The sequence below is a fragment of the Methylocella sp. CPCC 101449 genome (assembly GCF_031921685.1).
Lineage (GTDB): Bacteria > Pseudomonadota > Alphaproteobacteria > Rhizobiales > Beijerinckiaceae > Terripilifer.
In genome coordinates, this window is the sequence record NZ_JAPDHU010000001.1 from 1826507 (window position 1) to 1939271 (window position 112765).

104 protein-coding genes and 2 tRNA genes (1 of these 106 only partly in view) are annotated in these 112765 nt (G+C 61.9%); 55 read left to right on the forward strand and 51 right to left on the reverse strand.

The window, feature by feature from the left end; translation table 11 throughout:
• Positions 1-51: 51 nt before the first annotated feature.
• The 3 genes from OIM99_RS08450 (at position 52) to OIM99_RS08460 (ending at position 2516) form a co-directional block, all read left to right on the forward strand.
• Positions 52-1341, forward strand: a complete 1290-nt coding sequence (locus tag OIM99_RS08450; protein ID WP_311849892.1) for an NCS2 family permease — start codon at positions 52-54, stop codon at positions 1339-1341.
• A gap of 299 nt (positions 1342-1640) precedes the next feature.
• Positions 1641-1838 carry a hypothetical protein gene (locus tag OIM99_RS08455; protein ID WP_311849893.1) on the forward strand — a complete coding sequence of 66 codons (198 nt, stop codon included), beginning with the start codon at positions 1641-1643 and terminating at the stop codon, positions 1836-1838.
• An 81-nt stretch (positions 1839-1919) separates the two neighbouring features.
• Positions 1920-2516 carry a hypothetical protein gene (locus tag OIM99_RS08460; protein WP_311849894.1) on the forward strand — a complete coding sequence of 199 codons (597 nt, stop codon included), beginning with the start codon at positions 1920-1922 and terminating at the stop codon, positions 2514-2516.
• Positions 2517-2522: 6 nt separating this feature from the next.
• Here OIM99_RS08460 and OIM99_RS08465 read toward each other — a convergent pair whose 3' ends face one another.
• The 3 genes from OIM99_RS08465 to OIM99_RS08475 all read right to left on the reverse strand — a co-directional run bounded on the left by OIM99_RS08465 (position 2523) and on the right by OIM99_RS08475 (position 5084).
• On the reverse strand, positions 2523-3485 hold the full coding sequence (locus OIM99_RS08465; protein WP_311849895.1) for a tripartite tricarboxylate transporter substrate binding protein: 963 nt from the start codon (positions 3483-3485) through the stop codon (positions 2523-2525).
• Between the two features lie 151 nt (positions 3486-3636).
• The gene (locus OIM99_RS08470) at positions 3637-3867 is read right to left on the reverse strand and encodes a hypothetical protein (RefSeq protein WP_311849896.1); all 231 of its coding nucleotides are present in this window, start codon (positions 3865-3867) and stop codon (positions 3637-3639) included.
• Positions 3868-4169: 302 nt separating this feature from the next.
• Positions 4170-5084, reverse strand: coding sequence for a LysR family transcriptional regulator (locus OIM99_RS08475; protein WP_311849897.1), 915 nt, complete (start codon positions 5082-5084; stop codon positions 4170-4172).
• A gap of 134 nt (positions 5085-5218) precedes the next feature.
• Between OIM99_RS08475 and ilvD the strand changes: the two genes are divergently transcribed.
• Positions 5219-7072 (forward strand): dihydroxy-acid dehydratase, encoded by a 1854-nt coding sequence (gene ilvD, locus OIM99_RS08480; RefSeq protein WP_311849898.1) that lies wholly within the window; start codon positions 5219-5221, stop codon positions 7070-7072.
• 118 nt (positions 7073-7190) lie between these two features.
• On the opposite strand, the gene OIM99_RS08485 is transcribed toward ilvD, so the two are convergent.
• Positions 7191-7275: transfer RNA gene (locus OIM99_RS08485), tRNA-Leu, on the reverse strand.
• A 227-nt stretch (positions 7276-7502) separates the two neighbouring features.
• Between OIM99_RS08485 and OIM99_RS08490 the strand changes: the two genes are divergently transcribed.
• The 4 genes from OIM99_RS08490 (at position 7503) to OIM99_RS08505 (ending at position 9809) form a co-directional block, all read left to right on the forward strand.
• Positions 7503-7592 (forward strand) — tRNA-Ser (locus tag OIM99_RS08490).
• 92 nt (positions 7593-7684) lie between these two features.
• Positions 7685-7927 carry a GIY-YIG nuclease family protein gene (locus OIM99_RS08495; RefSeq protein WP_311849899.1) on the forward strand — a complete coding sequence of 81 codons (243 nt, stop codon included), beginning with the start codon at positions 7685-7687 and terminating at the stop codon, positions 7925-7927.
• Between the two features lie 80 nt (positions 7928-8007).
• Entirely contained in the window at positions 8008-9300 is a 1293-nt protein-coding gene (locus OIM99_RS08500) for an MFS transporter (RefSeq protein ID WP_311849900.1), read from the forward strand.
• An 11-nt stretch (positions 9301-9311) separates the two neighbouring features.
• A complete protein-coding gene (locus tag OIM99_RS08505) occupies positions 9312-9809 on the forward strand; it encodes a GNAT family N-acetyltransferase (RefSeq protein WP_311850375.1) in 498 nt (165 codons plus the stop codon).
• A gap of 206 nt (positions 9810-10015) precedes the next feature.
• Here OIM99_RS08505 and OIM99_RS08510 read toward each other — a convergent pair whose 3' ends face one another.
• Together OIM99_RS08510 and OIM99_RS08515 are read right to left on the reverse strand one after the other, a co-directional pair.
• A complete protein-coding gene (locus tag OIM99_RS08510; protein ID WP_311849901.1) occupies positions 10016-11545 on the reverse strand; it encodes an FAD-dependent monooxygenase in 1530 nt (509 codons plus the stop codon).
• The gene (locus tag OIM99_RS08515; protein WP_311850376.1) at positions 11535-12698 is read right to left on the reverse strand and encodes an NAD(P)/FAD-dependent oxidoreductase; all 1164 of its coding nucleotides are present in this window, start codon (positions 12696-12698) and stop codon (positions 11535-11537) included. The genes OIM99_RS08510 and OIM99_RS08515 overlap by 11 nt, the downstream gene beginning before the upstream one ends.
• An 83-nt stretch (positions 12699-12781) precedes the next feature.
• Here OIM99_RS08515 and OIM99_RS08520 point away from each other — a divergent pair, with 83 nt between their 5' ends.
• From OIM99_RS08520 to OIM99_RS08535, 4 genes are all read left to right on the forward strand, one after another.
• On the forward strand, positions 12782-13459 hold the full coding sequence (locus OIM99_RS08520; RefSeq protein WP_311849902.1) for a TetR family transcriptional regulator: 678 nt from the start codon (positions 12782-12784) through the stop codon (positions 13457-13459).
• A 72-nt stretch (positions 13460-13531) separates the two neighbouring features.
• Positions 13532-15115, forward strand: a complete 1584-nt coding sequence (locus OIM99_RS08525) for a Na+/H+ antiporter (protein WP_311849903.1) — start codon at positions 13532-13534, stop codon at positions 15113-15115.
• A 54-nt stretch (positions 15116-15169) separates the two neighbouring features.
• A complete protein-coding gene (locus tag OIM99_RS08530; RefSeq protein WP_311849904.1) occupies positions 15170-16111 on the forward strand; it encodes an alpha/beta hydrolase in 942 nt (313 codons plus the stop codon).
• A 25-nt stretch (positions 16112-16136) separates the two neighbouring features.
• The gene (locus OIM99_RS08535; RefSeq protein WP_311849905.1) at positions 16137-16772 is read left to right on the forward strand and encodes a class I SAM-dependent methyltransferase; all 636 of its coding nucleotides are present in this window, start codon (positions 16137-16139) and stop codon (positions 16770-16772) included.
• Positions 16773-16876: 104 nt separating this feature from the next.
• On the opposite strand, the gene OIM99_RS08540 is transcribed toward OIM99_RS08535, so the two are convergent.
• Positions 16877-17770 carry a LysR family transcriptional regulator gene (locus OIM99_RS08540; protein ID WP_311849906.1) on the reverse strand — a complete coding sequence of 298 codons (894 nt, stop codon included), beginning with the start codon at positions 17768-17770 and terminating at the stop codon, positions 16877-16879.
• Positions 17771-17881: 111 nt separating this feature from the next.
• Here OIM99_RS08540 and OIM99_RS08545 point away from each other — a divergent pair, with 111 nt between their 5' ends.
• Both OIM99_RS08545 and OIM99_RS08550 read left to right on the forward strand, forming a co-directional pair.
• The gene (locus OIM99_RS08545) at positions 17882-18607 is read left to right on the forward strand and encodes an SDR family oxidoreductase (RefSeq protein WP_311849907.1); all 726 of its coding nucleotides are present in this window, start codon (positions 17882-17884) and stop codon (positions 18605-18607) included.
• Between the two features lie 49 nt (positions 18608-18656).
• A complete protein-coding gene (locus OIM99_RS08550; protein WP_311850377.1) occupies positions 18657-19094 on the forward strand; it encodes a carboxymuconolactone decarboxylase family protein in 438 nt (145 codons plus the stop codon).
• Between the two features lie 3 nt (positions 19095-19097).
• Here the strand turns inward: OIM99_RS08550 and OIM99_RS08555 are convergent, their stop codons facing one another.
• The 3 genes from OIM99_RS08555 to OIM99_RS08565 all read right to left on the reverse strand — a co-directional run bounded on the left by OIM99_RS08555 (position 19098) and on the right by OIM99_RS08565 (position 22986).
• Entirely contained in the window at positions 19098-20360 is a 1263-nt protein-coding gene (locus tag OIM99_RS08555) for an MgtC/SapB family protein (protein WP_311849908.1), read from the reverse strand.
• Between the two features lie 271 nt (positions 20361-20631).
• Positions 20632-21867 (reverse strand): hypothetical protein, encoded by a 1236-nt coding sequence (locus OIM99_RS08560; protein WP_311849909.1) that lies wholly within the window; start codon positions 21865-21867, stop codon positions 20632-20634.
• 213 nt (positions 21868-22080) lie between these two features.
• Positions 22081-22986, reverse strand: a complete 906-nt coding sequence (locus tag OIM99_RS08565) for a LysR substrate-binding domain-containing protein (protein ID WP_311849910.1) — start codon at positions 22984-22986, stop codon at positions 22081-22083.
• Between the two features lie 108 nt (positions 22987-23094).
• On the opposite strand from OIM99_RS08565, the gene OIM99_RS08570 reads away from it, so the two are divergent.
• From OIM99_RS08570 to OIM99_RS08585, 4 genes are all read left to right on the forward strand, one after another.
• Entirely contained in the window at positions 23095-23727 is a 633-nt protein-coding gene (locus OIM99_RS08570; protein WP_311849911.1) for a DsbA family protein, read from the forward strand.
• Between the two features lie 72 nt (positions 23728-23799).
• Complete coding sequence (locus tag OIM99_RS08575) at positions 23800-24711, forward strand: MBL fold metallo-hydrolase (RefSeq protein ID WP_311849912.1); 912 nt, start codon at positions 23800-23802, stop codon at positions 24709-24711.
• A gap of 134 nt (positions 24712-24845) precedes the next feature.
• Positions 24846-25595: a glutathione S-transferase family protein gene (locus tag OIM99_RS08580; RefSeq protein WP_311849913.1), complete on the forward strand. Its 750-nt coding sequence runs from the start codon at positions 24846-24848 to the stop codon at positions 25593-25595.
• A gap of 23 nt (positions 25596-25618) precedes the next feature.
• Positions 25619-26863: an FAD-dependent monooxygenase gene (locus OIM99_RS08585; protein WP_311849914.1), complete on the forward strand. Its 1245-nt coding sequence runs from the start codon at positions 25619-25621 to the stop codon at positions 26861-26863.
• 3 nt (positions 26864-26866) lie between these two features.
• Here OIM99_RS08585 and OIM99_RS08590 read toward each other — a convergent pair whose 3' ends face one another.
• The 4 genes from OIM99_RS08590 to OIM99_RS08605 all read right to left on the reverse strand — a co-directional run bounded on the left by OIM99_RS08590 (position 26867) and on the right by OIM99_RS08605 (position 29903).
• On the reverse strand, positions 26867-27697 hold the full coding sequence (locus tag OIM99_RS08590) for an IclR family transcriptional regulator C-terminal domain-containing protein (protein ID WP_311849915.1): 831 nt from the start codon (positions 27695-27697) through the stop codon (positions 26867-26869).
• Positions 27698-27965: 268 nt separating this feature from the next.
• On the reverse strand, positions 27966-28496 hold the full coding sequence (locus tag OIM99_RS08595; protein WP_311849916.1) for a hypothetical protein: 531 nt from the start codon (positions 28494-28496) through the stop codon (positions 27966-27968).
• Between the two features lie 153 nt (positions 28497-28649).
• A complete protein-coding gene (locus OIM99_RS08600) occupies positions 28650-28997 on the reverse strand; it encodes a hypothetical protein (protein ID WP_311849917.1) in 348 nt (115 codons plus the stop codon).
• Between the two features lie 63 nt (positions 28998-29060).
• Complete coding sequence (locus OIM99_RS08605; protein ID WP_311849918.1) at positions 29061-29903, reverse strand: helix-turn-helix transcriptional regulator; 843 nt, start codon at positions 29901-29903, stop codon at positions 29061-29063.
• A 290-nt stretch (positions 29904-30193) separates the two neighbouring features.
• Between OIM99_RS08605 and OIM99_RS08610 the strand changes: the two genes are divergently transcribed.
• A complete protein-coding gene (locus OIM99_RS08610) occupies positions 30194-33514 on the forward strand; it encodes an autotransporter domain-containing protein (protein ID WP_311849919.1) in 3321 nt (1106 codons plus the stop codon).
• A 134-nt stretch (positions 33515-33648) separates the two neighbouring features.
• On the forward strand, positions 33649-34200 hold the full coding sequence (locus OIM99_RS08615) for a DUF4142 domain-containing protein (protein ID WP_311849920.1): 552 nt from the start codon (positions 33649-33651) through the stop codon (positions 34198-34200).
• Here the strand turns inward: OIM99_RS08615 and OIM99_RS08620 are convergent.
• Positions 34197-35231 (reverse strand): tripartite tricarboxylate transporter substrate-binding protein, encoded by a 1035-nt coding sequence (locus OIM99_RS08620; protein WP_311849921.1) that lies wholly within the window; start codon positions 35229-35231, stop codon positions 34197-34199. The genes OIM99_RS08615 and OIM99_RS08620 overlap by 4 nt on opposite strands.
• A gap of 158 nt (positions 35232-35389) precedes the next feature.
• The gene (locus OIM99_RS08625) at positions 35390-36241 is read right to left on the reverse strand and encodes a polysaccharide deacetylase family protein (protein ID WP_311849922.1); all 852 of its coding nucleotides are present in this window, start codon (positions 36239-36241) and stop codon (positions 35390-35392) included.
• 156 nt (positions 36242-36397) lie between these two features.
• Here OIM99_RS08625 and OIM99_RS08630 point away from each other — a divergent pair, with 156 nt between their 5' ends.
• From OIM99_RS08630 to OIM99_RS08645, 4 genes are all read left to right on the forward strand, one after another.
• Complete coding sequence (locus tag OIM99_RS08630; protein ID WP_311849923.1) at positions 36398-37318, forward strand: LysR family transcriptional regulator; 921 nt, start codon at positions 36398-36400, stop codon at positions 37316-37318.
• 298 nt (positions 37319-37616) lie between these two features.
• Positions 37617-38201, forward strand: coding sequence for a biliverdin-producing heme oxygenase (locus OIM99_RS08635; protein ID WP_311849924.1), 585 nt, complete (start codon positions 37617-37619; stop codon positions 38199-38201).
• Positions 38198-40759 carry an HWE histidine kinase domain-containing protein gene (locus OIM99_RS08640; protein WP_311849925.1) on the forward strand — a complete coding sequence of 854 codons (2562 nt, stop codon included), beginning with the start codon at positions 38198-38200 and terminating at the stop codon, positions 40757-40759. Before OIM99_RS08635 ends, OIM99_RS08640 begins: the two co-directional genes overlap by 4 nt.
• 110 nt (positions 40760-40869) lie before the next feature.
• Positions 40870-42627 (forward strand): chloride channel protein, encoded by a 1758-nt coding sequence (locus tag OIM99_RS08645; RefSeq protein WP_409371507.1) that lies wholly within the window; start codon positions 40870-40872, stop codon positions 42625-42627.
• 20 nt (positions 42628-42647) lie between these two features.
• Here the strand turns inward: OIM99_RS08645 and OIM99_RS08650 are convergent, their stop codons facing one another.
• The 3 genes from OIM99_RS08650 to guaD all read right to left on the reverse strand — a co-directional run bounded on the left by OIM99_RS08650 (position 42648) and on the right by guaD (position 47360).
• Positions 42648-44240 (reverse strand): alkaline phosphatase D family protein, encoded by a 1593-nt coding sequence (locus tag OIM99_RS08650; RefSeq protein ID WP_311849927.1) that lies wholly within the window; start codon positions 44238-44240, stop codon positions 42648-42650.
• Positions 44241-44361: 121 nt separating this feature from the next.
• Positions 44362-45957: an alkaline phosphatase D family protein gene (locus tag OIM99_RS08655; RefSeq protein ID WP_311849928.1), complete on the reverse strand. Its 1596-nt coding sequence runs from the start codon at positions 45955-45957 to the stop codon at positions 44362-44364.
• A gap of 104 nt (positions 45958-46061) precedes the next feature.
• A complete protein-coding gene (gene guaD / locus OIM99_RS08660) occupies positions 46062-47360 on the reverse strand; it encodes a guanine deaminase (RefSeq protein ID WP_311849929.1) in 1299 nt (432 codons plus the stop codon).
• Between the two features lie 154 nt (positions 47361-47514).
• Here guaD and OIM99_RS08665 point away from each other — a divergent pair, with 154 nt between their 5' ends.
• Positions 47515-48048 (forward strand): AAA family ATPase, encoded by a 534-nt coding sequence (locus tag OIM99_RS08665; RefSeq protein WP_311849930.1) that lies wholly within the window; start codon positions 47515-47517, stop codon positions 48046-48048.
• Here OIM99_RS08665 and OIM99_RS08670 read toward each other — a convergent pair.
• The gene (locus OIM99_RS08670; RefSeq protein ID WP_311849931.1) at positions 48045-48509 is read right to left on the reverse strand and encodes an Lrp/AsnC family transcriptional regulator; all 465 of its coding nucleotides are present in this window, start codon (positions 48507-48509) and stop codon (positions 48045-48047) included. The genes OIM99_RS08665 and OIM99_RS08670 overlap by 4 nt on opposite strands.
• Positions 48510-48637: 128 nt before the next feature.
• Here OIM99_RS08670 and alr point away from each other — a divergent pair, with 128 nt between their 5' ends.
• The 6 genes from alr to OIM99_RS08700 all read left to right on the forward strand — a co-directional run bounded on the left by alr (position 48638) and on the right by OIM99_RS08700 (position 54959).
• The gene (gene alr, locus OIM99_RS08675; protein WP_311849932.1) at positions 48638-49759 is read left to right on the forward strand and encodes an alanine racemase; all 1122 of its coding nucleotides are present in this window, start codon (positions 48638-48640) and stop codon (positions 49757-49759) included.
• 12 nt (positions 49760-49771) lie between these two features.
• Positions 49772-51025 carry a D-amino acid dehydrogenase gene (locus OIM99_RS08680; RefSeq protein WP_311849933.1) on the forward strand — a complete coding sequence of 418 codons (1254 nt, stop codon included), beginning with the start codon at positions 49772-49774 and terminating at the stop codon, positions 51023-51025.
• 109 nt (positions 51026-51134) lie between these two features.
• Entirely contained in the window at positions 51135-52367 is a 1233-nt protein-coding gene (locus tag OIM99_RS08685; RefSeq protein WP_311849934.1) for an MFS transporter, read from the forward strand.
• Positions 52368-52453: 86 nt separating this feature from the next.
• Positions 52454-53008: an SRPBCC domain-containing protein gene (locus OIM99_RS08690; protein WP_311849935.1), complete on the forward strand. Its 555-nt coding sequence runs from the start codon at positions 52454-52456 to the stop codon at positions 53006-53008.
• Positions 53008-54039, forward strand: coding sequence for a zinc-binding dehydrogenase (locus OIM99_RS08695; protein WP_311849936.1), 1032 nt, complete (start codon positions 53008-53010; stop codon positions 54037-54039). Before OIM99_RS08690 ends, OIM99_RS08695 begins: the two co-directional genes overlap by 1 nt.
• Positions 54036-54959 (forward strand): PDR/VanB family oxidoreductase, encoded by a 924-nt coding sequence (locus tag OIM99_RS08700; RefSeq protein WP_311849937.1) that lies wholly within the window; start codon positions 54036-54038, stop codon positions 54957-54959. The genes OIM99_RS08695 and OIM99_RS08700 overlap by 4 nt, the downstream gene beginning before the upstream one ends.
• A 159-nt stretch (positions 54960-55118) precedes the next feature.
• Here OIM99_RS08700 and OIM99_RS08705 read toward each other — a convergent pair whose 3' ends face one another.
• A complete protein-coding gene (locus tag OIM99_RS08705) occupies positions 55119-56033 on the reverse strand; it encodes a LysR family transcriptional regulator (protein ID WP_311849938.1) in 915 nt (304 codons plus the stop codon).
• Positions 56034-56134: 101 nt separating this feature from the next.
• On the opposite strand from OIM99_RS08705, the gene OIM99_RS08710 reads away from it, so the two are divergent.
• Positions 56135-57646 (forward strand): aromatic ring-hydroxylating dioxygenase subunit alpha, encoded by a 1512-nt coding sequence (locus OIM99_RS08710; RefSeq protein WP_311849939.1) that lies wholly within the window; start codon positions 56135-56137, stop codon positions 57644-57646.
• Between the two features lie 2 nt (positions 57647-57648).
• Here the strand turns inward: OIM99_RS08710 and OIM99_RS08715 are convergent, their stop codons facing one another.
• From OIM99_RS08715 to OIM99_RS08725, 3 genes are read right to left on the reverse strand one after another with little or no spacing between them, the layout of a single operon-like run.
• Complete coding sequence (locus OIM99_RS08715) at positions 57649-59094, reverse strand: amidohydrolase family protein (RefSeq protein WP_311849940.1); 1446 nt, start codon at positions 59092-59094, stop codon at positions 57649-57651.
• A gap of 27 nt (positions 59095-59121) precedes the next feature.
• A complete protein-coding gene (locus OIM99_RS08720) occupies positions 59122-59919 on the reverse strand; it encodes an ABC transporter permease (protein ID WP_311849941.1) in 798 nt (265 codons plus the stop codon).
• A complete protein-coding gene (locus OIM99_RS08725; protein WP_311849942.1) occupies positions 59916-60722 on the reverse strand; it encodes an ABC transporter ATP-binding protein in 807 nt (268 codons plus the stop codon). The genes OIM99_RS08720 and OIM99_RS08725 overlap by 4 nt, the downstream gene beginning before the upstream one ends.
• Before the next feature lie 171 nt (positions 60723-60893).
• Here OIM99_RS08725 and OIM99_RS08730 point away from each other — a divergent pair, with 171 nt between their 5' ends.
• Positions 60894-61442, forward strand: a complete 549-nt coding sequence (locus OIM99_RS08730; RefSeq protein ID WP_311849943.1) for a MarR family transcriptional regulator — start codon at positions 60894-60896, stop codon at positions 61440-61442.
• Positions 61443-61455: 13 nt separating this feature from the next.
• Here the strand turns inward: OIM99_RS08730 and OIM99_RS08735 are convergent, their stop codons facing one another.
• Together OIM99_RS08735 and OIM99_RS08740 are read right to left on the reverse strand one after the other, a co-directional pair.
• Complete coding sequence (locus OIM99_RS08735; RefSeq protein ID WP_311849944.1) at positions 61456-62112, reverse strand: helix-turn-helix domain-containing protein; 657 nt, start codon at positions 62110-62112, stop codon at positions 61456-61458.
• 153 nt (positions 62113-62265) lie between these two features.
• Positions 62266-63060 (reverse strand): universal stress protein, encoded by a 795-nt coding sequence (locus OIM99_RS08740; protein WP_311849945.1) that lies wholly within the window; start codon positions 63058-63060, stop codon positions 62266-62268.
• A 181-nt stretch (positions 63061-63241) separates the two neighbouring features.
• On the opposite strand from OIM99_RS08740, the gene OIM99_RS08745 reads away from it, so the two are divergent.
• From OIM99_RS08745 to OIM99_RS08770, 6 genes are all read left to right on the forward strand, one after another.
• Positions 63242-63664, forward strand: coding sequence for a hypothetical protein (locus OIM99_RS08745; RefSeq protein WP_311849946.1), 423 nt, complete (start codon positions 63242-63244; stop codon positions 63662-63664).
• A 393-nt stretch (positions 63665-64057) separates the two neighbouring features.
• Positions 64058-64684 (forward strand): fused MFS/spermidine synthase, encoded by a 627-nt coding sequence (locus tag OIM99_RS08750; protein WP_311849947.1) that lies wholly within the window; start codon positions 64058-64060, stop codon positions 64682-64684.
• Positions 64681-66270, forward strand: a complete 1590-nt coding sequence (locus tag OIM99_RS08755) for a fused MFS/spermidine synthase (RefSeq protein ID WP_311849948.1) — start codon at positions 64681-64683, stop codon at positions 66268-66270. The genes OIM99_RS08750 and OIM99_RS08755 overlap by 4 nt, the downstream gene beginning before the upstream one ends.
• A 200-nt stretch (positions 66271-66470) precedes the next feature.
• Positions 66471-66980, forward strand: a complete 510-nt coding sequence (locus tag OIM99_RS08760; protein ID WP_311849949.1) for a VOC family protein — start codon at positions 66471-66473, stop codon at positions 66978-66980.
• 67 nt (positions 66981-67047) lie between these two features.
• Entirely contained in the window at positions 67048-68250 is a 1203-nt protein-coding gene (locus OIM99_RS08765; RefSeq protein WP_311849950.1) for an alpha/beta hydrolase, read from the forward strand.
• Between the two features lie 31 nt (positions 68251-68281).
• Positions 68282-69478 (forward strand): FAD-dependent monooxygenase, encoded by a 1197-nt coding sequence (locus tag OIM99_RS08770; protein WP_311849951.1) that lies wholly within the window; start codon positions 68282-68284, stop codon positions 69476-69478.
• Positions 69479-69488: 10 nt separating this feature from the next.
• On the opposite strand, the gene OIM99_RS08775 is transcribed toward OIM99_RS08770, so the two are convergent.
• From OIM99_RS08775 to OIM99_RS08805, 7 genes are all read right to left on the reverse strand, one after another.
• A complete protein-coding gene (locus OIM99_RS08775; RefSeq protein ID WP_311850378.1) occupies positions 69489-71360 on the reverse strand; it encodes a cation:proton antiporter in 1872 nt (623 codons plus the stop codon).
• Positions 71361-71534: 174 nt separating this feature from the next.
• Complete coding sequence (locus tag OIM99_RS08780; protein WP_311849952.1) at positions 71535-72017, reverse strand: hypothetical protein; 483 nt, start codon at positions 72015-72017, stop codon at positions 71535-71537.
• An 80-nt stretch (positions 72018-72097) separates the two neighbouring features.
• Positions 72098-73936: an ABC transporter ATP-binding protein gene (locus tag OIM99_RS08785; RefSeq protein WP_311849953.1), complete on the reverse strand. Its 1839-nt coding sequence runs from the start codon at positions 73934-73936 to the stop codon at positions 72098-72100.
• Between the two features lie 55 nt (positions 73937-73991).
• Positions 73992-76055, reverse strand: coding sequence for an FAD-dependent oxidoreductase (locus OIM99_RS08790; protein WP_311849954.1), 2064 nt, complete (start codon positions 76053-76055; stop codon positions 73992-73994).
• A 295-nt stretch (positions 76056-76350) separates the two neighbouring features.
• Positions 76351-77424, reverse strand: a complete 1074-nt coding sequence (locus tag OIM99_RS08795) for an extracellular solute-binding protein (protein ID WP_311849955.1) — start codon at positions 77422-77424, stop codon at positions 76351-76353.
• Between the two features lie 82 nt (positions 77425-77506).
• Positions 77507-78694 carry a hypothetical protein gene (locus tag OIM99_RS08800; protein ID WP_311849956.1) on the reverse strand — a complete coding sequence of 396 codons (1188 nt, stop codon included), beginning with the start codon at positions 78692-78694 and terminating at the stop codon, positions 77507-77509.
• Positions 78695-78742: 48 nt separating this feature from the next.
• Positions 78743-80485: an iron ABC transporter permease gene (locus OIM99_RS08805; protein ID WP_311849957.1), complete on the reverse strand. Its 1743-nt coding sequence runs from the start codon at positions 80483-80485 to the stop codon at positions 78743-78745.
• A 182-nt stretch (positions 80486-80667) separates the two neighbouring features.
• Between OIM99_RS08805 and OIM99_RS08810 the strand changes: the two genes are divergently transcribed.
• From OIM99_RS08810 to OIM99_RS08825, 4 genes are all read left to right on the forward strand, one after another.
• Positions 80668-81702, forward strand: coding sequence for an aromatic ring-hydroxylating dioxygenase subunit alpha (locus tag OIM99_RS08810; protein ID WP_311849958.1), 1035 nt, complete (start codon positions 80668-80670; stop codon positions 81700-81702).
• Positions 81703-81856: 154 nt separating this feature from the next.
• A complete protein-coding gene (locus OIM99_RS08815) occupies positions 81857-82237 on the forward strand; it encodes a PilZ domain-containing protein (protein WP_311849959.1) in 381 nt (126 codons plus the stop codon).
• Between the two features lie 87 nt (positions 82238-82324).
• Positions 82325-83107, forward strand: coding sequence for a TIM barrel protein (locus tag OIM99_RS08820; protein ID WP_311849960.1), 783 nt, complete (start codon positions 82325-82327; stop codon positions 83105-83107).
• On the forward strand, positions 83104-83763 hold the full coding sequence (locus OIM99_RS08825; protein ID WP_311849961.1) for a methyltransferase: 660 nt from the start codon (positions 83104-83106) through the stop codon (positions 83761-83763). The genes OIM99_RS08820 and OIM99_RS08825 overlap by 4 nt, the downstream gene beginning before the upstream one ends.
• On the opposite strand, the gene OIM99_RS08830 is transcribed toward OIM99_RS08825, so the two are convergent.
• From OIM99_RS08830 to OIM99_RS08845, 4 genes are all read right to left on the reverse strand, one after another.
• Positions 83750-83881 carry a hypothetical protein gene (locus OIM99_RS08830; RefSeq protein WP_311849962.1) on the reverse strand — a complete coding sequence of 44 codons (132 nt, stop codon included), beginning with the start codon at positions 83879-83881 and terminating at the stop codon, positions 83750-83752. The two genes, OIM99_RS08825 and OIM99_RS08830, sit on opposite strands and share 14 nt — an antisense overlap.
• An 83-nt stretch (positions 83882-83964) precedes the next feature.
• Positions 83965-84192 (reverse strand): hypothetical protein, encoded by a 228-nt coding sequence (locus OIM99_RS08835; RefSeq protein ID WP_311849963.1) that lies wholly within the window; start codon positions 84190-84192, stop codon positions 83965-83967.
• Positions 84193-84279: 87 nt separating this feature from the next.
• On the reverse strand, positions 84280-85323 hold the full coding sequence (locus OIM99_RS08840; protein WP_311849964.1) for a patatin-like phospholipase family protein: 1044 nt from the start codon (positions 85321-85323) through the stop codon (positions 84280-84282).
• A 9-nt stretch (positions 85324-85332) separates the two neighbouring features.
• The gene (locus OIM99_RS08845) at positions 85333-86118 is read right to left on the reverse strand and encodes a 3-hydroxybutyrate dehydrogenase (RefSeq protein WP_311849965.1); all 786 of its coding nucleotides are present in this window, start codon (positions 86116-86118) and stop codon (positions 85333-85335) included.
• A gap of 108 nt (positions 86119-86226) precedes the next feature.
• On the opposite strand from OIM99_RS08845, the gene OIM99_RS08850 reads away from it, so the two are divergent.
• Positions 86227-86697: a transcriptional repressor gene (locus OIM99_RS08850; RefSeq protein WP_311849966.1), complete on the forward strand. Its 471-nt coding sequence runs from the start codon at positions 86227-86229 to the stop codon at positions 86695-86697.
• Positions 86698-86783: 86 nt separating this feature from the next.
• A complete protein-coding gene (ispG, locus tag OIM99_RS08855; protein WP_311849967.1) occupies positions 86784-88076 on the forward strand; it encodes a flavodoxin-dependent (E)-4-hydroxy-3-methylbut-2-enyl-diphosphate synthase in 1293 nt (430 codons plus the stop codon).
• Positions 88077-88085: 9 nt separating this feature from the next.
• On the opposite strand, the gene OIM99_RS08860 is transcribed toward ispG, so the two are convergent.
• From OIM99_RS08860 to OIM99_RS08870, 3 genes are read right to left on the reverse strand one after another with little or no spacing between them, the layout of a single operon-like run.
• Positions 88086-89267 (reverse strand): D-alanyl-D-alanine carboxypeptidase, encoded by a 1182-nt coding sequence (locus OIM99_RS08860; protein WP_311849968.1) that lies wholly within the window; start codon positions 89265-89267, stop codon positions 88086-88088.
• A gap of 35 nt (positions 89268-89302) precedes the next feature.
• Positions 89303-89575: a hypothetical protein gene (locus tag OIM99_RS08865; RefSeq protein WP_311849969.1), complete on the reverse strand. Its 273-nt coding sequence runs from the start codon at positions 89573-89575 to the stop codon at positions 89303-89305.
• A gap of 11 nt (positions 89576-89586) precedes the next feature.
• A complete protein-coding gene (locus OIM99_RS08870; protein ID WP_311849970.1) occupies positions 89587-90324 on the reverse strand; it encodes a sulfite exporter TauE/SafE family protein in 738 nt (245 codons plus the stop codon).
• Positions 90325-90414: 90 nt separating this feature from the next.
• On the opposite strand from OIM99_RS08870, the gene OIM99_RS08875 reads away from it, so the two are divergent.
• Entirely contained in the window at positions 90415-91293 is an 879-nt protein-coding gene (locus OIM99_RS08875) for a LysR substrate-binding domain-containing protein (RefSeq protein ID WP_311849971.1), read from the forward strand.
• Here OIM99_RS08875 and OIM99_RS08880 read toward each other — a convergent pair.
• Both OIM99_RS08880 and OIM99_RS08885 read right to left on the reverse strand, forming a co-directional pair.
• Positions 91290-92015: a DUF1345 domain-containing protein gene (locus tag OIM99_RS08880; protein ID WP_311849972.1), complete on the reverse strand. Its 726-nt coding sequence runs from the start codon at positions 92013-92015 to the stop codon at positions 91290-91292. The genes OIM99_RS08875 and OIM99_RS08880 overlap by 4 nt on opposite strands.
• 17 nt (positions 92016-92032) lie before the next feature.
• Positions 92033-92944 (reverse strand): farnesyl diphosphate synthase, encoded by a 912-nt coding sequence (locus tag OIM99_RS08885; protein WP_311849973.1) that lies wholly within the window; start codon positions 92942-92944, stop codon positions 92033-92035.
• 287 nt (positions 92945-93231) lie between these two features.
• Here OIM99_RS08885 and rpmF point away from each other — a divergent pair, with 287 nt between their 5' ends.
• Together rpmF and OIM99_RS08895 are read left to right on the forward strand one after the other, a co-directional pair.
• The gene (gene rpmF / locus OIM99_RS08890; protein WP_311849974.1) at positions 93232-93417 is read left to right on the forward strand and encodes a 50S ribosomal protein L32; all 186 of its coding nucleotides are present in this window, start codon (positions 93232-93234) and stop codon (positions 93415-93417) included.
• A gap of 157 nt (positions 93418-93574) precedes the next feature.
• Entirely contained in the window at positions 93575-94828 is a 1254-nt protein-coding gene (locus OIM99_RS08895) for an alpha/beta hydrolase (protein WP_311849975.1), read from the forward strand.
• Here OIM99_RS08895 and OIM99_RS08900 read toward each other — a convergent pair whose 3' ends face one another.
• On the reverse strand, positions 94829-95326 hold the full coding sequence (locus OIM99_RS08900) for a hypothetical protein (RefSeq protein WP_311849976.1): 498 nt from the start codon (positions 95324-95326) through the stop codon (positions 94829-94831).
• Between the two features lie 56 nt (positions 95327-95382).
• Positions 95383-96291, reverse strand: a complete 909-nt coding sequence (locus OIM99_RS08905; protein WP_311849977.1) for a LysR substrate-binding domain-containing protein — start codon at positions 96289-96291, stop codon at positions 95383-95385.
• Positions 96292-96411: 120 nt separating this feature from the next.
• On the opposite strand from OIM99_RS08905, the gene OIM99_RS08910 reads away from it, so the two are divergent.
• Entirely contained in the window at positions 96412-97770 is a 1359-nt protein-coding gene (locus OIM99_RS08910) for an FAD-dependent oxidoreductase (RefSeq protein WP_311849978.1), read from the forward strand.
• Positions 97771-97825: 55 nt separating this feature from the next.
• Entirely contained in the window at positions 97826-98788 is a 963-nt protein-coding gene (locus tag OIM99_RS08915; protein ID WP_311849979.1) for a tripartite tricarboxylate transporter substrate binding protein, read from the forward strand.
• A 54-nt stretch (positions 98789-98842) separates the two neighbouring features.
• Here OIM99_RS08915 and OIM99_RS08920 read toward each other — a convergent pair whose 3' ends face one another.
• Genes OIM99_RS08920 through OIM99_RS08930 form a run of 3 tightly spaced genes read right to left on the reverse strand, consistent with a single transcriptional unit; the run spans position 98843 to position 103494 of the window.
• Positions 98843-100012 carry an efflux RND transporter periplasmic adaptor subunit gene (locus tag OIM99_RS08920; RefSeq protein WP_311849980.1) on the reverse strand — a complete coding sequence of 390 codons (1170 nt, stop codon included), beginning with the start codon at positions 100010-100012 and terminating at the stop codon, positions 98843-98845.
• Positions 100013-100026: 14 nt separating this feature from the next.
• On the reverse strand, positions 100027-103182 hold the full coding sequence (locus OIM99_RS08925) for a multidrug efflux RND transporter permease subunit (RefSeq protein ID WP_311849981.1): 3156 nt from the start codon (positions 103180-103182) through the stop codon (positions 100027-100029).
• Between the two features lie 3 nt (positions 103183-103185).
• Positions 103186-103494: a hypothetical protein gene (locus OIM99_RS08930; RefSeq protein ID WP_311849982.1), complete on the reverse strand. Its 309-nt coding sequence runs from the start codon at positions 103492-103494 to the stop codon at positions 103186-103188.
• Positions 103495-103638: 144 nt separating this feature from the next.
• Here OIM99_RS08930 and OIM99_RS08935 point away from each other — a divergent pair, with 144 nt between their 5' ends.
• The 3 genes from OIM99_RS08935 to OIM99_RS08945 all read left to right on the forward strand — a co-directional run bounded on the left by OIM99_RS08935 (position 103639) and on the right by OIM99_RS08945 (position 105390).
• Positions 103639-104283 (forward strand): TetR/AcrR family transcriptional regulator, encoded by a 645-nt coding sequence (locus OIM99_RS08935; protein ID WP_311849983.1) that lies wholly within the window; start codon positions 103639-103641, stop codon positions 104281-104283.
• A gap of 82 nt (positions 104284-104365) precedes the next feature.
• A complete protein-coding gene (locus OIM99_RS08940; protein WP_311849984.1) occupies positions 104366-104680 on the forward strand; it encodes a DUF962 domain-containing protein in 315 nt (104 codons plus the stop codon).
• Positions 104681-104802: 122 nt separating this feature from the next.
• The gene (locus OIM99_RS08945) at positions 104803-105390 is read left to right on the forward strand and encodes a hypothetical protein (protein ID WP_311849985.1); all 588 of its coding nucleotides are present in this window, start codon (positions 104803-104805) and stop codon (positions 105388-105390) included.
• A 30-nt stretch (positions 105391-105420) separates the two neighbouring features.
• On the opposite strand, the gene OIM99_RS08950 is transcribed toward OIM99_RS08945, so the two are convergent.
• Both OIM99_RS08950 and OIM99_RS08955 read right to left on the reverse strand, forming a co-directional pair.
• Positions 105421-106068 carry a flavin reductase family protein gene (locus OIM99_RS08950; protein ID WP_311849986.1) on the reverse strand — a complete coding sequence of 216 codons (648 nt, stop codon included), beginning with the start codon at positions 106066-106068 and terminating at the stop codon, positions 105421-105423.
• A gap of 50 nt (positions 106069-106118) precedes the next feature.
• Positions 106119-107114, reverse strand: coding sequence for a tripartite tricarboxylate transporter substrate binding protein (locus OIM99_RS08955; protein ID WP_311849987.1), 996 nt, complete (start codon positions 107112-107114; stop codon positions 106119-106121).
• A gap of 109 nt (positions 107115-107223) precedes the next feature.
• Between OIM99_RS08955 and OIM99_RS08960 the strand changes: the two genes are divergently transcribed.
• On the forward strand, positions 107224-108621 hold the full coding sequence (locus OIM99_RS08960; RefSeq protein ID WP_311849989.1) for an MmgE/PrpD family protein: 1398 nt from the start codon (positions 107224-107226) through the stop codon (positions 108619-108621).
• Between the two features lie 9 nt (positions 108622-108630).
• On the opposite strand, the gene OIM99_RS08965 is transcribed toward OIM99_RS08960, so the two are convergent.
• Positions 108631-110379 carry a thiamine pyrophosphate-requiring protein gene (locus OIM99_RS08965; protein WP_311849990.1) on the reverse strand — a complete coding sequence of 583 codons (1749 nt, stop codon included), beginning with the start codon at positions 110377-110379 and terminating at the stop codon, positions 108631-108633.
• Between the two features lie 76 nt (positions 110380-110455).
• Positions 110456-111391 (reverse strand): tripartite tricarboxylate transporter substrate binding protein, encoded by a 936-nt coding sequence (locus OIM99_RS08970; protein WP_311849991.1) that lies wholly within the window; start codon positions 111389-111391, stop codon positions 110456-110458.
• 501 nt (positions 111392-111892) lie between these two features.
• Between OIM99_RS08970 and OIM99_RS08975 the strand changes: the two genes are divergently transcribed.
• Positions 111893-112765, forward strand: partial view of a thiamine pyrophosphate-dependent enzyme gene (locus tag OIM99_RS08975; protein ID WP_311849992.1) — the start only. 1317 nt of this gene lie beyond the right edge of the window; only the first 873 of its 2190 coding nucleotides appear in the window; it begins with the start codon at positions 111893-111895; its stop codon lies off the right edge, out of view.

A 112765-nucleotide genomic window follows, 5' to 3' on the forward strand; every position in this document is an offset into this window, starting at 1 on the left:
CGGAGAGCCTGTTGGACAGTACCTTTGGCAGACAAGAACGCGGGGGCGTCAATGCTGAACGACTATTTCAAGCTCGAGGCGAACGGCACGAACGTGCGCACCGAGGTCATCGCCGGGATCACGACCTTCCTGACGATGGCCTATATCATCTTCGTCAATCCTTCGATCCTCAGCCAGACCGGCATGGATTTCGGCGCCGTCTTCGTGGCGACCTGTCTCGCGGCCGCCTTCGGCAGCGCCTTCATGGGCCTGTTCGCCAACTATCCGATCGCACTGGCGCCGGGCATGGGACTCAACGCCTATTTCACCTTCGTCGTCGTCAAGACATTGGGCTATTCCTGGGAAACGGCGCTGGGCGCGGTTTTCATCTCGGGCCTGATCTTCTTCCTGATCTCGGCGGTGAAACTGCGCGAGTGGATCGTCAACGCCATCCCGCTGTCTTTGAAGCTCGGCATCGCCGCCGGCATTGGCCTGTTCCTCGGCATCATCGCGCTTGAGAACGCCAAAATCATCGTTGCGAGCCCGGCGACCCTGGTCACGCTCGGTCATGTCAAGTCGATGCCGGTTTTGCTGGCGACGCTCGGTTTCGTTTTGATCGCCGCTTTGTCAGCGCGCAAGATCACCGGTGCGATCATCATTTCGATCCTCGTGGTGACGGTGATCGCCATCGCGCTTGGCTTGAGCGAGTTCAAGGGCATCGCATCGATGCCGCCGTCAATCGCCCCGGTGTTCCTGAAGATGGACATCAAGGGCGCGTTCGAGGTGGGCCTGTGGACCATCGTCTTCGTGTTCCTGTTCGTCGACATGTTCGACAACACCGGCACGTTGATCGGCGTGGCGCATCGCGGCGGCTTTCTCGACAAGGACGGCAAGCTGCCGCGTATCGGCAAGGCTTTGATGGTCGATTCGACGTCGGCCGCCGTCGGCGCGGCGCTCGGCACATCGACGACGACGAGCTATATCGAGAGCGCCGCTGGCGTCGACGCGGGCGGGCGCACCGGCCTCACCGCTGTGGTTGTGGCCATCTGCTTCCTGCTGGCCGTGTTCTTCGCGCCGCTGGCGGGCTCGGTGCCGGCCTTCGCCACGGCGCCCGCGCTGCTCTATGTCGCTTGTCTGATGGCGCGCAGCCTGAAGGATCTGGACTGGGAGGATTCCACGGAATTCGTTCCGGCCATGGTGACGGCAATTACCATGCCGCTCACCTTCTCGATCGCAGACGGCCTGGGCATCGGCTTCATCGTCTATACGGCGATCAAGATCCTGGCTGGCCGCTGGTCGGATCTGAATCTCGCCGTGCCGCTGATCGCCATCGCCTTCCTGGTGAAGCTGATCGTTGGCTGATCGATCGGGCGCAGGCCGTTGAATCGCGGCCTGCGCTATTCTTCGCGCCGTTCCTGATTGCGGCGACATTGCAAGGTCATTTTGGCAAGATCATCCCGGCAAGATCGCGGCGAGTTTCACCGGTGCGATTCATATCTTGCAAAGCCTGTGTGACAATGCTGACCTCGTTCAGGCGCAAAGCGAGGCGATCGCTGCAATTGCGCTGATCCTGGCAAGCATCCATCAAGACTAACGCGGCAATTTCGACGCATCAGTTCCGCGTGGGGACACGGAACATTCGAGAGCGAAGAGAATGTCCCGTGAGCCAGATCAAGCTTGATCCTGCCTATAAGCGTCAGTTGCCGGCGCCGCGCGTCGGCGGTTTGAAGCCGCCTGAAAAGCCGCAACCGCCGCGTCGCCCCTCGCTCAAGCTGGCGCTGTCGGCTCTGGCCTGTCTCGTCGTCGGCGCCGGTCTTGTCTCGTACTGGCCGCTCGTTTCCTCCTGGCTCAGCCGTTAGACGCCTTCACATGAAGTTGCATTGCATCGCCGCTGGCGCTGCTCGACCATGGCACCAACAAAATGCCAGAGGGAGGCGCGCATGCGGTCGAGGGTTTCGTTTCACATCATGATCGGTCTGGTGACGCTGGGGGCGGCTGCCGGGCCGGCGCTGGCGCAACAGGCCAGCAATATCCGTGGCACGGTCTCCGGATTCGACGGCAAGGTCATCGCGATCAAAACCAATGCCGGCAGCGAGGTCAGCGTCGATCTGCCAGAGGCCGTGAACGTGGCGGTCACGCGTCCTTTCACCATGGCCGATGTCAAACCCGGCATGACACTGGGTGTGACGACTGTGGTGCGTGACGACAAGATCGTCGCCATTGACGTCAGGCCAATTCCGCCGGCCGCGCCGCCGGGCCTGACGCCTTACGATCTGGCGCCGCAATCGACCATGACCAATGCGGTGCTGGAAGCCTCCGTCGCGGCGACCGGCGGCAATGAACTGACACTCAATTACAAGACCGGCACGGTGAAAGTGCTGGTGCCGCCGGGCACGCCGATGTCACAAGCCGCGCCTGGATCACGTGCTGATATCAAGCCGGGCGAAGTGATCTATGTCTTTGCACGCAACGAGGGTGGCAAGACCACCGCCGTGCGCGTGCAGGTGTCGAAGGATGGCGTCAAGCCGACGCAATAATTAGCGCTACTCGACGGTGGCGCCCGATTGCTTGACGATCGGCGCCCAGCGTTCCACGTCACGGCGCACGAACGCGGCGAAGTCGGCGAGGCTGGTGCCGGCCGGCGCCGCGCCTTCGGTCGCCATCTGGGCGCGCATCTTCGGGCCATTGAGGGCAGCGACGACGACGCCATTCAGCTTGCTCGCGATCGGCGCGGGCAGGTTGGCGGGCGCGAACAGGCCAAACCAGGCGGCGGATTCGAAGCCGGGAATCACTTCGCTGATGGCGGGTACGTCGGGCAGGAAAGGCTGACGGCCGACGGTCGAAACCGCATAGGCGCGCAGGTTGCCGGCGCGGATCTGCGACAGGCCGACGACGGGACTGATGAACATGAGATCGACATGGCCGGCCACCACGTCGGCGATGGCGGGCGCCGTGCCTTTGTAAGGCACGTTCAAGAGATCGATCGATGCCATCGTCTTGAATTGTTCGCCCGCCATATGCAGCGACGAACCGGTGCCACCGATCGCGACGGTGAGTTTGCCCGGCTTTTGCTTGGCGAGCGCGATGAGTTCGGGCAGCGTCTTGGCCGGCACTTGCGGATTGCCGACGAGAATGTTGGGCACCGTGGCGATCATGCTGATCGGCGTGAAATCATTGACCGGATCGAAGGGGAGTTTCGCATAGAGCGTGGCGTTGATCGTATGGCTGGTGAAACTCATCAGCAAAGTGTTGCCATCGGGCGGCGCCTTGGCGACCGCATCGGCGGCGATATTGCCACCCGCGCCGGGGCGATTTTCAACGATCACCGTTTGACCAAGCGCCGGCGCCATCTCAGCGGCGATGGCACGCGCCATGGTGTCGGTGGTGCCGCCGGGAGGTGCGCCGACAAGGATTTTGATGGGCTGCGTCGTTTCCGGATTCGTTTGCGCTGTGGCTGGGCCTGCGCCAACGAAGAGACAAGCGCTCAAGAAAATCCAAAGGCGCATCGTTTCCTCCATGGCCCATCTGATTGTTCGACGTGAGGCCAGCTTAAGGAGGGGCGTTGCGCGCGGCAAGAAGCCTCGACAGGTTGCGAAGATTCGACACAATGAAAAGAGCCGGTTCAGACGAACCGGCTCTCTCGTTCAGGCACGGCGGTTAGCGGCAGACGCGAACCCAGCCGGCGTAGCCGGGAACCCAACGGCAGCGCGGCATATAGGCGAAGCCGTAACCACCGCCATAACCCCAGCCACCATGGAAGTGGTGGTGATGGCCATGGCCCCAGCCACCGTGGAAATGCTTATGGAAGCCCTTGGCCGAAGCGCTGGTGGCGGCAAGGCCGAGGGTGGCGAAGGTGGCGAGCGAAGCAGCGAGAATGAGTTTCTTCATGACATATCTCCTAACAGGGGGCGTTGAACATTCAGCTCTGACAGTCCGTGTGGAGATGAAGGCGGGCATCGACCACGCTCAGAAGGTCTCACGAACGCGGCATGATCGATGTGCAACGGCGCACAGGTCGTTCGCGTGGCGATGAAAGGTCGTCGATGTTGTGGTGCTCACCGTCATTGCGAGCGCAGCGAAGCAATCTAGGGCTAAGCGCAGATACATTTATCTGCGCCACAGGCATTTCTTAAGGCCCTGCCACTCGCCCCTAGATTGCTTCGTCGCGTTGCTCCTCGCAATGACGGAGATCAATTGCTCGATCGATCCTCGTCGCTCACTGTCGCCAGGAAGCGGCGCAAAGTCGGCGTCATGTCATCGCGACGCCAGGCGATGCCGGTTTCGAGCGTCGGCGGTTCGACTTGCAGGTCGATATAGCGCACACCCGTGCGCGCCAGATGCCGCAGCGAGGCAGGCACAAGTGCGATGCCCATGCCGGCGGAGACGAGGCTGATGATCGTCTGCATCTGAATGGCCTTTTGCACGATGGTCGCGGGCCGTCCATGGGCGGTGAAATAGCCGGTGACGAGATCGTAGAACGAGGGCGCCGATTGGCGTGGAAAGATGACGAGCGGCGCGTTCACCACTGCGTCCGGCGCCAAGCGATTGTGGGTGAGCTTGATGCGCTTCTCTGCAATCCAGATCTCGGGCACTGCCGCTACGAGAGGTTCAAGGACGAGGCGGTGATAACCGAGCTGGTGCGGTAGCGCACCTTCCGCCGGCGGTATGATGAGCCCGGCGTGGCCGCGTCCTTCCAGCAGAGCAGCTATCTGCACGTCGCTGGTGGCTTCTGTCAGCGCGATCTCGACATCGGGATAGAGCTGGGCATAGCGGCGCACGAGATCGGGCAGGATGCTGTAGTCGGCGGTCGAGACGAAGGAGAGTTCGAGCCGGCCGGTTTCACCGTCGCGCAGCCGTTTGGCGATGTCGGGCAGAGCCGCGACCCGATCGAGCGCGCCGCGCACATGGACCAGCCATTGCTCGCCGAACGGGGTGAGGGCGACGCTGCGCTTGGTGCGCGAGAACAGGGCGGTGCCCAGTTCCCGTTCCAGCGCCTGGATCGACTGGCTGAGCGGCGGCTGGGTCATGCCGAGCCGCGCGGCGGCGCGGCCGAAATGCAGGGTCTCGGCCAGGGTGGCGAATTGGCGGAGCTGGCGAATGTCCATGGCGGATAATAATATCTCTAGCGACCTTATAGCCATGAAATAATATATTTCACCTTGGAGCGGAAGCAGCGTAGAGAAGTTCCAAACTAAACCCGCCGCCCATCCAGGGGCGCGACACCGAGGGCTTGGATCCAATGCCGGCATATCGTTCCAGAACCACCACCCACGGCCGCAACATGGCGGGCGCCCGCGGCCTGTGGCGTGCCACGGGCATGAAGGACGAGGATTTCGGTAAGCCGATCATCGCCATCGCCAATTCTTTCACCCAGTTCGTGCCCGGCCACGTCCATCTGAAGGACCTCGGCCAGCTCGTGGCGCGTGAGGTGGAAGCGGCCGGCGGCGTCGCCAAGGAGTTCAATACGATCGCCGTCGATGACGGCATCGCCATGGGCCACGACGGCATGCTCTATTCGCTGCCGAGCCGCGAGCTGATCGCCGACAGCGTCGAATATATGGTCAATGCCCATTGCGCCGATGCGATGGTCTGCATTTCCAATTGCGACAAGATCACGCCTGGCATGTTGATGGCCGCCATGCGCCTCAACATCCCGGTGGTCTTCGTTTCCGGCGGTCCGATGGAAGCCGGCAAGGTGGTGGTGAAGGGGCAGACGCGCGCGCTCGATCTGATCGACGCCATGGTCGTCGCGGCCGACGATTCCTACACCGACGAGGAAGTGAAGACGATCGAGCGTTCGGCCTGTCCGACCTGCGGTTCGTGCTCGGGCATGTTCACCGCCAATTCGATGAACTGCCTCACCGAGGCACTTGGTCTGTCGCTGCCGGGCAATGGCTCGACGCTCGCTACCCATGCCGATCGCGAGCGGCTGTTCCGCGAGGCCGGGCATGTCATCGTCGATCTGGCGCGCCGCTGGTACGAGCAGGACGATGCCACCGCGCTGCCGCGCAATATCGCTTCTTTCGCCGCCTTCGAAAACGCCATGAGCCTCGACATCGCCATGGGCGGTTCGACCAATACGGTGCTGCATTTGCTGGCGGCCGCGCAGGAAGGTGGCGTCGATTTCACCATGGCCGATATCGATCGGCTGTCGCGGCGCGTGCCGTGCCTGTGCAAGGTCGCGCCGGCGAAGAGCGACGTACATATGGAAGACGTGCATCGCGCCGGCGGCATCATGTCGATCCTCGGCGAACTCGAGAAGGCCGGCCTGATCGATGCGAGCCTGCCGACCGTGCATGCGTCGACCGTCGGCGATGCCTTGGCACGCTGGGACATCGGCCGCACCAAGAGCGAAGACGTGCGCAATTTCTATAAGGCGGGTCCGGGCGGCGTGCCGACGCAGACCGCCTTCAGCCAATCGGCGCGCTGGAAAGAGCTCGACACCGACCGCGAGAAGGGCGTCATCCGCTCGGCCGAGCATCCGTTCTCCAAGGACGGCGGCCTTGCTGTGCTGTTCGGCAATCTGGCGCCGGAAGGCTCGATCGTGAAGACGGCCGGCGTCGATGAATCGATCCTCACCTTCCGTGGTCCCGCCGTCGTCTTCGAGAGCCAGGAAGCGTCGGTGAGCGCCATTCTCACCGGCAAGGTGAAGGCCGGTGACGTGGTGGTCATCCGCTACGAAGGGCCAAAGGGCGGGCCGGGCATGCAGGAAATGCTCTATCCGACCAGCTATCTGAAATCGAAGGGCCTCGGCAAAGCCTGCGCTCTGATCACCGATGGACGCTTCTCCGGCGGCACCTCGGGCCTGTCCATCGGCCATGTCTCGCCGGAAGCGGCCGAGGGCGGCCTGATCGGTTTGGTCGAGCAGGGCGATTCGATCCTCATCGACATCCCCAACCGCGTCATGAAGCTCGAAGTCGACGACGCGACGCTGGCGGCGCGCCGCAAGGCCATGGCCGCCAAGGGCGCCGACGCCTGGAAGCCCGTGGGGCGCAAGCGCAACGTCTCGCCGGCGCTGCGCGCCTATGCGGCGCTGACCACCAACGCGGCGCGCGGCGCGGTGCGCGATGTCAGCCAGGTGGAGCGGAAGTAGGCCTATTTGGCTTGAGTCTCAGAGCCCCGCGCCTGCGCGGGGCTTTTTTGTTGGCGGGTGCGCAACAAAGGCAGCCACCCTCACGGGGCGGCCGGAAACGGCTTGGGAAAGAAGAAAATGGTGCCCCTGGCCGGGATCGAACCAGCACTCCTTGCGGAACTCGATTTTGAGTCGAGCGCGTCTACCAGTTCCGCCACAGGGGCCGCGCTTAGGTGTAACCCCTTGCGGCGGCGCGGATCATAGCCAGGGACGACTCCGGGTCAACCGGCAAAATCGCGGTTTGCCGGGTTATTTTCAGGGGCTTCCAGCCGGCGCAGCCCCGCCCTGGGGGCAGGGGCGGGGAAACGGCGCAATTTCGTCCCGTGGTGCTTGTCGGCGGCGTCCGGTTCATGTTAGGTCGCCGCCACCACCGGACACCTTGTCCGCACCCGGAGAGGTGGCAGAGTGGTCGAATGCACCGCACTCGAAATGCGGCATACCGGCAACGGTATCGGGGGTTCGAATCCCTCCCTCTCCGCCACCCTGCTTCGCTCTTCGAGCTTCGCAGGATTGGCAGACCCATTTTAGCGAAGCAGGATGCCCTCCAGAGCTTTAGCGACGGAGGGCAGGTGCTTGTTTTATGTCTATCTTATTGAAAGCCTGTCCGCCGATCAGCAGCGTTATGTGGGATTGACCACGGATCTGAAGCGGCGCTTTCAAGAGCACAATGCCGGGAAATCAGCGCATACATCGAAATATCGGCCCTGGCGGCTTGTGACCTATCTCACTTTTTCCGATCGCACTCAGGCTGAGTCATTTGAGCGCTACCTTAAATCGGGCTCTGGTCATGCATTTGCCGCTAAACGCCTTTGGTAAATTACCGCAAGTTTTCATCCTGCCGGGAGGGCAAGGTTCTCTGTTCCAAATCGAAGTATCCTAGACCCATAGTGAAGCCCATGACCCAAACCACCTCGTCGCCGCTCGCTGCCCCCGCCAAGCCGTTGAACTCCCCCGCCCGGGTGCTGACGGCGAGCCTGATCGGCACGACCATCGAATTCTACGATTTCTATATTTATGCGACCGCCGCAGTCGTGGTCTTCCCGACCTTGTTCTTCCCCGGCACCGATGACACGACGGCTTTGCTCGCCTCGTTCGTGACCTTCTCGATTGCTTTCTTCGCCCGTCCGTTCGGCGCTCTGGTGTTCGGCCATTTCGGCGATCGCGTCGGCCGTAAGACGACCTTGGTGGCCGCGCTGCTGACCATGGGCATTTCGACGGTGCTGATCGGCCTGCTGCCGACCCACGCCTCGGTCGGCGTGCTGGCGCCCTTGCTGCTGGCGCTCTGCCGTTTCGGCCAGGGTTTTGGCCTGGGCGGCGAATGGGGTGGCGCGGTGCTGCTCGCCACCGAGAACGCGCCGGAAGGCAAGCGCAGCTGGTATGGCATGTTCCCGCAGTTCGGCGCGCCACTGGGCCTGTTCCTGGCGTCGGGCACGTTCTGGATCCTCCTACATTTCATGTCGCGGGAGGATTTGCTGGCCTGGGGCTGGCGCATTCCCTTCATCATCTCGGTGGTGTTGATCGTCGTTGGCCTGTGGGTGCGCCTGTCGATCAGCGAGACGCCGGAATTTCAGGCGGCGATCGATCGTGCCGAGCGGGTGGCCGTGCCGATCTGGGAGCTGCTGCGCAGTCACAAGCGCAGCCTGTTCCTCGGCTCCTTCCTGGCGCTGGTCACCTTCGTGCTGTTCTATCTCGCGACCGCTTATCTGTTGGCCTACAACACCAAGGTTCTCAACATGACCTTGGTCGATGCCATTGGCGTGCAGGCCTATGCCTCGGTGATCTTCGGCATTTCGACGGTCCTCGCCGGCAAGCTCGGCGATCTCATCGGCCGGCGTCTGCTGTTGCTTCTCGGCATGCTGGCGATTGCGGCTTTTTCGTTTGCCTTCGGCCCGATGCTGTCGGGCGATGTCGAGGCCATCTATATCTTCGTCACCGTGGCGATGTTTCTGTTCGGCCTTAACTACGGCATCATCGGCGCGGTACTTGCCGCGCCGTTCCCGGCGCAGGTGCGCTACACCGGCTCGTCGATGACCTTCAACATCGCCGGCATTTTGGGCGCGTCGCTCGCGCCCTATGCGGCGGTCTGGCTGCAAAGCCATTATGGCATCGCCGCCGTCGGCTATTATCTGCTGGTCTGCACGATCATTTCGCTGCTGTGCCTCTTGGCGTCGCGCCGCGGCGAGGTGTGAGCCGTACCGCCATGATCCCGACGCTGACGACAAGCCGGCTGATCCTGCGCCCGCTGCGCGCGCAGGATTGGCCTGCCTATCGCGATTTCCTGGCGTCGGAGCGGGCGCGCTATATGGGCGGGCCATTCGCGCTCAAAATGGCTTGGGGCATGTTCTGCTCCGATCATGCGCTGTGGGATTTCCACGGCTGCGGCGCGCTGATGATTGAAGAGCGCGAGAGCGGCTTATGTGTCGGGCAAGTCGGCATCAATGCTGGGCCGCTGTTTCCGGAATGGGAACTTGGCTGGCTGCTGTATTCGGGGGCTGAGGGAAAAGGCTATGCCTTCGAGGCCGCCAGCGCCTTGCGCGATTGGGCGCGAGAGGACAGACGGCTGAGCACTTTGGTCAGTTACGTCGATCCGCAGAATGAACGCTCGCGCCGCTTGGCGGAGCGACTTGGCGCGACGTTGGATGACGAAGCGCCGAGACTCGATCCGGTCGATCTCGTTTATCGATACTTCAGGCTTTGAGCGCCGCTGCTTGGGAAGGCGGTAGAACATCTTGGTGTCATCCCCGACAGCCGCATAGCGGCTGATCGGGGATCCAGGGGCGAGTGGTAGAGCCTCTTGTCGCGGTGATTGTGCTATCTGAAACGTCCCGCTGAAAGATTGCAGTGTTTGCCCCTGGATTCCCGCTCGCGCTTTGCGCGTCGGGAATGACACCGAGGCTTTTCCTGCTAAGCGGACCCGCGACCAAGCCATCGCGACAGCGTTTGAGCCACTTCGTCGCGATCGGGCGTCCCTTCGCTGGCCCAGGCGACCATGCCATCAGGGCGCATGAGAACGGCGCTCAGGCCCAGTCGATCCTTGGCGTCGCGCGCAACATAAGTGATCCGATCGTGCCAACCGTCGGCCAGCGCTTGCAGCGGTGAATGGTTGTCGAAGTCCAGCAATAGACCTTTGCCCGTTCTCAAGAGTGTGCCGATCTTCGTGCCGTCGATCAGTTCGAAATCGGGAACGCTGCGCCCGACCAGCGGATGGCCGCTGCCCAGATCGTAACGTAGCGAAACGCCCCAGACGCGTTCGGCGAAATAGGTTGCGCCATCGCGCGTATCGATGAGATCGCGGATGATCGTTTCGAGCGCGCGCGTGCTTTGGGTTGGCCGCATGAGCGCGATCTGCGCGCGCGACCAGTCGAGGATTTGCGCGCCCACCGGATGACGTTCGCGGTCATAGCTGTCGAGGAGATCGGCTGGTGCATCGCCACGGATCGTCGCCGCCAGTTTCCAGCCGAGATTCATCGCGTCGCCGAGCCCGAGGTTCAGGCCTTGGCCGCCCAGGGGCGAATGGGTGTGCGCGGCATCGCCCGCCAGCAGCACGCGTCCCTTGCGGTAAGTCGTCGCCTGATAGGCGCGATCGGTCCAGGTGGTGGCCAGTTTGAGCGCGGTCAGCGTGACATCCGTGCCGGTGATGTGTCGCAACACCGCCTGCACGTGTTCGCGCGTGACCGGCTGGCTGCGATGAAAGGCGCCGCCGTCGAAATCGACCATCGCGATCGTTCCAGGCCGGGCGTAAGTGTACATGCCCGTCGGCGTGTAATGGCGACCGGGGCGGATTATGTCCGGATCGGCCATCTCGACATCAACGGAATAGCCGGTGAGTTCGGGAGCGGTGCCGACGAAAGCAAAGCCGCCGGCCTTGCGCACCGTGCTGCGGCCACCATCGCAGCCCACAAGCCAGCGTGCGCGAAAAGTCTTGCCGCCAGCGCTGACGGTCACATCATCGTCCGAGGTGTCGAGGTCTTCGACGCCAAGCCCGCGTTTGATCTCGACACCCATCGCGCTGGCGCGTGCCGCAAGAGTCTGTTCCAAGGTTTCCATCGCCACCAGCATGGTGGTGCCGACCGGACTCGGCAGACGATAAGGCCACTGCGACGTGTCGACCTTGTCGAAATAGAATTGAATGCCGGCGAAATGGCCGGCCGGACGACGCGGCTGCTGCATCCAATGGGCTGAAGTTTCGGTCTTGCCGCCGGATGGATCGCTGGCGCGCTGCGCTGCGACGACGGCGTCCAGCAAACCGCGCCGGTGGAAGGCTTCGAGCGTCGGCACGGAGAGGCCGCGCATGCCGAACGGCAGCCGCTTCAGCGGCGAGCTTGGATCTTCGGCCTGCTCCAACACCAACACCGAAAGGTTGGCGAGGCGCAGCTCGCAGGCGAGGAACAGGCCGACAGGGCCGGCGCCGGCAATGACGACATCATAGATCATGGGAGGATTTCCCGTTCATTTCGTCGTGCGCTTGAAGCGCGCTCGTGAAGAAATCGACGAGGCTGAAGGGCGCGCGCTCGTCGAGGCAGAGGGCCAGCATTTGATGCGCATCAGCCGCGGCCGATTGGCTGCGCGGGAACATCGTCGCTTCGAAGGTGGCAAGGGCAGTCTCGATATCATCGGGGTGAGCCACGATCGCTTGCGCGAGTTCGGCACCGTCGAGCAGGGCGAGATTGGCGCCTTCTCCGGCGGGTGGCGCCAGATGCGCGGCATCGCCGATGAGTGTCACGCCGGCCACGCGCTGCCAGCGGTGTTCGCTCGGCAAGGTATGAAGCATGCGCAAGACCGGCGTGGTCTCGCCCTTGGTGATCAAAGCGGTGAGTGCCGGCGCCCATCCGTCGAACTCGGTGGCGATTTTCGCCGTCGCGGTCGCATCATTGAAATTAAGGTCGGCGAACCAGGCAGCAGGGCGGTTCAACGCGATATAGGCATGCAGAATGTCGCCGGCCTCGCGATGGGTGAAAATCCCCTGTCCCGGGGCTAGCGCGAAGAGCGCGCCGCTGCCGGCTGCTGCGGCCGTGGCCGGGTGGCGCGCATCGACATTGTGCAGATAGGTTTCGACAAAAGACGTGCCTGTGTATTCGGGTTTCGCCTGCGAGAGCAGAGGTCTCACTTTCGACCAGGCGCCATCGGCGCCGACAAGGAGCTGGCTGATCGCGGTCGATCCATCGGCGAAGGTCAGGGCGTGTCGGCCATCGCCCAGGGCTGTGACCTCGCTGAGCTTCTTGCCCCATCGGATCGTTCCCGGAGGCAGGGACCGAAGAAGAATGCGCCGGAGATCGCCGCGCAGCACCTCGGGCCGCCCGCCCGTGCCGTCGTCGGCTTGTTCGAACAGCACCGTGCCGTGCCGGTCGAGCATGCGGGTGGCCTCGCCGCCGGGATGGATGATGGCGCGGAAGGCGTCGGTGAGGCCGGCGGCGGCCAGCGCCACCTGGCCGTCGTGGGCGTGAATATCGAGCTGGCCACCTTGGGTGCGCGCCTCTTCTGAAGGGTCGGCTTCGTAGATCGTCGCGGCGATGCCGTGGATATGGAGGACGCGGGCCAGGACCAGGCCGCCGAGGCCCGCTCCGATAATCGTCACGGGGGTCATGATGGGGTTCCTCAAGAAACAAGATTGGAACGTTGTTCCATAGTCTCTTATTGGAACATTGTTCCATTGATGTCAAGATGCGTCTCATGACCAAGATTCGGACCGAACGGCGCGCCGACGCCCTCTCCAAGGAGCGGATTGTCGAGGCCGCCATCGCAATTCTCGATCAGGACGGCGAGGGCGCGCTCACTTTTCGGGCGTTGGCCGCGCGCCTGGCGACCGGCAGCGGCGCGATTTATTGGCATGTCGCCGACAAGCAGGCTCTGCTGGCCGCGGCGACCGACCATGTCATCGCAAGGGTGACAGCTCTGGTCACGGCCAAGGCGGTAAGTGGTGCGACGCCGCAGGAGGCGATCCGCGCCCTGGCGTTGGGTGTATTCGATGCAATCGATGCTCACCCCTGGGTCGGCGGCCAGCTTTCGCGTGATCCCTTCCAATATGCGGTGCTGCGCATTCTGGAAGGCGTCGGCGGTCAGGTTCAGGCGCTGGGTGTTCCGCAACAAGCGCAGTTCAACGCCGCCACCGCGCTGATGAGTTTCATCCTTGGCCTTGCCGGACAATATGCGGCGGGCGCCGAATTCCACGCGCGCGACATGGATCGAACAACGGCGCTACGAGCGGTCGCCGCCAAATGGGCGCAGCTCGATCCGATCGAACATCCCTTCGTGCGGCAGGTGGCGGCGGTGCTGCCCGAACACGATGACCGCGAGCAATTTCTCGCCGGCATCGATCTGATCCTGGCCGGGATTGAGAGCGTTCGATAGGCAAGGTCGCGTCTGGATCTGCTTGCATGTAGATCGTCCGCGTTCAATATCGCCATGGAGGGGTATGAACTGATGCACGCCGTCGACACTTTCGAGCTTGTGCTGACGCTCCTGGCGCTCGTGCTGGGGCTGCATTGGCTGGCATCGAAACTGAAGATGCCGCCGGCCAGCGTGTTGCTCGTCGGTGGCGGTGCGCTGGCGTTTGTGCCGGGGCTGCCGTCGATCGCGCTCGATCCGGAACTGGCACTCGTTCTCTTTCTGCCACCACTGCTGGTCGATGGCGCTTTCTATACGCCGCATGGGCGCTTCCGGCGGCAATTGCCGGGCATTCTGTCGCTGGCGGTGGGCGCGGTGATCTTCACCACTTTGGCCGTCGGCATTGTGATGCATTGGCTGATGCCGGACCTGCCCTGGGCCGCCTGTTTCGCGCTCGGCGCCATCGTCTCGCCGCCCGATGCGGTGTCGGCGCGCGCGGTCTTGAAAGGCATTCGTCTGCCGCGCCGGCTCACCACCTTGCTGGAAGGCGAGAGCCTGTTGAACGATGCGACGGGCCTCATCCTGTTTCGCTTTGCCGTCGCCGCCACGCTGAGTGGCGCTTTCCATGCCGGCGAGGCGGTGCAGGGCTTCATCGTTCTGGCGCTGGGCGGCGCCATCGTCGGTCTGCTGGCCGGCGCGGCCTGGGTCTTCGTCGCCAAACATCTGCACGACCGGATGTTGATCATCTGCGCGTCGGCGCTGCTGTGCTGGGTGGCTTATCTCGCCGGTGAGGCCGTACATGTTTCCGGTGTCATCGCCACCGTCGTCGCCGGCCTGATGCAGGGTTGGTATCAGCACACGGTTCTGCCGGCGGATGTGCGGCTGCAGAGCCGATCCGTCATGCAGATGATCGGCTTCGTGCTCGAAGCCTTGGTCTTTATTCTGATCGGCTTCTCCTTGCGCGGTGTCGTCGAAAGAGTGGGTGGTATCGAAGGCTTCACGACATCGACGATGCTGGCGGTGCTGGGCGTCGTGGTGGCTGTCACCGTGGCGCGCTTCGTCTGGGTTTTCGCTTGCGATGCGGTTCTCGCGATCGTTTATCAAACGGGTATTCAGCGCGCGCGTCCCTTGGGGTGGCGGCAAGCCACGGTGTTGAGTTGGGCCGGGATGCGCGGCGTCGTCACGCTGGCCATCGCTTTGACCTTACCTGTCGATATGCCCGGCCGCGATCTGATGTTGGTGTGCGCCTTCGCGGTGATCTTCGTCACGGTCATCCTGCAAGGCTCGAGCCTCGGCTGGCTCATTCGCGCGGTGAGGCCCGTCGATCAGGAGCCGCCGGCGCCGATGAACATGGCGCAGGCGGAGGCGGCGATGATGCGGGCCAGAACCGCCATCGCGGAAGTGCTGGCCTATGGATCGGATGGCACGCTCATCCATCCGCAGTTCCTCGACCAGCACCGCCAGCGGCTGCGGTTCATGGAGCGCTATGTCCAGGACACCAGCACGGCGATGGATGATCTGCGAACGCATCTGGATGTGCACCTCCAGGCCCTCGTCGCCGGGCGGGAAGAACTCATTCGGGTTCATCGCTCCGGATTGATCGAAGACGAGGTGCTGCATGACCTGGAGCGCGATCTCGACATCGAAGAGATGATGATCGTTTTCCAGCGCGGCGACTAATCCGGGCAGGCCGGTTTAGGCCCCTTGGCAAATATATTTTATCCGGGTAATAAAATGCCGATCATGACCCTCGTCAATGCCAACGGCATAGAACTGTCGCATGAAAGTTTCGGCCATGACGCCGCCCCCGCCATCCTTCTGATCGCCGGATTGGGAACCCAGATGGTTCGCTGGACGATTCCCTTTTGCGAGACGCTTGCGGCATGCGGCTATCGTGTGATCCGGTTCGACAATCGCGATGCTGGAGGCTCGACGCATTTCAATGCCTGCGCCGCGCCTGATTTCGGCGCGTTGGCCGCGGCGCTGATGGCGGGGCAGCGACCGGACGTTCCTTACGCCCTTCAGGACATGGCCGCTGATGCAATCGGTCTGCTCGATGCTTTAGCCATCGACCGGGCGCATGTGGTTGGTCGCTCGATGGGTGGGATGATCGCGCAGATCATGGCGAGCGAATATTCCTCACGCGTTTTGTCGCTCACGTCGATCATGTCCAGCACGGGCAATCCAGCGCTGCCGCAGGCCGCCCCTGATGTCATGGCGATGATGATGCGCCCATCGCCCGATCCCTTCACCGACGAGACCGGCTTCCTGAAACAGAGCCTCGCCTTTGCCCGTCGTATCGCCGGTACTGGCTATCCATTCGATGAAGACAGCCATCGTCGCGTGATTCTGGACGAGGCCCGGCGCGCCTATGATCCCGCTGGCGTTGGGCGCCAGATCGCCGCGATGGCGGTCGCCGGCGACCGTCGCCCGCGTTTGGCGACCATCACCGTGCCGACCTGTGTCATTCATGGAGCCGACGACCCTCTTATTTCTCCCGCTTGTGGTCGCGACACCGCGGCTGCGATCCCGAACGCGGATTTCCTGTTCATCGAAGGCATGGGTCACGATCTGCCACCTCAATTCTATCGCGATGTCATCCTGGCGATCGACCGGACGGCGAAAAGGGCGCCGCCGAACGCCGCTGTTCGTGCAAGGGCCGCAGATCTGCGCTAGGCCTGTCGGCAAGGAGCAAACCGCCATGAGCCTTGCGAGCGACGCCCGCTTCTGGGACCGGATATCACGAAAGTATGCCAGGGGCGCGATCGCCGATCAGGCCGGCTATCAGCGCACGCTGGAACAGACCCGCGCTCTGTTGCGGTCAGGCGACAAGGTTTTGGAATTGGGCTGCGGCACGGGAACGACGGCGCTGAAGCTTGCAGGCGATGTGCAGGACTATCTGGCGACCGATGTGTCCGCCGGCACGATCGCCATCGCCGAGGAGAAGCGGGCAGCCGGCCCGGTGCGAGGTCTCGCCTTTCGCACGGCGACGGCGGAAGAGCTGATGCCTGACGCGCCGTTCAACGCCGTGCTTGGTTTCAACTATCTGCATCTGGTGCGCGATCTGCCGGGCACCCTGCGATGCATCCATGCGCTCTTGGCGACCGATGGTGTGTTCGTCTCCAAGACGCCCTGTGTCGGCGACATGAACCCGCTCATCCGATTGGCGATCCCGGCGATGCGTGCCTTGGGCTTTGCGCCCTATGCGGGCGTCTTTCGGGCGGCGGAACTGCGCCAACAGATCGGCGCTGCCGGCTTCGACATTCTCGCCAGCGAAAATCATGCGACGAAGGGCAATGACAACCGGCCTTTCATCGTAGCGCGCAAACGGGGGTGAGATTTAGTCGCTACTCACCGATGCAACAGCGCTGGAATCCACGCCATGTTGCTGCCCACGGGAGCGTACCTGCCATCGGTGAATTCAGCATATGGCACTCTGTGTTATCGTCGCTGCCGGCTCACATGTTCGATGAGCGCGCGCAGCTTTGGCGCGATGTTGCGCCGGTTCGGGTAGTACAGGTAGAAGCCGGCAAAGTACGGGCAATAGTCTTCCAAGATCGGCAGCAATTCGCCGCGCGCGATGAAGGGACGAAAACTCTCTTCCATGCCGAAGGTGATGCCGGCGCCGGCCACCGCCAGTTTGATCATCAAGGCCATGTCGTTGGTCGTCATCTCCGGGTGGACCGCGACACGGAAATCCTTGCCGTTGTCGCTGAACTCCCAGCGATAGGGCGCGGCCTTCGGCGCCGGGCGCCAGCCGATGCAGCGATGCGCGGCGAGGTCGGCCGGATGAGACGGAATGCCGTGACGCTCGCGATAGGCCGGCGCACAGACTGCCAGTTGTCGTTCGCGACCGGCGATCGACACCGCGATCATGTCCTGCTCGATCACCTCGCCGAGGCGCACGCCAGCGTCATAGCCTTCGGTGACGATATCGAATTCCGCGTCGGTCACGGTGATGTCGAGTTGGATCTGCGGGTTGGCCTCGACGAAGCCGGCCAGGAACGATCCTGAGAGAAAGCGCTCGGCGATCGATGAAACGGCGAGCCGCAATTGTCCCTGCGGGCTGCCGCGCTGTGCCTCGGCCGCATCGAGCGCGGCCCGCATGTCGGCGATGGCCGGCGCGACTTCGGCATAAAGTTGTTCGCCGGCCTCGGTGAGGCTGACGCTGCGTGTGGTGCGGCGGATGAGGGCGACTCCGAGATTTTCCTCGACGCGCCGGATCATCTGGCTGACGGCCGAGCGGGTAACGCCCAGCCGATCGGCGGCGGCGCGGAAGTTTCGCTCCTCGGCCACCAGAGCGAAAACCGCGAGCGCGTTGAAATCGGGTCGCATTGGTTAGTTTTGCTTTCCATTGTGCTAAGGAATAGGCGGCTTATCGAGACAATGGCGCGGACTTAGCTTCCTGGCAATCGGTGAAACCGGACAGGAAGAAAGGATCAGGCCGTGTCATCAGACAAAGTTGTTCTCATCACCGGCGCCTCCAGCGGGATTGGCGCCGGCATTGCCCGGGAACTGGCCGGTACGGGGGCCAAGCTCATGCTGGGCGCCCGCCGGACCGACCGGTTGGAGGCCCTGGCGGAAGACATCCGCGCGCAAGGCGGCGAGGTGATCACCCGCCGGCTCGATGTGACCGACCGGGCCGATGTCGCGGCCTTCGCTGCTGCGGCCCAAAAAGCCTGGGGCCGTGTCGATGTGCTCGTCAACAATGCCGGCATCATGCCGCTCTCGCTGATGGCCTCGCTGAAAGTGGACGAATGGGACCGGATGATCGACGTCAACATCAAAGGCGTGCTGTATGGGATCGCCGCCGTGCTGCCACAGATGACGGCGCGGCGATCGGGCCACATCGTCAACATCGCATCGATCGGTGCTTTGGCCGTGGTGCCGACCGCCGCCGTCTATTGCGCGACCAAATATGCGGTGCGCGCCATTTCCGACGGGCTGCGGCAGGAACATAGCGATATCCGCGTCACCTGCATTCATCCGGGCGTCGTCGAAAGCGAGTTGGCGCACACGATCACCGACCCGGTGGCGGTTGAGGCGATGAAGACTTATCGCGCCATCGCCTTGCAGCCCGATGCGATCGGTCGCGCGGTGCGTTTCGCTATCGAGCAGCCTGACGATGTCGATATCAACGAAATCGTCGTGCGTCCGACGGCCAATACATAAGGAGATGGCGATGGGCTTTCGTTCTCTGATGTCGCGACTACCGTTTGCCATGACGCTTTTGCTCGTTGGGCTTCCCCTGGCGGCGCAGTCGCAGACCACCGACGAGCGCCTGCGGCGCGGCGATGCCGTCGTCAGAAGCCTGAATAACGATGTTCCACAACCGACGCTGGAGCGCATGCGGCAGGAGTTTCCGTTTCTGGCGGAAGCTACACAAGCCTATGCGCTTGGTGATGTGTGGTCGCGTCCCGGCCTCGACAATCGCACGCGCCAACTCGCCGCCGTCGCGGTGTTCGCCGCCATGGGCGAGACCGCCTTCATGAGGATTCACGCGGGCTATGCCCTCAATATAGGCGTCTCCGAAGCCGAGCTGAAGGAGACCATTTACATGGTGACGGTGCCGGCCGGTTTCCCTCGGGCGATCGCGGCCTCGCATGTGCTCGCCGAGCTTTTTGCTGCCCGCCGTGCCACCGTTGGCGAGTCGCGGTAGACTCTAAGCCTGCGGCCACCACAGCACCGCGGCCACGCCGGCGGCGACTGCGGCCGCGCTGATCCAGCCGACCAGCAGGCCGATGCGGGCGCCGCCGGTCCAGGCGGTCAGCGCGGCTTTCGAGAGCGTGTTGGTTGCCACGGCGACGAGGATCGCCAGGCTCGCCGTGGTGAGCGCGATGTCCTTGCCGCCCAGTTTGGCCATCGACAAAGTGATCGCGTCGACATCGGCGATGCCGGAGAGGAAGGCGAGAAGAATGACGCCGATGCCGCCGAAATAGTCGCGCAGCACTTCGGCCGCCAGCATGACGACGGCGATGAAGAGGACGAGTTTGAGGGTCGTGCCGAGCGCCAGGGGATTGGCGATCTCAAGATTCGGTTTCTGCGCGCTCTCGTCGCGCCGGGCCAGCAGGATGGCGGCGCCGAGGCAGAGAATGACGCCGCCGGCGATGAGCGGTGGCGCCAGGCCCTTCAGCAGCGTGTTGTTGATGGCCACCGCGACGATGGCCACCCGCGCCACCATGATCACGCCGGCGATGAGAATGCCGGCGCCGAGCAGGCGGGAAGCTTCCGGATGGTCGCGATTCATTTGCGCGAAGGTGAGCGTCGTCGCGGTCGATGAGGCGAGGCCGCCCGCCACAGCCGTCATGACGATGCCGAGCCGGTCGCCGACGACTTTCACGGCGATATAGCCGGCGAATGAAATCGCCGCGATCAGAATGGCGAGCAGCCAGAGTTCGTAAGGGTTGATGGCATTCCACGGATCGACCGGCCGGTTGGGCAAGAGCGGCAGCAACAGAAACGACATCGTTGCCAGTACGAGAACCGAGCGGATTTCCGGCCATGTCAGCGAAGCGACCCAGCGATGCAGTTGTTCGCGCAGCGCCAGCAGAATGGCCATGGCGACGGCGGCCGCGATGGCGATGCGCTCTTCGCCGGTGACCGCCATAGTGCCGAGCAGAAAGGTGATCATGCCGGCCACGACGGCCGTCACGCTCATATTGTGTTCGGCCTTGGCTTCCAGCCAATGGAAGGCGGTGAAGGCGAGCGCATAGGCGACGAAGACAAAGCCGACGAGGGCAGGACCGACCTGTTGCGACAGGACGCCGGTGACGCCGCCCAGCAATCCCGACAAAGCGAAGGTGCGCAGCCCGGCGGCGCGCTGATGATCCTGCTCGTCGCGCGTGCGCCAGCCCCGCTCCAGGCCGATCAGAAGCCCGATGGCGAGAGAGACGGCGAGGCGGGAGAGAATTTCGGTGGAGTCCATTTGAGCTAGGTGTATTCCGAGAGGAGGTGCCATCGAAATAGTTTATGCTAGCTTGCGGACTCTGTCCCATCAGTCAATCCAGTGGGGAGCTACGGCGTCTGCATTGTAGGACTTGATGATCGGGAAAGAAGTTGCAATCGATGTCGTGTCAGCGACTTGTATGTTGCGTGCTGACTGATCTGAGCCAATTCAGAGAAGATTTATTAGCATCCCCTGGCACCTGGGCCGCATATTATGCAGCCGTCGGCGCCAGCATTGTCGAAGAAAGGCCTCAGCGAAACGCGAGTTCTGCGTGAAAATGAAAGCCGTTTGACTTGTCAACGCGTATAGGATTGTAAGGCCAAAAATCGCGAAGGACTTCTGCGTGTGGGTGACCATATTTCTTATGGTATGGGTCCGAGGAGAAAAGACTGACTGTCGGCCTCACCTTCGCAGCAATGCCGGAATGCCAATTGTTAATCGAGCCATGGTGCATAACTTGGAAGATGCCTGACTGAGCCAATCGATTGGCCGGGCCGTAGAAGTGACTGAATGCATCATAACGCGGTCCATTATCAAGGGTGCCGTCGCCTGTATGCATTTGGGCAAAACGTTTGATTCTACGAAAACGACCAATTTCTCGGGAAGTATGATAGCAATTGATGGTTGTTTTCTGACCTAGTGGGCCTGAATACAAAAACAACGAAATTAGATTCTTCGCAGCGGACGACGTACCGAAGTGATTCGCGTATAATTTTTTAATTTTTTCTAGCGCGGTTGTCCGCTGGTCAGGAATGTTGCGCAATGTATCAATTAGGGGGATTACTGCGCTTAAGAAGGCGGGTGTTGCTTTCGGTGCTAGGTTGACATCGTTGCATGGAACGAATTCCCAGAGATACGGTACGATCAATCGACCTCCTTTGCGTAAGAAGGTGACTCTAGTAGCTGGGTTCCTGTTCGTGGCTGGATCTTCGTCCGACTCAGGCGGCGCCGTTCCGTCCTCAGAGAAAAGGCCGCCATCATCTAGCCCCCTGCGTCCGACATCTGGATCCTCAAAGGGACTGGTTGGCACATCGCCTGGCCCTGTGCCGACGACGAAGATGACCTCGCCAATAGCACCGCCTTCAATTCTTGTCAGGAAGGTCACAGGATCAAGGAAGAAATCAAAGATTGAGTCCTCTGCGCTGATGCCTTGCTCGATCGCGATAATAATTCGCTGCCAAAGCGGAATGTATGGCAGAAGTAATTTGCGGATATGGAAACGACCTATAAGGCGGATAAAACCACTGATGTGGTCTTTATCGAAATGCGATAGTGCGGCGAGTTGTATGTCTTTGCTTCGGTATAGTTTTTGTCGGTAGGCATAGCTATCGATGGCGGAGTTGAGAATACCGTCCTTCGAAGTTGTACCGCAATCGTATATCCAGCTAATGGGCGTTGCTTTACACGGTATTAATGTGCCTGAAGCAAATAGGCCTTGTCCGACAGGCCACCAATCGAGGTCCAGTGATACCTTGGTGGATACCATTCATTCCTCACCGTCGAAAGTAAACGCCGCACAATCTGCTTTCGTACTTGTGCCAAGCTGTCGTGCCGTTTGGCTCAATCTTTGTTGTTCCTGAATTGAAGCTGCCTAAGCATTTTAATCTGCCTCAGCAGAGGAGCTTACTGATGTGGGTAAGCGAGGAAATGACGGATGTTGCTAACCGATCATCAGGACAGCAGCTCATAATTCCCGCTTTCACCGTTTCGACGACGTCTGCTTTTGCGCTTCCATCAGCATCGCCACGAAGCGGGTGACTTTCGGTGGGCGGAAACGGGCGGCCGGATAGACGGTGTGGATGCCGCCTGAAGGCAGGTTCCATGTCGGCAGCACGTGGATGAGCCGACCGGACGCGATATGTGGTTCGGCTTCGAAGTCGGGCAGGACGGACAGGCCGCCGCCCGCGAGCGTCGCGGCCAGTACGGCGGGTGTCGCGTTCATGGCGAGGGCCTGGCGCAGGCGCACCGTGCGCCGTTCGAAGTCGCCTTGCGTGAAGCGCCAAGTGAGCGGTTCCTTCAAAGCGAGATTGGCGATGAAGCGATCGTTCGCGAGGTCTTCCGGGGCTTTGGCCTGCAAGGTTCGCGCGACGGCCGGTGCCGCCACCAAAAGCTGACGGAACGTGCCGATCCGCCGCGCTTGCAGCGTCGAATCCTGCAACCAGCCGACGCGGATGGAAACATCGATTTGATGGTCGACCAGGTCGATCCGCGCATCGGACAACACGAGCTCGACGCCGCAGGCGGGAAAGCGCTGCGAGAAAGCGGCGGCGAGCGGCGCGATCATCGAGGTGCCATAGTCGCTCGGTGCGGTGATGCGCAGCGTGCCCGACGGCTCCGCATTGGCTTGCGTCAATTCGCCAACCGCATCCTCCGCCTCGCGCAGGATCATGACGCAGCGCGCGTGCAGCAGCCGGCCGGCTTCGGTCGGCACCACCCGCCGTGTCGTGCGCAGCAGGAGCGTCGTCTTCAGCTCGCTTTCCAGTTTGGCGACCTGCTGGCTGACCACGGTTTTGGTGATGCCAAGCCGCTCGGCGGCGCGGGTGAAGGAGCCCGTGTCCACCACCCCCGCGAAATAGGCGAGCCGGTTGAAATTGACGGCTTCCATGCGCCCTCTATTGTAAGTTAATAGCATACATTTTGTATTATTATGCGATATTTATCAACAAAATAACGGGGTCTATCTTCCGCCCATCGCTCACCACGGAAGATCGACATGCAAGCCACCTATCTCTTCGATCCGCTCTGCGGCTGGTGCTATGGCGCGAGCCCGATGCTGGAATGTCTGGCGCGTTTGGACGGCCTGTCCGTCGCGCTGGCGCCGACCGGTCTGTTCGCCGGCGAAGGCGCCCGGCCGATGGATGCTCAATTCGCCGCCTATGCCTGGCAGAACGATCAGCGCATCGCCCGTCTCACCGGCCAGCCGTTCACGCAGGCCTATCGCTTTAATATCCTCGATCGGGCCGATGGTCTGTTCGATTCCGCGCCGGCCACCTTGGGCATTGTCGCCGTGGGGCTCAGTGCCAGCGCAGGCGAATTGCAAGCGCTGAAGGCGTTGCAGCGCGGCCGCTATGTTGAGGGTCGCGACACAGCCGATCTGACGGTCGTCGCTGCTATTCTCGATGAAGCCGGATTTGCGCAAGCCGCCGCGCGGTTGCGTCAGCCGGACGAAGATCTGCTGGCTGCCTATCGCAGCAGAATCGCCGCCGCGCGCGCCGCGATGAGCCGCTTCGGCGTCAACGGCGTGCCCGCTCTGGTGGTGGAAGACGCCAAGGGCGAACGCCTGTTGCCGAGCCAGGTGCTGTTCGGCGATTTCGATCAATTGGCCGCGCAAGTGCGCGCCGCCTGACGCGCAACCTGTCCCGCAATTGGACCGAGCCGCCGCTTCACGGATGAAGCGCCGATAACGATGGAGATGAACATGTATTCGAGGAGAGACGCGATGAAGACCACCCTGGCACTTGGCGCCGCCGTGCTGGCGCCCGTAGGTCTCGGCCAAGCTGATTTTGGCCATGCCGAGGGTTCCAAACTGAGCTGGAAACATTTTCCCGCTGGGCCGAACGGCTTTTTCCGTGCGCCCGTTCTGCTATCGGGGCCGAATGAAGCGCTCCTGATCGACGGCGGTTTCACGTATCCCGATGGCAAGGCGCTGGCCGAGGCCGTCAAGGCGACGGGTAAGAAGCTGACGGCGATCTATGTCAGCCAATCGGACCCTGACTATTACTTCAGCCTGAAGCCGGTGCATGCGGCCTTTCCGGCTGCGAAAATCATCGCCGCTTCGGACACCGTCGCTGCGATCAAGGCCAGCATCGACAAGAAGCTCGCCACCTGGGGGCCGCAACTGAAGGAGAACGGTCCGCAGACGCTGGCTGATGTGGTCATACCGGAAGCGTTCGACGGCAAGTCGTTGACCGTCGATGGTGAGACGGTCGATATCGTTGCGGCGGAAGGTCTCGCCAATCGTCGTTATCTTTGGGTGCCGTCGTTGAACGCGGTGTTTGGTGGCGTCCTCATCTTCTCAGGCGTGCATGTATGGACGGCCGATACGCCGACCAAGGCGGAACGCGCTGCCTGGATCGCCAATCTCGACAAGATCGCGGCGCGCAAGCCCGCCATCGTCGTGCCGGGTCACATGGCGGCGGATGCAGCCATCGATCTGGCGGCCGTGACGTTCACCAAGACCTATCTCCTGGCCTTCGAGGACGAACTCGCCAAGGCGAAGGACAGCGCAGCCTTGAAAGCGGCGATGGAAGCGCGCTTCCCCAATCTCGGCATGGGCGTGGCGCTCGACATCGGCGCCAAGGTTGCCAAGGGTGAGATGAAATGGGGCTGAGATGACCACTAATCTCGCTTTTAGCGGCATTGGTGTGAGCAACGCCCCCTGTTCGCCAGGCGGACGGATCGCGCGAACGGGATTGAAAGCCATCGGTGGAGGTGATCGGCTCTCCCTATCATGGGAGGTGCGCGATGCTAGAACTCTATCACGATTGGCGGTCCTTCTGCTCGATCAAGGTGCGCCTCTGCCTGGCCGAGAAGGGTTTGTCCTGGGAAAGCCGCTTCGTCGATCTGATGAAGCTCGAACATACGACGCCGGATTATCTGAAGCTCAATCCGAATGGCGTCGTACCGACGCTCGTTCATGATGGCGTGCCGATCCACGAGAGCACGATCATCAATGAATATCTGAACGAGGTCTTTCCGACGCCGGCCTTGATGCCCGACAATCCGGTCGATCGCGCCCGCGCGCGTTTCTGGGTCAAGTTCGAAGACGACGTGTTGCATCCGGCGATCCGTCCGGCGACTTTCGCCTTGATGATGAGCCCCGAATTGGCCGAGCGGTCGGACGAAGAGCTTGAAGCGATGGTGGCGTCGCACCCCAACAAGGCGCGTGCCGAGGAATATCGCCGGACGGCGCGCCAGCCGATCGATCAGGCGAAGGTCGAGGCGGCACGTCAGACGATCATCTCGGCGCTCGGGCGTCTGGAGCGGCGGTTGTCGGAGGTGCCATGGCTCGGCGGGCAGACCTATTCGCTCGCCGACATCGCCGCCGCGCCCTTCATCGATCGGTTGGAGGAGCTCAATCTCACCGATCTGTGGCAAAGCCATGTGGCGCTCCGCGATTGGATCGCGCGCAGCAAGGCGCGGCCCGCCTATCAAATCGCCATTCCGGACAATGAACAGCGTTTTGCGGCCGCCGTCCGTCCAAGTGCGGCTTAGACAAGATCGACGGGGAGGACATCATGGCACCGAAGGCTCGCAATGCTTTACCGATTGTCATCGCCGGCGGCGGCATCGGCGGTCTCGCCTGCGCCTTGGCGCTGGCGCAACGCGGCTTTAGCTCCGTCGTCTGCGAACAGGCGTTTGAATTCGGGCAGGTCGGTGTCGGCCTGCAGGTCGCGCCCAATGCGTTGTCTGTTCTGGATGCGCTTGGTGTGGGCGAACGGGTCAAAAGCGAAGGTCTGCTCATCGAACGCATGGTGATGGTCGACGGAATCGACGGCGAGATGATTTGCGACATTCCCTGCGGTGCCGATTTCATCCGCCGTTTCGGCAATCCCTATGCGGTGGCCCATCGTGCCGACGTCCATGGTGCGCTTCTGCAGGGCTGCACGGCGATGGCGTCCTTCATCGAACTGCGCACCAACAGCAAGGTCGTCGGTTATACGAATGAAGGCGCGTCGGTTCGCGTCCAATTGCAGGATGGCGCACTCCTTCACGCTGCCGGATTGGTCGGCGCCGATGGCGTGCGTTCGCGCGTGCGCCAGCAATTGGTCGGCGATGGCGAGCCGCCACCGGCAGGCGCCGTCATCTATCGCGCCCTGGTGCCGGCGGCGCGGATGCCGCGCGAATGCCAACAGCCTTTCCCGACGCTCTGGGTCGGTCCCAAAGCGCATGCGATCTATTATCCGGTGCGGGATTGGAGCGAATTCAACTTCGCCATCACCGTCCACGCGTCGCCCGATGACATATGGGAAGGGGAGACGGATGCGCAGAAGCCGCGGGCGGCGCTGCAAGGCTGGTCGGATCAGGTGACGCAGCTTGTCGACATCCAGCCGCGCTTTCAGCGTTATGTCATCCGCCATCGCGCCCCCATCGACAATTGGACCGAAGGCGCTGTGACCTTGTTGGGCGATGCGGCGCATCCGATGGTGCAGTATATCGCGCAAGGGGCGGCGCAGGCGCTCGAGGATGCGATCTGTCTGGCCGAGGAAGTCGAGCGCGCAGATGGTGATCTGCCGGCGGCCTTCATGGCTTATCAGACGGTCAGGATCGTGCGTTCGGCACGCGTGCAGATCTCGTCGCTGATGCTGGATCGGCTCTACCACGTCTCCGGCGTCGAACGGCTGGTGCGCAACTCCGTCTTCGAAGGACGACAGGCGGCCGACTATTACGATCGGTTGGCGTGGCTGTTCACCGCGCCCGATTATGTGCAGCGGGCGCTCGCCGATCGCGCGCAGCCGGAAGGTCTGCGCCGTCTTGGATGATGATCAGGATTTGGCGATGCCGTCGGAAATCTGAAGCGCCGTAGCCCGCAGCAGCGGCAGGTAGGTGTCGATGACATCCTTGGCGCTTTTCGCCGAAGCGATATAGGTAATGGCGATCGCGCAGCGCGCCTGCCCGTCGACGAGAACCGGCACGGCGATGCTGCCGGTTTCAGGCATGAAACTTTTCTCGCGCAGCGCATAGCCATCCTGACGCACCTTGCGCAGCATTTGCCTTATAACCTTGGGTTCCTTCGCCAGGGCATCGTCGGGATGCTGGCTGCGGGCCAGGCGCTGAAGCACGCCCTCAGTGACGTCGTCTGGCTGATAGGCAAGATAAACGCGGCCGCAGGCGGTCAGCAGGACTGGCGTTCGCAGCCCCACCCAGGCGCGATCGATCGTCCATGGGCTGATGCGGCGAGTCGTGCGACGCATGATCATCGTATCGTCGAAAAAGGCGAACAGGTCCGTCGGCCAGATGACTTTCTTCTGCAATTCGTCCAGCAGCGGCCCGGCAATCTCCGAGATCCAGGAATCCTCGTTAAAGCCCTCGCTGAGTTGCCGCACCAAGGGCGTGAGCCGATAGGATTCGATGTCGGAATCGGCGACGAGATAGCCGGCGCTGCAGAGCGTTCGCAGAATGCGATACAAGGCCGTGCGGGAAATCTGTGTCGTTCGATGCAGATCGCGGATGGTGGCGCCGTTGCTGACGTTGAGTTGCCGTAGAACCGTCAGCGCCCGCAGCACGCTGCGCATGTCGGCATGACCATCGGCGGTTTTGTCCGGCTGCTGCCCTAGGCTGGCGGAAGATCGGCTGGGTCGTTGCGAAACAGGCAAGATAATTCCTCTTTTGAGCGGCCCGCCGCCTGAGATGCGGCGTTTTGACCGTCATTCTATAGTTGAAGAAATCAACTTCGAGCCCTACATCAGGCGTGCATTTCAATGCTCTTCTGAGCCACGCGCGAAGTTCGCCCCCTCCCTTATGCGTCTTCGAGCACCTCAGGAGATATGAGTTCCTCGTGAGAAAGGAACTCAAACCCTCCCAATTACTCGGCCCTGCCGCTCCCTCAGCGACAGGGCCTTTTCATAGGCGGCATTCCCGTCGTTAGGCGCTTGGGCGATTGTCCCGGCGCGCCTGCGCGACTTTCGTCGCGCGCACCACGCGGCCGACATTGGCGCGATCGACCAAGCTCTCCGACCGATTGCTCTCGACGGGGCGCATGCCTGAGCGTTTGCCGCGTCCAGGGGCGGGATGAGGGCGCCGCGTCGCGCTGGTTTTCATGGCCAAAGCGCGCTGCGCCGATTCGATGAGCGCTTGTTGCGCGGCGATCGCTTCGCGGCGCGCCACCTCGGCATTCAACCGTTTCAGGGCACTGGTGAAGACCTGTTTGCGCCGCGCTGGCTTTTCGACATTGCCGGGAAAACTGCCGCCGCGCGTACTTGCCTTGCCGCGCTGGCCGCGCCGCATGCCGCGCACGAAGGTGCGTTCCTTGTCGCGCAGGTCGCGCAAGCGCTGCCGTGTCTTGGAAATGTCCTCGTCGCTTAGATCGATCAGAGCGGGATAGTGCGTTTGCGACAGCAGTTCGAATTCGTCGTGCGCCATCAAAGAGCGTTCAGCCTTGACGGAAAGGGACATGGTTTTCTCCCTTCAATTGCGGGTGCCGCGCTTCACATGCGAAGCCGAGGCCCTTCTGCCTGATGCTTCATTGGATATCATTTTGTCCGCGGGCTCAAGCGAAGGGCTGCCAAACTATCGCTGCCATCTGGCGCTTGCTCTTGCTCTTGGCGCCTATTGCTTCGGGCCGATCGTTCCGGTGGTCTTCAAGCGGGCCGATCTCACCCAGCCGGTGACGTCATCGCCGGCTGGACTGAGGTACATCACCGAGGTCCATCCATCCCTCGTCTGGGCATAGGCGATCAATTGGTCCTTGGGGATGACGAAAACGCCTTTCATGGAGCAACGGCTGCTCGGCGCCGAATAGAATTGCAGCCGGCCGTTCCCCGTGACGATCTGGGCGAGCGGCGGCGAAAGGGCAGGCGCCTTGTCGCTTCCCGTTTCCGGTGCCGTGCAGGCGGCCTGCGCTGCGTGGGAGAACAAAATGCCTGCTATGAGAATCCCCAGCCCCAGCGTTCTCATGGATCACTCCTTTTCCACGAGCCCTCGTCTTCACAGACTAGCATGAAATTTCCCGTCCGGGCGCTATCGGCTCGGACCGCTGGATGCGCCCCAGGCTTCGGCACTTAGTTTCCAAAGCGGCGGGAGTTGGGAAAACGGGGGGATTGTGTGGGCGATGATGGCGGTGGCGAGGCGGCCATCCGATCCGATGCGCTCGTAGAGCGCCTTCATATGCGCTTTCACCGTGTCGATGCTGACATTGAGAATGGTGGCGATGTCTTCGTTCGATTTGCCTTGCGCCAGCCAGGAGGCGACTTCGAGCTGGCGGGCGGTGATCTGCGGAAACGCCAGCCGCAGACGATCGGTCGGCGTGAGCCGCGCCAGCGTGCGCTCCTGTGCCTGACGATAGCAGCGCAGGATATGGGTGCGGTATTCCTGCAGGTCATCGCGATCCTGATCGCTGAACGCGGCCCGTCCCATCACTCTGAAACCGCTGACGTCAAGCACATAGCCTTCGTGTTGGATGACGATCTTGATGATGCGGCGGGCGCCCGAGCGCAGGAACGTCTCTTGCACCATGGGCAGCGCAAGAAAAGTGTCCTCATCGAAGAAATCGGATTCGCGCAGCGCCCGATCGCCATAGAAATCAGCGCCGTTCTGCCAGAACGGATGACTGTGCATGTGCCGGGCGTAGGCCGCCATGGCCTGACCACGCGCGGCGGGATCGTCGTCGACGGAAATGAGCGCGCGAAAATCGCCGCTGCCGTGGTGGAATTCCGCATAGGCGACGACATCCGCATCGATGAGACGCGCTACACCTTCGAACACCAGCGTTGGCAAGGATTGCAGATCAGGTTCGGCTTCATAAAGGCGGATGATCTCTTCTCTCAACAGAGAGCCGGACTCACTCTTCCGGGTAATGGTCATCTGAATCCCGATCCTGTTACTCGTGTGCTGCATGTGCATGCGGGGACTGACGTGGCGACAATAGCTATCGGCTTACGCGCCACAAGTCTGTTCAAAGCGGTCTGATAAATCGAGAGTTTCGCAATCGCTACTTCTGGTGGGGAGCAGTGAGGCGCGAAATCTCCGGACTATGACAACGATTCTGTTTGTCATCGGGAGATAAGATGTTGGCGAATGGCGCGGGGGCGGCCGCATGGGCTGCGAAGACGTGGGCGATGTCTTCGGTCGATACAAATTTAGTCAATCGACCTGTGTTGAAGCGAACAATTCGAGACATTTATATCGCCAGCACGTCGGCGCTGGCGATTGCCAGCATTCTTGTGTTGGGCGTCGTTAACTTACCTTCTGCCGCATGGGCGGCGGGCGAAGGCGGTGTCGGCGGCCTGGACAATGGCGGCGCTGGTGGAGCCGGCAACGGCACGGGTGGCGGTGGTGCTGCGGGAACGCCCGGCGTCGGCAATGGTAACGGTCTGCCCGGTAGCGATGGCAATGGCGGCAACGGCGGTTATTCGAACTATGGCGCGCTGGGATTTGGCGGTCCCGGCGGCACTGTCGGCGCGTCCACCTTTATCGGCGTGTCGGTGATTGGCGGCAATGGAACGAATGGTTTCCCCGATCCAGGCATCAGCTATGGCTCCGGCGGCGGTGGTGGTGGTGGCGATGGCATTTACACAGCCGACAGTGTTCTGACGATCGGCTCTGGCATTGCGATCACCGGCGGCAATGGTGGGGCCGGCGGGACGCCCAATCGGATCGCTGGCGGTGGCGGCGGTGGCGGTGCGGGTCTCACCGCCACCAGTGCCGGCGTCGTCATCGACAATGCGGGCACGCTGACGGGCGGCAATGGTGGCGCGGGTGGCGAAGGCCAGTTCGGCGGTGGCGGTGGTGGCGGCGGCGATGGGCTGCGCATGACGGGCGGCAGCGGCCAACTGACCAACACCGGCGCGATCATCGGCGGCAATGGCGGAGTGGCTGGTCCCGGGCAGTTCGTCGGCACGGGCGGTGAAGGCGGCGCTGGTCTGCGCGTCTCCAGCAACGGCAACATCATCGTCAACAGTGGCACCCTTTCGGGCGGGCTGTCGGGCGATCTGGCGCGCCGCGCCGAAGCGGTCATCATCAACGGTGACGACAACCGGCTCGAACTGCGCGCCGGCTCCAACATCATTGGTAATCTGCTCGCCACCGGCTCCGGCAACATATTGGCGCTTGGCGGCGACACCACCGATGCGAGCACCGTGCTTGATGCCTCGATCTACCGTGGGTTCACGTCTTACGAGAAAGTGGGTGACAGCACGTGGACGCTCACCGGATCCAGCACTGACGTCACGCCCTGGCGGCTTGCCGGCGGCACGCTTTCGGTCTCCAGCGACGCGAGCATGGGTGCTGCGGCGGGTGGTGTGACCTTCGATGGCGGAACATTGGCGACAACGGCCAGTTTCGACACCGCGCGCGCGTTCACCTTGACGCAGGCCGGCCGTTTCGACGTTGCCGCCGGCACCGAATTCGGCATCACCGGCTTGATGACCGGCAGCGGCGATCTCATCAAGCAGGGCGACGGCACCTTGCGGCTCGACAATACGGGCAATGCCTATGGCAACACTTTCGTGCAGGCGGGCACGCTGATCGGCAATGCCGCCTCGATCTCGGGCCATATCGGCAATGCCGGCACGGTGGTCTTCGATCAAAGCGCCAACGGCAGCTTTGCCGGCGATATTGCGGCGCTCAATGGCACCCCTGGTACGATGATCAAGCGCGGCATCGGTGCGCTCGCTTTGACGGGCACGTCATCGCTCGACTGGTCGGTGGAAGCCGGTCGGCTGGTGTCGGCGGCCGAGCGTTTCAGCGGCAATGTCGCGATCGATGCTGGGGCGTCATTCGCGTTTAACCAGACAGCCAATGCGTCCTATGCTGGCGCGCTGTCCGGCACTGGCGATTTCGTCAAGGATGGCGCCGGCCAACTCACGCTCACTGGCAATTCGAGTGGCTTTACCGGCACGACATCGCTCGAAGCGGGCACATTGGCCGTGAATGGTTCGCTCGGTGGCACCCTCGACGTGCTGATGGGCGGGCGCCTGCAAGGCACGGGAACCGTCGGCAATGTTCTGGTCTCAGGCACGATCGCGCCGGGCAATTCGATCGGCACGCTCACGGTCGCCGGCAATATTCAGTTCAATGCCGGCTCGGTCTTCGAAGTGGAGGCCAATGCCGCCGGTGCCGCCGATCGGATCAATGCCAGCGGCACGGCGACGATCAACGGCGGCGACGTGCGCGTGCTTGCCGGCGATGGCACTTATGCGCCGTCCACCCGCTACACCATCCTTTCGGCTGATGGCGGCCGCAGCGGCATGTTCGCTGGCGTCTCGTCGAACCTCGCCTTTCTCGATCCCTCGCTCAGCTATGATTTGAATAATGTCTATCTGACGTTGACGCGCAATCAGATCAGCTTCAGCAATGTCGGCCAGACGCGCAATCAGATCGCGGCCGGTGCCGGTGTCGAAAGCCTTGGCATGGGCAATGTGATCTATAATGCGGTGGTCAATCTGACGGAGGGGCAGGCGCGGGCCGCTTTCGACAGTCTCTCTGGCGAAATACATGCGTCAGCGAAATCGGCTTTGATCGACGACAGCCATTTCGTGCGTGAGGCCGCCATCGATCGCACCCGTTCGTCTTTCAGCGCGGTTGGTGCCTCGTCGGTGCCGGTGATGGCCTATGCGCCAGGTGGCCCGCAGCGCGTCGCGCCGACGAGCGAGCGCTTCGCCGTCTGGGGGCAAGCCTTTGGCGGCTGGGGGCGGATCAACGGCGATGGCAATGCGGCGCGTCTCGATCATTCCACCGGCGGTTTCCTGATCGGTGCCGATGCGCTTCTCGTCGCCAATTGGCGGCTCGGTCTGTTGGCTGGCTATAGCCGCACCAGTTTCGACGTGAAGAACCGTCTCTCGTCCGGCGCCAGCGACAATTATCACCTCGGCCTCTATGGCGGCACGCAATGGGGCCATTTTGGCCTGCGCGGCGGCGTTGCCTATACGTGGCATGATCTGTCGACCAGCCGGGCCGTGATTTTCCCGGGCTTCGTAGACAGTCTGAAGAGCAAGTATCGCGCCGGCACGTTTCAGGCCTTTGGCGATTTGGGTTATCGCATCGATACGAATCTCGCGTCCTTCGAGCCGTTCGCGGGCCTGGCCTATGTCAGTCTCAACACCGATGGCTTTACGGAACAGGGCGGCGCGGCGGCTTTGTTCGCACGCGGCCAAAGCATGAATGTCGGCTTCTCCACCTTGGGCTTACGCGCTTCGACCAGCTTCGATCTTGGGGGCGTGCGCACGACACTGCGCGGTTCGCTTGGCTGGCGCCATGCCTTCGGCGATGTCACGCCGCTCTCGACCCAGGTCTTTGCCGGCGGTGGCGCTTTCACGGTCGCCGGCGTGCCGATCGCCAGGGATGCCGCCGTGGTGGAGACGCGGCTCGACTTCGCTCTGTCGCGATCGGCCACATTCGGTGTCTCCTACAACGGCCAATTGGCCTCGCGCGCGCAGCAGCATGCGTTCAAAGCCAATCTGGCGATCAATTTCTGAAAGAGACGGGTCGATCAGGCCTCTGATCGGAGACATTTGGCACTTCTGGCGTTTCGGCTGCCAAACGGCGCCGGAACGCTTGCGGTTTCGGGACGTTGATCTGCCGACGTCAGACCATCCGAAAGGGAACTGCCATGATGCGTCCCATGCTGACCGCCGGTTGGCTGCTGCTCGCCACCGCCTGTTTCGCGCAGTCTCCCATGCCGGCGCCCGAACGGCCTGCATCGGATGTTCCAGTCGATTCAGTTGCGTCGCCCGGTTCCATGGCCGCCGATTTCGTGCGGAAGGTGGCGCTGTCCGATCAGATCGAGATCGCCAGCAGCCGGATCGCCATGGAACGGGGCAGTCCCGACCAGCAGGCCTTCGCCAAACAGATGATCGAGAGCCACGAAAAGATCGTCGCTGATTTGAAGCGCCTGGTTTCGGCCGAGAAAATCCCGATCGAGCTGCCCGTGGAACTGGACAAGGCCGACGAAACGCGGCTCGACAAGCTCAAGTCTGTCGAAGCGGCGAAATTCATCGCCGAATATACGACGCTGCAAGTGACCAGGCATCGCAATGCGCTCGCCTTGTTCGAGCGCTATGCCAAGGACGGCGACAATATGAATCTGAAAGCCTGGGCGCGGCGTATGCTGCCCGCCCTGCGGCATGATTTGGCGGCGGCTGAAAAACTGCCGCGCTCCTAATTCGTCAGTTGCGCCACTTTGGCGATGATCGCATGCGGCATCTGCAAGGTCTCGCGCACGATGGCATCCATATCCTCGCCGCTGGCGCCATCGACCATCAGGCCGCGCTTCTGGCAGGCGGCGAGGAAGTCGGGATCGTTCAGCATGGTGTTGAACGCCGCGCGCATCAGCGCCAGCCGGTCGGCGGGAACGCCGGGCGTGGTGAGAATGGAACGACCGATTTCGCCGGTGCTGGCGACGGCGCGCAGCACTTCGCGGCCCTCCTCGTCAAGCGCCAGCTCCGGCAGGGTCGGCACGTTCGGCAGCAGACGATGCCGCTTCAGGGAAGCTTGATAGAGAATGGAGGCTTCGCCGCGCTCGATCCAGCCGGGCTTGCTGATGAGAATGCCGGGCAATCCGTAAGCGCCAACGATATCGACCTCGCCGCGCTCCATCGCCAGTTGGATATCCGTCGTACCGGAATAGCCGCGCACCAGTTTGAAGCGCGAGCCGGCATAGGTGTTGAGTGCGGAGGGAAAGAGAACGGTGGTGGAGCCGCCGCCGGAGGCACCGACAGTGAAAGCTTTGTGGCGCGCATCGTCGAAGGAGGCGATGCCGCTCTTGGGCAGAGCGACGCCAGTGTCGATGTTGGAGACGACGCGGCCGATATAAGCGAATTTCGACACGTCGATATTGGCGCTGTTGTTGACGACGCTGTCGAGCGCCAGGGTTTGCGCTAGGCTACCGAGAATGGTGCCGTCCTTCGGCGCGACCTCGGCCATGTATTTGGCGGCGAGAAAACTGCCGGCGCCGGGCATGTTCTGTGACAGGATCGTGGGATTGCCGGGCAGGAATTTCGGCAGGAATTCCGCCACCAGGCGACCATAGAGATCATAACCGCCACCGGGGCCATAGCCGATCAACAGGCGCATGGTCTTGCCGCGATAAAAATCCTTGGCGTCTTGGGCCAAGGCTGTTTGGGCCAAGGCTGTCGTCGCGAGCCCGGCGACGGCCAAAGCGATGCCGACGATCTGGCTGATCGACCGGCTCATCAATCCTCTCCTCATGATCATTTCCTCGTGTTGAGCGCTCAGGCGAACGATAGAAATGCAAACGATAGAAATATTTATGCCGCGCTTCCTGCTGGTCGCGGCTTGCTTCGCTGTGAGAGCGTCATCGGCGTTTCGCCGATGACGCTCTTGGCCTCGCCTCAGGCGTGGGTGCGCTTCTCGACTTCCGCCTTGAAGAGGTCGTTGCACCAGTCGGTCAGTTCCATGCCGGTGGCGAACCAGACATTGCCGGCTTTCTTGATGTGCTGGATGATGCCGCGCAGCGCCAAGGTGCGGCCCGGCCGGCCGATGATGTAGGGATGCAGCGTGAACGGGATATAGCCCGGCTGCCGGCCCGTCTCGGCGTAAAGCTCGTCGAAATAGGCCTTCCAGGTTTCAAGCCCATGGAAGGGATTGCCGTATTCGCCGTGGCGATGGCCAAACAGCGTGCCGTCGCCGAAGGGCTGGCGCGGCAGTTCGACCAAGGTCTTGCCATTGTGCTCATAGAGGAACGGCCGCTCTTCGTGGAAACAATTGCTGTTCCAGGCGAAGCCGTGTTCGATGAGCAGTTCGATCGTGTTGGTGCTCTGGGTGCAGGAGCGCCAGCCATAGGGACGGCGGCCGGTGCGGTCCTTGATCATGGCGATGGTCTTGCGCATCACCTCGGTTTCTTCGTCGCGCGGCAGATAGCGGGCGATCTCGTGATTGTAGCCATGGCCTTCAACCACATGGCCGTGATCGAGAATGGCTTGCACCGCTTCGGGAAAGCGCTCGGCGATGGCGCCGCAGGTCATGAAGGTGGCGCGGATGTCCTCTTCCTTGAGGATGCGCAACAGCCGATAGATCGCATGATGGGGGCCGTATTCGCCCTGGCTCCACATTTCGTAATTGAGGAAGCCGTTCTTGTCCGGCTTGACGTCCTCGCCGCCCTGGAAATCGAAGGTGAGGAAGACCGCGGCCCGTTCGCCCTTGGGCCAACGGATCAGATGATCGTAGTGGTATTCCTTGATCATTGTTATTCCTCGTCTTTCTTGAAGGTGGCGGTCGAATCTGTGTTTCCGGATCGCGCCAAAATGATAGATTGGGGGGTGAACGGTCGGTAGCCGATGTCTTGGAAAGACTGTTGTTCCGAGACCGTCGAACCGAACGAAAACAACAGGGGAGGGCGGATGTCTCTGGCGGCACCGTTGCGCGATCTGAAGAAGCTCAACACCTTCGTGCGGGTGGCGGAGCGGCGCAGCTTCACCAAGGCGGCGGAGGATTTGCGCACGACACCTTCGGTCGTCAGCAAACATATGAAGGAGCTGGAGGAGACGCTGGGCTTCAGCCTGCTCAATCGTTCGACCCACGGCATCGTGCTGACGGATGCGGGCGAGGGGCTGTTCCAGAATTGTCTGCATATGCTGGCGACGCTTGACGATTATCTCGTCGAAGCGCGCAATCTGCAGAAAGGTCCGTTTGGCACATTGCGCGTGCAGACGACGAGCGATTATGCGCGCCTGGTTCTCTCACCGCTGATCGGCACTTACGCCGATCGTCATCCAGGCTTGCGCGTGCATCTGTCCGTTCTGCCGGAGGATCATACGCCAGTTGAGGATGGCTGCGATGTGATTATCGCCGGCCGCAAGCCATCGCTGCCGGGGCTGGTCGAACGCGATCTCGGCCCGGTGCCGCATGTGATCTGCGCCTCACCTGATTATCTTGATCGATTTGGTCGCCCGCGCGACCCGCAGGATCTGCGCCATCACAATTGCCTGGTGAATTTTTACGGTGGTCTCAAGAGCTGGCCGTTCCAGGCCGCGTCGCGACCCTTGCTGGTTGAGGTGAAGGGCACGCTGTCGTCGAACAATGCGGGCGCTCTCGTACAGATGGCCCTGCAAGGGCGCGGGCTCGTCCGTGTGCCGCTGGCGATCGTCGAGAGTGAGCTGGCTCAGAAACGTCTCGAGCCGGTGCTTGCGCGGGCGGCGCTGTCGCCGGAGCGGCTCAGCGTTTATTTCTCCAAGGCGAAACATCTGCCGGCCAAGACCAGCGATTTCATTCAATTCCTGGCGGTGTCGATGACGCCGAAAGTGATCGAACTCGCCAGATGAGGCACTGCGTACCAACCGAGATCATGTTTTAAATGAAAGTATATATTTATGTTATTTATCAATAGCTTGATCGCCTGCCTTTGAGGTCTCGCATTGGAAAGCTCGACCGTTGGTTGCCGTTCAAAGTTGGCCATCGGAACGAGCCTCGGACATGGGCGTTACCTAAAAGCGTGGCGTTTCAGGCTCTTGGGCCGGGGGTAAGGAGATAACGGATTGGCTAGGCAAATTTAGAACTGTCATCCGACTTCGACTCGTTCTCCAATCTCTCGCGATGTTTGCGATCAACACAGGATTTCCCATGCTGGCGGAAGCTGCCACTGCCGTTTCTCATTCCCATCGCGGAGAGTTGCGCCATCAGTTGCGAACAGCCACGAACGACGCCCATCGACATTTGGATGCTTTGTTCACGCAACTCGATTTGCGTGCGCGTACGTCTTATTTGAGTTTCCTTGAAGCTTCCGCTTCGGCGTTGCTGCCGCTTGAAGCGCGTCTCACTCAACGTGGTGCGGCCGCTCTTCTCGATGATTGGCCCGACCGAACTCGCAGCGAAGCCCTGATGCGGGATATTCGAATGCTCGGCGGCACCGTCGCGCCCTTGTCCGTGCGAGATGACCTCGATGCCGCAGAAATGACCGGCATCATATATGTGCTGGAAGGCTCAAGACTTGGAGCACGGATGCTGATCAAAACGGTATCGGCTTCTTCCGATCCGGCGTTGGTCTCGGCGACCGCCTATCTAAGTCATGGCGTAGGACAACCTTTATGGCAGAATTTTCTCTCCTTTCTGGATCGCTTGACACTCACTCCTAAAGAGATTGAACGTGCAATCGTCGGCGCACGTTATGCCTTCGGTCTCTTCGCGGCGGGAGCAAGCCGCCGATGAACTCTTCCGTCGACCTTACAAATTGTGACCGTGAGCCGATCCATATTCCCGGCAGCGTTCAGCCATTCGGTTTTCTTCTGGCTCTTCTGCCCGACTTCACCATTGGCATCGCTTCAAAGAACACGACCGCCTTCTTGGGTCGAGATTACAAGGAGTTGTTGCGGCGTCCGATCGACGAGATTTTGACGGGCGAGGCTGTTGCCAGCATTCGCGAGCGGATTGATTATCTAACCGGCAAAGATGCGGTCGAACGCATGTTTGGATTGGTCCTGCAGGAGAATGGGTCGCGGTTTGATATCGCGATCCATTTCTCCGGCGCTTATCTCATCGTTGAAGCCGAGCCCAGCGTCGCGGAGCGAAACGTCAATTCAGGCGAGCTTGTGCGCACGATGCTAGCGCGCCTCGATAAGATCTCCGATCTGAGGCTTTTGTGCCAGGAAGCGGCGCGGCAGGTGAAAGTTCTCACGGGCTTCGATCGTGTGATGGTGTACCGTTTTCATGCCGATGATTCCGGCGAAGTGGTGGCGGAAGCTGCCAATTCAAATCTCGAACCATATCTGGGACTGCACTACCCGGCTTCTGATATTCCCAAGCAAGCGCGCGCCCTTTATCAACGGAATTGGCTGCGCATTATCTCCGATATTAATGCCTCTCCAGCCTTTCTCGCGGCTGATGCCGCCCATAGTCCGGAATTGCTTGATCTTTCCATGAGCGTTTTGCGCTCGGTTTCGCCGATCCATATCGAATATCTGCGCAATATGGGCGTCGGTGCTTCGATGTCGGTTTCCATTCTGCGTGATGGTCGGCTGTGGGGATTGATCGCCTGCCATCATTATGGTCCGCGGCATATTCCTTTCGAACGGCGAACGGCGGCGGAATTGTTCGGCCAGATGTTTTCTTGGATTCTCGAAGGCCGAGATCGTGAGGGGAACGCCAGCTATGAGGCACGCGCCCGTAAAGTACAGGAACGGCTGATCGAAAAGGCGAGCCATCACGTCAACGGCGTGCAGACGCTCACGGACTTCATCGACGATTATCGCAAAATGGTCGATTGCGATGGTATCGCGATTTGGACCGATCAGAAATTGATTCTCGATGGACACACGCCGACTGACAATGAGATCAAGGATCTCATTAGCTTTATCAATCGCACTTCTCCAGGACGCATCGTGGCGAGCGGTGAAATCGCGAGCGTTTTCCCAGCCGGCGCGGCTTTTCGAGATCGCGCCGCTGGCTTTTTGGCGATTCCAATCTCGCGCGCGCCACGTGACTGTCTGTTGTTTTTTCGTCGGGAAATCTTGCGATCCGTAAATTGGGCCGGAGCGCCTGAGAAGGTCTATGCGGAAGGGCCGCTGGGACCTCGTCTGACGCCGCGCAAGAGTTTCGAGCTTTGGCAGGAAACCGTTCGCGGGCAATCGAAGCCGTGGTCGAAGTCGGATCTCAGTATCGCGGAAAGTCTGCGCATTACGCTGCTCGAAGTGATCCTACAGCTTGCGGATGTGGCCGCGCGCGAACAGCGCGCGGCGCAGGAACGGCAGGAACTGCTGATCGCGGAACTCAATCATCGGGTTCGTAACATCCTCAGTCTTGTGCGAGCATTGATCACACAGAGTAAGGAAAGTAACGGCAGTCTCGAGAGTTTCGTCAACGTCCTGGGTGGTCGTATCCAGGCGCTGGCGCGCGCTCATGACCAGATTACCAATCAGAACTGGGCGCCGGCCCCCTTGCGGCTTCTGCTAGAGTCCGAGGCGGGCGCGTATCTGGGTGCCCGGGCGGAACGAATAGTGATGGCGGGGCCGGGAGTCTCTCTCGATCCGAGAGCCTTCACCACTGTGGCATTGGTCGTTCATGAGCTGATGACCAATTCGGCCAAATATGGCGCGCTTGCCGATTCCTCTGGCGAAGTTGAGGTCAGTTGGCAGATTGGTCCGCATGCCAATCTGATCATCGATTGGAAAGAGCGTGGCGGACCACCCGTTCAGCCTCCATCGCGGCAAGGATTTGGTACGACGATCATCGAAAGATCGATCCCTTTCGATCTCAAAGGAGAAGCTGAATTACGCTTCGATTTGCTCGGCGTGAACGCGCGTTTCGTCGTTCCCGCACCGTATGTGACGCTATCTTCCGACGTAAACGGTGCATCGATCTCCAGCGATCCCACCGAAACGTCGAGGGGTAAATTGTCAGGAACCGTTTTGATCGTCGAAGACAATCTCATCATTGCGCTTGGTGCTGAGGACATTTTGATGGAGCTTGGTGCGCAGCAAGTGGAAACGGCAGCGTCGGTTGCCCAGGCCTTGCTTGCAATCGACCGGAATCGACCGAGCTTTGCCCTCCTAGATCTCAATCTGGGGCGAGAGAATAGCATTCCGGTCGGCGAAAAACTTCAGAGCCTTGGCATCCCGTTTATCTTCGCAACAGGTTATGGCGAACGCGCGCCAATTCCCGAGCAGCTTGGTCGGGTACCAGTGATTCAGAAGCCCTATACCTATAAAGTGGTGGAAGCCGCGCTGGGAACGGCGAAACAGAATTCACCGGCAAAGAGCGTGTCCAGTTGAACGGATCGTGAAAATGCCGTTCGTGGCGGAGGTGTCTTGTTGGTCGCAACAAGGCCTGTGCCATGCTATAGGCGCTCCTTGTTCCGTGAATATTCGTGAGCCGTCCGTTGTTGTCCGCTGTCCGTCTGCCTGCCACTGCCAGCCAGTTGCGCGCCCTTCTGCAAGCGCGCGGCCTGCTCGTCGTGCTGCTGGCGGTGGTCGTCGGCGTCGTGGCCGGCGTGCTGGTCACGGCCATGAGCCAGTTCGTGCAATTCCTGCACTGGCTGTTGTTCAACACACCGCCGGGCGGCCGTTTGTCGGCCATGCTCGCCTTGAGCAATCCGTTGCAGGCGGCGATGCCGGCGCTAGGCGGCATTCTGCTCGGCCTCAGCATCTTCTGGCTGCGCTGGCGCAAGTTCCGCACGCCCGTCGATCCGATCGAGGCCAATGCGCTGCATGGCGGCCGTATGTCCCTCACCGACACCTGCATCATCGCCGGGCAGACCATGCTGTCGAGCGGCTTTGGTGCGTCGGTGGGGCTCGAGGCCGGCTATACGCAGGTGGGCTCGGGCTTTGCTTCCTATCTCGCCCGCTTCTTTCGCCTGCGCCGCAGCGACATTCGCATCCTCGTCGGCTGCGGCGCGGCCGGCGCCATCGCTGCCGCCTTCGATGCGCCCCTGACTGGCGCTTTCTATGGCTTCGAACTGATCATCGGCATCTATTCGATCGCCAATGTAGCGCCTGTGATGGCGGCGGCGATCTCAGCCGCTTTGGTGACGAACTGGCTTGGCGGCGTGCCCTTTCCGATCGAACTGCCGCATCTGCCGGCGCTGACCGCCAGCCAATATGTGCCCTTCATCGTGCTTGGGCTGATCGGTGGTGGGCTGTCGATCGCGTTGATGTATCTGGTCGCTGGTGTCGAACGTGCCTTCGCCAAATTGTCGATCCCGCAGGCGGTGCGTCCCTTCGCCGGCGGCTGTTTGGTCGGCCTGCTTGGCCTCCTCAGTCCGCAGGTGCTCTCCAGCGGCCATGGCGCCTTGCACACGGTCTTCCAGCTCGATCACAGCCTGGCTTTCATCGCCGGCCTGTTCGCGCTCAAAGTGGCGGCTTCGGCTTTGTCTCTTGGTGCCGGTTTTCGCGGCGGTCTGTTCTTCGCATCACTGCTGCTGGGCGCTTTGCTCGGCCGGATCTTCGCCGGTCTGATCGCCTTCGCCGGACCGCTGTTCAGCATCGATCCCGGTGTTGCCGCCGTGGCCGGCATGACCTCGATGGCGGTTGGTATCGTCGGTGGTCCTCTGACGATGACCTTCCTCGCCCTGGAATCGACCCGCGATCTCGCCTTGACGGGCGTGGTTCTCGCGACGTCGATCATGACATCCGTTCTGGTGCGCGAGACCTTCGGCTATTCGTTCTCGACCTGGCGTTTCCATCTGCGCGGCGAGACGATCCGCAGCGCCCAGGATGTCGGCTGGATCCGCAATCTCACCGTCGGCACGATGATGCGCAAGGATGCCGAGACGATCGACGCTTCAACCACGGTGAGCCAGTTCTGCGCCAAGTTTCCGCTCGGCGCCACGCAGCGCGTCATCGCCATCGACGAGAACGGCCATTATGCCGGCATGCTGCTGGTCGCCGACGTCCATGCGCATGATGCGGAGGCCAGCGCGCCCGTCAGCACCTTGGCGAAACATAAGGGCACAGTTTTGGTGCCGGCCATGGATGCGTCTATCGCCGCCTCGGCCTTCCAGCAGGCCGATGCGGAAGAGCTGGCCGTCATTCGAAGCGTCAACGATCCTGTGGTGATCGGCCTTTTGACCGAAAGCCATCTGATGCGCCGCTATGCCGAAGAGCTGGAAAAGGTGCGGCGCGATCTGGCGGGCGAAAAGTAGCCACGGTTCTGTCGCCGCTCTTAGGTCCTTTTCGGCGCAATCTCCGTCGACCATAGAGCATTGTCGTCGATATCGCGCAGGGTCACGGTCATCGCCTCGCTCTCGCCATCGATCGCCACGTGGCCGAAGAACTGCAAACCTTCGCTCGGCCCGGCATTGCGCCGCTGGTTCTGGCCCAAACCCTTGGCATAGTGAAGTTGCGGGCCAAATGTGTTGTCGAGTGGCTTCTGGCTGCCGCTGCCGGCGTGGAGCGGGCCGGAGACGAATTCCCAGAATGGTTCGAACTCCTGGAAAACGGCCTTGTTGGGATCGTAGTAGTGGGCGGCCGTGTAATGCACGTCCGCCGTCAGCCAGACGGTGTTGCCGATCTTGTTGTGCTTCATGAAGGAGAGAATGTCGGCGATTTCCAATTCGCGACCTCGTGGCGGGCCATCGCTTTGGGCGATGGCTTCGGAGCCCCATTGGCGGAAGGTGTCGTAGACCACATAGAGGCTGATCGGCATGTCGGCGGCGAGCACTTTCCACGTCGCCTTCGAGGCGAGAAGCTCGCGCTTCAGCCAGGCGATCTGCTGGGGGCCGAGAAAATAGGCGTCCGTGCCGTAGGCCTCCTGCAGGTTTTCACCATTGGGGCCGCGATAGCTGCGCATGTCGAGCATGAACACGTCGAGCAGCGGGCCATAAGAGATTTTGCGGTAGACGCGACCGGGCTCGGCGATCGAATTGCGCAGCGGCAGATATTCGTGGAAGGCGCGGCTGGCGCGCGCCATCAGCGCCATGGCGTTCTTTTCGGTATATCCCCTGTAGAGATGTTCGGCGCGCGTCAAAGGCTCGGCCGGCCACCAATTGTTGCTGACCTCGTGATCGTCCCATTGGGTGAGGATCGGCACTTGCGCATTGAAGGCGAGGGCGTTCTTGTCGAGGAGATTGTATTTGTAATTGCCGCGATAGTCGTCGAGCGTCTGCGCCGGCCGGGATTTTTCCTCGGTGACGAAATTCTTCCAGATCTCGCCGTTCGGCAGTTTCATCTCGGCCGGCAGCGGCGCGTCGGCATAGATATTGTCGCCGCTGTGGATGAAGAAATCCGGCCGGTGTTTCAACATGGTGGCATACATGCGCATGCCGCCGCGCGATTCATCGATACCCCAGCCCTGGCCTGCGGTGTCGCCTGACCAGATGAAAGAGACCGAACGGCGATCGCTGGGGGGCGAGCGGAAGCGGCCGATTTTTTCGGGACCGATGATGGTTGGTTCCGACAGGTCCTGCAGGCGAATACGATAGAAAATGTCCTGGCCGGCGGGCAGGCCCTCGATCAGAGCTTTGGCAGTAAAATCGCTCTCGGGCAGTGCATCCATGAAGAGGGAATGGTGAATGTCCTTGAAACTGTCCGATGTCGCGACATCGACGAGCATGCGCGACGGCCGATCAGCCCGCGCCCAGACCACGCCACCATCGCCGGAAACATCGCCCGATTGCACGCCATGGGAGATCAGGGGGCGCGAGCCGGCGCGGCTGATATAGGGTTTGGCGATGCCACCGGCGAAGGAAGCGGCGAGGGCCGTACCGCCGGTGAGCAGAAGGCGGCGTGAAAGTTTCGGTGTCACAAGTTGAGGCATTGAAGTCCCTTTTGGGCTCTTTCTTTCGATGGCGAAGCCTTGGCTCTGGATTGCTTCGCTTCGCTCGCAATGACGGGTGTCGTCATTGCGAGGAGCGTAGCGACGAAGCAATCCAGTTCTTTCAGCTCCGCTTCGGTTCGAGCTTCGTCGACCACAGAGCGTTGTCGTCGATATCGCGCAGGGTCACGGTCATCACGCCGCTGTCGCCCTCGATCGCCACATGTCCGAAGAACTGCAAGCCTTCGCTCGGCGCCACATTCTGTCCCTGCTCCTTGCTCGGCGCTTTGATATAAGCGAGCTGCGGCCCAAACGTGTTGTCGAGATCGTTCGGACCGAAGCTGCCGGAATGCAACGGGCCGGAGACGAATTCCCAGAACGGTTCGAAGTCCTGGAATACGGCCTTGTTGGGATCGTAATAGTGCGCGGCGGTGTAGTGAACGTCCGCCGTCAGCCACACCGTATTGGTGATCTTGTTCTGCTTCATGAACGACAGGATGTCGGCGATTTCGAGTTCGCGGCCGCGCGCCGGGCCGTCGCCCTGGGCGATGGCCTCGGAGCCCCACTTGCGATCGCCGTCATAGACCACGACGAGACCGATGGGCATGTCGGCGGCGATGACTTTCCACGTCGCCTTTGAGGCCAGCAGTTCGCGCTTGAGCCAGGCGATCTGCTGGGGCCCGAGAAAATAGGCGTCCGGGCCGTAGCTGTCCTGCAGGTTTTCGCCGTTCGGCCCGCGATAGCTGCGCATGTCGAGCATGAACACATCGAGCAGCGGACCGTAGGAGATTTTGCGATAGACGCGGCCAGGCTCGGTGATGAAGGTCCGCATCGGCATATATTCATGGAAGGCGCGGCCGGCGCGCGCCACCAGCAGCAGCGCGTTCTTCTCGGCATATTTGCGGCGCTGGTGTTCAGCGCGCGTCAAAGGCTCCTGCGGCCACCAATTGTTGGTGACTTCATGATCGTCCCATTGGGTGAGGATCGGGACATCAGCATTGAAGGCGAGGACGTTCTTGTCGAGCAGGTTATATTTGTAATTGCCGCGATATTCGGCGAGCGTTTCGGCGGGCTTGGATTTTTCTTGCGTGACGACGTTCTTCCACATTTCTCCGTTGGGCAGTTTCTGTTCGGCGGGGATCGGCGCATCGGCATAGATATTGTCGCCGCTGTGAATGAAGAAATCCGGCCGGTGTTTCAGCATGGTGGCATAGGCGCGCATGCCGCCGCGAGATTCGTCGATGCCCCAGCCTTGGCCTGCGGTGTCGCCCGACCAGACGAAGGAGATCGAGCGGCGATCGGATGGGGCCGAACGGAAGCGGCCGATCTTTGCTTCGCCGATGATCGTCGGCTCCGAGAGATCTTGCAGGCGGATGCGATAGAAAATGTCCTGGCTCGCCGGCAAGCCTTCGATCAGGGCTTTGGCGGTGAAGTCGCTCTCAGGCAGGGCATCCATGAACAGCGAGGTATGAATGTCCTTGAAGCTGTCGGTGGTCGCTATATCGACGAGCATGCGCGAAGGACGATCGGCGCGCGCCCAGACGACGCCGCCGTCACCCGAGACATCGCCCGATTGCACGCCGTGGGTGAGCTGCGGCCGGTCGCCGGCGCGGCTGATGGCGGGCCTGGCTATGCCGCCGACGAGAGAAGCGGCGAGGGCCGAACTACCGGTGAGCAGCAGGCGGCGGGACAGGCGCGGCGAAACAATCCGAGGTGTCATTCGAGCCATCGGCTCCTCCTTTGGATCGTTCCAATGTGGGGTGCCTATCTGACGACCGGCCGTAGCTTTCGTGACAGTTTTGTGATGTTCACAGCGGATGAAAATCAGTCGCGCGTGTGAACCTTTCGGCCGGCGACATAAGTCGCCTTGATGGCGCGGTCATCACCCAAGGTCATCAGGATGAACAGGCGCTCGTCGAGGCTGCGGGCATAGGATTCACGTTCAGCCAGCAGCGGCGTGGCCAGAAAATCGAGCACGGTGAGATCGGCATCTTTTCCAGCTTCGATACTGCCGATGTGCTGATCCTGATAGATGGCGCGCGCCGAGCCCAAGGTGGCGAGATAAAAGGCCTGGTGCGCCGACAGCGGGAAATTGCGCAACTGCGCCACTTTATAAGCCTCGTTCAATGTGACCAGCGGCGAGAAGCTGGTGCCGGCGCCGATATCGGAACCCAAAGCGGTGCGCACCGGATTGGCCGAGACCAAAGCACGTTCGAGATTGAACAGGCCGGAGCCGAGAAACAGATTCGAGGTCGGGCAATGGACGATGGTCGCGCCCGCTTCGGCGAGGCGCTGCCATTCGGCTTCGACGAGATGAACGCCGTGGCCGAAGAGCGCGCGCGGGCCAACGAGGCCGAAATGATCGTAGACGTCGAGATAGTTCTTGTTGTCAGGGAAAAGCTCTTGCACCCATTTCAGCTCGTCGGTGTTTTCCGAAATATGGGTCTGCATATAGGCGCCGGGAATCTCCTTGAAGAGCGCGCCGGCGGCTTCCAATTGGTCGGGCGTGCTGGTCGGCGCGAAGCGCGGCGTCACCACGTAGAAGAAGCGGCCGCGATGATGCCATTTTTCGGCCAGCGCCTTCGATTGATCGTAGCCGGTCTGGGTGGTGTCGCGCAGACCCTCCGGCGCATTGCGGTTCATCAGCACCTTGCCGGTGCCGGTGCGCAGTCCTAAAAGTTCGGCTTCCTCGAAATAAGCATCGACCGCCTCGGGATGGACGGTGGCATAGGTGATCGGCGTGGTGACGCCAGCCTTGATCTGCTCGCGCAGAAACACTTTCGCGACCTGGCGGGCGAAGGTCTTGTCGCGATAGCGTTGCTCGGTGACGAAGACATATTTGTCGAGCCATTCGAGCAGTTTCTTGCCATAGGCGCCGACCATGGGCATTTGCGGATAATGCACATGGGCATCGATGAAGCCTGGAATGATCAGGCCGTCGCGATGATGTTCTAACGTCACGCCCGCGGGGACGCGGTTCGCCTCATAGGCGCCGGCATAGGTGATTTTGCCGTCCGCGATGACGATGAGGCCGTCGCTCTCGTAACGATAGGTGTTCTCCGCCACGTCTTTGAACGGGTTGCCGGTGTAGCTGAGAAACGCGCCACGCAGGGCGGAGGTCATGATCGAAGGTCCTTCACGGCGAAGCGGCGCTTCCGGGAGATTGCATGAAAGTGGAGTGGATACAAAATTCGCAGCGAGATTTATCGAGATTGGTATTCAAACGGATTTTGCAGCTCTCGCAAAAATGGGTTGAAATTCGCAGGGGAGTTTTTGCATGAACCGTTTCGTCATCATTTCGGGCTGTTCCGGCGGCGGCAAATCGACCTTGCTCGCCGAGCTGGCGCGGCGCGGCCATGCGGTGGTGGAGGAGCCCGGGCGGCGGATCGTGCAGGAGGAGGAAGCCCAGCGTGGCACGGCTTTGCCCTGGATCGATCTGGCCGCTTTCCTGCGTCGTGCCGCGGCGCTGTCGCTGGCCGATCGCGAGGCTGTGGCGCAGGAGCCGGGCTGGGTGTTTTTCGACCGGGGGCTGGTCGATGCCGCTGTCGGTCTTGAGCATGAAACTGGTGAGCCGGTGTTGCAGGTGCTGGGCCAGGCGCATCGCTACCACGGCCAAGTCTTCCTGACGCCGCCGTGGCCGGAGATTTATGTCACCGATCCGGAACGGCGTCATGGTTTCGAGGCGGCGGTGGCCGAATATGAGCGCCTGCTGCGGGCTTATCCGGCGCTGGTCTATGACGTGATCGTCCTGCCGAAGGTGAGCGTGACCGAGCGCGCCGATTTCATTTTACGCCGGCTGGACGGCGATTAGCGGTTCTTGGCGAGCCGTGTCGCCAGCACGTTGCGGATGGCGAAGCTCGAATGAATGCGCTGCACGCCGGGCAGGCGCGAGAGAATGCCTTTGTGAATGGCTTCGAAATCGCCGGCGCTCGCCACTTCGACACGCAAGAGATAATCGGCGCCGCCGGTCATCAAATAGCATTCGAGGATTTCGGGATGCTGGCGCACGGCGGCTTCGAAACGGTCGAGATCCTCCTCCGTCTGCCGCTCCAAGGTGATGTTGATGATGACGGCGATGGCGGAGGCATCGGACGCCTGGCCGATCAGCGCCGTATAGCCGCGCAGAATGCCGTCGCGTTCCAGCATCTGGATGCGCCGCAGGCAGGCTGAAGGAGACAGGCCGACTTCGGCGGCGAGCTTGGTCGTGCTGATGCGGGCGTTGAGCCGCAGCAGGCGGATGATGTTGCGGTCGATCGTGTCCAGTCCAGCCATGCAAATATCCAGCGTGATTTGCGGTAAATAATCAAAAATCATCTATTTTTGCAAGAAACAGAGAGTAAATGCGCGAAAATTTCGTATATTTTGCAATAGATTGCCCCTCGGGTTGATTGGAGCGGGCAATGGGTGAAGTGGTGAGATTGGGGTACGCCCCAAGTGGGTGTTCCGGCGTGCTCACCATTGATCTTGGCGCCCTTCAGCGGAACTACCGGGCGCTGGCCGACCGATTGCGCCCGGCCGCGACGGCGGCGGTGGTCAAGGCCGACGCCTATGGGCTGGGGGTCGATCAGGTCGGCCCGGCGCTTCAGACCGCCGGCTGCCGCGATTTCTTCGTGGCGCAGTTGAGCGAAGCGGTGTCTTTGCGGCGGCTTCTCACTCATGAAGTGCGCATCTATGTGCTCAACGGCTTGCAGCCCGGCGAGGAAGCAGCCGCTGCCGATCTTGCCGTTGTCCCTGTGCTCAATTCGCTCGAACAGCTTTCGCTTTGGTCGGCGCTCGCCAAGCAGCGCGATGCCAGGCTGCCGGCGCTGTTGCAGGTCGATACGGGCATGTCGCGCCTCGGTCTGTCACGCCAAGAGGTCGATGCGCTCGCCGCCGATCGCAGCCTTGGCGAAGGTGTCGATCTGCGTTTTCTCATGAGCCATCTCGCCTGCGGCGACGAACACGCCCATGGGCAGAATGCCGAGCAACTGGCGGTGCTGCATCAGGTCGCCGCCTTGTTCCCCGATCTGCCGCTGTGCTTCGCCAATTCAGGCGGCATCTTTCTCGGGCACGGCTTTCACGGGAGCCTGGCGCGTCCGGGCATTGCGCTTTATGGCGGTACGCCAAGCGATGCGCCTGACGCCGGGATGCAGCCGGTGGTGCGCCTCGACGTGCGCGTGGTGCAGACGCGCAGCGTGCCGGCGGGGACGCGCGTTGGTTATGGCGCCACCTATGTCGCTTCCGCCGAGATGCGGCTGGCAACCCTGGCGGCCGGCTATGCCGACGGTCTGCCGCGCAGTCTCAGCAACGCAGGCGCCGCTTATTATGAGGGCGTCCGCCTGCCGATCGTCGGTCGCGTTTCCATGGACAGTCTGACCATCGATATCAGTGCTTTGCCAGCATCGACGCTCCGTCTCGGCAGTATGGTGGAGATCATCGGTCCGCATCAAAGCCTGGAGATGATCGCGGCGGACGCCGGCACCATCTCCTATGAAATCTTGACCAGTCTTGGCCGCCGCTTTCATCGTCATTATGTCGTGTAGACCGAGGCTACTATGAAAATCGTCGTTCTGGGGGCCGGCGTCATCGGCGTCACATCAGCCTATTATCTGGCGAAGACCGGCCATGAAGTGGTCGTGCTCGACCGTCAGCCGGATGTGGCGCTGGAGACCAGTTTCGCCAATGCCGGTGAAATCTCGCCGGGCTATGCCTCGCCCTGGGCGGCGCCGGGCATTCCGATGAAGGCGGCGAAGTGGGTTTTCATGAAACACGCGCCGCTCATTCTGCATCCTCTGATGGATACGGCGACGTGGCGGTGGATGTTTTCGATCCTGATGAACTGCACCGCATCGCGTTACGCGCTCAACAAGAGCCGCATGGTGCGCGTCGCCGAATATAGCCGCGACTGTCTGATCGCGCTGCGCGACGAGCTGGGCATCGCCTATGATCACCGTACGCAGGGCACCTTGCAGTTGTTTCGCACCCAGAAGCAGCTCGACGGCACGGCCAAGGATATCGAGGTGCTGCGCGAGTATGGCGTCGCCTATGAGGAGCTTGATCCCAGCGGCTGCGTTGCCGCCGAGCCGGCGCTTGCCCATGTGCGCGAAAAATTCGTCGGTGGCCTGCGGCTGCCGCATGACGAAACCGGCGACTGTTTCAAATTCACCACGGCGCTGCGCGCCCAGGCTGAAGCACTGGGCGTGACGTTTCGTTTCGGTGTCAATTTGCGCGGACTGACCCAGGTGGGCGATCGCGTCATGGCGGTCGAGACCGATCAAGGCGCGGTGAGCGGCGATGTCTTCGTCACGGCGCTCGGCAGTTTCTCCTCGGCCATGCTAAAACCGCTCGGGCTGAACCTGCCGATCTATCCGGTGAAGGGCTATTCGATCACTGTGCCGATCGTCGATGAAAGCCGCGCGCCCGTCTCCACCATCATGGACGAAACCTATAAGATCGCCATCACGCGTCTGGGCGATCGCATCCGCGTCGGCGGCATGGCGGAGATCGCCGGCTTCAACACCGATCTGCCGCAAAGCCGGCGCGGCACGCTGGAATTTTCGGTCGAGGATCTGTTCGGCGGCGCGGGCGACCAGAGCCGCGCCAGTTTCTGGACCGGCCTGCGGCCGATGACACCGGACGGCACGCCGATCATCGGCGCGACGCGCTTGAAGAATCTCTATATCAACTCCGGCCATGGCACGCTCGGCTGGACCATGGCCTGCGGTTCCGGCCGCGTGCTGGCGGACCTGATCGGCGGCCGCAAGCCGGAGATTGAGACCGCCGATCTGGCACTCAGCCGCTATAGCTGATCGAAATCGTTCATCGACTTTTACAGCTTTAAGATTTGGATCGATGTCGGGCGCATCGCTATCCTCCTCTCGTGCGCCGGCTTCAGCATCCGGCGACGGGGGAGATGGAATGGCTGAGAGTGAGCAGCGGGCTAATCCGGCCGGTATCAGATTGGGCGTGGTGAGCGCGATCATCGCCGCGAGCCTGACGACCAGTATCACCGTACCGCCGATCCTGCCGAAAATGCTGGATCATTATCGCGATGTCGCGAATGCCACCGTGCTGGTGCCCTTGGTGGTCACTTTGCCATTCTTGGTCAGCGTCATCATCGCCCCCTTCATCGGCGCTTTGAGCGATCGGATCGACCGTCGCGCCATCGTCATTGCTGCGTCGCTGCTGGCGACCGTTTTCGGTTGCGCGCCTTTCTTTCTCGAAGAGCTTTATGCGGTTCTGGCGGCGCGCTTGCTCATGGGGCTCGCCACGGGCACCTTGCTGGTCTGTACCTCGGCTTTGATCGCCGATCTGTTCACCGGCCCCGGGCGGCAACGCATGCTCGGCATGAAATATGCCGCGCTCGGCGTCACCCATATTTTCGCCTTCGCTTTGATCGGTCATCTTGCCGAGGCCGACTGGCGCAATGCCTTCCTGATTTTTCTCTGGGGCCTCGTCGCCGCCGGCCTGACATGGACGTTCATTCCGCGCCGGCCCAATGCGGCGCCTGGTGTGGTGGCGGCGCCGGTCGCACCCATCCCCTGGCTGCGGCTGGCGCCGGTCTTCGCCGGTGTGCTGCTCGGCGCGATGACATTCGACGTCTTGCTCACCGGCACCCCTTTCCTGGCCATCGAACGCGGCTTTGGCGGCGCGCGCATGGCCGGCTATCTCGCTGCCGTGGCGTCGACGGGCATGTTGATCGGCGCCAGCGCCTTTCCCTTCATCGCCCGGCGTCTTGAAGGCACAGCATTGTGGGTGGTGATTTTCGTCATCACCTCCGCCGGCTATGTGTTTCTCGCGGCAGCGCCGTCCTTGCCGTTCATGGTGGCGGGCATTCTCATCGTCGGCACCGGCTGCGGTATGGTGCAGCCCAATAGTCTGAGCCTGCTGTTCGGGCAGGTGCCGGTGACGGCGCGCGGACGCGTCGCGGGTGTGCAGACGACCTGCTTCTTCTTTGGCATGGCGGCGGGTCCCTTGATCGGCGTCACGCTCGGCAAAGCGCTCGGTTCGCATGTCATTCTGTTCGATGGCTTCGGTCTCGTGCTGGCTGCGATCGCGGCGGTCTATCTGCTGCTGTTCTGGCGCGCGCGCTCTTCCGATCCGCGTGGCGAACGGACTGAGCCGGCGAAGCCGATCAGTCCTGCTCATTGAGACGTTAGTTTTTATGCGTTGGATTGATTGAACACCGGCTCCTAGGCTTCTCCCGTGTTTGAAAACGAGGTGTGAGGGAGGCGCCTATGCCGGAGATGTTGAGGTCGCGATCCACTGGGGATCGCGACGGCTTTCTATCCTACGATCTGCTGGGTCTGACCGTCGCGTTCGATCGCATCTATCGCGTGCCAATGGCCGAGCTCTGGGCCTGTCTGACGGAGCCCGATCGGATGGCAGGTTGGCTGGGGCCGGTTGAAGAGATCGAGCTGCGTGTCGGCGGACGCATTGTTTTCTGCCTGCATCCGCAGAACGGCGCCTGGCTGCGCGGCGAGATTTTGGCCTTGGAGGACGGCCGTAAGCTTGAATTCACCTGGACCGTGCCGGCGCATGGTCAGGCGCCCGATTTTTCCGGCTCGGTGCTGGCGCTGGGCCTTGAGCCCGCGCCCGGCGGCAGCCGCTTGTTGTTTCGCCATCGCGGCGTGCCCGAGCCGCGTGTGCTCGACATTCTCGCCGCTTCCCATCTGCGTCTCGATCAATTGCCAACCGCGTCCGGTGCGCGCGCGGTCGTCGATCGCCAGCGCTTTCTCGCGCTGCGCGAGCTTTATGCCCGCGATTTTTCGTTTGGAAAGGAGACTGTCTGATGCGTGCCATTGTCATTCCGCAACCGGGTGGTCCTGAAGTGCTGGCGTTGCGCGATGTCGCCGAACCCAAGCCAGGACCGAGCGAAGTGGTGCTGCGTGTCGGCGCGGTCTCGGTCAATCGCTCTTATGATCTGGCCGTGCGCGCCGGTACGTCGCCGTTCAATCCGTCCTATCCGCTGACACCCGGCGTCGATCCGTCGGGCGAGATCGTCGCGGTGGGCGATGGCGTCGATCGTGCCCGCATCGGCCAGCGCGTGACCGTGCTCGGCATGGTTCGTTGCGGCAAATGCGAGCCGTGCCAGGCCGGGCGGCGCTGCCTGCACAACAAGCCGATCGGCGTGCAGGCGCCTGGCGGCTGCGCCGAACATGTGTCTGTCGATGAATTGCAGGTGCGCCCAATCCCCGATGGGCTCAGCTATGCCGATGCGACGGTGATCAGCCGCCATGGCGCGGCGGCAACGGCGCAGATTGCCACGGCGGCTTTGCAGCCGGGCGAATGGGTGTTGGTGATGGGGGCGGCTGGAGGGCTCGGTAATATCCTCATTCAACTCGCCGCCATGGCCGGTGCGAAAGTGATTGCGGCGGCGGGTTCTGCGGCGCGCGTGCAAGCGGGGCTCGATGCCGGCGCTGCTTTCGGCATCGATTATGGCCGCGAGGATCTGGCCAAACGCGTGATGGAGATCACTGATGGTCGTGGCGCCGATGCGGTGCTGGAAAACATCGGCGATCCCGATTTGTTCAAGGGCGCCTTCGCCAGCCTCGCCATGGGCGGACGGCTTGTCACCATGGGCTATCATGGTGGCGGCATCGTGCCGCTCGACGTGAAGCACCTGCATCTAAAGCGGCTGCGCGTGCTCTCCGTCGCGCCGGCCAAGGGCGATGCCGATCTGATGCGCTGCCTGCAATGGGGCGCCGAGGGCAAATTGACGGCGCTGATCGCCAAAACCTTTCCGCTCGAAGAGACCATCGCAGCGCATCGGCTGGCGGAACGGGGCGATGCCATCGGTAAGATCATCATCGCGCCGTCATGATCAACGTTGTCGTTCAGGCGGTGACGCGTCCGGTGGCGGGCGTGCGTCGTTTCGTGCTGGCGGCGGCGGATGGTCGGCCGCTCCCCGCCATTGCGCCGGGCGATCACATTGAGGTCGAAACGCCGTGCGGTCTCTTGCGGCCCTATTCGTTGTGTGGCGACCCGGCTCAGCGGGAGACTTATGAGATTGCCGTTTTGCGCGAGACGCAGGGGCGGGGTGGCTCGCGCGCGATGCATGACGCTCTGGCGAAAGGCCGGCGCTTGCGGATTTCAGAACCGCGAAGCCTGTTTCCGCTGCGATCGGGCGCGTCCTTCTATCGGCTGATCGCTGGCGGCATCGGCGCGACGCCGCTGGTCGCCATGGCGCATCATCTGGTGCGCGAGAAGCAGCGTTTTGATTTTCATTACTGCGTGCGCAATCGCGAAAGCCTGGTGTTTTGGCCGGAGCTGGAGCGGCTGGTGCCGCATGGTGCCCTGCATGTGCATCTTTCCACCGGTGAGGATGCGCGGCGTTTCGCGCCGCGCGCCGATCCGCCGCCCGAAGGTTGCGCGGTCTATTGCTGCGGCCCGCCACCGTTGATGGAGGCGGTGCATGCGGCCTATGCCGGTCTGTGTCCTGTTCATAGGGAGAGTTTCAAGCCGCAGGTGCCCGATGACGCGACGGCGTTCGAGGTCGTGCTGGCGCGCTCGGGGCGCACCGTGCCGGTGAAGGCGGATGAGAGTATTCTCGTGGCGCTCTGGCGCGCCGGTATCGAACGTCCGTTGAGCTGCGAGACCGGCATTTGCGGCACGTGTCGCACGCCATGGTGTGGCGGCGAGCCGGAGCATCGCGATAGTGTGTTGAGCGCGGAAGAGCGCCAGCGCGAAATGCTGATCTGCGTGTCGCGCTGTCGGTCGAAGACATTGGTGTTGGATATTTAGCAACGTGCCCGTCGTTGGGTAGCGCGACAATCTTGGTGTCATCCCGGACACTTGTGCAGCAAGTGATCCGGGATCCAGGGGCGCGTGGTAAACTCTGTCGAAGCGTTTGCCCCTGGGTCCCGGATCGCGCCGTTGGCGCGTCCGGGATGACACCGAGGCTTAGTCCTTCGCCGGATAAAGGCTTCTGATCTGCGCTTGCAACCAAATCAGCGGCGGCTCGGACATGCGGGCCTTGCTGATCAGAATGTCGAGCGTGGTGCGTGGCGGCTTCACCGGCGGGTCGAACATCACCAGGCCTTGCGTGTCGACGAACAGGCTCGCCAAAGTGCGATCGACGATGGCGACCATGTCGGTGCGCGCCACCATGAGTGGCGCGGCCAGATAATGCGGTTCGACGACGACGACATTGCGCTTCAAGCCTTCGGCCGCGAGAGCATCGTCGATCGGCTCGCCCGTATAGCCATGCGGCGCGATGACGAGATGCGGCAGCACGGCGAAGGTTTTCAACGTCATCGGCGCCTTCAGGCAGGGATGATCGCGCCGCACGATGGCGACGAATTCGAGCGCTGTGATCGGCGCGCGCTCCAGCCGTGCGATGGTGGCCGAGGATACGGTGATGGCGAGGTCGATCTCCATCCGGTCGATGGCGGCGACCACATCGTCGCGGCCGGTCGGCAGAACGCTGATGCCGACGGCTGGCGCCTCGCGACGCAGTTTCTCCATCAGCGGGATCAGCACTGCGTTGATCGCGCCGTCGGTGGCGCCGATCTTGAATTCGTGTGCCCGTGTCGCGTCGAACTGGGTGGGATCGGCGAGGATGTCGCTGGCATCGGCCAACACCTGCATGATGCGCGGCGCCAGCGCCATGGCGCGCGGCGTCGGTTCCACGCCCTTGGGATGGCGCACGAACAGCGGGTCATTGAGGGTTTCGCGTAAGCGCCCAAGCGCATGGCTGACAGCCGATTGGGTGAGGCCGAGGCGCTGCGCCGCGCGCCCGACATGGCGCTCGGCCATGAGGACTTCGAATACGATCAGATAGTTGAGGTTGGCTCGACGTAGATCGAAATGGCTCATGAAGAAATGAATTTATACGAGTTGGATTAATCGCGTCAATCGAACCACTGTCGCTGCCCATGGAGGTCGCTGTCTTGGCAGCACGACAGGGAGTGGACATCGTGAATTTCCAATCAAAACCTGAACGGGTCGATTTCAATCAGATCACGGCGACCGTGGAGGACGAGGATTACAGTCGGCTGTTTCCAGCCGAACGCTACATTTCACGGGAGTGGTTGCAGCGCGAGTATGAGGAGCTGTGGTCGCGTGTCTGGCAGTGGGCCTGCCGCGAGGAGGAGATTCCGCACCCCGGCGACTATTACGAATATCGCATCGGCGATCAGTCGGTGCTGATCATCCGCACCAACGATGGCCGCATCAACGCCTTCCACAATAGCTGCATGCATCGCGGCACGCGGCTCGCCGAAGGCGGCACGCCGGTGGGCGGCGCGGGTTCCTTCCGCACGCGCACGCCCATTGGCGGCACGGGCACGATGCAGAACAACAAGGCGCATTTCAAAGGCAAGATCCAGTGCGTCTTCCATGGCTGGGCCTGGGATCTCGACGGCGAGATCGCCCATCTGCCCGGTGCCAAGGATTTCGCGCCCGAATGCATTCAGCGCGACAAGATCGGCCTGCGCAAAGTGCTCGTCGATACTTGGGAAGGCTTCGTCTTCATCAATCTCGATCCGAACGCCGGACCCTTGCTCGACTATCTCGATCCGGTGCCCGAGCGGCTGGCGAAATTCGAGATCGGCAAGATGCGCATCCTGCGCCATTACACGACGATCCTGCCGTGCAATTGGAAATATGGCGTCGATCAGTTTCAGGAAGGCTATCACGTCTGGGCCACCCATGTGATGGACATGAACGAAGTCGGCGCCGTGTCGACCGGGCCGGGCGGCCGGCGCGTCGGCGAAATGGCGAAGGGGCCGCCGCCGGCCGATATCGTCGGCGCGATGACGACCTATTCGCTGCATGGCCGCCACACCAATTTCTGGGAGCCGGATTGGGAGCTCGGCACCGGCCTGCCCAAGGGCGTGAAGCTGCGCGATATTGCGGCGGATCCGAGAGCTTGGATCCGCGAAGCGATCTCCACCATGGTGGTGCAGGGCCGCGCCGCGCAGTATGAGGTCGATTATTTCGACACGCTGAAAGAACTGCCGCTCGATATGGAGGGGCCGCATTTCATGGCGCTCAATCGCCGCGATGCTTGCGCGGCCAAGGGCATCGATCTGTCAGCCCTGACCGATGAAGAGCTTTACGGCTTTCCCTGCGAGCACCGCATCTTCCCCAATATGCTGGGGCCGGTGGCCGGCAATACGTTCGGCCTGTTCCGCTCGCGGCCGAATGGCAACGATCCCGACAGTTGCATCTGGGACATGTATTTCATGTTCCGCTATGCAGAGGGGGAGGAGGTGGAGCGCGATGTGCTTTATATTCCCGATTGGCGCAATCCGCCGCCGGGCCGCATCACGCCGTCGTTCATGCAGGATTGGCGGACGACACCCTTGTTCCAGGCCGGCATGCACCAGAAAAGCTTCCCCGGCCATCGCTTCTGCCGGCAGGAGCAAAACATCATCCACACTCACAAAATGCTCGATCAGATCATCGGCAAGGAGCTGACTGCATGACGTCACTGCGCCGCGACTTGCCGCAGCGGCCAGAGCGAGGTGAGGCGATCGGCGAGGCCGGCGCGCTTGGCGATGTCGGCACCCAGGCGTTCGGCCTCGCGTAGGACGTCGCTGGGATCAGGACCGTTGGCGAATTGACCGTCACGATAGACGATGCGGCCGTTGACGATGACGGCTTTCGCATCCGACCCCTTGCCGGCGCAAAGGAAGGCGGACAGCGGCCGCTGTAGCGGGCCGACATGGCGGCGGCGCATGTCGAAGATGGCGATGTCGGCTTGCTTGCCTGTTTCCAGCGAACCGATCTCATCGTCGAGCCCCAAAGCGCGCGCCGCGTTGATCGTCGCCATTTCCACGGCGCATTCCACGGGCATGCGCGTGGGATCGAGATGGCGCTGGTGTTGGAACAGCACGCAGGCCTTGATCTGTTCGAACATGTCGTCGGAATAGTCGACCATCGGCCCGTCGGTGCCGAGCGCCGTGGTAATTCCGAGGTCATAGGCATTGGCGGCCGGGGCGATGCCGCCGCCGCGAATGGCTTCGCTGGTCGGCGTATAGACGAGGCTCGCGCCGACATGGGCCATCTGTTCGAGATCGAGTTCGGTGCAATGGATGCAATGGGCGAGCAGCCAGCGTTCGTCGAGCACACCGAGCTGCATGAGATAGCGCACGTCGGTGCGGCCGGTGTGCCGCAAGTGCTGCAAGAACCCTTTTTCCAGCGAGAAGGTGCCGGCGGCGATATGGCTCGAGATGCGCAGATCGAGGTCGCGTGCCAGCTCGGTGCCGCGCAGGATCAACTCTTCGGTGCTCATGCCCGATGATGTCCAATGGGCATTGGCTTCGATCACCATGCCCATGCGCACGAGACCGTCGTGCGCGCCATTCCAACGCTGCACGTCTTCCTTGACGGCGGCCAGCGATTCATCGAGCGACAGCGGATGGGCGGTGAAGCGCGGGTTGCGGCAGCGCAATTCCTTGCCGAACACCTGGCGAATGCCAAGTTCGGCCTGCGGCGCGACGATCGCCTTCACGGTCTCCGATGTCGTCACCGTCACCGAATGATTGAAGGAACAGGTGGTGCCGGTCGCCAGCATTTCCAGACCGCATTGATAGCTGGCGACCTGCATGGCGTCGGTCGAAAGATGTTGCACCAAGGGAAAGACGAGATCGCTGATCCAGTCTTCCAACAGCAGGCCGTCAGCCATGCCTTTGAAGAGGCTGTACCAGTGGTGTTGATGCGCATTGATGAGGCCAGGCATGACGAGGCAGCCTTTAGCGTCGATCACTTCGTCGAAATCGTTTTGGTCGAAATCGCTTTGATCGAAAGCCGCTGATGATGGGAGAACGGCTTCGATCTTGCCGTTGCCGACCATCACAGCGCCATCTGGCCAGACATCGCGATTGTCGTTCACGGTGACGACATAGCCATTCTTGATCAAGATACGGGTCATAGCTTCCTCACCTTTCGGGCGACGGCATCAGGGCTTGCCGACCGCCCAGGGCGCGATCCAGCGGTCGATGCGTTCCTGTGCTTTGATGATCACGCCGCCGAAAACGGCGAGAACGAGCAAAGCAGCGAAGACTTTCTCGGTTTCCAGCACCTGGCCGTAGCGGATCAGAAGATAGCCCATGCCGCTCTGGCTCGATGCGCCGATCATTTCGGCGGCGACGACGAGAATGATGGTGACGCCCATTCCCAGATGCAGGCCTGAGAAAATACTGGGCACGGCGGCGGGGATGACCACCTTCAACTGCACCTGCCGTTCATTGGCACCAAGATCGCGTGCGGCACGCAGCAGGCCTTGGTCGGCTTGGCGGATGCCGGCATAGGTGCTGATGACGACGGGAAAGAAAGCGGAAATGGCGCTGATGGTGAGAATGTAAGCTTCGCCGGTGCCGAGCCAGATGATGAGCAAGGGAATCAGCGAAATCTTCGGCAGCGGATAGAGTGCCGCGATCCAGGGATCGAGCAGGCGCGAGACGATGCGCGACATGCCCATCAGCACGCCCAGCAGAATGCCGAAGAAGCCGGCGACGAGAAAGCCGGCCATGATGCGCAGAAAGGTGACACCGAGGTGAAAGGGCAGCGAGCCGTCGGCGATCATCAGAGCCAGATAGTCGGCGATGGCGCTGGGCGCGGGCAGGATGATCGGCGCGATGCCGCGCAGGCGCACGACGGCTTCCCAGATGGCGAGAAACAGAACGACGGAGGCGATCGGCAGGAGCCTGAGCCAAAGTGGATCCTTGGATTTCTTCAGACGTTTCTTGATGCTCATTGTGCCGCCGCTTCGTTCTGCTGTTGCATGGCGTTCAGAACCTCTTCGCGGATGAGATGCAGGATACGGTCGTAGAGATCGCCGAATTCGGGCGTATTGATCAGCTCTTGCGAGCGCGGCCGCGGCAGATCAATCTTGATGACCTCCTTGATGCGGCCGGGGCGTGCCGTCATCACCACCACTTCGTCGCCGAGCAGGATCGCTTCGTCGATGGCATGGGTGACGAACAGGATGGTCTTGCGCATGCGTTCGAAAATGCGGGTGAGTTCTTCCTGCATGACGATCTTGGTTTGCGCGTCGAGCGCGGCGAACGGTTCGTCCATCAGCAGGATCGGCTGGTCCATCACCAGCGCGCGGGCCAAAGCGACGCGCTGGCGCATGCCGCCGGAAAGCTGGCTGCAGCGCTTCTCCTCGAAATGTTTGAGGCCGACCGAAGCGATCATGTCGCGGGCGTGGGTATAGCGTTGGGCGCGCGGCACGCCGGCCATTTCCAGGCCGAAGGCGACATTGTCGATGACATTGCGCCAGGGGAAGAGATTGAGATTCTGCCACATCATCACCGAGCGTTCGCCCGGCCTGGCTGGGGTTGCTGGATTGGCGGGATCGATAATGCGAATGGTGCCTGATGTCGCCTGTTCGATGCCGCCGACGATCTGGGTGAGGGTGCTTTTGCCGCAACCGCTGGGCCCGAGCAGGCACGTCAGCTTGGCCGAAGCGAAGTGATGGGTGATGCCATCGAGTGCGACGATGCCGTCGCCGCCATCGTCCCAGATTTGCACGAGATTCTCGACAAAGATATCCATGTCGCCTCCAGGTGCCGCGTCTCTTGACGGCATTGACACTCCAGCTCGGGTCGGCCAGATTAAATGCTCAATGCTAATTATCTTAATGTTGAGATATCTTGGGATGATCTGTCAAGAGTATCAAAGCGGCAGGAGTGGTGAATTTTCCAGCATGCGGGTTAGATTGGCGCCATGACAAACCAACTGACTGATTCCGTCGAACATCTGTTGCAGGAATGGCGGCGCGAGCGGCCCGAGCTCGATCCCGCGCCGATCGGCGTGCAGGGGCGCGTCGTGCGCCTGTCGGCGCATCTGCTGCGCGCGGCGGAGGATTATCTCAATCCGCTGGATCTCGGCTGGGAGGCGTTCAGCCTCATCGTCACGCTGCGCCGTTCCGGCAAACCCTATGAAATGCGGCCGACCGATATTCTGCGCGAATCCCTGCTCACGTCGGGCGCCGTCACCAATCGCATCGATCGTGTCGAGCGCTTGGGGCTGGTCGAGCGCCGGCCTGATACGGAGGATCGCCGCAGTTACGTCATCAAGCTGACGCCGGCGGGCAAGAAGCTGGCGGATAAGGCGATCGCCACGCATATCGATGCGGTCGAAGGTCTGCTCGATGTGCTCTCGGCCAAGGAGCAGGCGCAGCTTGCGGGCTTGCTGTCGAAACTGCTTGGCGCTTTCGAGGACAAGGCGAAACCGAAAGCGCGCGGGCGCAGCCGTGCGGTGGCGCAGGACTAGATCGCAACCGGTCCTATTCGGCGGCGATCTGGCCGACGTGCGCGAGATCGACGAAGCGGATGCCGTCGGGAACGATGATGATCAGTTTGTCGCGCACCATTTTGGTGAAGGTGCGGCTCACCGTTTCGATCGTCAGCCCGAGATAATCGGCGATATCGAGCCGGCTCATCGGCAGTTGCAAGGTGGCGCCTTGATGGCCAAAGCGGCTGTTGCGGGCGCGCAGCATCGTCAGGAAGGAGGCCACGCGCTCTTCCGCCGTGCGGCGGCCGAGCAGCACGAGCTGTTCCTGCGCCAAGCGCAATTCGTTGGCGGAAAATTCCAGCAGGCGTCTGACGAGATCGGGCTTGGTATCGAGATAGTTCAGAAATGCCTTCTTGCGGAAGCGGCAGGCGGTGACGGGGCCGATCGCTTCGGCGGTGAAATTGCTGCGGTCCTGAAACGACAGGCCGAGAAAGTCGCCAGCGATGGCGAAGCCGATCACTTGCCGCCGTCCGTCCGACAGAATTTTGCTCAGCCGCACGCAGCCCGACGTGATGTTGAAGACGTTTTGGACCGGTTCGTCCTGGAGGAGGAGGGCGGACTTGGGCGCGACCGAGGTCGGCTCGCTCAAAGCTTGCAGTTCGCCCAGTTCGTCATCGCTCAGCGCGGCGCAGACGCTGAACGGGCGCACCGCGCAGTCCTTGCACCGTGCGGGATGACTTTGGCCTGTGCTTTCACAACAATCCGCCGACATGATCGGCCTCTCCAATGAAAGCCCACCCTATCATCCGGCTTTCCGTGCAACATTGATCTAGATCAATGAGCCGGCCTATCACGCCCCCCTTCAATGCGCCAGCAAGCAGGAGACCGGGCTGCTTTCGAGGAGATCGCGGGTCACGCCGCCAAAAGCCCATTCGCGCGTTCGGCTATGGCCATAGGCGCCTGCGACGATGAGATCGGCGGCGACGGTTTCGCTGAAGGCATAGAGGTCTGAGGAGATGCCGTGAACGAGCTGCGGCTGCACTGCCGCCTGCGCGGCAATGCCGCGAAACATCAGATATTCCACGACATCCTTGACGCTATCAGCCGCATATTCGGTGCCGAAGCTGGCGACCCAGACACTTTGCGCCCGATCGAGCAGGGGCAGCGCGTCTTGAACGGCCCTGCGACATTCGGTCGTGTCGCTCCAGGCGATGACGATCCGTTCGGCGTGCAGGTGGTCAATATGACGCGGCACGACGAGAACGGGTTTGCCGGCGGACATGACGATGTCGCCGGGATCGACGCCCATGGATGGCGAAGCCAGACCGCCAGGAACGACGATCAAATCCGCTGCGCGGGCTTGCGCGATCAGGTGAACCTGCGGCGCCTGGATGTCAAAGCGGCTTTCCGTTTTCGGCCGTTTGGCGGTGAGGCGTTTGAAACGGGCCTCCGCCTCCTTGACTATGTCCTCGACGCCGTCGCGTTGCAGTTCCATGACGACACCCGGCGACACGCCGTCGGCGACGAAGGGAATGAAATCATGGGCGCCGGCGCCGATCAGCCGCGCATCGAAGCGATCGGCCAGGTTTGCGGCGAGTTTGACACGGGCCGCCAGATCGTTGGATCGATCGACGTTCACCAACAGGCTTCTGAACATTTGCGTCTCCGCTGTGCGATTTCACACGCTATGGGCTGCGACGATGCAGGAGCTTGCCGGCACGGGCATTGATTTCGCTCAAAAGGCAGATGGCGGCTCGATCGCCGATGGTTTTGGCGGATTAGCCCTGAAGCGGGCGCGCGATTACTCGCGAGCGATTTGATTTATAAGGGATTTATCCATGGTTCGTAAGATTGCGATGGCGGTTGTCGCCGCGGGCGCCGTGAGCGTGGCCCTGTCGAGCGCGCAGGCGCAGCAATGCGCCGCCAATTTCAATATGGCCGGCACGCCAATGCTTACCGCTTTAACATATCGCACCTTCGATATGGTGCCGCGACCGCAACCGGCGGTCTTGGCGGATTTGGCTTCCGCCGTTGCGGCAGAAGGCTTTCTGGGCATCAAGGTCGATAAGGGACTGGGCGCCATCACGGCGATGCAAGAGACGAGCGGCTCGGGTCGGCCTCAGACGTTGCGTGTGACGGCACGCAAGGCTGGCAGCGGCACGCGTGTCGATGTTGTCTTCATGGTGCAGCCAGGGCAGATCGCGCCGGAAGATTATATCCGCCAGGCTTTCTGCCGGGTGATCTCCGGAGCGCGGCGTTAGTCTCGATCGCGGCTTGGAAGATTTGAATACCGCCTGGATTCTTGGATTCGAGTAACCAAAAAATGGGGAAAGACTCAATTGCCGGCGTAACGATCAATGACTTGCGATCAGGTCGCCCTGAGTCCGCCGTTTTTAATTTGACGCGAAATCGGGAGTCGGTTCTATTGATCGTGTCGTCGCTGGTCCGCTGCCGTGCGATTGACCGTCCCGTCGCCGATAAGGGCTTCCTGGCGCAACACTGAACCCCGCCGCTCGCCGCCGCGGGGTTTGTTTTTGCAGCAACTCTGGCAAAAGTGGCTGGCCGTTTGCGCAAAAGCTGCTAGCCCATGCCAGCATGATGCAACTGTCTTTTCCTAGAATGTGTTTTGCTGCGTCGCAGCATCGGTCGGCCGCATGGTGATCGGTATTCTGGCGGCCGAGGCTTTGCTGGCCTTCTGCACTTTGGCCTTTGAATTGGCGATGGCGCGGCTGATCGCGCCTCATGCCGGTATGTCGACCGATACATGGACGGCCATCATCGCCGCGTTTCTCGTCGCCTGGGCGCTCGGCACCTTTGTCGGCGGCCGCATGGCCGAAGGCATTTCGGTCGCGCGCGTGCTGTGCCGCGCCGCCATCGCTGCCGTTGTAGGTGCTGTGCTGGCGGCGATCGTGCCCTCGCTTCTCAATGCATGGGACCAGATGGTGCTCGACCCGGCGCCACTCGAAGTTTGGCGCGTCGTTCTCTTCGCCGGTCTGCCGCCGTTGCCGGTCGGCTTCTGCTTCGGTCTCGCTGCGCCACTGTTGCTGACGGCGATGGTGCGCTTAACCAAGGGCAGCGGTGTCGCCATCGGCCTCGTCAATGCCATGGGCGCGGCGGGCAGCGTGCTGGGCGCGCTCACCATGTTGTGGCTGTTGCTCGATGTGTGGGGCACGCGCGGCGCGGTCTTGTCGATCGCGGCTTTGGCCGGCGCCACGGCCGTTCTGCTGCTTGGCATGGCCTGGCGCCTGCGCGGCCAAGAGGGCCAAGAGGAAGCAGCATGAGCGCACGCCCGCATCCCTCGCTCATCATTCTGCCGGTGGTGACTTTCTGCTCGGCGATGGCGGCACTGGCGCTGGAGATCGCCATCGTCCGCCTTGGCGCACCTTATGTGGGGCAGGCCTTGGCGCCCTGGTCCGCAGCGATCGTCAGCGTGCTGCTGGGCTTGGCGCTAGGGCATATGCTGGGCGGCCTGGTGGGCGGCGCGCAGGCCAGTGTGCATCGCCTGCGCGTGAGCCTGGCGCTGGCCTGGTTCTTCGCCGGTGTCGCGGCCGCCGCCGTACCGCTGTTGGTGGCGCCGGTGACCGAAGCTCTGTCGGGCGATCAGGAACCGGCCCGTCTTGCGGTTCTAGGCCTGTCGGCCTTGGTCTTTCCGAGCTGTGTCGCCGCCGGTCTCTCCTTGCCCGTGGCCCTGCGGCTGTGTGTGAAGATCGCCGATGGCGTGCGGCCGGGACGTCTTGCCGTTCTATTGGCTGCGTCTGCCATTGGCAGCGTGGCGGGATCGGCGCTGTCGGGCTTCGTTCTGTTGGAGACGGTTGGCGCCGTTGGACTGGCGCGGGGCATCGCCTGGTTGTGGATCGCTCTCGGCCTGGTCATCCTGCCGTGGCATGAGGTCCGACTACCGCTGCGCCTGCTGGCGCTTCTGCCTGTTGTGATCGCGGCGCTGCTGTCTTTCCGCTCGCATGTCGGCAAGGCGTGCTGGACGGAGACGCGCTACACCTGCATCCAGATCAGCGACAAGACGGCCCAGAATGGCGATCTGCTGCGGGTGATGGCGCTCGACGAAGGCCTGCACAGTCTGTCCGATCGCGAACATCCCGATCGTCTGCATCTGGCCTATGCGGCGCTGGTCGACAAATTGGCGCGGCTGGCTTTCGTTGGTTCGGCGACGCCGCGCGCGCTGGTGATCGGCGGAGGTGGCGCTACTTTGCCGCGCGCTTGGGCGCAGATGCAGCCGCCGGTTCGCTCCACCGTCGCCGAACTGGATCGTCGCGTCGCTGCCGAGGCAGCCGACATGATGTGGGCCGACAGCCCGAACATCCGCACCATCATCGGCGACGGCCGCGCCGTGCTGCGCAGTCTCAAGCATGAGCCGCTGTTCGATGTGGTGCTGATGGATGCCTATCGCAGCCATAGCGTGCCGGCGCATCTGGTCAGCCGCGAGTTCAACGCGGAGGTGGAGCGGCATCTGACGAAGCCTGGTGTCTTTCTGTCCAATGTCATCGATCGTTACGCCAGCCTGCATCTGGCGGCGAGCGTTGCGGCGACGTTGCGGCAGACCTTTCCGGTGGTCGACGTGTGGATCACCGATGCCGATGGCGCGGGCATGACCAATGCAGTGATCGCGGCCTGGTCCGACGTGGCGCAGGCGCTGCGGCCGCAGCAGATGACGGTCGACGTCACCCGCTGGAATGCCGGCGAAACCACGCATACGGAACAGGTCATCTGGCGCCGTTTCAGCGTCGACGAGCTGGTACAGACGCGTGGTCTCTGCACCGTCGTGCTCACCGATGACTGGGCGCCGGTCGATCGCCTGTTGGCGGGCCGGTCGGTTTGCGCGGTACCGGCCAAGAAGCCGGTTGCGCCATAGCTTGTCCGATAGTTGGGCAAGCGCCCTCAAAAAAGCTTGCGGTGCAGGCTTATCTTGCATTGCAATCGGCGCGGCAATCTGCCAACACGTCGACCGATAAAGAGAGACGGGCGAGGAACGATCAGACGCGACTTGTCCGCCATTGTGGCAAGCTCATTGCAGCCGGCCAAGCTCTTGCAGCAAGTATGGTGAGGACTCCGATGACTCGTTCGATCCAGCAATATTATCATTTCGCCTTTCCCTGCCGCGACGCGGAGGAAACGCGCCGCTTCTATGAAGACGTGCTGGAGCTGCCGCTGGTGCATTGCATGCAGGTGGATGCGGTGCCGAGCTCCGGTGAGAAAGGCCCTTACGCGCACATCTTCTTCGAGCTGGCCGATGGCTCCTACATCGCCTTCTTCGATCTCGGCAAAAACGAAATGCCGGCGCCTTCGCCCAATACACCGAAATGGGTGCAGCATCTGGCCATGCAGGTTGCCAATGCCGATGACGTGCTGAAATACAAGAAGCGTCTGGAAGCGGCGGGTGTCGAGGTGTTGGGCCTCGTCGATCACGAATTCATCCAGTCGATCTATTTCTTCGATCCGAACGGCCTGCGCCTGGAAATCACCACGCGCACGGAAGAGCCGGGCTTTCTGGAGAAAGCCGCTGCCGAAGCGCACGAGGAATTGGCGAAGTGGACGGCGTTCAAGAAAGAAGCCGCTCACTAGTCTCTCGATCCCCATAGCACTTGATCTGGCGCGCTGCGGCGCGCCTTTTTGATGACGGAGAACTGCCTTGTCCGAAGCCCAGTCGCGTTGCGTATGGGATCGCGTTCCGATCGTTCTGTCCTTCGCCGAACAGGTGAAAATGACCGAGACCTACGGGTTCGTCGGCAGCCAGGGGCGCACAGTTCTGGAAGGGCAGCGGCTTCTGCCGCGCGATCGGCCGTCGGACACGGTCTATCTGTTCATGCATCCGACCTCGACCCTGCAATTGCTGCCGATGCCGACGTCCTTGGCCGATGCAGGCCTACATGTGATGTGCTGTGGCAGCCGCTATGCCAAGAACGACAGCGCCTTGATCATGGAAAAGGTGGCTTTCGATCTCGGCCAATATATCCGCCATGCGCGCGAGGTTCTCGGTTATCGCAAGGTGATCCTGGTTGGCTGGTCGGGCGGCGGCTCGTTGTCGCTGTTCTATCAGGCGCAGGCGGAGAAGCCGTCGATCACCCACACGCCGGCCGGCGATGCTTATGACTTGACGACCGCCAATCTGCCGCAGGCCGACGGCATTATTTTCATCGCCGCGCATCTGAGCCGCGCCGAGACTTTGACCGAATGGCTCGACCCGTCCTTGACCGACGAGCTGCGGCCCGACGTGCGCGATCCCGAGTTCGATATCTATGCGCCGAACGCACTGCATAAGCCGCCATTCTCGGCCGATTACATCGCGCGCTTCCGTGCCGCGCAGGTGGCGCGCAATCGCAAGATCACCGACTGGGTGCGCGACACGCTCGACTTCTTGAAGCGCAAGGACGATGGCGAGATGGAGCGCGGCTTCGTCGTCCATCGCACCATGTGCGATGTGCGCTGGATCGATCCTGCGGTCGATCCCAACGATCGCAAGCCGAACTGGACCTACCTGGGCGATCCGCGCATCGTCAATGCGGGGCCGGCTGGATTGGCGCGGTTCTCGACCTTGCGCTCCTGGCTGTCGCAATGGTCCTATGATCTGTCGAATGCCAAAGGCCCGATGAACGCGGCCAAGATCACCGGCGTGCCGGTGCTGCAGATCGAGAACAATGCGGATGACGCGGTGCCCGCGACCCATAACCCGGCGATCCGCGATGCGTTGGCGACCAAGGACAAGGAATTCGTCCAGATCCGCCACGCGACCCATTATTATCTCGGCCAGCCGGAACTGCTCGCCCAGTGTATCGAGACGGTAATCGATTGGAGCTTGCGCAAGCAATTGCTCGATCGGCGGCCTGCGGGCTGAATGGCCGCCTGAACTTTTGGATGGAACGATAATGTCGAAGAAATTGAATATCGCCGTGGCGGGTGCTGGTATCGGCGGCCTGGTCGCGGCACTGGCGCTGATCCGCAAGGGCTATGACGTCACGGTCTATGAGCAGGCGCCGGAATTGCGCGAATTGGGTGCCGGTTTGCAGATCAGTGCCAACGGTACGCGCATTCTGATCGCGCTCGGTTTGCGCGAAGCGGCCGAGAAGATCGCCTGCGTGCCCGATGGCAAGGAAGTGCGTCTCTACAGCACGGGCCAGACGTGGAAACTGTTCGATCTCGGCGATGCCTCGGTCAAGGAGTTCGGCGCACCCTATTGGATGGTCCATCGCGGCGATCTGCACACGCTGCTGATCAATGCGGTGAGTGCGGCGCAGCCGGGCGCAATCAAGCTCGGTCACAAGCTCACCGATCTGACGCAAGACGGCTCAGGCGTGCGCATTGGCTTCGAGAATGGCGCTGTCGCTCAGGCGGATGTGCTGATCGGCGCCGATGGCGTGCATTCGCGGGTGCGTCAGCTCCTGTTCGGCGATCTGCCGGCTCAGTTCATGGGCGTGGCCGCTTGGCGCGGTCTGGTGCCGATGGAACGGCTGCCCGTGCATATGCGCCGGCTCGTCGGTAGCAATTGGGTGGGGCCGGGCGGTCATGTCATCACCTATCCGGTGCGCGGCGGCACGATCCTGAATTTCGTCGCGGCGATCGAACGCGACAATTGGGCGGTCGATTCGTGGACCGAGCGTGGCACGATCGAGGAATGCGCCGCCGACTTCGTTGGCTGGCACGATGACATTCAGGCCATGGTGCGCAATCTCGAAGTGCCCTACAAATGGGCGCTGCTCGGCCGCGAGCCTCTGCAGCAATGGGCGGTCGATCGCGTGGCGCTGCTCGGCGATGCCTGCCATCCGACCCTACCGATGCTGGCGCAGGGCGCCAATATGGCGATCGAGGACGGCATGGTGCTGGCGCGCTGCATCGAGGCCGATGCCGATCCCGTCGCGGCGCTGAAGCGATTCGAGAAAGCGCGCGTCACCCGCACCTCGACGATCGTGCATCGCTCGACCGAGGCGGCGCAACGCTTTCACAATCCGGAATTGGGCAATGCGGAAGGCGCGGCCGCTTATGTCGATCGCGAATGGACGAGCGAGAAAATCGATCAGCGTTATCGCTGGCTGTTCGAATATGACGCGCTGACCGTGCCGGTTTGAGGGCTTGATCTCAGGCGGCCGAAAGGCCGCCTGATGTCTGTTGCTCGTCCGTCGTTGGCGCAGCCGGCTCTGGCGCGGCTACTTCCAGCGCTGGCGGCGCGGCCGGCGTCAGGATGTCGGCGATCATGCTGTTGGCGATTTCATCTTCGCCGACGATGATCTTGTGAGCTCCAAGACCTTTGAGATAATCGACCGCTTCTTGCGAATGAGCGCGGGCGATGATGCGGATCGCCGGATTGACGGTGCGCGCCTGTTCGATCAGGTGACCGGCCTCGAACGGATCGGGGATGGCCGACAGCAGCCAGTGGGCGCCGGGCAGGTTGATGCGTTCCAGCAGCGGCTTTTCGCCGGCCGGCCCGATGAAGGTTTCGATGCCCGTCTTCAGCAGGTCCGTGACTTGCGACGGCTCTTCCTCAATGACGAGGAAGGGCACGTTCTTGTCGCAGAGCACCGCGGCGATGCGTCGGCCGACGCGGCCATGGCCGACGAGAATGGCATGATTGGTCAGATGCGTCGGCTTTTCCTCGGGCGGCTCCGGCTTGGGTGCCGGCTTCGCCGTTGTCTTGGCAGGCGTCTTGGCCACCGCCTGAGGTGCCGCCGTGGCCGCTGGCGCCGCCGGTTGTTCGTCGGGGGCGGGCGATGCCGCGGGCTTGGCCGGTTTGTCCTCGCTCGAAGTCACCCGGTCGAGCCCCATGAACAGCAGCGGGTTGACGAAGATCGACAACAACGCGCCTGCGACGACGAGGTCGCGGGCAATGCCAGGCACGATGGCGAGCTGCGCCCCGAGCACGATCAGGATGAAGGAGAATTCGCCGATCTGCGCCAGGCTCGCCGAAATGGTCAGCGCTACGTTCTTCGAATAGCCGAAGGCGCGCACGATCAGATAGGCGGCGACCGATTTGCCGATGACGATGGTCAGGAACGTGCCGATCACCGCCAGCGGCTGATCGAGCAGCACCTGTGGATTGAACAGCATGCCGACCGAAACGAAGAACAGCACCGCGAAGGCGTCGCGCAGCGGCAGTGTCTCGCGTGCCGCCTGGGTGCTGAGCTGCGATTCCGCCAGCACCATGCCGGCGAAGAAGGCGCCCAGCGCGAAGGACACGCCGAAGAGTTCGGCTGAACCGAAGGCGACGCCGAGCGCGATGGCAAGCACCGACAGGCGGAACAGTTCGCGCGAGCCGGTGTGGGCGACGTAATGCAGAATCCACGGAATGACCTTGCGCCCGACGATCAGCATCAGCGCGACGAAAGCCGCGACCTTGACGCCTGTCAGTCCGAGCTTGCCCCAGATCGTGGTGACGCCGAGCCACGCGGCGAGACCCGTGTCTTTCATGCTCGCGGGAGCTTCGCCACCCAGCAGGCCGGCGAGCGGCGGCAACAGCACCAAGGTGAGGACCATGACGAGGTCTTCGACGATGAGCCAGCCGACGGCGATACGGCCGCGCTCGGTCTCGATCAAACGACGATCTTGTAAAGCCTTAAGTAGAACTACGGTGCTGGCCACCGAGAGCGCGAGACCGAACACGAGGCCGGCGCCCGCCGACCAGCCGAGAACATAAGCCAGGCCCATGCCGATCAGTGTCGCGGCGAGAATCTGGCCGATGGCACCCGGCAGAGCGATGGCGCGCACCGCCAGCAAATCTTTCAAGGAAAAATGCAACCCGACGCCGAACATCAGCAGGATGACGCCGAGTTCGGCGAGCTCCGTCGCCAATTGCTGATTGGCGACATAGCCCGGAGTGAAGGGACCAATCACGACGCCGGCCAAAAGATAGCCGGCAATCGGGGGTAATTTGAAGCGCTGAGCGAGCAGGCCGAAGATGAAGGCAAGCCCTAAACCGGCAACGATCGTGGCAATAAGCGGCGTATCGTGCGTCAGGGAGAGCCTCCATAGGGTCAGGATGTGAATTTGGGGAGGGGTCCACGCCGGCGCCGACCACCAAAGTCAATATGGTGGTAAATCAAGTCGACGCAATGGCCTTTTTGCGCGGAAATGCGTGCTGGCGCGAGATTTTCGCGCGGCCTTCTCGCGTTATGGTTACAGGCGGTTTTGTTACGGCTGCGGGTGGAAGCGCCGAATGGCCTGGATCAAGAGAGCGATAAAGATGATCAGCAGCGCGATCTGGGCGATGGCGAAGGGTGGCTCCGATTGGGTCGGCGCCAGAGCCTTCAGCGCATGCACCTTCAAGAACAATTGCGCGACGAGCACGAACAAGAGGAAATATTGCCCGAGCGTCATGCCGATCACGTAGACCCAGCGCCAGACGCCGCTGAAGTCGAACGCATAACGGGCGAGAATCGCGACGATCAGCAGGATGGTCGAGAGAATGCCAACCGCATGCGATGGCAGGAATTGGCTGGCCGGCAGAAAGAAGCCGGTGATATTCGTCGCCAGCGCCGTGACGAGAAAGGTCATCGTCCACGGGCCGTCGGCGCGTGAGTGCAGAAGATCGCGGACGACGGGAAAGCCGGCGACGATCGCCACCAGGCTAAGGATGGTGTGGATCCAAACGGAAAGCGTGAAATTGAGATCCATGGCGCGGCCCCCTGCGCTCCAGACGTCAGCATGTTAATCGCTGCGCCGTAAAAAGAAAGCTCCTGTATCGAGGGCGGCGTTCAATCGTCGGCGTGCGAAGCATCGGGGCTCTCGCCGCCCTGCTGGGTGCGCCACAGATGAGCGTAGCGGCCGTTGCGGGCGATCAGCTCCGCATGGGAGCCGGCTTCGGCGAGATTGCCGTTCTCCAAAACGATGATCTTGTCGGCGCCGCTTACGTTGCTCAGGCGATGGGTGACGTTGATGACCGTGCGCTCGCGGGCAATGCGCTGCAAGGTGATATTGACGGCGGCTTCCGCGATGGCATCGAGCGCGCTAGTCGCCTCGTCGAGCACCAGAATGGCGGGATCGCGCACCAGGGCGCGGGCGATGGCGACGCGCTGACGCTGGCCGCCGGACAGCCGGCCACCGCGCTCGCCGACGATGGTTTCGACCCCTTGCGGCAAAGCCATCACCGCATCCCAGACTTCGGCGGCGCGCAGCGCGCTCTCGATCTCCTGGTCGGTCGCATCGGCCTTGCCCATGCGGATATTGTCGCTGATCGAGGCGTTGAACAGGAAACTGTCCTGAAAGACGATACCGATCTGGGCGCGCAGCGAATCCTGCGTCACCGTGCGGATGTCGTGACCGTCGATGGCGACGCGTCCTTCCGTCGGATCATAGAAGCGCATCAGCAGATTGAGGATAGTGCTCTTGCCGGAGCCCGAACGGCCGACGATCGCCACATAGGCATGGCGCGGCACGTCGAAGCTCACGTCGTGCAGCACGGTCTTGCCGCCGGGATAGGCGAAGGTCACTTTCTCGAACGAAACGCGGTCGCGCATCGGCGGCAGGACGATCGCATCGGGAGCGTCGGCGAGGCTCGGCTTTTCCTCGAAGACCTCATTGAGATGCTGCATCGAGCCGGTGGCCTGCGCCAGCGTCGGTACAAACTGGGTGAGGTCGGTCAGCGCATAGCCCATGGAGACGAACATGGCTTCGAAAGCGACCAGCGTGCCGAGCGTTATTTCGTCGGTGAAGGCCCAATAGGCGCCGAGCACGATAATCACGATATGGATCACGTAGACGCCCATATAGGCGGTGCTCTCGGCGAGCGAGGAGAGAAAATAGACGCGGAAGGCTTGCGCCGACCAATTGAGATTGAGGCCGCGAAAGCTGGCCATCGAGCGGTGGTGCAAAGCGAAGGCCTTGACCACGGGCTGCGCCTGGATGTTTTCCTGAGCCGCCGACAGAATGTCGGCCTCATAGGACCGCTTGTCGTAAGACAGGGCGAATGCCTTGCGCGAGAAGATGCTGGGACCGGCGAGGATGACGGGAAAGATCAACAGGCCGATCAGGCCGAGCCAGACGTTGAAATAGAACATCAGGATGGTCGAATAGACCACTTCCAGAAGCGGCAGCACCAGCCAGGGGACCATCTGCACCAGCATGGTTTCGCTGGAAACGATGTCGCCGGAAAATCGCGACAGAAGGCTGCCCGACGGCGTTCGCAGGAAGAACGGCATCGGCAGGCGCTGCACCTGTTCGAACAGGGAAATGCGCAGGTCCTTCATCACATTGGCAAAGACGCCCGAATAGAGATAGTCGTTGCCGATGGAAATCACTGAGACGGCGATAGCGGCGATGCTGAGAAAAATCAGCACGAGGACAAGGGCGTTCCAGTCGCGTTCAACCAGGCCTTGATCGATCAGATATTGGGTGGCGAGGGGAAACGAGGCGTTGAAGACGGTTTGCAACGCAAGCAGCGCCAGCACCAGTGCGATCCGCCGACGATAGGGCGCGAAATAGGGCCGCAGGAAGCGGAACATGAAGCCGAAATCGCGGATGTTGATGGCCGCGTTTTCGTCGTCGTCTTCAAGATATTGCGCGATATCCTCGGGCGGTGCCTTCGTATCGGTCATGGCTGTGAGCCATCGATACGGGCGCGTCGGCTACGCCTCACGGCCGCCACCGGCTTCATCTGCCGTTGGTCGGCTTGGAGTAGAAGCACATGCGCAGCGTCTTGGCGTCGGGATACCACGGGTAGTCACCTTCGTTAGATTGGCATTCGAGCTGCCAGACTTTCTTCAGCACTTTCGGATCGTTGATCGCCATGCGGAAGCCGTTCTTCATGAACCGCTCCGACCATTGCCAGGTGGTCATCAGCGATTGCACGCCGTAGAAAAGTTCGTGGTGGTCGATCACCTCCTCTGTCATGTCGGAGGTAATACTGCCGAAGAACACGCCCTTACGCACCACCCGGAACAATTCGCTGATGGCCTTGTCGAGATCTTCGTCGGGCACGTAACACAGGCATGTGTCATAGATGTAGTCGAAGGAATTATCTTCGAAGGGCAGTTGGCGGACATCGCCCAGGACGTTGCGGTGCTTCCATTTTTCCAAGGTCCGCGCGTGAATATGGGCGGAGTTCTCGATGCCCCAGCATTCGATGCCGATGCGATCGAAGAGTTCAATGGTGATGCCGGTGGCGCTGCCGACGTCGAGCAGTTTATAGGGCGCCTTGTCGCCCCAGATCACCTTGATTACTTCGGCATTGTATTTCTCGTCGAAATAATCGGCGTAGGAGTCCTCGTAGCTCTTGTCGCTGGAATATTCGTCGTAATATTCGGCGCTCAGTGCATGGCCGTTGGCGGCCGATAACGTCGCCTCGTCCGGCACGCTCGCGTATCGCCGGCCGCGCAATTCCGTCATGATGAGGTCCGTGGCGAAATCGGCTGAATCGTAGGTGGCGTTGACGGTGGAATCGAAAATATAGTCGCCGACCATCAGCAGCCCGGGATGTTGCGACGGTTCCGGGCGGTGGCGCTGCTCGAGATCGTGTGCCGGATTGCCGCCGGGCACGGCGTTGACCGTGCCGACCCACCGCTGGACATGGCCTTCAAGCAGTAGATCGCGACCATGGGCCAGGGGTTTCGGCAAAGAGTCGATCACCCTGTCGATGATCTGCTGGTCATCGAGATTGGCCATGGCGAGGGCGGCTGTTCCCGCGATCAGCCAGCCCAGCGAACCATATTGTTCGCCTTCATGGCGTGACCCTTCGTCATAGAGGCAGGCGCCGCCGAAGACGTCCTGCATGAAATAGGAACCTTTGACCTTCGAGCGCCAGAACGGCTCCTTGAACAGGCAATTGACGCGCAGGTAATGCGCCGGATGATCGTAGTGGGCGAGATGGGCGTCGATCGCCATGCGCAGTTTGCGGCCGTCGAAGTCGATGTTCTGCAGCCAGTAATTGGGCAGGGCAAAGATCACATAGTCGAAATCGCGATGCACAGTATTGCCGTCCTGGCGATACCACAGACGGTAGCGTTCGCCCTTTTTGGCGACTTTCGACACCGGTGCGTTCTTGATCACTTCCGCTGTCGTGGTCTCGGCCAGGCGCTGTACCAGACGCTCGTTGCCGCCGACGATGGAATAGAGCCGCAGGTATTCGTCGTGATCCATCAGGACGTTTTTAACGCCGTTCATCGCCGTGGTGAGATGCGGCGGGGCCGCGACGTCGGTGTGAACGGCCGTGGCGATATAGCGGCGCGCCGTCTCGTCAGGGATGCTGTCGAGCACTTTCGCGAAGGTTTTCTTCGACCAGGGATGCTGGTTGTCGTCGCGCCAATAGCTCTCGTAATAGTCTTCGGCTGTGATCTCGCGCTCGCACATGTCGTGGAAGGCATCGATCGCAGCGAGTGTTTCGTCGCCGAGTTTGCGACGGATGTCGCCGTCGGTGTTGAGAATCTTGTCGCCGAGGATCACCGCATCGCCGCTCATCGGTACGGTCTGCAGGCCGAGACGCTCGGCCAGTTCGCGCACGGGATCGGAGCTGAATTGCGAATAGTCGTAGAGTTCGGCGACACCTCCCTCATACACCACCGTAGGGGCGGTTTTGAATGTCCGTGTCACCAATTTGCCGCCGAGCCGGCTGGATGCCTCGAAAATGGTCGCCTGGCAAAGACCGCCACATTTTTCCGCAAGAATCTGGGCGGTGAACAAGCCCCCTGGACCACCGCCGACAATCGCCACCCGTTTCATCGAACACCTGACTGGTTAAATGCTGTTCACTGTCTAAAGGCGCGAGATCCCCCAACCTCGCGAAGCCCTTCGACATGCTATTGGCGTGCCGCCGGCGCTTGAGCTCGCCTCAAGGCACGCCATTTTGCCCTCAATTTGTAGCAAGGAGCCGAGGTATCCTGTCAATGTGGCCCGCCGGCACCGCCGATGACAATCATGTCATGGTAACCGCTTGCTGACGATGGGCAGCAAATGAGCTGACAGGCCGGCGGATTGGCCGCCGGCCGCCCAAAAGATCGGCAGCTTGGCAACGCGCTCAGCGGGCGGCACCTCGCGTGCTCATGATCTTGTTATAATCGGCGAGCAGACGCAGGAAAGTGGGATAGTCCGCCAGTGGATATTCGGAGAGCTTGCGGCCCGATACCAGTTTGGCCGCGTTGGAGCCTTCGACGCGGGGATTGCCGCGTCCGGTGGCGGCTTCATAGGCATCGGCGCCCTCCCGGCCGGCGAGCCAGGTGGCCAGAACCTGGGCGCCTTCCGGATTGGCGCTCTTGCCGACGCAACAGGTGTAGAGCGTGCTGATTCCGACCGGGTCGGTGAAAGCGAATTCCACCGGCGCGCCGGCTGCCATTACCGGCAGGGTCGAATGGGTCAGGCCATAGCCGACCTCGATCTCGCCGGTGCCGATCTCCTGCGCCAGCCGATAGGTGGAATCGTAGAGTTTGGGCTGCATGGCGACGAATTTCTGCAGATGGGCGCGCACTTCGGCTTCGCCCATCAGATGGGCCATGCTGACGTAGACCGGTGTGCGCAGCCAGGCGCCGGCCTTGCCGGTCCAGCGCGGGTTCAATAGGTCGTTCAGGTTCTTGGGGCGGTCGGCCTCCGAGACCTTTTGCTTGTTCCAGACGATGACGCCGATGGCGGAAGTGGTCGGCACCATGAAGGGCGAGACCACCGAGGCGGAGGCCACGCCGAGCGCCGCCCAGTCCGGGCGCACCAGCAGGCCGCGCTGATCGAGGACGGCGAATTGCGACTGGTCGCCGGTGAGCACGGCGGCGGGCGTGCCGCCGGCCTGCGATTCCTGCACCACCTTGGCCGCCAGGGTGCCACCGCCCGTGTCGCGGATGAATTCGACCTTGATGTCGGGCCAGGTCTTGTTGAAGGCGGCGATGACCTTGGCGATGGCCGCCGTATCGGAACTTTCGGACCAGACGACCGGCGGTTTCTTGGCGGCAATGCCGGCGAGATCAGCCAAGGCCTTGGGCGCGGCGCCTTGCGCCCGCGCACTAAACGGCATTGTGGCCAAGGCGGTGCTTGCCAAGGTGGTTCTTGCCAAGGTCGTTCCTGCCGCCGCGACGAAGCCGCGACGGGATAGGGTCGGATTGGACATGGGTCTCCCTCTCTTGTTTCAGTCCCCTTTGGAAAAGCGGCTCCCGATCCCTCCGATCAGGGGCCGCCCCGTCTTGTTTTGATCAGACCGGAAACTGTTCGAGCAGTTCCAGCGGGTCGCCGTAGCGGCTGGCGCATTCGATGACCTTGGGATCGCGCAGCGATTGCAGGAATCCATCCTCGATCAGCACGCGGTTGCCGGCCGTCACCGTCGCGTCGAAGGTGACGAGATCCATATGCACGTGCGGCTCTTCCCAATTGGGCATCATGCGGCGCAGATATTCGCTCTCCTTCAGGCCGTTGATGCCAAAGTGCAGCGCGCCGGGCGAATTCGGGCCAGCGGGATAGATATCGAAACGCGGTGCCTTGGGATTGTGGCCGCAACCCAGTTCCTCCAAGGTGCCGCCGATCAGGAATTCGCGCAGGACAGCGGCTTCCTCGCTGTCGCCATGAACGGCGACGACGCGGTCGTCCTTGAACTCGACGCCCGGCGGCTCGTCGAAAGGCTTTTCGAAGCCGACGCCCCATTGCGCATAGATGACGCCGTTGATGCCGACCTTGTGTTCGGGATCGTTGCCGAACATGAACGGGTCGTAGAGGTTGGGGCCGTGCGTCGGCATGTAATGCACGTAGCAGCCGTCCTCGTTGGCATAGTTGTGGCCGCGCCAGCGATTGTCCTTCTTCATGCGCTCGCGCATGTCGGCGCTGAAGGGCACGCGGAAGTCGGTGCCGCGTTGATCGGTGATGCGCATGTCGAAGGGGCCGTGCTCGGGATAGAGCCTGGACGTGCCGCGCACCAGTTCGCCGACGATCTCGATGGGAAAACGCGCCTGCGGCGTGTGCCACAGATCGATGTTGCGGAAGAAAGTGATCTTCACCCAGCGCTGGCCCTTCTTGCGGCGCAGGTTCTGGCAGAACGGATCGAAGACCGAGGCGAACCAGGTGGAGACGACGAAGGTGGCGCGTTCCAAGAGCGCCTTGGCCTCGTCGGGCACGACGACATAGCGGGTCGATTCACCCATGTAGGAAATGAACGTGGCGCCGCGCGATTTGCACAGGCCCTGCACGGTCTGGAGGACGCGCGGGTCGAGCAGCGGATCAGTCAGCATCACCACATGGTCGCCGGCGCGAATGCCGAACACCTGATGGAAATTGTCGAGGGCCTGGATGTATTCGGCCGTCGTGGCCGTGCCGTAATCGACCGGATACGGCAAGCCGCGCCGGGTCTTCGACTTTAAGATGTCGGCATTGGTGTTTGGAATGCGGACCATCGTGTGTCCTCCCTCGTCTGTTGGGACGAAGTCTATATCGGTGGGCGCTCAGGTGGAAGTGCGGCGCGCGGCCAGCGATTGCAGAAGATGGGCGAGCGCCAGCAGCACAACGAGGCCGAAGACGAACCAGACGGCAACGGCCGCCGTTTTCGCCGGCTGGCCTTGCGTCCAATAGGCGAACAGCAGGGTCGGCAAAGTAGCGTTATCGCGGCCCTGCAGCAGCAAAGCGGACCCGAGTTCCCTTAAAGAGTGGGCGAAAACCCAGATCCAGACCGCGGCCAGTGCCGGGACAAGCAAAGGGGCAACCACGCGCCGCAGGGTTGTGAACCAGGCCGCACCGGCCATGCGTGCGGCTTCCTCAAGGTCGGCATGCAATTGATACATGGCGGCATTGATCGCCCGGGAACCGTAGCTCAGATAGACCGTGGTGTGGGCGACGGCGATGATCCAGATCGTGCCGTAGATGCGCAGCAGCGGCACCGACAGATAGACATAAATCAGCGCGGTGGCGATCAAGACGCCGGGAAACGCCAGCGGCATGAAAGCCAGAATGTCGATCATCTGGCGGCCAGGCGCCTTGGTGCGCACCACTACCCAGCCGATCAGCAGGCACAGCAGCGTGACGGCGCAACTGGCGACGATGGCGATGACGAGAGAATTGCCCAATGTCTTGCCGACAGCCGGATCGCTGAGGAAAGCGATATGATTGGCGAGCGTGATCTGTTTCAGCGCTTCGAATGAGAAAGCCATCTGATAGGGCAGCAGGCTCGCCCAGATGATGGCCAGGATCGGTGCGACGACCGCGACGAGCACGAACAAGCCGATGGCGAGTTCGGCGATGATGCGGCCGCGGCCGAGCGGAATGACGCGATGGCGCGAGGTTTTGCCCGTCACCGTGACGAAGCGGCCGGCGGCGCGCATCAGCCGCTGATAGAGCAGACAGAGGGCGACAAGCGCGGCGGCGATGATGATGGCGATGGCGCTCACCTGGCCATATTCGGGCAGGCCCGTGGGCGCGTGATGCAAGAGATCGTAGACATGGGTCGAGACCAAAACGATGCCGACCGGGTGGCCGATGGCGCCGGGAATGTCGAAGACCACGAGGCTGACGATCAGAAGGTAAATCGCCGCGCCAGCCAGCGCCGGCAGCAACAGCGGCAGCACGACCCGGCGCAGCATCTGCAAGGAGCCGGCGCCCGACATTAGCGCCGCCTCCTCCAGCGCCGCATCGATCTTACGGAAGGCCGGCACCATGATGAGAAAGGCTGACGGGGCGAGCGACAAGCCTTCGACGAAGATCAGGCCGGTCATAGTGTAGATGTCGAGCGGTGGCGCGGCGAGGCCGAACAGTTCGACCAGCGCCAGATTGACGACGCCGGTGCGCGGACTGAGCAGGATCGTCCAGGCGATGGCCATGATGAAGGGCGGCATGGCCATGGGCAGGATCATCAAAGCGCGGACGAGGCCGGCGCCACGGATGTCGGTGCGTTCGACGAGCCAGGCGAGACCTGTGCCGATGATGAGGGCGAACAGGCTGGATCCAACAGCGAAATGGAGCGTGCGGGCGAACAGGCGCCAGAGGTCCGGATCGGTCCAGGCGGTGACGATATGATCGGTGGTGAAACCGGGGTCGAGCAGAAAGCCGGTGGGACGGAAGGCGCAGACGAGCAGGATGACGAGGGGCAGAACCACCAGCCAGATGAGCGGCAGCGCCAGAAGAAGGGTCGGCAAAGCGTCCGTGCCGAACCCGCGCCAGTGTCGTGTGGCGCTCGCGCCTCCCTCCGCAGCCATGCTTGCTGACCGTCTCCCTGCCTGTTTTCGCGCCACCCTATCGGCGGGATCCCCCTCCGCTTTGTCGCCGCTCGTGATCGCAGAATCAAGTTGCGTGCGGCACATTGAACGCCGTCGTCCGCTGTGACAGATTTATCGCAAGGCGCGCAGACGCTTGATGGGGAAGATCTGAGAGGCTGGCAATGTATCTGCGCAATGCCTGGTACGCGGCGGCTTGGGGTCGCGAGGTGACGCGCGGCCTGTTGGCGCGCACTTTCCTCGATGAACCGGTGGTGTTGTGGCGGCGATCGGATGGTTCGCCGTGCGCCATCGAGGATCGCTGCTGTCACCGCTCATTGCCCCTGTCGCTCGGCGTGGTCATCGGCGATGACGTGCGTTGCGGCTATCACGGCCTCAAATTCGATGGCTGGGGCGTTTGCGTCGAGATCCCCGGTCAGTCGAACATTCCCGAGCGGGCCCGGGTCAAATCCTATCCGGTGCTGGAACGGTATGGCCTGGTGTGGATCTGGATGGGCGATCCGGCGCTGGCCGATCCGGCGAAAGTGCCTGATTTGTGGTGGTGCGAACATCCCGATTGGATCACCACCCGGCCGGATATGGTGCATCTTGCGGCCGATTATCGATTGATCGCCGACAATGTGCTCGACGCCACCCATCTGACTTATGTGCATGCCTCCTCGATCGGTTCGGAATCCCTGACCGAGATCGAAGCGTTGACGACACAGAAAGACGATGCGGTGCGGGTGGAGAGGTGGATCTACGACCGCCCGGCGCCACCGGCCTATCAGAAGGCCGGCAATTTTCCCGGTCCGTGCGATCGTTGGGCCGCCGTCGAGTTCAGGGCGCCGAATTTTTGCGTCAATTTCGCCGGCTGCGTCGATGCCGGCTTCGGCGGGCCGGGCAAGGATCTGTCGCTGAGCGCGCATAAGGTGGAACTGGTCGCCATCAGCCTGCCGACGCCGGAGACCAGCACGTCGCAGCACTACTTCTTTCTGTTCGCGCGGGCCTTCGGTCGTGACGATCCGGACGTCGAGGCCTTTTTCAATGTCGGGATGATCGATGTCTTCCGCGAGGACTTCGTCATTCTTGAAGCGCAGCAGCATCGCATGAGCCAGATGCCGAATGCCGTGCGCATCGACATTAAGACCGACAACGGCCCAATTCTGGCGCGGCGCATGCTCGACCGGCTGATCATGGCTGAACACATGGCGCCCTGACGGGGTCCGCAAGGCTGAATCGATTGCGAATTCGGCCGCGTCAACCTTTTCTTAATTATGGCTGACGGTTCACAATCGGCTCAAGGCTTCGTTCAAATTTTGCCTCTATCCTGCGGGACAAAGCACCTGTGAGCGATGGTAAACGGGGATATCGATGACGGAACAACGGCGGGTTGCGCGCATCCGCTCCATGCTCGGCGCGCAGATCATTTTTAACAATCGCGCGACGACCATCGATTGCAACATCCGCAACGTGTCGCCACGCGGCGCCAAGCTTGTGGTCGGCGATACTTTGTCGTTGCCGCAGGAATTCGAGCTCAACGTGCCGGCGAAAGGGCGCTCCTATCGCGCCAATATCGTCTGGCGGCGTGGTGGCGAGGTTGGCGTCGAATTCGTTCAGGAGCCGTCGCGCGCGGCGCTGATGATGGACGAGACCGAGCGCGTGCGCGAGCTGGAAAGCGAAAATGCCTTGTTGCGCAAGCGCATCGTCGATCTCAAGTCGCAGCTCGAACGGTTCATGCAGACCGGCGCGTAACCCCGTCACCAGCATTTACATGGCTGATTGACCGGGGCTGGTGTAAAGGCTGATCTCCGCGTCGCTTCGCGCCTTCTGGAGACGAGCATGCCTGCCGCCCTACGCTTTTCCGCCAACATTTCCCTGATGTTCACGGAGTTGCCGTTTCTCGATCGGATCGAGGCGGCGGCGCGGGCGGGTTTTGCCGCCGTGGAGTGCCACTATCCTTACGAGTTCGATCCACGCGAGGTGAAGCAACGCCTCGATGCGGCCGGTATCGTCATGAACGGCATCAATACGATTGCCGGCAAGCCGGGTGAGTTTGGGCTCGCCGCGCAGGCGGGACGCCAGGATGAGTTCGCCGCCGCCATCGACCAGGCGTTGAGCTTCGGCGCCAAGGTCGGCGCCGGCACCATTCACTGCATGTCCGGCACGGTGTTGCCGCCGGCGCGGGACGCGGCGCGGCAGACGTTTTTGGAGAACATGGCCAAGGCCAGCGATGCGGCACGCAGTGCCGGCATCACGCTGCTGATCGAACCGATCAATCGCTATGACCGGCCCGACTATTTCGTCTCGCGCTCCGACGACGTGGCGGTGATGCTTGCCGAACTGCGCCGCGACAATGTGAAGTTGATGTTCGATTTCTATCATATCCAGATTTCGGAAGGTGATCTGATCCGGCGCATGGAAGCCTATTGGCCGATCATCGGTCACTTCCAATTCGCCTCTGTGCCGAAGCGCCAGGAGCCCGATGAAGGGGAGATCGCCTATGGCGCGATTTTCGCCACCATCGCCGAGCATGGCTGGCCGGGTTTCGTGGCGGCGGAATACAAACCGCGCGCCACCACCGCCGAAGGACTGGGCTGGATGCAGACGCTCGCGCCAGCATGAATGCAGATTCAGCCGCACGCACGGCTTTCATCCGCACCCATACCGCTTTGATGCCCGTACCGCACGCGCCAGAGATCAAACTCTATCTGGCGCACGAAGCCTTGGAGCTTTGGGAAAAGACGGAAGAAGAACTGGAGGCGATCGGCCTGCCGCCACCGTTCTGGGCCTTTGCCTGGGCGGGCGGTCAGGCGCTGGCGCGCTATATTCTCGATCACCCGCATGTCGTCGCCGGCAAGCGCGTCTTCGATCTGGCTTCCGGTTCGGGTCTGGTGGCGATCGCGGCGGCGATGGCTGGCGCGCAGCAGGTGATCGCCAATGAGATCGACGATTTCGCGCTTGCCGCCATTGCCATCAATGCGCAGGCCAATGGTGTGGCCGTCGATATCGCTGGCGGCGACATGATCGGGCGCGATGACGGCTGGGACGTGGTGTTGGCCGGCGATATTTCTTATGAGCGCGACATGGCGGCACGCATGACCGATTGGCTGTCAGGCTTGCCCCGTCGCGGCTGCACGGTTTTGATCGGTGATCCCGGCCGCAGTTATCTGGCGCGCGAACAGCTGGTCGCCATCGCCGAATATCAGGTGCCGGTGACGCGGGCCTTGGAAGACACCGAAGTGAAGCGCACCAGCGTCTGGCGGTTCAGAAGCGATTGAGACGCGCGCGGGGCTTTGCTGCGATCAGAGCCGCCATGCCGCCGCCGACGGCGCCGAGGAAGGCTCCGGCGCAAGCGCCGCACAGGACGAACAGCAGGCACTTCAAGACGTACAACATGGCGCTCCTCCTGTTTCACGAGAGCATGATGCATCACATCATGAAAGCGAGGGGAGCGATGTATGCTGGCGCACGCTGTGTCGTCAAAAGCGGCTGAGACGTTCGCGCGGCCGCGCCATGATCAAGCCGACCATGCCGCCGGCCAGAGCGCCACCTGGAATGAACGTGCGGACGATCAGATCGGCGCAAACCGTGCCGGTGCAGCCATGCTGGGCGAATTCCATATAGGCCATGCCGATCATCGTGCCGATACAACCGCCGATGAAGGCGCCGCCGACGGCGAAGATCAGGCATTTCAGCAGGCGCAACATGACGCTCTCCAACACCAAGCACGATGGTGAAGAGATCACGGCGCGCATGCGGGTGCCGTATGCTGGCGCACATGGACGATAAGGGCGTTATTGATAGGCGAGGCGCAGGTCGAGCGTGCCTTCCTTGCCGATCTTGTCGAAATGCTCGTCGAGCCAGGTCTTCGCCACTTTGCGGCCGATGTCGCGCAATTGGACGAGAAAGCTCCAGCGCGCATCCATTTTCGAGGCGGCCGAGAAGATTGCCGTTTCGTCGGCGCCGTCGATGCGGTGGATGAAGGGCCGCTTGTAGCGCGGCGGCCCGAGTACGCCCTCGTCGAACAGGCGGCTGACGAAATAGACGGCGCGCAGCTCGCCCATCAAGGCGCTGTTGAAGGTGATTTCGTTGAGCCGGTTCTGGATGTCGCGCGAGGTTTTCGGCGTCACCATGCGTTCGATCGGATTGATCTGCACGATGATGATGTCGGGCGATTGCGTGTTGTAGAACAGGGGGAACAGGGCCGGATTGCCCATATAGCCGCCATCCCAATAGGGTACGCCATCGATCTCGACCGCCTGGAAGATGGTCGGCAGGCAGGCCGAGGCGAGCAGATGGTCCGGCGTCAGGATTTTCTTGTCGAAAATGGCGATGCGGCCGGTATGCACATTGGTGGCGCCGATGAACAGTTTGATGCCGTCCGATGCGCGCAGCTTGTCGAAATCGACGATCGAGGTGAGGTGGTCGCGCAGCGGATTGATGTTGAGCGGATTGAACTGATAGGGGCTCGAAAAGCTCGACCAGAAATTCATCCAGGCCTGGACGGGCGAGGAGTCGAACGTCCAGGAGGCAAACATCTTGTCGAAGATGTCGCGCTGGGCGGTGTTGAGGCCGCTTTCGTCGCAGACGGCACTCCAGAATTTTTCCAGAGTGGCGCGGGCGCCGTCGCGCCCGCCTTCGAGATAGCCATGGGCCAAGGCGACGGCATTCATCGCCCCGGCGCTGGTGCCGGTGATCGCCTCGATTTCGATGCGACCATCTTCAAGGATGGTGTCGAGAACACCCCAGGTGAACGCGCCGTGCGAACCGCCGCCTTGCAAGGCAAGGTTGACGGTCTTCGGCGCGTTCGTGCCGTTGCTTTTGCTCTTGCCGGCCATGGGTGTGGCTCAGGCCGCCGTCCAGCCGCCGTCCATGGAAATATTGGTGCCGGTGATCTGGGAGGCGGCGTCCGAGCACAGATAGACGGCGCAGGCCGCGACCTGTTCGACGGTGACGAATTGCTTGGTCGGCTGGGCGTCGAGCAGCACGTCGTTGATGACCTGCTCGCGCGTCATGTTGCGCGCCTTCATCGTGTCGGGGATCTGCTTCTCAACGAGCGGCGTCCACACGTAGCCCGGCGAAATCGCATTGGCGGTGATGCCGAAGGTGGCGACTTCAAGGGCGACGGTCTTGGTCAGGCCGGCGATGCCGTGCTTGGCCGAGACATAGGCGACCTTGAACGGCGAGGCGACGAGCGAATGAGCCGAAGCGGTGTTGATGATGCGGCCCCATTTGCGCGCTTTCATCCCGGGCACGGCGGCGCGGATGGCGTGGAAGGCCGACGACAGATTGATGGCGATGATCTGGTCCCATTTCTCGACCGGGAATTCCTCGATCGGCGAAACGAACTGCACACCGGCATTGCTGATCAGAATATCGACCGAGCCGAGCTTGGTTTCGGCATCCTTCACCATGGCGGCGATTTCGGCCGGCTTGGTCATGTCGGCACCGTTGTAGATGCACTTGACGCCGAAATCCTTCTCGATGCCGGCCCGTTCCTTTTCGATCGCATCGGCGTCGCCGAAACCGTTGATGCAGATGCCGGCACCTTCCGCTGCGAGCGCTCGGGCATAGGCGAGGCCGATGCCGCTGGTGGATCCGGTGACGAGGGCATTGCGTGATTTCAACGACATTTGGCTGTCTCCTAAAAACCCCGGCTTCGGTATATTGCATTGCACAAATATTGTCACCGGATTCGGGCGGGTCTCGCAGAAGTGATCGAATCTCCCTATGTTAGGATCATGACAGCTCAGAACTCCGTCGCCATCGATCACGACCATGACCACTGCGAAGGCCATGGGGCGAGCCTGCATGAGCACCCGGTCAAGCTCACGCCCGGCCGAAAAATCATTTTGGATCTGTTGTGTAGCGCCGCCAAGCCGCTCGGCGCCTATGACATGATCGACCGGGTGGCCGATGCCACCGGCAAGCGCCCGGCGCCGATCTCGGTCTATCGTGCCCTCGATTTTTTGCTCGAAAACGGCCTGGTGCACCGGTTGTCGTCGCGCAATACCTTCGTTGCCTGCGGCCATCGCCATGCGGCTGGCGATCCCCTGGTGTTCCTGATTTGCGACGTCTGCGGCAAGGTGTCCGAGGAGACGTCGGGGGAATTGGGCTCCTGTCTTGAAGGCGTCGCCAAAGCGGCGCATTTCACCCGCAAGTCGCAGGTCATCGAGGTCAGCGGTGTCTGCGCGGATTGCGCCAAGGCCTGAAGCCCTCGCCGCGACTTGACCAAAGCCCGATCTGGCGGCAAGGCCAGGGGCTGAATTGCGCCAGGATCGCGCTGTAAGGATCGGCCATGCCCGCTGACGACATTCTCTCCGGCCTCGATGTTCCAGAGCCCGCCGCGCCGGCGCCGCGTCACCACACCGTGGGCGTGCGGGTCGGCACCGGCCGCGGCTCGGTAATGGTCGGCGGTGGCGCCCCGGTCGTCGTCCAGTCGATGACAAATACGGATACCGCCGATGTCGATGCGACCGTGAAACAGGTCGCGGCTTTGGCGCGGGCCGGCTCGGAACTGGTACGCATCACCGTCGATCGCGACGAAGCCGCCGCCGCCGTGCCTCACATCAAGGAACGGCTGTTGAAGATGGGCATCCATGCGCCCATCGTCGGCGACTTTCACTATATCGGGCACAAGCTGCTCGCCGATCATCCGGCTTGCGCTGAGGCGCTCGACAAATATCGCATCAATCCCGGCAATGTCGGCTTCCGCGAAAAGAAGGACAAGCAGTTTTCGGCCATCGTTGAAAAGGCGATCGAACACGGCAAGTCGGTGCGCATCGGCGCCAACTGGGGCTCGCTCGATCAGGAACTGCTCACCGGCTTGATGGACGCCAATGCTCGCTCGGCCCGGCCGATCGATGCGCGCGCGGTGACGCGCGAAGCCTTGGTGCGCTCGGCGCTGTGGTCGGCGGAGCGGGCGGAAGAGATCGGTCTTGGCAAGGATCGCATCATCCTGTCGGCGAAGGTCTCGGCGGTGCAGGATTTGATCGCCGTCTATCGCATGCTGGCCAAGCGTTCGGATTACGCTTTGCATCTCGGCCTCACCGAAGCCGGCATGGGCTCGAAGGGCATCGTCGCTTCGTCGGCGGCCATGGGCATTCTGCTGCAGGAAGGCATCGGCGATACGATCCGCGTGTCGCTGACGCCGGAGCCGGGCGGCGACCGCACGGTGGAAGTGCAGGTGGCGCAGGAACTGTTGCAGACCATGGGCTTTCGCACCTTCGTGCCTTTGGTCGCCGCCTGCCCCGGCTGTGGGCGCACCACCTCGACCGTCTTCCAGGAATTGGCGCAGACCATCCAATCCTACATTCGCGATGAAATGCCGGGCTGGCGCGAGAAATATCCCGGCGTCGAAGCGCTCAACGTCGCGGTGATGGGCTGTATCGTCAACGGTCCCGGCGAATCGAAACATGCCGACATCGGCATTTCGCTGCCGGGCACGGGCGAAGCGCCGACGGCGCCGGTGTTCATCGACGGCAAGAAGGCGGCGACCCTGCGCGGCGCCGGCATCGCCGACGAGTTCAAGCAGATGGTCATCGACTATATCGAGAAGCGGTTCGGAGGCGCGAAGAACGCGGCGGAGTAAGAGTTTCCGCTAAAGCCCCGCCGCGATGGCCCGCAGCAGGCGGAAGCGCAGGCTGCCATCGTTGCTCGTCAGCGAAATCACGAAGCGCACGCGGCCGTGGCTTTTGGTGTCGGCAAAGCCTGCGAGCGTGCGCACGCCGTCCATGGTGCCGGTCTTGTTCATGCCGCCGTCATGACCGCGAAACAGATCGGCATGCGCAGCGAAGAGTGCGAGCACTTTGGCAAGACCGCGCGCGGTAAAACGGTTGTCGCGGCTGATGCCTGAGCCTTCTTCGAGATAGATGGTCTTGTCGAGGCCGTTGGCGGCGAGCTTTTCGTTCAGGACCTGCCGCGATTTCGCGAGGCTGACCGGCCCGCCCAGGCGCTTTCCACCGGTCTCCAGGAAAACCTGGTTGGCGATGTAATTGTTCGAGCCGGACATCAGTTGGATGATGACCTGCGAGAGCGGGCGCGACTGCCGGTGGATGTAAATCGGCGCCAGCCCCTGGGGGACGGAGCCGGCCGAGACGTTGCCCTTCACGCTGCCGCCAGCCTGGGTGACGAAGGCACCGATCAATTCGCCCGCATAGCGCAGGCTCATCGCCGGGTCCTGGCTCAGGTTGATGCGGCCGGCCTTTTTCGGTCCGCGCTGCAGGAATTGGCTGATCGCCAGCGGCGTGATCGGCGTCTGCGGCTCGCCGGAGAGCACCGTATTGCCTTTGCGTACGCCGGCGACCGTGTTGAAATTCACCGCCAGGGCGGAATTCAGAGCGTTGTAGGCTTCGCCCGTGTTCTCGATGCCGGGGATGCGGATGTTTGCGGGATAATAGCTGCCATCCAGCACGATGCCGGTGATCGGTTTCTTGCCGATCTTGGCGACCAGATTGGCGGCCAGCGGCGCCAGCTCTTCGGAGATCAGAAAGGGATCGCCGCCACCGCGTATATAGAGCACGCGGTTGTCGTCAATGTAGAAACGGGTCTCGAAACGATAGTCGCCACCCAGAACATCCATCGCTAGCCAGGCGGTTACGATCTTGGCGACCGAGGCGGGGACGAAGGGCGTATCGGCGTTCTGCGACACCAGTTCGTTGCCGTTGGCATCCAGTACCAGCACCACCCCCGTGGGCGCGAGCGCCGCGACGTCTTCCTTGACGCCGGCGAAAGCCGGGACAGGAAGCAAGAGCAAGGCGAGGGCGAACAGGCGAGACCACATGGTGGTCTTTTCTATCACCGTCGCCCAGATAGGCGCTACTGTTTCGCTAGTGCGGCGCCGGTCATGGCACCCACATTGACGTGACGCGTCGCGAGAAATTGGCGGCCTGCGTCCGTCACGCTGATCATCGCCGTTCCATCGTCCCGAGTGCGGGCGAGCAGACCGCGTTCGATCGCGTCTTCCCACACGGTCAGGCGCGGGCAGGAGGTGCGCCAGGCATCGAGGACATCCGCATAGGTGCGCGGTTCGCGCGCCACCCATTCCACCAGATCGCCGATCAGTGGGTCGAGGCTGAGTTCCTTGGTCATAGCAGGCTCCGTCACAGAAGCAGGTAACAGCCGGTCGCCACATAGAAGGAGGCGATCGCGGCGATGATGCGGCCGGCCCATTGGCGATATTGCGTATCGCTCAAGCGCTCGAGGATCGGTCGCGCCGCCGTGGTGCCGGCGATGGAGGCGAGCACGGCGATTCCCGCCATAAGCGGATCGACGCTGCCGCCATCGGTGATGAGGCCGCCGAAATAGGTCAGTTTGGCGAGATGGCCGAAGAGCTGGCAGACGGCCTTGGTGGCGACGATCTCGCGTCGCTCCAAGGTGCCGCCGAGAAAATAGGTGTCGACCAGCGGTCCGGCGACACCGGTGAGCAACAGGAGCGCCATGCAGCCCGCGCCATAGGCCATGCCGTTGAGAAGGCGGGCCGGGTTCGGCCGCAGGCTTTCGGGGATGATGCGGGCGACGAAGGGCGACACGCCCAGCAGCAGAAACGCCAGCGGGGTCGGCGGCACATATTGCCACCAGGCCCAGGCGGTGAAGGCCAGAGCGCTGCCGGCGAGAAAGGCGGTGGCGGCATGCCAGCGCACATGTTTGTACCAGAGCGCGCCGCGCCAGCCGTTCGAGGCCATCTGGGTGATGGCGTGCAGCGTCATGGTTTCGGGCACGGGCAGCAGCGCCAACAGCACGCCCATCAGGATGAGCCCGCCGGCCATGCCGAAAATGCCCGACAGGAAAGCGGTGAAAACCATCACGGCGGCCAGCCCCGCCATCAGCAAAATCGACATTGAAGTTCTCCGGCCCTCTTGTGGGCGGATTGCCGGGGCGGCGCAAACGCAGTTAAATCACCCTCAGCCTCAGTTTTTTAGGGGGTAAGGGTGAGCCGCTATCTGTATCTGAACGGCATCAAGGCTTTCGAGGCGGCCGCCCGTCTGGGCAGTTTTGCCGCTGCTGCGACGGAATTGAACGTCACATCCTCTGCGATCAGCCGGATGGTGCGGCTGCTGGAAGAACGGCTCAGCACCGCTTTATTTAAGCGTGAGGCGAACCGGCTGACGCTCACGCCGGCGGGCCAGGCCTATCTCGCCGGGCTGACGCCGCTCTTCGAATCCCTCGTCCGGCTGAGCGAGCATGTGGCGAGTTTCGGCCACCGCCGGGTGCTGACGGTCGGCGTCGGGCCGACCTTCGCGATCCGTTGGCTCATCCCCCGTCTGGCGGATTTCCGCACGGTGGCGCCCGATGTGGAGGTGCGGTTCGCGACGGGCGGCATCGCCGGGCCGTTCGCCGAGGATTGGACCTGCGGCATCAAGCTCGCGCCCGGCGGCGAGGCCGGCTTTATCAGCGAACGGTTGTTCGAAGCGGATCTGACGCCGGTCTGCACGCCGGCCCTGGCGCGGCAGGTGACGAGCGTGGCGGATTTGCGTGAGGCGACTTTGCTGCGGGTGGCGCATGCGCCGCAGGACTGGCCGACGTGGCTCGCCGCCGCTGGGCGTCCCGATCTTGTGGCGCGTGGGCCGGTGTTCGAAGTCTATGGGCAAGCCTTGCAGGCTGCCGCCGATGGCGTCGGCGTCGCACTCGGCCTGCGGCCTTACATCGACGACGACATTCACGCCGGGCGCCTGGTGGCGCCGCTGGCGCTGACCGTTTCCAAAGGCATGAGCTGGTATCTGATGTTTCGCGAACATCGTCGTGACGAACCGGCCTTCAAACTGTTTCGCGACTGGCTGCACGCCAGGGCGGTGAAGGCGGCCGACTAACTCCCCGCCAAAAGGCCGGCGGCGATGTTGATCGTCAGCGCCAGGATCGTGGTGTTGAAGATGAACGCCAGGATGCAATGGATCGTGGCGAGCTGGCGCATCGGTCGCGATGAGACCGAAACATCCGCCGTCTGGCAAGCGACGCCGATGACGAAAGAAAAATAGATGAAGTCGCTGAAGATCGGGGGCTGGTCGCCGGGAAAGCGCAGGCCGCCGCGATCCGCCGGCGCGAGCTGCTTCTCGCTGTCGCGCTCGATGAAAAATTCGTGGGTGTAGTGATGAGCGAAGACCAGGTGGATGAAGCTCCATGAGGTGGCGATCGTCAGCACGGCCAGACCGAGATGAAGCGTCTTGCTGCTGTCCTTCAAGGAATTGGCGGCGCTCAATTGCACGATGACGGCGATGAAGGCAGCGATGGCCGCGAGGATGGTGAGCACCAGGACGATGTAGCGACCTTCATCCACCTCCTCGGCGCGGTGGCGAATGGAAGCGGCGGTGGCGCCGCGCATTTTGACCAATATCTCGATCATGTAGACGCAGATCGCTACATTCCAGCCGATCAATGCCCGGGTGTTGATGTCCCAGCTTGCCGGCAGCGCGAAAGTGCAGACGAAGCCGACGGCGATGCACACCAAAAGCCGCCAGCGGGCCTGGATGTTGCGGGCGAGGGCGCCGCGTCTGGGAGCGGTTTCCTTGGCAGCCAGTTCTTTTTGATCCGCCACGGCTCGCCTTTCCTTCTTTACCGGTCTCGCGCGACCGTGAAACGGGCCGCTTCGGCGAGGATCGTGGCGCGCTGGCCAAAAGGTTTGAGCGCGGCGATCGCCTGATCGGCAAGTCCATCGCGCAAACGCTGAGCTTCATCGAGTCCGAGCAGAGAAACAAGAGTGGCCTTGTTGCGGCCCGCATCCTTGGCGACGCGTTTGCCCATGGCGGCTTCGTCGCCTTCGGCATCGAGAACATCGTCGGCAACCTGAAAGGCAGCGCCGAGCGCCGTGCTGTAGGCGATGATGGCATCGAGGTCCGCTGCCGACGCGCGGCCGAGAATGGCGCCGGCCTCGCCCGCATAGCGCAGGAGTGCGCCGGTCTTCATCTGCTGCAACCGTTCGATTTCAGCGCGCGGCAAAGGCGCCATGGCGCGCTCGGCCATCAGATCGAACATCTGGCCGCCTGCCATGCCGCCGAAGCCGGCGGTTTGCGCCAGACGCGCCACCAGTCTGATTCGCACCTGCGCATCGGCGTGGGTGGCGTCATGGGCCAAAACATCGAAAGCATAGGTCAGCAGAGCATCGCCGGCGAGAATGGCGGTGGCTTCGTCGAAGGCCTTGTGAACGGTTGGGCGGCCGCGGCGCAGATCGTCATCGTCCATGGCCGGCAGATCGTCGTGGACGAGGGAATAGCAGTGCACCAGTTCCAGGGCGCAAGCGGCGCGCAGCGGCCCTTCGCCGTCGAGGCCGAACAGGCGGGCGCTTTCGATCAGCAGGAAGGGGCGCAACCTTTTGCCGCCGCCCAGGGCACTGTGGCGCATGGCATCCATAAGCCGTACCGGGCGGGCGATTTCGCCCTCCTGGGGCTGGTGCGAGAGCAGCTGCTCGAGCTTGGCTTCGACACGCGTCGCGGCCTCGGTCAAACGCTCCGAAAACTCTGGATTCACCTGCTTCTCCACGGTTTCTCCGGGCTTGCCCGATCGCCGGAAAGGGGTCAAGGCGCCGGGACGGACGGCGGGCAGGTTTGACAAGCCGTTCGGATAATATTCCTATACGGTTTCTGCCGTGGGCAGGCGGGAAAGCCCTAGCCAGAACGGGCTATTCCGTGTAAGAGCCGCCCAGAATTCGGAATTGATGCCAGCCAGCGAGGCGGGAGCCACGCGCGGCGCATCTTGGTTTGACGTTTCTCCGTTCGATCGGTCCGTCAAACCGCAAATGTTATGTGGAGTTTAAAATGGCTGTCCCCAGGCGAAAGACCTCCCCCTCCCGTCGCGGCATGCGCCGCTCGGCTGACGCGCTCAAGGCGCCGACCTATGTCGAAGACAAGGATTCGGGTGAGCTGCGCCGTCCGCACCATGTCGATCTGAAGACCGGCATGTACAAGGGCCGTCAGGTCCTCAAGGTCCGCTCGAACGACTAATCCGCCTCTGCGGTTGATTAAAAATGGCCGGCTTCGCGCCGGCCGTTTTCGCATGCGCGCGGTTCGGTTTGTTAGCTGCGATTTCCGCGGTTTCGCTCAAGCCCGAGATCGGGCATAAGAGCGGCGCGGTCGGTATCGGGCTGTTGCGGGGTCGATGATGCGTGTGGCGTTGCGGGTATTGCCGGCCTTGGGTTGTATTGCGCTGCTCCTGGCAGGATGCGGCGGCCGGCCGGAAGACACGTTGCTGCCCGTCGCCGCCGGTGCCCCCGGTGGCTCGACCGTCGATCTTCTCGTCGCCACCACCCGCGCTCCCGATGCCAATCCGGCGCGCATGTATACGGGCGAGCGCGATCAGGCGTTCAATTTCGCCGACATCAAAATGGCCATTCCGCCCGATGGTGCGCGCACCGTCGGCGAAGTGCAGTGGCCCTCGCAACCGCCCAACCCGGCGCGCGAGTTCGTCGTCCTGAAGGCGCAGCGGCTCGATGAGAAACAGGCGCTGCGGACGTTTCATGACCGGCTGACGCGCACATCGCATCGTCGCGTGCTGGTTTTCGTCCATGGCTATAATACGCGCTTTGGCGAAGCGGTGTTCCGCCTTGCGCAGATCGCCCATGATTCCAAGGTCGATGCGCTGCCGGTGCTGTTCACCTGGCCGTCGCGGGGACGTCTGCTCGCCTATACCTACGATCGCGAAAGCGCCAACTATTCGCGTGACGCGTTGGAGCAGGTGTTGCAGGGGCTCGCCAGGGATCCCGCCGTTCGCGAAATCTCGGTGCTCGCCCATTCCATGGGCAATCTCGTGACCCTGGAAGCCTTGCGGCAGATGGCGATCCGCAACGGCGCCATCGCGCCGAAGATCAAGAGCGTCATGCTGGCGGCGCCCGATGTCGATGTCGATGTGTTCCGTCGGCAGATCGTCGAAATGGGCGCGAAGCGGCCGCCTTTCACCTTGTTCGTGGCGCAGAACGACGAGGCTTTGGCGATTTCGAGCCGCATCTGGGGCGGCACGCCGCGTATCGGCATGATCGATCCACGGCAGGAGCCCTATCGGACGATGCTGGCGCAGCAACGCATCAACGTTCTCGATCTCACCGATATCAAGAGCGGCGACTCACTGGGTCATACTAAGTTCGCCGAGAGCCCGCAGATCGTACAGTTGATCGGCACGCGGCTCGCGGCCGGACAGACATTGGGCGATGGACATTCAGGGCTCGGCGATCGTTTGGCGCAGATCACCACGGGTGCCGCCGCCACCGTCGGCACCGCCGCTGGCGTGGCGTTGTCGGCGCCGATCGCCATCGTCGATGGCCGCACCCGCGACAATCTCGACGAGCAATTGCGTGATCTCGGGACGCATGTGCAGGACACGGCGAGCTCCACCGGCCGCGTCGTCGGCACGCGCTACTGATCAGAGCGGCGGCTTGAAGTCGCCGTATTCGATGGTCTGCGTCACGGTCTCGGCTTCCATGCGATGCATCAGGCCGTCTTTTGCGCCGATCCACAGTTTGGCCGCTGTCTTCGCTCCGGGCTTCATCGGGTTCGGCTGCTTGTATTGATAGACGTTCATCGCGGTGCCGTTCAGCATCTCGCTTTGCGGGCCGGTGCAATCGCTCAACGGCATCTGCAACAGAGCCGCTTCCGCCATGCTCTTGCGTCGGGTCGCATCCATCGGCATGCGGCGCCATTGTTTGTCGTCGCGGATATACATGGCATCCGGCAGCAGAATGGCCTCGACCTGATCCTCGCCGCCATTGCCTTTGATGGCCGAGACCTGCCGCACGCCGGGCTGATCGTTCATGATCAGCATGGCCTTGGTGATGGCCTGACAGGCGGGCTCCGGGGTCTGGGCGGTTGCGCTTGAGGCGAGCAGAGCCGCGAGCGTGGTGAAGGCGATGAAGAGACGCATGGGCGATCCTCAAAAGAAATCGAGGCGCCGATAAGGCGCGGGGCGGAAAAGCCGGGCTATTCGTTGGGCTCGATCTGTTCCCAGGGCGGCGAGCGAAAGCTTTCCGTGAGAAAATCCATCAGGGCACGCACGCGTGGCACCAAAACGCGTCGTTCGGGAACCAGCAGGCGCACCCAAAGTTCCGGTGGGGAGAAATCTTCCAACACGGCGGCCACCGAACCGGTCCGTAAAGCGGGAAGCGCCAGATAGTTCGGCAACAGCGCGATGCCGTTTCCGGCACGCGCGGCCGCCAAGAGCACCTGGCCATCGTTGGCGCTCATGCGGGGGCGCACGTCGACCGCCACCGGGCCCGTGGCGCTTTCGAAACGCCACGTCGCACCGGTGGGATAGAAGTTGAGAATCTGGTGCTTCGCCAGTTCGCGGGGATGCTGCGGCGTGCCATGGCGCGCCAGATAATCCGCTGAAGCACACAGCGTGCGGTTCAGCGCGCAGAGCGGGACATCGACGACGCCCGAGAAGGATTCCGGAAAAACCGATACCGCAAGGTCGAAACCCTCCTCGGCGGGATTGAGCGCACGGTCCGTCAGCACGATGTCGAGCGTCACTTTGGGATGGCGTCTTTGAAAGCGTCCCAGCATGTCGCCGAGATAACGCACGGCCAAAGTCGTCGGCACTTTGACACGCATCGCGCCGGCGGCGTCCTGTGTCGGGCGCGCGGCTTCCAGCAGCAGTTCATCGACGTCGGCCACCACGGTGCGGACCTGTCCGAGCCAGCGGCTTCCGTCCTCGGTCAGGGTGAGGCGCCGGGTCGTGCGCAGAAAGAGTTTCGTGCGGGTTTGAGCCTCCAATTGGTCGACCCGTTTGGTCAGTACCGAGGTGGCGAGCCCGGCCTGGCGGGCCGCCGCCGAGAAACTGCCGGTTTGGGCCACGGCCAGGAAGGCCTTGAGGTTTTGGACGATATCCATGGCTCAATCTTCGGCTCATCTTTCGCGAAATGCGAAAATAGATAGCTCAATATTCGATATTCTCATTCAAAATGGAAGATATTAACAGCACGGCCAATAACGGAACCGATGGAGGACCCCGTGGTTGGCTCTGCTGACATTGTTGAACCCAGCCGTCGCACCGAGATTTTTGGCACGTTCGACGTGGTCGTCCTTGGCGGCGGACCGGCCGGGATCGCGGCGGCGGTGGCCGCCGCCCGGCACGGTGCCTCGACCCTGCTCATCGAACGCTATGGCTTTCTTGGCGGCATGGGCACGGCCGCCGGCGTCACCAATTTCTGCGGCCTGCATGCCAATCGCTTCGGCACGATCGATCAGGTGGTTCACGGCATTGCCGATGATCTGCTGGCGCGGATCGACAGACTGGATGGCCTGAAGGCACCGCATCTGGTGTTCGGTAAGATCAACGCCCAGGCTTATGACACCTCGGCCTATAAGATCGCCGCCGATGCGCTGTTGCTGGAGGCCGGCGCGAAGCTTCTGTTCCATGCTTTAGGCGCCGGTGTGATCATGGAGACGCCGCGCCAGATCGGCGCGGTTCTGGTCGAAACCAAATCGGGCCGCCGTGCGGTGCGCGGCCGCGTGTTCATCGATGCCTCGGGCGATGGCGATCTGGCGGCCTGGGCTGGCGCGCCGTTCGAAGTCGGCGCCGAAGATGGCAGCATCATGTTTCCCTCGGCGATGTTTCGCATCAACGATGTGGACCGCGAGGCGGCGCGCTCGCGCGCCTGGACGAGCTTTCCCGCGCTCATGGAAGCGGCCGAGCAAAAAAGTGGGCGACGCTTTCCGCGCAAGACACCGATCATCCGGCCGCAGCACCATGAGATCGAATGGCGGGCCAACCTGACGCAGGTCGCCAATGCCGATCGCACGCCGGTCAATGGCGTCGATGCGCAGCAGCTCAGCGACGGCGAGATCGCGGGCCGGCGACAGATCGCCGAAGCCTTCGGTATGCTGAAGGAAGCCGTGCCGGCTTTCGCCAACGCCTATATCGTCGATATCGCGCCGCAACTTGGCATTCGTGAAACCCGGCGCATTCTCGGCGACTACGTGCTGAGCGAGGAGGATGTGCTCGGCTGCGCCAGTTTCGAGGATACGATCGGCGTCAACGGGTGGCCGATCGAGGATCATGTCGCCGGCGACATTCTGCTGCGCTGGCCTGATATTCCGGGAAGCCGGGGCTTCAATCATCTGCCTTTCCGCATGTTGCTGCCGCGCGGGCTCGACAATCTTTTCGTCGTCGGCCGCTGCGCGTCGATGACCCACGGCGGGCAATCGGCGGCGCGCGTGTCGGGCGCCTGTTTCGTGATGGGCGAGGCTGCGGGCACCGCCGCCGCCATCGTCGCCTCCGGCAACGGAACGAGCCGCGCCGTCGATATCCCGGCACTCCAGAAAACGCTTGTGGCGCAGGGCGTCTATCTCGGCACCGACATGCCGTGACCACATCGAGGGCGGGGACTCTCGAACCATTCAATTCGCAGATTGGAGGAAAATGATGCGAAAGAGTTTTCTTGTCTTGTCGAGTTTATTGGCGATGTCTGGCGCGGCTCTCGCGCAGGACTGGCCGACGCGCGCCGTGACCGTCGTGGTGCCTTTCTCCGCCGGATCGACTCCGGATGTGGCTGCCCGCATCGTCTCGGATCGTTTGCAGGCGCGGCTCGGGCAACCTTTCGTCGTCGAAAACAAGCCCGGTGCCAGCGGCAACCTGGGCACGGCGGCCGTGGCGAAAGCGACGCCCGATGGCTATACGATTGGCGTGAGCATCATCGGGCCGTTGGCGATCAACACGCTTCTGATGCCGAGCATGCCCTATGATCCGGCCAAGGATCTGGCGCCGATCTCGATCATCACCTCACAACCGAGCGCGCTGGTCGTGAGCAAGGAGCTTGCGGTGACAAAGGTCGGCGATCTCATCAATCTGCTCAAGAGCAATCCCGGCAAATATAACTATGGTTCGATCGGCAATGGTTCCCTGTCGCATCTGGCGATGGAGGCGCTGGCTTTGCAAAGCGGTTCGAAGGTCGTTCACATTCCCTTTCGTGGTTCACCGGATGCGATCACCGCGCTGTTGAGAAACGATGTCCAGATGGGCATGCTTCCAATCGGCGCTGTCGCGCCGCTCGCTGAGAATGGCCAATTGCGCCTGCTGGCGGTCAGCGCTGCGCAGCGCATGAAACAGTTTCCCGATCTGCCGACATTGGAAGAAGTGGGCCTGACCGAAGTGGTGGCTGATGCCTGGGTCGGCCTCATCGCGCCCAAGCCGATCAGCGCCGATATCGCCTCCAAGCTTGAGAGCGAGGCCAAGAGCATTCTGGCGGAGCCCGCGGTGCGCGAAAAGCTGCAGGCGCAGATGACCAATGCGATCGGCAGTTCCGCCGCTGAGTTTCAAGCGCGGGTGGATGCGGATTTCGCGCGTTGGAACCGTGTGATCAAGGCGGGCAACGTCCGCATCGAATAACGTTCTGAAAAAAAGCCCCTCGCGACACTGTCGGGAGGGGCTTTTGTTTTTGTCTTACGACTTTCCGGCTGGTGGCTTCTGGCCGTTCTGCTGCGGAGGCAGCGGCTGGACGGGCATGCCCGGGCCGATTTTCTGCAGATTGCCCGAGATCACCTGATCGCTGTCCTTGAGGCCGCTCTGGACGACGACCAGAGGTCCTTCGGTGCGGCCCAGCGTGATCGGACGCAGTTCCACCTTGTTGCCCTCGCCGACGACATAGAGATATTTGCCGAGCTGGCTGGAGCCGAGCGCCACCTGCGGCACGAGCAGCGCGTTCGGCTGTTCGCGCAGGAGCAGGCGGACGCGGACATATTGGCCCGGCAGCAGGCTTTTGTCGGCGTTCTTGATCGTCGCGCGGGCGGTGATCGTGCCGGTCAGGCGATCGACGCTGTTGTCGATGAACGTCAGCTCGCCCTTGTGGCGGGCCTCGTCCTCACCGGGGAAAGAGACCTCGGCGATGACAGGACCCTGGGCGCGCGCCTTCTGGATTTCCGGCAGTTCCGTCTCGGCCGGATTGAAGGTGACATAGACGTTGTCGAGATAGACCAGCGTGTTCAGCACCGTGCCGATCGAGCTGATCAACGTGCCGACGGGGGCCTGGTTGCGGCCGAGGCGACCGTCGAAGGGCGCGCGGATCTCGGTGTAGCTCAGGTTCAACTGCGCCGCCCGCACCGCCGCTTCATCAGCGGCGAGCGTCGCATCGGCCTGGCGCTCGGCGCTGAGGCGCTGCTCGTAGAGATCCTTGGACAGATAGCCGCTCTTGATCAGATCCTGGCCGCGCAAGGTGTTGGCGCGCGCGTAGTCGAGCGCCGCCTTGTCGCGCTTCTGATTGGAGATCGCCTGATCGAGCGCGCTTTGATAGTCGCGCGGATCGATCTGGTAGAGCAGATCGCCCTTCTTCACGTCGCTGCCGTCGGTGGCCGGCTGCGCCTGGATGTAGCCGGCGACCTTGGCCTGCAAGGTGACGCTGCTGATCGCCTCGGTCCGTGCCGAATATTCATAATAGATCGGGATGGACTTTTTGACGACTGAGGTCACCGGCACAGGCATGGCGAACGGTGCATTCGCCGCATTGGCGGTTTGTTCACCGCCACCCCCGGGGATCCATTTCGATCGGGTGACATAGGCTGCGACGGCGATAGCCACGACGAGCGTGCCGACAACAGCTGACTTCGCGATTCCCATAACAAAGACTCCAATTATTCGGCAGGTCCGGTGGTCGGCACCGTGTGATGTTGCGGAACGTTGTGATCGGCCTCGCGGCCTTCGCGCATGCGTTCGATGACTGCGTAGAACACCGGCACGAAGACCAGCGTCAGGACCGTGGCGATGAGCATGCCGCCGAAGACGGCCGTGCCGATCGATTGACGGCTGGCGGCGCCGGCGCCCTGGGCGATCATCAGCGGCACGACGCCGAGGATGAAGGCGAAGGCCGTCATCAAGATCGGACGCAGACGCAGCCGGCCCGCTTCGGCGGCCGCGTCGATGATCGACATGCCGCTCTCACGCAGAAGCCTTGCGAATTCGACGATCAGAATGGCGTTCTTCGCCGCCAGGCCGATCAGCATGACGAAGCCGATCTGCGAGTAGACGTCGATCTGCATGCCGCGCACCCAGATGGCGAGCAAAGCGCCGAACAGGGCGAAGGGCACCGCCAGCAGAACCATGAAGGGCATGGTCCAGCTTTCATATTGTGCCGCCAGGATCAGGAAACAGAACACGATCGCCAAGGCGAAGATGATCGTGGCGACCGAGCCCGCCCGCAGTTCCTGCAGGGTGATGCCGGTCCACTCATAACCGAAGTCCTGCGGCAGAGCGGCCTTGGCGGCGCGTTCCATCGCTTCCACGGCCTGACCGGAGCTGAAGCCCGGCGCGGCGGCGCCGTTGATCTTGGCCGAGGTGTAGTTGTTGTAGTGCGGGACGCTTTCTGGACCGACGATCGGCTTCAACGTGCCGAGCGTGCTCAAAGGCACCATGCCGCCGCTGTTGTTGCGGACATAGAGCTTGGAGATGTCGCCGGCATCGGCGCGCGCCCCTTGTTCGGCCTGCAAGGTCACGCGGAACGTGCGGCCGAAGAAGTTGAAGTCGTTGACGTAGAGCGAGCCAAGATAGATCTGCAAGGTGCTGAAAATGTCCGGCAGGTTGAGGCCGAGCAGTTTCGCCTTGTTGCGATCGAGGTCGTAGTTGAACTGCGGTGTCGAGGTGGAGAAGGCCGAGAACAACTGGTGGCCGTCGAGTTCCGGCTGTTTGCGGGCCTCGGCGATCACCGCCTGCGTCGCTTCGTTCAACGCCGCGGCGCCGCGTCCGGCCAGATCCTCGACCTGGAATTCGAAGCCGCCCAAGGTACCGAGACCTTGAATCGACGGCGGATCGAAGCTCAGGGCGATGCCTTCCGGAATTTGCAGCAGTTTCGGGCGGACATTGGCGACGATCTTTGAGGCATTCTGCTCCGGCGGCCGCTCATCCCAAGGCTTGAGAATGGCGAACACGACCGCGGAGTTGGACTGCGCCGCGTTCGTCAGGAAGTTCAGGCCGCTGACGAAACCGACGATATCGACACCGGGCTCGGCGGCGATGATGTCGCGGACCCGCTTGGTCACCGCGTCGGTGCGTTCCAGGGAGGCGCCATCCGGCAATTGCACGATGGCGAAGAAATAGCCCTGATCCTCGACCGGGAGGAAGGTCGACGAAATGCGCGTCGAGATCCAATAGGTCGCGCCGAGAATCGCTATGAACACCACCAATAGGGTGACGCGCCAGCGGATGAAGACGTGGACCATGTCGGAATAGGCATGCGAGAGCCAGTTGAACCCGGTGTTGAACCAGCGGAAGAAGAAGAAGCTTGGCGGGCCGCCGTGGCGCAGGAACACGGCGCTCAGCGCCGGGCTGAGCGTCAGCGAGTTGAACGCCGAAATGCCGACCGAGATCGCCACCGTCAGCGCGAACTGTTTGTAGAGCGCGCCCGACACGCCGGGGATGAAGGCCACGGGAATGAACACGGCCATCAGCACGCCGGTGGTGGCGATGATCGGGCCGGTCACTTCCTGCATCGCCTTGCGCGCTGCCGCCAAAGGCGGCAAGCCCGCCTCGAGCTGCCGTTCGACGTTTTCGACGACGACAATGGCGTCGTCGACCACAAGGCCGATGGCGAGCACCATGCCGAGCAGACTGAGCATGTTCAGTGAGAAGCCCAGCGCCAGCATGACCGCCATGGTGGCGATGAGCGACACGGGGATGGCGATCGTTGGAATGAGCGTCGTGCGCCAGCTCTGCAGGAAGATGAAGACGACGAGCACGACCAGGATGAGCGCTTCGCCCAGAGTGACCAACACGTCATGCATGGCGGCCGAGACGAAGCGCGTCGTGTCGTAATGCATGTTGTACTCGATGCCCTTGGGGAACCGAGCGCTCAACTCCTGCATTTTCTTTTCGACGGCCTGTTTCAAGGCCAAAGAGTTTGAGCCCGGCGCCTGGAAGACCGCGAGCACCACCGTCGGCTTGTTGCCGAACATGGTCGTCGACGAATAGAGCAGGGAACCCAGTTCGATGCGGGCCACGTCGCGCAGCCGCACGACCGAGCCATTGGCGGCATTGGCACGTACGACGATATCGCCGAATTGCGCCGGATCGCTCAACCGGCCCGTGGCATTGACTTGCATTTCAAATGCGGTGCCCTCGGGCGCCGGCGTCTGGCCGATCTTGCCGGCTGCGACCTGGACGTTCTGTTCGGCGACGGCTGCCTGTACGTCGGTGGCGGTGATGCCGAGATTGGCCAGTTTGTCGGGATCGAGCCAGATACGCATCGAATAGCGCCGCTCGCCGAAAATCTGCGTGTCGCCGACACCCGGCAGACGCTTGATCGGGTCGACGAGCTGGAAGAAGGCGTAGTTGGAGAGCTGCACCGGATCGACCGAGCCGTCTGGCGAGGTCAGGTCAACGATGAGGACGAAATTCGGATTCTGCTTTTTAATCGTCACGCCGGCCTGGTTGACGATCGCCGGCAGCACGGCGGAGGCCTGTGAGACGCGGTTCTGCACGTCGACGGCGGCTGTGTTGATGTTATAGCCGACCTTGAAGGTGATGGTGATCGAAGCCGAGCCGTCGTTGGAGCTCGCCGACGACATATATTCCATGCCCTCGACGCCGTTGATCTGCTGCTCCAGCGGTGTCGTCACCGTATCGGCCACGACCTGCGCGCTGGCGCCCGGATAAATGGCGCTCACCACCACCTGCGGCGGGGAAATATCGGGGAATTGCGCGACTGGCAGCGAAAAATACGAAATCGCGCCAGCCAGCATCATGATGATGGCGATGGCCGACGCGAAAATCGGGCGCTGAATGAAATATCCGACCATTGATTATTCCTGTCCGCAGAACTGCGACCGCGTGGTCGGTCCGTAAGAAGTGAGTTTCTTGCGCCAGGCGGCGCCCCAGGGCTTGGTCCGCTGGGTCGTTTTAGCCTGGTTTTGTGGCCGTTGCCCGCCAGCCGGGGGAACTTTGCCATGCGCTGATTGGTTGTGATTTAGCTTATCCGCCGCCGCGCGCCAAATGGCACGGACGTCCGCCGGATTGACATGATCGGCCCGCATGACTGTCTGAATAAGCGAATCGTCGAGGAGATCGTCGATACGTTCATTGATCCGCCGGTCCGCGCGAGAGCGTTCCATCTGACTGTCCTTGTGGGTGTTTGAAAGCATTCCAGGCTTGACGGCCTGCGGGCCGGGTGTTACCGGTAAGTAACTATGGTACAGATCGGTAACATTAGTCAAGGGACTGCTAGGCAAATTTTTTAAAAGGAGCGAGTGACCATCATGGAAACAGCCATCGCAGCCACGCGAAAACCCCGGGAGCGGATTATCGAGGCGGCGTGCGACCTATTCCGAAAGCATGGCATTCGCGGTGTCGGGGTCGACGCCATCGCCGAGGCAGCAGATACCAATAAAATGACGCTTTATCGTCATTTCGGCTCGAAGGACGATCTCGTCGTCGCCTGGCTGCGCGAGGTCGAACAGGCCGGCGAAACGGCGTGGAATGAGCTTCTCGCCGCTCATCCCAACGATCCGATGGCGCGCATCCAGGATTGGGTCGGCAAGGCGGCGGAATGCGCCGTCGGCGACGGTCGCGGCTGCGATATGGCCAATACAGCCATCGAGCTGACGGAGGAGGGCCATCCGGCCCGGCGCCTTATTCAGGAATTCAAGATTCGCCATCGCGAGAGGCTGGTGCAGCTCTGCCGCGACGCGGGCATTGTCGAAGCCGATCTTCTGGCCGATGCGCTCTATCTGTTGGTCGAGGGCGCGCGCGTGACGCGCCAAAGCGTTGGCGTGCAAGGGCCTTGCGCGCATTTTACCACGGTCGCCCAGGCGGTGATCCGGGCTTTCGCTCAAAACAACAAGATGGGCGCTGCTGCGCCATCGCTCAAGAAAGCGCCGGAAAAACAGACGGTGCGCGCCTGATCGACGCTGACTGACGCGTCGAATCTTTCTTTTCCTTCGGCTGCTTTGACGTATCCTGCCGCGCAACGACAGGAGGAACGTCATGAACGATGTCGTGCGCCGTTTCGCCAGTTTTCGCGAATTCTATCCGTTCTATCTCACCGAACATGCCAATCGCACCTCGCGCCGTCTGCACTTCATCGGCAGTTGCGGTGTGCTGGCGCTGATCGTCGTGGCGATCCTGCGCGGCAATGGCTGGTGGCTGCTCGCCGCGCTCGTCTGCGGCTATGGCTTCGCCTGGATCGGCCATTTCTTCTTTGAAAAGAACCGCCCGGCCACATTCAAACATCCGATCTATTCGCTGATGGGCGACTGGGTGATGTTCTGGCAGGTTTTGACCGGCAAGGTGAAACTGTAGTCGAGAACTTCGGGGTGTTTGCGGTCGTTTCCGATGCCGAAACGGCCGATACGTCAACCATTCCGTCACCATGGGCGCCATAAACTCCGGCCAGAAAACAGCCGCTTGGATGCATCAGCCGCATGGACACTCCGGTTTCGCACGAACTGTTTCCCCATGTCCGTATCGTGCTTGGCATGGTCATCGGCCTTGGCATCACCCGCATGCTGGCCGGTGTCGCCGGCTTCATCCAGCATCCCGGTCGTTACAAGGTTTCGCTGCTCCACATGCTGTGGGCTGTGTCGATCCTGGTCGAACTGATCCTGTTCTGGTGGTGGGAGTTCGGGCTCAGCCGCATCGATCGCTGGACCTTCGGTATCTTCATCTTCGTGATCGGCTATGCGGTGGTGCTGTATCTGCTGGCCGCGCTGCTGTTTCCGGACAATATCGCCGAATATGGCGGCTACGAGGATTTCTTTCTCAAACGACGACATTGGTTCTTCGCCATCCTCGGCACGACCTTCGTGTTCGATGTGATCGACACACTGATCAAGGGGGCGGATTACTTCACGCGTCTCAGCGTCGATTATCTGGTGCAGGTGCCGATTGGCTTGGCGCTCTGCATCGTCGGTTGGATTTCGGCCAACCGCAATGTGCAGATCGCGGTGGCGCTCGTTCACTTGACCTATCAGGCCTATTGGATCGTGCGCGTTTACAACACGATGCATTGAAGCATAAGCGGCGCGAGAGGCTGCCGGTCCTCACATGTCTTCGAAATAGCTGCGCACGCTTTTGTCGGCGGCGACAACTTCCGGTCCCTCATAGGTCATGTCGATTTCCATTGTTTCGTAGCTGCCCGCGAACATGTTGACGTAGGGCGCGCCGCAGAAGGCAACGGGTTTTATTTTGTCCCAGAGAATGTAGCCTTTCGCATCGACGAGATCGCTGTGTACGGAGGCGCCCAGGACATTGCCGACAACCATGGTGCGGTTCAGCCAATCCTTCGTCCAAACGACCTCACATTCGAAATGGCGGGTGCATTCGAGAATGCGTGGTGGTTTGACGAAGCTCGAGGGCAGAGCCGTCAATCCAGCCTTGTCGAGTTCATTGATGCCTTTGGCGAAAGGCAAGCCGACGACGCGCACCTTTTCGAGGATGTCGCGTTCAAAGGCGGGAAGATTGACGACGAATTGGCCTGTCTCGCGAATGTTGCTAGCCGTCTGCCCGGCCAAGGCGGTCGTAAAGGCAATATGCACGGGATTATGGACGATGCGAACGGTCGTTGCGTAGGACGCGGCATTGATACGTCCATCCTTATCGACGGTCGTAATCATCGAAGCGTGACCACCTGGCGCAAAGAGGCGATCCCAATATTTTTCCGGCTGATAGACGACATCCTCTGCGCGCATAAAGTTTCCTCGCGTACTGGGCTGGCTGGCTGAAGGCGTTCTCGATCAGCTCAATTGCGGCCGCCGAGTTTGGCAAGATCGCCATAGGCGCGCCAATCCTCGATGCTCTTTCTAAGGAATGCCTGGGCTTCATCTGGCGAGCTGGTGAACGCATCAGCACCGTTTTCAATCAGGAATTTGTGCGTTTCCTCAGTGGCGAGGATTTGGTTGATCCAGCCGTTCATCTTATCGACGATCGCCCGAGGCGTTTGTTTGGGGACCGCGATCGCCCACCAGCCTGTCAGGTCCAACTGCACGCCGGCTTGCCTGAAGGTCGGAACATCGGGAACCGAAGCCATCGGTTCGGGCGTGCTGAGTGCGATGATTTTAATGTTCCCCTTGCGGGCCTGACCGAGTGCCAGCAAAGGATCGACCAAAACATAGTCGATCTGGTCGCCGGTCAAATCGCGCAGGCTGTCGTTGTTGGTGCGATAGTTCACGAGTGTGACGTTCACGCCCGCGACCTTTTTGAACATTTCGCCAACAATGGTTCCTGACGTGGACGACGTTCCGTATTTCGCGGTAGTCCCCTTCTTTTGCAGCGTGTCAATAAGGTCGGATACATTTTGAATGCGGCTCTTGCCGGGCACCACGAGAAGCGTTCCTTGCTTGGTGATCGTCGCGACAAGTTGCAGTTCTTTGTCGGCGTCCACGGCCGAACCTTCGTAGAGCTGCATGTTACCAGCCAATCCGCTGCCGGCATGGATCAGGACGGCGTAGCCGTTGGGTTTTGAGCGGGCGATATATCCGGCCGCGATATTGCCCGTGGCGCCGGGCTTGTTCTCCACGACAACGGTCGCGCCGGAAAGCCTGCCGAAACGCTCGGCAAAGTAGCGGGTTAGAATATCGGCGCCGCTTCCCACCGCATATCCCGAAACGAAATGGACGATGTCTTGAGGGTAGTTGTCAGCCGCATTGGATATCTGCGCGTTCGAAGCCTGAAGGCCGAAGAGAACAGTGCATAGCGCGATGCTGAAGTGCCGCAAGAGGCGGCTGAGGTAAGACATGTTCCCTCCCAGGAATGTCGTCAGTGCGTCTTTTTCGAGATGTTGACACACTCCAGATAGGCCCGCAATAAGTCAGGTGACCGCCAAAGAGCGGTGAAAAGAGGAAACGATGTCCCAACCGATAGCGCGAATCTTGGCCGAGGAGGCCATCGCCTGGAATTACGACTCGTTGGGCAAGGACGTTGCCCATCAAGCCAAGCGTCACATCCTCGATACATTGGCGTGTGCGATTGGCGCCTACGATGCCGACCCCTGTCTTGCGTGTCGCGATGTCGCCAAGGAACTGAATCCCGCGTCTCAGGCGACTTTATTGGGAGAGAACACCAAGGTCTCGGTCTCGTCGGCGATCATCGCCAACGAAACGATGATCCGCTATCTCGATTTCAACGACGTGCTCTACTTTCCCAAAAGTCCGGGAAAGATCGGTGGGGCGCATCCCAGCGATGCATTGGCTGCTGTCTTCGCGCTGGGCGAATGGCTGGGAGCATCCGGGCGCGATGTGATCGCCGCGACCGTTGCCGCCTATCAGGTTATCGGCCGGATCGTTGACGGTCTCGCCGAAGGTTTGACACCGATGGGTTTCCATCATGGAACGGTGATGCCGTATGGCGGCGCGGTGATCGCCGGCAGGCTTTTGAAGCTGAATGCGGAGCAGATCACCCATGCGATGGGCATCGGCGGGTCGGCCGCCGTCGGTCTTGCCGTCAATGACGCCGAAGGTGAAGAATATAACAACACAAAAAATCTGGCCGACGGTCTGATGGTGGAACGTGGCGTTCTTGGCGCTTTCCTGGCCCGGCGCGGCTTCACCGGCCCCGAGCGCATCATCGAGGGGAATAAAGGGTTTGCGCATTCGCTTTTGCGTGGGGTCGATAATTTCCATTTGAAGCCGTCGCCGAACGAACCCTACATCATGCAGGCGCGCACCAAGTTTTATCCGACGGAATCGACCAATCAGGGACATCTCTCGGCAACGAGCGAGCTGGTTCGCGCTTACGACCTGCAGCCCGAAGATATCGATGGCATCGTCGTGCGCACCAACAAGCGTGCCATCGAGCACAATGGTGATCCGGCGAAAAAATATCCTAACAATAAGGAAACGGCCGACCACAGCGCCTATTTCATGACCGCGCTGAGCATCGTCACGCGGGGGAAAGTGACGCCATTCTCCTTCACCGAGGCGGCGTATGAAGATCCCGTTATCCGCATGCTCACCGATAAGGTCGTCCTGCAACATCTCCCCGAATACGATCCTATCCCGCCAGCGGCGGAGGTCGAAATCCGCACGCACTCAGGGAAAGTGCTGAAGCGCCGTGTCGATCATCCCAAGGGCAATACGAACAATCGAATGAGCGATGACGATCTGCGACAGAAGTTCATCGATTGCGCCAATGGGCGCTTCGACGATGCTGCGATTGACCGCGTCGTCGACATCTGTTTTTCGCTGGAAAAGCAGACGTCGATCGGCGAATTGATGCAATCGCTGGCATTTGCCGAGCCGCGATGATCACTGTGGTTAGACGGGAACAGGCCCCGGCACGCGCACGGCGATGACGGCTGGTGAGCCCTTGCGTGTTTGCCGCAAGCCTTCTTCCAGCGCGGGTGCCACATCGGCGGTTTCGGTGACCATGCGGCCATAACCGCCGTTGGCTTCCGCCAGTTTGGCGAAGTCCGGCGGCGGATCGAAAATGCCGCCGCTGTAATTGTCAGATCCCACTGCGACGCCTTGCGGATACATGCGTTTCAAGCCGGTCGTGCCGGTTGAATAGCTGCCGTTGACGAAGACGACGGAGAGATAGGGCGCCTTATGATAGTTCGCCGCCCAAAGGGCGGCCATCGGCGTGCCGAACATGAAATAGCCGTCGCCGCTTGCCAGCACGACATCGCGATCGGGCGCCGTCAGTTTGGCGCCGAAGGCGGCGCCCGAGCCCCAGCCGCCGGAACTGCCGCCGCTGCGGAAATAGCTGCCGCTTGTCTGACGATGCGCATAGGCGCGCACGAAATCGGCGTTGCTGATGGCATCGTTGAGCAGCACCGCCTCTGGGCTCAGAAGGCGGCCGAGTTCATGGGCGACATAGCAGCCATTGGGACGGCTTTGCTTGGCCGCTTCAGCGGCTTGCTGTTCGAGGTCCGCATCGATCTCGCGCTTGCGTGTCGCCAACTTCTCGCGCCTTAAGGCGATGCGATCGAGCGCGCTTTTGTCGAGCAGCTTTTCGGCTTCGGCGTGGACTGCGCGCAAGGTGAGCGCCACATTGGCGGGTGACCAGATGTCGGCGCGATATTCCATCGTCTTATAGCGCGATTGAACGGGATCGGTGCCGATCCAGGCAATTTTGGCATTGGCAGGGGGTGACTCGCGGCCGGGAATGAAGGGCGCGACGACATCCAGCATGAGCAGGACGTCGGCATCGCGCGAGCGCGCGCCGGTGCCGAAATGGGCATGGGTGTGGGGGAAGTTCATGCGGTCGGCGCCGGCATTCTCGGCAATCGGCAAAGCGAGAAGCTCCGACAATCGCACCAGTTCCGCGACGGCCGCGGGATCGCGACCGGAACGTTCGACGAAGACCAGCGGATTATGCGCATTGACCAGCCAGCGGGCGATGTCGCGGGCATCCTCCGGCGCCGGGGCCACCGGGCGCGCGATGCCCAATTGCGCTGCTGTCGGGAAATGCGACTCGCCGCCCGTGCGCAACATGGCGGTTTCGCGTGGGATCGACAGATAGACCGGGCCGCGTGCCTCGCTCATGGCGATCTGCAACAGGCGGCTGACGATGAGGCCGGGATTGTCCTGATGTTCGAGCCGATGATCGGCCTTGGTATAGTCGCGCACGATGCCGTTCTGGTCGCGCGGCTCCTGATGCCATTGCACGAGGGAGTCGCGCGCGCCGGGCATCGAGCCCGGGAAGGCGCGCGGGCCCGTGCCGCCCATGATCAGAACCGGATAGCCGCCGCGCCAAGCGGTGTGCAAAGCCGCGCCATAGTGAAACGTGCCGACATCGACGTGAACGATCGCGGCGGCGGGGCGGCCACTGATCATGGTCGAGCCGAGAGCGGCGTTCAAAGCGACGGATTCATGCACCATGGTGACGAGCTTGGGGGCTGGCGTGCCGCGCTGCTCGGCCTTGGCGATCGCTTCTTGAAAGAAATTGATCTCGGTGCCCGAGACGAAGAAGAGATGATCGATGCCGCCCTGTTTCATCGCCGCGACGACGGCGTCGGACCATTCGTCGGTCTTGCAGGTCTGCCAGAAATTATCCGTGCTCATTTCCACCCACTCTTATTATTGTGTTTGTTGGCGCGCGCGAAGGTTTCGCGCGCCCACGTCTTTTGATGCCGAAGTCTTACTCGGCCTTGATGCCTTTGCTGCGGATCAGCGGTTCCCAGCGGGCGAATTCGTCATTCAGCAGTTTGTCGAATTCGGCGGGTGTCGAGCCGACGGGGTCGATGCCGAGACTGTTCATGCGCTCGACCACGGCCGGGTCCTTCAGCGCGATGACCGTGTCCTTGTGAATCTTCTCGACGATCGGTTGCGGCGTGCCTTTCGGGACCATCAATCCGCTGAGCGCATAGACCTGGATATTGGGATAGCCGAGTTCGGCGAAAGTCGGCGTGTCGGGAAATTTGTCGGAGCGTTTCGCCGCCGCAATGGCAATGGGCGTGACGCCAGGCGTGCTCTTCATCGAGTTCGCTGCTTCAGGCACGAGGGCCAGAGTCAATTCCACTTCGCCGCGCGAAAAGGCTTCGACCGACGGCGCGCTGCCGCGATAAGGCACATGGATCAGGTCGATCTTGGCTTCTTCGGCGAAGAGCGCCACGCCGAGATGGCCGGACAGCCCTATGCCGGCTGAGCCGTAACGGACCTTGCCGGGATGCGCCTTGGCATAGTCGATCAATTCCTTGAGCGTCTTGACGGGCAAAGCGCTGCTGGCAAGCAGAACGTTCGGCGTCTGCCCGAGGACGGTGATCGGGATGAAGGCATCGCGCCCATAGGGCACTTTGTCCCGCAGCAGATGGGTCATCACGTTCCCAGCCAGCGTGCCGAGCAACAAGGTGTAGCCATCGGCGGGGGCGCGGGCCACGGCCTCGCTGCCGATCACGCCGCTCGCACCCGTGCGGTTTTCGACGATGACGGTCTGGCCCCATTGCTTGGAAAGCTGATTGGCGACCAGGCGCGCGGTGATGTCGGTCGCGCCGGCGGGAGGGAAGGGCACGATCAGGCGGACGTTATTGTTAGGATAGTTTTGTCCCATCGCGGTGCCAGCGAGTGGCAAGCTCACAGCCGCTCCGATGAGTATGCGCCTAACCCAATTCATTTTGTTTCCCCCAATGTTGCTGCGGCAAGATTTCTCCGGCGAGATTTCTCCGGTACCGGCGCCGTGCCAACGCGGCGCCGCAAAGTGGCCGATCAGGTCGTGCACCGCAAGTCCAAAGGGGCATCTTCATGATGTCGAATTGAGCAAACTGCCTTGCTCGTGTCTGGCATGCCGCTCGACGGCAATGTGCTGTTCGCGATGGTCGCGGAGATGAGATGCCGTTCGTGTGCCTAAGCCGATTTTGAGGTGATATTTGACCGCGAGCAAAATTCGGCCGGCGGCGTCGCTGGAAGCGGTTGTTTCAGCGTGGGCTTGCCGATATCAAACGATCGCACCCGATGAGCAAGCTCCGGGGCGGTTTCGATTGGGGAGGATGCGCTGAAGATGATCTCGTTCATCAAACGCAACACGGACGCTGTCGCGCCTTTCGCGACTGATTTACAAGCTCTTTTCTAAGAGGTCGCCGTGCCCCGTTCCGTCATCGTCCATGAAAATTTCTCCCGGCGCATCGCCGCGCTGGACTTTCCGCCCGGTGCGCCGCCCACGGCGGGGCTTTCGGCGGCCGAAGCCGTCGGGCTTTATCGCGCGCAATGCCTGTCGCGGGCGCTCGATCTGACCAGCCGCGCCATGCAGAAGGCAGGGCAGGGATTTTATACGATCGGTTCGTCCGGCCACGAGGGCATGGCCGCCGTGGCGCATGCCTTGTGCCCCACCGACATGGCTTTCCTGCATTATCGCGATGCCGCTTTTCAGATCGCCCGTGCCGCGCAAGTCCCCGGCCAGACGATCGCCTGGGACATGCTGCTTTCCTTCGCCGCGTCGAGCGAGGATCCGATTTCGGGCGGCCGGCATAAGGTGCTGGGCTCGAAAGCCCTGAACATTCCGCCGCAGACCTCGACCATCGCCAGCCACCTGCCGAAGGCGGTGGGCGCGGCCTATTCCATCGGTCTGGCTCGCCGGCATCAGCCGGAGCATCGGCAGCTGCCGGACGATGCCATCATCATGTGTTCGTTCGGCGATGCCTCGTCCAATCATTCGACGGCACAGGGCGCGTTCAACACGGCGTCATGGACCTCCTATCAGAGCATTCCGCTGCCGCTGTTGTTCGTCTGCGAGGACAATGGCATCGGCATTTCGGTGAAGACGCCGCGCGGCTGGGTGGGCGAGAATTTCAAGAACCGCCCTGGCCTCAAATATTTCTCCGCCAATGGCCTCGACCTTTATGAGACCTATGCGGTGGCGCGCGCGGCGGCGGATTATGTGCGCACGCGCCGCAAACCGGCCTTCCTGCATCTGCGCACCGTGCGGCTCTACGGCCACGCCGGGGCCGACATGCCG

Excerpts from the sequence above, each read along its gene's own strand:
- OIM99_RS08555 (WP_311849908.1), bottom strand. The coding sequence starts at position 20,360 with ATGGACTCCACCGAAATTCTCTCCCGCCTCGCCGTCTCTCTCGCCATC.
- OIM99_RS08520 (WP_311849902.1), top strand. The coding sequence starts at position 12,782 with ATGACCAAGATTCGGACCGAACGGCGCGCCGACGCCCTCTCCAAGGAG.
- OIM99_RS08930 (WP_311849982.1), bottom strand. The coding sequence starts at position 103,494 with ATGGAACGCTCTCGCGCGGACCGGCGGATCAATGAACGTATCGACGAT.
- OIM99_RS08790 (WP_311849954.1), bottom strand. The coding sequence starts at position 76,055 with ATGAAACGGGTGGCGATTGTCGGCGGTGGTCCAGGGGGCTTGTTCACC.
- OIM99_RS08580 (WP_311849913.1), top strand. The coding sequence starts at position 24,846 with ATGCTAGAACTCTATCACGATTGGCGGTCCTTCTGCTCGATCAAGGTG.
- OIM99_RS08500 (WP_311849900.1), top strand. The coding sequence starts at position 8,008 with ATGACCCAAACCACCTCGTCGCCGCTCGCTGCCCCCGCCAAGCCGTTG.
- OIM99_RS08685 (WP_311849934.1), top strand. The coding sequence starts at position 51,135 with ATGGCTGAGAGTGAGCAGCGGGCTAATCCGGCCGGTATCAGATTGGGC.
- OIM99_RS08570 (WP_311849911.1), top strand. The coding sequence starts at position 23,095 with ATGCAAGCCACCTATCTCTTCGATCCGCTCTGCGGCTGGTGCTATGGC.
- OIM99_RS08960 (WP_311849989.1), top strand. The coding sequence starts at position 107,224 with ATGTCCCAACCGATAGCGCGAATCTTGGCCGAGGAGGCCATCGCCTGG.
- ispG (WP_311849967.1), top strand. The coding sequence starts at position 86,784 with ATGCCCGCTGACGACATTCTCTCCGGCCTCGATGTTCCAGAGCCCGCC.
- OIM99_RS08940 (WP_311849984.1), top strand. The coding sequence starts at position 104,366 with ATGAACGATGTCGTGCGCCGTTTCGCCAGTTTTCGCGAATTCTATCCG.
- OIM99_RS08965 (WP_311849990.1), bottom strand. The coding sequence starts at position 110,379 with ATGAGCACGGATAATTTCTGGCAGACCTGCAAGACCGACGAATGGTCC.
- OIM99_RS08575 (WP_311849912.1), top strand. The coding sequence starts at position 23,800 with ATGTATTCGAGGAGAGACGCGATGAAGACCACCCTGGCACTTGGCGCC.
- OIM99_RS08745 (WP_311849946.1), top strand. The coding sequence starts at position 63,242 with ATGGTTCGTAAGATTGCGATGGCGGTTGTCGCCGCGGGCGCCGTGAGC.
- OIM99_RS08935 (WP_311849983.1), top strand. The coding sequence starts at position 103,639 with ATGGAAACAGCCATCGCAGCCACGCGAAAACCCCGGGAGCGGATTATC.
- OIM99_RS08920 (WP_311849980.1), bottom strand. The coding sequence starts at position 100,012 with ATGGGAATCGCGAAGTCAGCTGTTGTCGGCACGCTCGTCGTGGCTATC.
- OIM99_RS08565 (WP_311849910.1), bottom strand. The coding sequence starts at position 22,986 with ATGGAAGCCGTCAATTTCAACCGGCTCGCCTATTTCGCGGGGGTGGTG.
- OIM99_RS08450 (WP_311849892.1), top strand. The coding sequence starts at position 52 with ATGCTGAACGACTATTTCAAGCTCGAGGCGAACGGCACGAACGTGCGC.
- OIM99_RS08640 (WP_311849925.1), top strand. The coding sequence starts at position 38,198 with ATGAACTCTTCCGTCGACCTTACAAATTGTGACCGTGAGCCGATCCAT.
- guaD (WP_311849929.1), bottom strand. The coding sequence starts at position 47,360 with ATGACCTCCGCCCTGCGTGGCGCGTTTCTCAGCTACACCGGCAACCCG.
- OIM99_RS08510 (WP_311849901.1), bottom strand. The coding sequence starts at position 11,545 with ATGATCTATGATGTCGTCATTGCCGGCGCCGGCCCTGTCGGCCTGTTC.
- OIM99_RS08635 (WP_311849924.1), top strand. The coding sequence starts at position 37,617 with ATGCTGGCGGAAGCTGCCACTGCCGTTTCTCATTCCCATCGCGGAGAG.
- OIM99_RS08865 (WP_311849969.1), bottom strand. The coding sequence starts at position 89,575 with ATGACCAAGGAACTCAGCCTCGACCCACTGATCGGCGATCTGGTGGAA.
- OIM99_RS08560 (WP_311849909.1), bottom strand. The coding sequence starts at position 21,867 with ATGGTATCCACCAAGGTATCACTGGACCTCGATTGGTGGCCTGTCGGA.
- OIM99_RS08550 (WP_311850377.1), top strand. The coding sequence starts at position 18,657 with ATGACGCTTTTGCTCGTTGGGCTTCCCCTGGCGGCGCAGTCGCAGACC.
- rpmF (WP_311849974.1), top strand. The coding sequence starts at position 93,232 with ATGGCTGTCCCCAGGCGAAAGACCTCCCCCTCCCGTCGCGGCATGCGC.
- OIM99_RS08955 (WP_311849987.1), bottom strand. The coding sequence starts at position 107,114 with ATGTCTTACCTCAGCCGCCTCTTGCGGCACTTCAGCATCGCGCTATGC.
- OIM99_RS08780 (WP_311849952.1), bottom strand. The coding sequence starts at position 72,017 with ATGGATCTCAATTTCACGCTTTCCGTTTGGATCCACACCATCCTTAGC.
- OIM99_RS08540 (WP_311849906.1), bottom strand. The coding sequence starts at position 17,770 with ATGCGACCCGATTTCAACGCGCTCGCGGTTTTCGCTCTGGTGGCCGAG.
- OIM99_RS08900 (WP_311849976.1), bottom strand. The coding sequence starts at position 95,326 with ATGCGTCTCTTCATCGCCTTCACCACGCTCGCGGCTCTGCTCGCCTCA.
- OIM99_RS08655 (WP_311849928.1), bottom strand. The coding sequence starts at position 45,957 with ATGACACCTCGGATTGTTTCGCCGCGCCTGTCCCGCCGCCTGCTGCTC.
- OIM99_RS08535 (WP_311849905.1), top strand. The coding sequence starts at position 16,137 with ATGAGCCTTGCGAGCGACGCCCGCTTCTGGGACCGGATATCACGAAAG.
- OIM99_RS08800 (WP_311849956.1), bottom strand. The coding sequence starts at position 78,694 with ATGGTCCGCATTCCAAACACCAATGCCGACATCTTAAAGTCGAAGACC.
- OIM99_RS08915 (WP_311849979.1), top strand. The coding sequence starts at position 97,826 with ATGCGAAAGAGTTTTCTTGTCTTGTCGAGTTTATTGGCGATGTCTGGC.
- OIM99_RS08860 (WP_311849968.1), bottom strand. The coding sequence starts at position 89,267 with ATGTGGTCTCGCCTGTTCGCCCTCGCCTTGCTCTTGCTTCCTGTCCCG.
- OIM99_RS08600 (WP_311849917.1), bottom strand. The coding sequence starts at position 28,997 with ATGAGAACGCTGGGGCTGGGGATTCTCATAGCAGGCATTTTGTTCTCC.
- OIM99_RS08605 (WP_311849918.1), bottom strand. The coding sequence starts at position 29,903 with ATGACCATTACCCGGAAGAGTGAGTCCGGCTCTCTGTTGAGAGAAGAG.
- OIM99_RS08525 (WP_311849903.1), top strand. The coding sequence starts at position 13,532 with ATGCACGCCGTCGACACTTTCGAGCTTGTGCTGACGCTCCTGGCGCTC.
- OIM99_RS08715 (WP_311849940.1), bottom strand. The coding sequence starts at position 59,094 with ATGACCCGTATCTTGATCAAGAATGGCTATGTCGTCACCGTGAACGAC.
- OIM99_RS08830 (WP_311849962.1), bottom strand. The coding sequence starts at position 83,881 with ATGTTGTACGTCTTGAAGTGCCTGCTGTTCGTCCTGTGCGGCGCTTGC.
- OIM99_RS08670 (WP_311849931.1), bottom strand. The coding sequence starts at position 48,509 with ATGGCTGGACTGGACACGATCGACCGCAACATCATCCGCCTGCTGCGG.
- OIM99_RS08820 (WP_311849960.1), top strand. The coding sequence starts at position 82,325 with ATGCCTGCCGCCCTACGCTTTTCCGCCAACATTTCCCTGATGTTCACG.
- OIM99_RS08785 (WP_311849953.1), bottom strand. The coding sequence starts at position 73,936 with ATGACCGATACGAAGGCACCGCCCGAGGATATCGCGCAATATCTTGAA.
- OIM99_RS08475 (WP_311849897.1), bottom strand. The coding sequence starts at position 5,084 with ATGGACATTCGCCAGCTCCGCCAATTCGCCACCCTGGCCGAGACCCTG.
- OIM99_RS08895 (WP_311849975.1), top strand. The coding sequence starts at position 93,575 with ATGCGTGTGGCGTTGCGGGTATTGCCGGCCTTGGGTTGTATTGCGCTG.
- OIM99_RS08755 (WP_311849948.1), top strand. The coding sequence starts at position 64,681 with ATGAGCGCACGCCCGCATCCCTCGCTCATCATTCTGCCGGTGGTGACT.
- OIM99_RS08720 (WP_311849941.1), bottom strand. The coding sequence starts at position 59,919 with ATGAGCATCAAGAAACGTCTGAAGAAATCCAAGGATCCACTTTGGCTC.
- OIM99_RS08700 (WP_311849937.1), top strand. The coding sequence starts at position 54,036 with ATGATCAACGTTGTCGTTCAGGCGGTGACGCGTCCGGTGGCGGGCGTG.
- OIM99_RS08805 (WP_311849957.1), bottom strand. The coding sequence starts at position 80,485 with ATGGCTGCGGAGGGAGGCGCGAGCGCCACACGACACTGGCGCGGGTTC.
- OIM99_RS08705 (WP_311849938.1), bottom strand. The coding sequence starts at position 56,033 with ATGAGCCATTTCGATCTACGTCGAGCCAACCTCAACTATCTGATCGTA.
- OIM99_RS08760 (WP_311849949.1), top strand. The coding sequence starts at position 66,471 with ATGACTCGTTCGATCCAGCAATATTATCATTTCGCCTTTCCCTGCCGC.
- OIM99_RS08695 (WP_311849936.1), top strand. The coding sequence starts at position 53,008 with ATGCGTGCCATTGTCATTCCGCAACCGGGTGGTCCTGAAGTGCTGGCG.
- OIM99_RS08615 (WP_311849920.1), top strand. The coding sequence starts at position 33,649 with ATGATGCGTCCCATGCTGACCGCCGGTTGGCTGCTGCTCGCCACCGCC.
- OIM99_RS08585 (WP_311849914.1), top strand. The coding sequence starts at position 25,619 with ATGGCACCGAAGGCTCGCAATGCTTTACCGATTGTCATCGCCGGCGGC.
- OIM99_RS08460 (WP_311849894.1), top strand. The coding sequence starts at position 1,920 with ATGCGGTCGAGGGTTTCGTTTCACATCATGATCGGTCTGGTGACGCTG.
- OIM99_RS08505 (WP_311850375.1), top strand. The coding sequence starts at position 9,312 with ATGATCCCGACGCTGACGACAAGCCGGCTGATCCTGCGCCCGCTGCGC.
- OIM99_RS08810 (WP_311849958.1), top strand. The coding sequence starts at position 80,668 with ATGTATCTGCGCAATGCCTGGTACGCGGCGGCTTGGGGTCGCGAGGTG.
- OIM99_RS08680 (WP_311849933.1), top strand. The coding sequence starts at position 49,772 with ATGAAAATCGTCGTTCTGGGGGCCGGCGTCATCGGCGTCACATCAGCC.
- OIM99_RS08730 (WP_311849943.1), top strand. The coding sequence starts at position 60,894 with ATGACAAACCAACTGACTGATTCCGTCGAACATCTGTTGCAGGAATGG.
- OIM99_RS08740 (WP_311849945.1), bottom strand. The coding sequence starts at position 63,060 with ATGTTCAGAAGCCTGTTGGTGAACGTCGATCGATCCAACGATCTGGCG.
- OIM99_RS08665 (WP_311849930.1), top strand. The coding sequence starts at position 47,515 with ATGAACCGTTTCGTCATCATTTCGGGCTGTTCCGGCGGCGGCAAATCG.
- OIM99_RS08465 (WP_311849895.1), bottom strand. The coding sequence starts at position 3,485 with ATGCGCCTTTGGATTTTCTTGAGCGCTTGTCTCTTCGTTGGCGCAGGC.
- OIM99_RS08925 (WP_311849981.1), bottom strand. The coding sequence starts at position 103,182 with ATGGTCGGATATTTCATTCAGCGCCCGATTTTCGCGTCGGCCATCGCC.
- OIM99_RS08905 (WP_311849977.1), bottom strand. The coding sequence starts at position 96,291 with ATGGATATCGTCCAAAACCTCAAGGCCTTCCTGGCCGTGGCCCAAACC.
- OIM99_RS08620 (WP_311849921.1), bottom strand. The coding sequence starts at position 35,231 with ATGAGCCGGTCGATCAGCCAGATCGTCGGCATCGCTTTGGCCGTCGCC.
- OIM99_RS08825 (WP_311849961.1), top strand. The coding sequence starts at position 83,104 with ATGAATGCAGATTCAGCCGCACGCACGGCTTTCATCCGCACCCATACC.
- OIM99_RS08870 (WP_311849970.1), bottom strand. The coding sequence starts at position 90,324 with ATGTCGATTTTGCTGATGGCGGGGCTGGCCGCCGTGATGGTTTTCACC.
- OIM99_RS08625 (WP_311849922.1), bottom strand. The coding sequence starts at position 36,241 with ATGATCAAGGAATACCACTACGATCATCTGATCCGTTGGCCCAAGGGC.
- OIM99_RS08850 (WP_311849966.1), top strand. The coding sequence starts at position 86,227 with ATGACAGCTCAGAACTCCGTCGCCATCGATCACGACCATGACCACTGC.
- OIM99_RS08470 (WP_311849896.1), bottom strand. The coding sequence starts at position 3,867 with ATGAAGAAACTCATTCTCGCTGCTTCGCTCGCCACCTTCGCCACCCTC.
- OIM99_RS08630 (WP_311849923.1), top strand. The coding sequence starts at position 36,398 with ATGTCTCTGGCGGCACCGTTGCGCGATCTGAAGAAGCTCAACACCTTC.
- OIM99_RS08690 (WP_311849935.1), top strand. The coding sequence starts at position 52,454 with ATGCCGGAGATGTTGAGGTCGCGATCCACTGGGGATCGCGACGGCTTT.
- ilvD (WP_311849898.1), top strand. The coding sequence starts at position 5,219 with ATGCCGGCATATCGTTCCAGAACCACCACCCACGGCCGCAACATGGCG.
- OIM99_RS08950 (WP_311849986.1), bottom strand. The coding sequence starts at position 106,068 with ATGCGCGCAGAGGATGTCGTCTATCAGCCGGAAAAATATTGGGATCGC.
- OIM99_RS08725 (WP_311849942.1), bottom strand. The coding sequence starts at position 60,722 with ATGGATATCTTTGTCGAGAATCTCGTGCAAATCTGGGACGATGGCGGC.
- OIM99_RS08770 (WP_311849951.1), top strand. The coding sequence starts at position 68,282 with ATGTCGAAGAAATTGAATATCGCCGTGGCGGGTGCTGGTATCGGCGGC.
- OIM99_RS08650 (WP_311849927.1), bottom strand. The coding sequence starts at position 44,240 with ATGCCTCAACTTGTGACACCGAAACTTTCACGCCGCCTTCTGCTCACC.
- OIM99_RS08815 (WP_311849959.1), top strand. The coding sequence starts at position 81,857 with ATGACGGAACAACGGCGGGTTGCGCGCATCCGCTCCATGCTCGGCGCG.
- alr (WP_311849932.1), top strand. The coding sequence starts at position 48,638 with ATGGGTGAAGTGGTGAGATTGGGGTACGCCCCAAGTGGGTGTTCCGGC.
- OIM99_RS08530 (WP_311849904.1), top strand. The coding sequence starts at position 15,170 with ATGCCGATCATGACCCTCGTCAATGCCAACGGCATAGAACTGTCGCAT.
- OIM99_RS08835 (WP_311849963.1), bottom strand. The coding sequence starts at position 84,192 with ATGTTGCGCCTGCTGAAATGCCTGATCTTCGCCGTCGGCGGCGCCTTC.
- OIM99_RS08595 (WP_311849916.1), bottom strand. The coding sequence starts at position 28,496 with ATGTCCCTTTCCGTCAAGGCTGAACGCTCTTTGATGGCGCACGACGAA.
- OIM99_RS08750 (WP_311849947.1), top strand. The coding sequence starts at position 64,058 with ATGGTGATCGGTATTCTGGCGGCCGAGGCTTTGCTGGCCTTCTGCACT.
- OIM99_RS08845 (WP_311849965.1), bottom strand. The coding sequence starts at position 86,118 with ATGTCGTTGAAATCACGCAATGCCCTCGTCACCGGATCCACCAGCGGC.
- OIM99_RS08945 (WP_311849985.1), top strand. The coding sequence starts at position 104,803 with ATGGACACTCCGGTTTCGCACGAACTGTTTCCCCATGTCCGTATCGTG.
- OIM99_RS08840 (WP_311849964.1), bottom strand. The coding sequence starts at position 85,323 with ATGGCCGGCAAGAGCAAAAGCAACGGCACGAACGCGCCGAAGACCGTC.
- OIM99_RS08795 (WP_311849955.1), bottom strand. The coding sequence starts at position 77,424 with ATGTCCAATCCGACCCTATCCCGTCGCGGCTTCGTCGCGGCGGCAGGA.